This is a genomic window from Bradyrhizobium ivorense (assembly GCF_900696085.1).
GTDB lineage: Bacteria > Pseudomonadota > Alphaproteobacteria > Rhizobiales > Xanthobacteraceae > Bradyrhizobium > Bradyrhizobium ivorense.
The window spans coordinates 1-115,343 of record NZ_CAADFC020000032.1 but is presented as its reverse complement, the minus strand read 5'-3'; the positions used below and the strand labels follow the sequence as shown (position 1 = coordinate 115,343).

At 66.2% G+C, this 115,343-nt stretch carries 96 protein-coding genes (1 of these 96 running past the window's edge); 48 read left to right on the top strand and 48 right to left on the bottom strand.

Annotated features, from left to right (window positions below; all coding sequences use genetic code 11):
• Window positions 1-539, top strand: partial view of an MBL fold metallo-hydrolase gene (locus CI41S_RS37910; protein ID WP_139864132.1) — the 3' portion only. 349 nt of this gene lie to the left of the window's left edge; the window shows 539 of its 888 coding nt (coding positions 350-888); its start codon lies beyond the left edge, outside the window; it ends in the stop codon at window positions 537-539.
• Here the strand turns inward: CI41S_RS37910 and CI41S_RS37905 are convergent, their stop codons facing one another.
• Complete coding sequence (locus CI41S_RS37905; RefSeq protein ID WP_139864131.1) at window positions 540-833, bottom strand: putative quinol monooxygenase; 294 nt, start codon at window positions 831-833, stop codon at window positions 540-542.
• 23 nt (window positions 834-856) lie between these two features.
• Window positions 857-1,465 (bottom strand): VOC family protein, encoded by a 609-nt coding sequence (locus CI41S_RS37900; RefSeq protein WP_139864130.1) that lies wholly within the window; start codon window positions 1,463-1,465, stop codon window positions 857-859.
• 114 nt (window positions 1,466-1,579) lie between these two features.
• Between CI41S_RS37900 and CI41S_RS37895 the strand changes: the two genes are divergently transcribed.
• The 4 genes from CI41S_RS37895 to blaBJP all read left to right on the top strand — a co-directional run bounded on the left by CI41S_RS37895 (window position 1,580) and on the right by blaBJP (window position 4,691).
• Complete coding sequence (locus tag CI41S_RS37895) at window positions 1,580-2,077, top strand: winged helix-turn-helix transcriptional regulator (protein ID WP_139864129.1); 498 nt, start codon at window positions 1,580-1,582, stop codon at window positions 2,075-2,077.
• Window positions 2,078-2,188: 111 nt separating this feature from the next.
• Window positions 2,189-2,572 (top strand): tautomerase family protein, encoded by a 384-nt coding sequence (locus CI41S_RS37890; protein WP_139864128.1) that lies wholly within the window; start codon window positions 2,189-2,191, stop codon window positions 2,570-2,572.
• A 78-nt stretch (window positions 2,573-2,650) separates the two neighbouring features.
• Window positions 2,651-3,697 (top strand): histidinol-phosphate transaminase, encoded by a 1,047-nt coding sequence (hisC, locus tag CI41S_RS37885; RefSeq protein ID WP_139864127.1) that lies wholly within the window; start codon window positions 2,651-2,653, stop codon window positions 3,695-3,697.
• A 106-nt stretch (window positions 3,698-3,803) separates the two neighbouring features.
• Entirely contained in the window at window positions 3,804-4,691 is an 888-nt protein-coding gene (gene blaBJP, locus CI41S_RS37880) for a BJP family subclass B3 metallo-beta-lactamase (RefSeq protein WP_139864126.1), read from the top strand.
• A gap of 49 nt (window positions 4,692-4,740) precedes the next feature.
• On the opposite strand, the gene CI41S_RS37875 is transcribed toward blaBJP, so the two are convergent.
• Window positions 4,741-5,658: an MBL fold metallo-hydrolase gene (locus CI41S_RS37875; RefSeq protein WP_139485779.1), complete on the bottom strand. Its 918-nt coding sequence runs from the start codon at window positions 5,656-5,658 to the stop codon at window positions 4,741-4,743.
• A gap of 232 nt (window positions 5,659-5,890) precedes the next feature.
• On the opposite strand from CI41S_RS37875, the gene CI41S_RS37870 reads away from it, so the two are divergent.
• From CI41S_RS37870 to CI41S_RS37860, 3 genes are all read left to right on the top strand, one after another.
• On the top strand, window positions 5,891-6,082 hold the full coding sequence (locus CI41S_RS37870) for a hypothetical protein (RefSeq protein WP_139864125.1): 192 nt from the start codon (window positions 5,891-5,893) through the stop codon (window positions 6,080-6,082).
• Window positions 6,083-6,215: 133 nt separating this feature from the next.
• Window positions 6,216-7,844 (top strand): benzoylformate decarboxylase, encoded by a 1,629-nt coding sequence (gene mdlC / locus CI41S_RS37865; protein WP_139864124.1) that lies wholly within the window; start codon window positions 6,216-6,218, stop codon window positions 7,842-7,844.
• Between the two features lie 288 nt (window positions 7,845-8,132).
• Window positions 8,133-10,499: a phospholipase C/P1 nuclease family protein gene (locus CI41S_RS37860; protein WP_244626817.1), complete on the top strand. Its 2,367-nt coding sequence runs from the start codon at window positions 8,133-8,135 to the stop codon at window positions 10,497-10,499.
• Between the two features lie 286 nt (window positions 10,500-10,785).
• On the opposite strand, the gene CI41S_RS37855 is transcribed toward CI41S_RS37860, so the two are convergent.
• Window positions 10,786-11,580 carry an SDR family oxidoreductase gene (locus CI41S_RS37855; protein WP_139864123.1) on the bottom strand — a complete coding sequence of 265 codons (795 nt, stop codon included), beginning with the start codon at window positions 11,578-11,580 and terminating at the stop codon, window positions 10,786-10,788.
• A 243-nt stretch (window positions 11,581-11,823) separates the two neighbouring features.
• Window positions 11,824-12,519: a PAQR family membrane homeostasis protein TrhA gene (gene trhA / locus CI41S_RS37850; protein WP_139864122.1), complete on the bottom strand. Its 696-nt coding sequence runs from the start codon at window positions 12,517-12,519 to the stop codon at window positions 11,824-11,826.
• Window positions 12,520-12,698: 179 nt separating this feature from the next.
• On the opposite strand from trhA, the gene CI41S_RS37845 reads away from it, so the two are divergent.
• The gene (locus CI41S_RS37845; RefSeq protein ID WP_139864121.1) at window positions 12,699-14,162 is read left to right on the top strand and encodes a YcjX family GTP-binding protein; all 1,464 of its coding nucleotides are present in this window, start codon (window positions 12,699-12,701) and stop codon (window positions 14,160-14,162) included.
• Window positions 14,159-15,196 carry a YcjF family protein gene (locus CI41S_RS37840; RefSeq protein ID WP_139864120.1) on the top strand — a complete coding sequence of 346 codons (1,038 nt, stop codon included), beginning with the start codon at window positions 14,159-14,161 and terminating at the stop codon, window positions 15,194-15,196. Before CI41S_RS37845 ends, CI41S_RS37840 begins: the two co-directional genes overlap by 4 nt.
• Before the next feature lie 442 nt (window positions 15,197-15,638).
• On the opposite strand, the gene CI41S_RS37830 is transcribed toward CI41S_RS37840, so the two are convergent.
• The gene (locus CI41S_RS37830; RefSeq protein WP_139864231.1) at window positions 15,639-17,240 is read right to left on the bottom strand and encodes a glycosyltransferase family 39 protein; all 1,602 of its coding nucleotides are present in this window, start codon (window positions 17,238-17,240) and stop codon (window positions 15,639-15,641) included.
• Between the two features lie 216 nt (window positions 17,241-17,456).
• Between CI41S_RS37830 and CI41S_RS37825 the strand changes: the two genes are divergently transcribed.
• The 4 genes from CI41S_RS37825 (at window position 17,457) to sorB (ending at window position 21,291) form a co-directional block, all read left to right on the top strand.
• Complete coding sequence (locus CI41S_RS37825) at window positions 17,457-19,193, top strand: adenylate/guanylate cyclase domain-containing protein (RefSeq protein WP_172628357.1); 1,737 nt, start codon at window positions 17,457-17,459, stop codon at window positions 19,191-19,193.
• A 154-nt stretch (window positions 19,194-19,347) separates the two neighbouring features.
• Window positions 19,348-19,584: a hypothetical protein gene (locus CI41S_RS37820; protein ID WP_139485772.1), complete on the top strand. Its 237-nt coding sequence runs from the start codon at window positions 19,348-19,350 to the stop codon at window positions 19,582-19,584.
• 185 nt (window positions 19,585-19,769) lie between these two features.
• Entirely contained in the window at window positions 19,770-20,969 is a 1,200-nt protein-coding gene (sorA, locus tag CI41S_RS37815; protein ID WP_139864118.1) for a SorA family sulfite dehydrogenase catalytic subunit, read from the top strand.
• 10 nt (window positions 20,970-20,979) lie between these two features.
• Complete coding sequence (gene sorB, locus CI41S_RS37810) at window positions 20,980-21,291, top strand: SorB family sulfite dehydrogenase c-type cytochrome subunit (protein ID WP_139864117.1); 312 nt, start codon at window positions 20,980-20,982, stop codon at window positions 21,289-21,291.
• Between the two features lie 296 nt (window positions 21,292-21,587).
• Here sorB and CI41S_RS37805 read toward each other — a convergent pair whose 3' ends face one another.
• The 4 genes from CI41S_RS37805 to CI41S_RS37790 form a co-directional block, all read right to left on the bottom strand.
• Complete coding sequence (locus tag CI41S_RS37805; RefSeq protein ID WP_139864116.1) at window positions 21,588-22,271, bottom strand: hypothetical protein; 684 nt, start codon at window positions 22,269-22,271, stop codon at window positions 21,588-21,590.
• 156 nt (window positions 22,272-22,427) lie between these two features.
• Complete coding sequence (locus CI41S_RS37800) at window positions 22,428-22,961, bottom strand: invasion associated locus B family protein (protein WP_139864115.1); 534 nt, start codon at window positions 22,959-22,961, stop codon at window positions 22,428-22,430.
• 35 nt (window positions 22,962-22,996) lie between these two features.
• On the bottom strand, window positions 22,997-27,223 hold the full coding sequence (locus tag CI41S_RS37795; protein ID WP_139864114.1) for a beta strand repeat-containing protein: 4,227 nt from the start codon (window positions 27,221-27,223) through the stop codon (window positions 22,997-22,999).
• 351 nt (window positions 27,224-27,574) lie between these two features.
• Window positions 27,575-28,627, bottom strand: coding sequence for a helix-turn-helix domain-containing protein (locus tag CI41S_RS37790; RefSeq protein WP_139864113.1), 1,053 nt, complete (start codon window positions 28,625-28,627; stop codon window positions 27,575-27,577).
• Window positions 28,628-29,339: 712 nt separating this feature from the next.
• Here CI41S_RS37790 and CI41S_RS37785 point away from each other — a divergent pair.
• Complete coding sequence (locus CI41S_RS37785; RefSeq protein WP_139485765.1) at window positions 29,340-29,540, top strand: cold-shock protein; 201 nt, start codon at window positions 29,340-29,342, stop codon at window positions 29,538-29,540.
• A gap of 211 nt (window positions 29,541-29,751) precedes the next feature.
• Here CI41S_RS37785 and CI41S_RS37780 read toward each other — a convergent pair whose 3' ends face one another.
• The 3 genes from CI41S_RS37780 to CI41S_RS37770 form a co-directional block, all read right to left on the bottom strand.
• Entirely contained in the window at window positions 29,752-31,830 is a 2,079-nt protein-coding gene (locus CI41S_RS37780; protein WP_139864112.1) for a tetratricopeptide repeat protein, read from the bottom strand.
• Between the two features lie 94 nt (window positions 31,831-31,924).
• Complete coding sequence (locus CI41S_RS37775) at window positions 31,925-32,545, bottom strand: hypothetical protein (RefSeq protein ID WP_139864229.1); 621 nt, start codon at window positions 32,543-32,545, stop codon at window positions 31,925-31,927.
• 111 nt (window positions 32,546-32,656) lie between these two features.
• On the bottom strand, window positions 32,657-33,121 hold the full coding sequence (locus CI41S_RS37770) for an Lrp/AsnC ligand binding domain-containing protein (protein ID WP_139485763.1): 465 nt from the start codon (window positions 33,119-33,121) through the stop codon (window positions 32,657-32,659).
• A 112-nt stretch (window positions 33,122-33,233) separates the two neighbouring features.
• Here CI41S_RS37770 and putA point away from each other — a divergent pair, with 112 nt between their 5' ends.
• Together putA and CI41S_RS37760 are read left to right on the top strand one after the other, a co-directional pair.
• A complete protein-coding gene (gene putA / locus CI41S_RS37765) occupies window positions 33,234-36,245 on the top strand; it encodes a bifunctional proline dehydrogenase/L-glutamate gamma-semialdehyde dehydrogenase PutA (RefSeq protein WP_139864111.1) in 3,012 nt (1,003 codons plus the stop codon).
• 418 nt (window positions 36,246-36,663) lie between these two features.
• On the top strand, window positions 36,664-37,869 hold the full coding sequence (locus CI41S_RS37760; protein WP_139864110.1) for a CaiB/BaiF CoA transferase family protein: 1,206 nt from the start codon (window positions 36,664-36,666) through the stop codon (window positions 37,867-37,869).
• Window positions 37,870-38,048: 179 nt separating this feature from the next.
• Here CI41S_RS37760 and CI41S_RS43905 read toward each other — a convergent pair whose 3' ends face one another.
• From CI41S_RS43905 to CI41S_RS37750, 3 genes are all read right to left on the bottom strand, one after another.
• Window positions 38,049-38,213: a hypothetical protein gene (locus CI41S_RS43905; RefSeq protein ID WP_172628356.1), complete on the bottom strand. Its 165-nt coding sequence runs from the start codon at window positions 38,211-38,213 to the stop codon at window positions 38,049-38,051.
• Between the two features lie 93 nt (window positions 38,214-38,306).
• A complete protein-coding gene (locus tag CI41S_RS37755; protein WP_139864109.1) occupies window positions 38,307-39,854 on the bottom strand; it encodes a hypothetical protein in 1,548 nt (515 codons plus the stop codon).
• Window positions 39,855-39,946: 92 nt separating this feature from the next.
• Entirely contained in the window at window positions 39,947-40,987 is a 1,041-nt protein-coding gene (locus CI41S_RS37750) for a hypothetical protein (RefSeq protein ID WP_347339291.1), read from the bottom strand.
• 212 nt (window positions 40,988-41,199) lie between these two features.
• Here CI41S_RS37750 and CI41S_RS37745 point away from each other — a divergent pair, with 212 nt between their 5' ends.
• The 4 genes from CI41S_RS37745 to CI41S_RS37730 all read left to right on the top strand — a co-directional run bounded on the left by CI41S_RS37745 (window position 41,200) and on the right by CI41S_RS37730 (window position 44,614).
• Window positions 41,200-41,574, top strand: a complete 375-nt coding sequence (locus CI41S_RS37745; protein ID WP_139864107.1) for a Crp/Fnr family transcriptional regulator — start codon at window positions 41,200-41,202, stop codon at window positions 41,572-41,574.
• Window positions 41,571-42,380: an MBL fold metallo-hydrolase gene (locus CI41S_RS37740; RefSeq protein ID WP_139864106.1), complete on the top strand. Its 810-nt coding sequence runs from the start codon at window positions 41,571-41,573 to the stop codon at window positions 42,378-42,380. Before CI41S_RS37745 ends, CI41S_RS37740 begins: the two co-directional genes overlap by 4 nt.
• 192 nt (window positions 42,381-42,572) lie before the next feature.
• Window positions 42,573-43,187 carry a glutathione S-transferase family protein gene (locus CI41S_RS37735; RefSeq protein WP_139864105.1) on the top strand — a complete coding sequence of 205 codons (615 nt, stop codon included), beginning with the start codon at window positions 42,573-42,575 and terminating at the stop codon, window positions 43,185-43,187.
• A gap of 47 nt (window positions 43,188-43,234) precedes the next feature.
• The gene (locus tag CI41S_RS37730; protein ID WP_244626816.1) at window positions 43,235-44,614 is read left to right on the top strand and encodes an MFS transporter; all 1,380 of its coding nucleotides are present in this window, start codon (window positions 43,235-43,237) and stop codon (window positions 44,612-44,614) included.
• 156 nt (window positions 44,615-44,770) lie between these two features.
• On the opposite strand, the gene CI41S_RS37725 is transcribed toward CI41S_RS37730, so the two are convergent.
• The 3 genes from CI41S_RS37725 to CI41S_RS37715 are packed head-to-tail and all read right to left on the bottom strand — an operon-like array spanning window position 44,771 to window position 46,797.
• Window positions 44,771-45,268 (bottom strand): TPM domain-containing protein, encoded by a 498-nt coding sequence (locus CI41S_RS37725; RefSeq protein WP_139864104.1) that lies wholly within the window; start codon window positions 45,266-45,268, stop codon window positions 44,771-44,773.
• A 4-nt stretch (window positions 45,269-45,272) separates the two neighbouring features.
• Window positions 45,273-46,166 carry a TPM domain-containing protein gene (locus CI41S_RS37720; RefSeq protein WP_139864103.1) on the bottom strand — a complete coding sequence of 298 codons (894 nt, stop codon included), beginning with the start codon at window positions 46,164-46,166 and terminating at the stop codon, window positions 45,273-45,275.
• A 22-nt stretch (window positions 46,167-46,188) separates the two neighbouring features.
• Window positions 46,189-46,797 carry a LemA family protein gene (locus CI41S_RS37715; RefSeq protein ID WP_139864102.1) on the bottom strand — a complete coding sequence of 203 codons (609 nt, stop codon included), beginning with the start codon at window positions 46,795-46,797 and terminating at the stop codon, window positions 46,189-46,191.
• A gap of 224 nt (window positions 46,798-47,021) precedes the next feature.
• Between CI41S_RS37715 and CI41S_RS37710 the strand changes: the two genes are divergently transcribed.
• Genes CI41S_RS37710 through CI41S_RS37700 form a run of 3 tightly spaced genes read left to right on the top strand, consistent with a single transcriptional unit; the run spans window position 47,022 to window position 50,237 of the window.
• Entirely contained in the window at window positions 47,022-47,876 is an 855-nt protein-coding gene (locus CI41S_RS37710; RefSeq protein WP_139864101.1) for an enoyl-CoA hydratase, read from the top strand.
• 5 nt (window positions 47,877-47,881) lie between these two features.
• Window positions 47,882-49,027 carry an acyl-CoA dehydrogenase family protein gene (locus tag CI41S_RS37705; RefSeq protein ID WP_139864100.1) on the top strand — a complete coding sequence of 382 codons (1,146 nt, stop codon included), beginning with the start codon at window positions 47,882-47,884 and terminating at the stop codon, window positions 49,025-49,027.
• Between the two features lie 13 nt (window positions 49,028-49,040).
• Window positions 49,041-50,237: an acyl-CoA dehydrogenase family protein gene (locus tag CI41S_RS37700; RefSeq protein ID WP_139864099.1), complete on the top strand. Its 1,197-nt coding sequence runs from the start codon at window positions 49,041-49,043 to the stop codon at window positions 50,235-50,237.
• A gap of 191 nt (window positions 50,238-50,428) precedes the next feature.
• On the opposite strand, the gene CI41S_RS37695 is transcribed toward CI41S_RS37700, so the two are convergent.
• The 7 genes from CI41S_RS37695 to CI41S_RS37665 form a co-directional block, all read right to left on the bottom strand.
• The gene (locus tag CI41S_RS37695) at window positions 50,429-52,753 is read right to left on the bottom strand and encodes a xanthine dehydrogenase family protein molybdopterin-binding subunit (protein WP_139864098.1); all 2,325 of its coding nucleotides are present in this window, start codon (window positions 52,751-52,753) and stop codon (window positions 50,429-50,431) included.
• A gap of 143 nt (window positions 52,754-52,896) precedes the next feature.
• The gene (locus CI41S_RS37690; protein WP_139864097.1) at window positions 52,897-53,985 is read right to left on the bottom strand and encodes a S1C family serine protease; all 1,089 of its coding nucleotides are present in this window, start codon (window positions 53,983-53,985) and stop codon (window positions 52,897-52,899) included.
• A 97-nt stretch (window positions 53,986-54,082) separates the two neighbouring features.
• Window positions 54,083-54,958, bottom strand: coding sequence for a dihydrodipicolinate synthase family protein (locus tag CI41S_RS37685; protein WP_139864096.1), 876 nt, complete (start codon window positions 54,956-54,958; stop codon window positions 54,083-54,085).
• Window positions 54,951-55,907, bottom strand: coding sequence for an NAD-dependent epimerase/dehydratase family protein (locus tag CI41S_RS37680; RefSeq protein ID WP_139864095.1), 957 nt, complete (start codon window positions 55,905-55,907; stop codon window positions 54,951-54,953). The genes CI41S_RS37685 and CI41S_RS37680 overlap by 8 nt, the downstream gene beginning before the upstream one ends.
• A 22-nt stretch (window positions 55,908-55,929) precedes the next feature.
• Window positions 55,930-57,570: a phosphoglucomutase (alpha-D-glucose-1,6-bisphosphate-dependent) gene (gene pgm, locus CI41S_RS37675; protein ID WP_139864094.1), complete on the bottom strand. Its 1,641-nt coding sequence runs from the start codon at window positions 57,568-57,570 to the stop codon at window positions 55,930-55,932.
• A gap of 112 nt (window positions 57,571-57,682) precedes the next feature.
• Complete coding sequence (locus tag CI41S_RS37670; protein WP_139864093.1) at window positions 57,683-59,335, bottom strand: acetolactate synthase large subunit; 1,653 nt, start codon at window positions 59,333-59,335, stop codon at window positions 57,683-57,685.
• 81 nt (window positions 59,336-59,416) lie between these two features.
• Window positions 59,417-62,089: a M1 family metallopeptidase gene (locus CI41S_RS37665; protein WP_139864092.1), complete on the bottom strand. Its 2,673-nt coding sequence runs from the start codon at window positions 62,087-62,089 to the stop codon at window positions 59,417-59,419.
• Between the two features lie 208 nt (window positions 62,090-62,297).
• On the opposite strand from CI41S_RS37665, the gene CI41S_RS37660 reads away from it, so the two are divergent.
• Window positions 62,298-63,299 carry a glycoside hydrolase family 16 protein gene (locus tag CI41S_RS37660; protein ID WP_139864091.1) on the top strand — a complete coding sequence of 334 codons (1,002 nt, stop codon included), beginning with the start codon at window positions 62,298-62,300 and terminating at the stop codon, window positions 63,297-63,299.
• Window positions 63,289-64,743 carry a GH1 family beta-glucosidase gene (locus CI41S_RS37655; RefSeq protein WP_139864090.1) on the top strand — a complete coding sequence of 485 codons (1,455 nt, stop codon included), beginning with the start codon at window positions 63,289-63,291 and terminating at the stop codon, window positions 64,741-64,743. Before CI41S_RS37660 ends, CI41S_RS37655 begins: the two co-directional genes overlap by 11 nt.
• Before the next feature lie 94 nt (window positions 64,744-64,837).
• Here the strand turns inward: CI41S_RS37655 and CI41S_RS37650 are convergent, their stop codons facing one another.
• The gene (locus CI41S_RS37650; RefSeq protein WP_139864089.1) at window positions 64,838-65,905 is read right to left on the bottom strand and encodes a maleylacetate reductase; all 1,068 of its coding nucleotides are present in this window, start codon (window positions 65,903-65,905) and stop codon (window positions 64,838-64,840) included.
• Window positions 65,902-66,909 (bottom strand): helix-turn-helix domain-containing protein, encoded by a 1,008-nt coding sequence (locus CI41S_RS37645; protein ID WP_139864088.1) that lies wholly within the window; start codon window positions 66,907-66,909, stop codon window positions 65,902-65,904. Before CI41S_RS37645 ends, CI41S_RS37650 begins: the two co-directional genes overlap by 4 nt.
• A 113-nt stretch (window positions 66,910-67,022) precedes the next feature.
• On the opposite strand from CI41S_RS37645, the gene CI41S_RS37640 reads away from it, so the two are divergent.
• Window positions 67,023-67,748, top strand: a complete 726-nt coding sequence (locus CI41S_RS37640; protein WP_139864087.1) for an alpha/beta hydrolase — start codon at window positions 67,023-67,025, stop codon at window positions 67,746-67,748.
• 203 nt (window positions 67,749-67,951) lie between these two features.
• On the opposite strand, the gene CI41S_RS37635 is transcribed toward CI41S_RS37640, so the two are convergent.
• Together CI41S_RS37635 and CI41S_RS37630 are read right to left on the bottom strand one after the other, a co-directional pair.
• Entirely contained in the window at window positions 67,952-69,445 is a 1,494-nt protein-coding gene (locus CI41S_RS37635; RefSeq protein WP_139864086.1) for a flavin-containing monooxygenase, read from the bottom strand.
• 107 nt (window positions 69,446-69,552) lie between these two features.
• Window positions 69,553-70,002 carry a cupin domain-containing protein gene (locus tag CI41S_RS37630; RefSeq protein WP_139485735.1) on the bottom strand — a complete coding sequence of 150 codons (450 nt, stop codon included), beginning with the start codon at window positions 70,000-70,002 and terminating at the stop codon, window positions 69,553-69,555.
• A gap of 250 nt (window positions 70,003-70,252) precedes the next feature.
• On the opposite strand from CI41S_RS37630, the gene CI41S_RS37625 reads away from it, so the two are divergent.
• The 3 genes from CI41S_RS37625 to CI41S_RS37615 all read left to right on the top strand — a co-directional run bounded on the left by CI41S_RS37625 (window position 70,253) and on the right by CI41S_RS37615 (window position 72,597).
• The gene (locus CI41S_RS37625) at window positions 70,253-71,266 is read left to right on the top strand and encodes an AraC family transcriptional regulator (protein ID WP_172628355.1); all 1,014 of its coding nucleotides are present in this window, start codon (window positions 70,253-70,255) and stop codon (window positions 71,264-71,266) included.
• 93 nt (window positions 71,267-71,359) lie between these two features.
• Complete coding sequence (locus CI41S_RS37620) at window positions 71,360-72,226, top strand: S1C family serine protease (protein WP_139864085.1); 867 nt, start codon at window positions 71,360-71,362, stop codon at window positions 72,224-72,226.
• Window positions 72,223-72,597, top strand: coding sequence for a helix-turn-helix transcriptional regulator (locus CI41S_RS37615; protein ID WP_139864084.1), 375 nt, complete (start codon window positions 72,223-72,225; stop codon window positions 72,595-72,597). Before CI41S_RS37620 ends, CI41S_RS37615 begins: the two co-directional genes overlap by 4 nt.
• Window positions 72,598-72,835: 238 nt before the next feature.
• Here CI41S_RS37615 and CI41S_RS37610 read toward each other — a convergent pair whose 3' ends face one another.
• The 6 genes from CI41S_RS37610 to CI41S_RS37575 all read right to left on the bottom strand — a co-directional run bounded on the left by CI41S_RS37610 (window position 72,836) and on the right by CI41S_RS37575 (window position 80,295).
• The gene (locus CI41S_RS37610) at window positions 72,836-74,230 is read right to left on the bottom strand and encodes a sensor histidine kinase (RefSeq protein ID WP_244626815.1); all 1,395 of its coding nucleotides are present in this window, start codon (window positions 74,228-74,230) and stop codon (window positions 72,836-72,838) included.
• Window positions 74,217-74,909 (bottom strand): response regulator transcription factor, encoded by a 693-nt coding sequence (locus CI41S_RS37600; protein WP_139864083.1) that lies wholly within the window; start codon window positions 74,907-74,909, stop codon window positions 74,217-74,219. The genes CI41S_RS37610 and CI41S_RS37600 overlap by 14 nt, the downstream gene beginning before the upstream one ends.
• Window positions 74,910-75,078: 169 nt before the next feature.
• Window positions 75,079-75,603, bottom strand: coding sequence for a hypothetical protein (locus CI41S_RS44060; RefSeq protein WP_175607171.1), 525 nt, complete (start codon window positions 75,601-75,603; stop codon window positions 75,079-75,081).
• Window positions 75,604-75,917: 314 nt separating this feature from the next.
• Complete coding sequence (locus CI41S_RS37585) at window positions 75,918-78,248, bottom strand: Tex family protein (RefSeq protein ID WP_139864080.1); 2,331 nt, start codon at window positions 78,246-78,248, stop codon at window positions 75,918-75,920.
• Between the two features lie 146 nt (window positions 78,249-78,394).
• Complete coding sequence (locus tag CI41S_RS37580; RefSeq protein WP_139864079.1) at window positions 78,395-79,249, bottom strand: amidohydrolase family protein; 855 nt, start codon at window positions 79,247-79,249, stop codon at window positions 78,395-78,397.
• On the bottom strand, window positions 79,246-80,295 hold the full coding sequence (locus CI41S_RS37575) for an aldo/keto reductase (protein WP_139485727.1): 1,050 nt from the start codon (window positions 80,293-80,295) through the stop codon (window positions 79,246-79,248). Before CI41S_RS37575 ends, CI41S_RS37580 begins: the two co-directional genes overlap by 4 nt.
• Window positions 80,296-80,665: 370 nt before the next feature.
• On the opposite strand from CI41S_RS37575, the gene CI41S_RS37570 reads away from it, so the two are divergent.
• Entirely contained in the window at window positions 80,666-81,796 is a 1,131-nt protein-coding gene (locus tag CI41S_RS37570; RefSeq protein ID WP_139864078.1) for a hypothetical protein, read from the top strand.
• A gap of 34 nt (window positions 81,797-81,830) precedes the next feature.
• On the opposite strand, the gene CI41S_RS37565 is transcribed toward CI41S_RS37570, so the two are convergent.
• A complete protein-coding gene (locus CI41S_RS37565; protein WP_139485725.1) occupies window positions 81,831-82,145 on the bottom strand; it encodes a monooxygenase in 315 nt (104 codons plus the stop codon).
• An 81-nt stretch (window positions 82,146-82,226) separates the two neighbouring features.
• Between CI41S_RS37565 and CI41S_RS37560 the strand changes: the two genes are divergently transcribed.
• Together CI41S_RS37560 and CI41S_RS37555 are read left to right on the top strand one after the other, a co-directional pair.
• A complete protein-coding gene (locus tag CI41S_RS37560; protein WP_139864225.1) occupies window positions 82,227-82,805 on the top strand; it encodes a TetR/AcrR family transcriptional regulator in 579 nt (192 codons plus the stop codon).
• A gap of 176 nt (window positions 82,806-82,981) precedes the next feature.
• Window positions 82,982-83,386, top strand: coding sequence for a GFA family protein (locus tag CI41S_RS37555; protein WP_139864077.1), 405 nt, complete (start codon window positions 82,982-82,984; stop codon window positions 83,384-83,386).
• Between the two features lie 60 nt (window positions 83,387-83,446).
• Here CI41S_RS37555 and CI41S_RS37550 read toward each other — a convergent pair whose 3' ends face one another.
• The gene (locus CI41S_RS37550; RefSeq protein ID WP_139864076.1) at window positions 83,447-84,568 is read right to left on the bottom strand and encodes a branched-chain amino acid ABC transporter substrate-binding protein; all 1,122 of its coding nucleotides are present in this window, start codon (window positions 84,566-84,568) and stop codon (window positions 83,447-83,449) included.
• Between the two features lie 418 nt (window positions 84,569-84,986).
• On the opposite strand from CI41S_RS37550, the gene CI41S_RS37545 reads away from it, so the two are divergent.
• The 3 genes from CI41S_RS37545 to paaZ all read left to right on the top strand — a co-directional run bounded on the left by CI41S_RS37545 (window position 84,987) and on the right by paaZ (window position 88,156).
• A complete protein-coding gene (locus CI41S_RS37545) occupies window positions 84,987-85,145 on the top strand; it encodes a helix-turn-helix domain-containing protein (RefSeq protein ID WP_244626814.1) in 159 nt (52 codons plus the stop codon).
• Window positions 85,146-85,241: 96 nt separating this feature from the next.
• Complete coding sequence (gene paaG, locus CI41S_RS37540; RefSeq protein WP_139864074.1) at window positions 85,242-86,033, top strand: 2-(1,2-epoxy-1,2-dihydrophenyl)acetyl-CoA isomerase PaaG; 792 nt, start codon at window positions 85,242-85,244, stop codon at window positions 86,031-86,033.
• Between the two features lie 95 nt (window positions 86,034-86,128).
• Window positions 86,129-88,156 (top strand): phenylacetic acid degradation bifunctional protein PaaZ, encoded by a 2,028-nt coding sequence (gene paaZ / locus CI41S_RS37535; RefSeq protein ID WP_139864224.1) that lies wholly within the window; start codon window positions 86,129-86,131, stop codon window positions 88,154-88,156.
• A 197-nt stretch (window positions 88,157-88,353) separates the two neighbouring features.
• On the opposite strand, the gene CI41S_RS37530 is transcribed toward paaZ, so the two are convergent.
• Window positions 88,354-89,013 carry a TetR/AcrR family transcriptional regulator gene (locus CI41S_RS37530; protein WP_139864073.1) on the bottom strand — a complete coding sequence of 220 codons (660 nt, stop codon included), beginning with the start codon at window positions 89,011-89,013 and terminating at the stop codon, window positions 88,354-88,356.
• Window positions 89,014-89,426: 413 nt separating this feature from the next.
• Here CI41S_RS37530 and CI41S_RS37525 point away from each other — a divergent pair, with 413 nt between their 5' ends.
• From CI41S_RS37525 to CI41S_RS37515, 3 genes are read left to right on the top strand one after another with little or no spacing between them, the layout of a single operon-like run.
• Window positions 89,427-90,473 carry an HlyD family secretion protein gene (locus CI41S_RS37525; RefSeq protein ID WP_139864072.1) on the top strand — a complete coding sequence of 349 codons (1,047 nt, stop codon included), beginning with the start codon at window positions 89,427-89,429 and terminating at the stop codon, window positions 90,471-90,473.
• Entirely contained in the window at window positions 90,470-92,794 is a 2,325-nt protein-coding gene (locus CI41S_RS37520) for an ABC transporter permease (RefSeq protein ID WP_139864071.1), read from the top strand. Before CI41S_RS37525 ends, CI41S_RS37520 begins: the two co-directional genes overlap by 4 nt.
• Window positions 92,787-93,758 (top strand): HlyD family secretion protein, encoded by a 972-nt coding sequence (locus CI41S_RS37515; protein ID WP_139864070.1) that lies wholly within the window; start codon window positions 92,787-92,789, stop codon window positions 93,756-93,758. Before CI41S_RS37520 ends, CI41S_RS37515 begins: the two co-directional genes overlap by 8 nt.
• 33 nt (window positions 93,759-93,791) lie before the next feature.
• Here the strand turns inward: CI41S_RS37515 and CI41S_RS37510 are convergent, their stop codons facing one another.
• A complete protein-coding gene (locus CI41S_RS37510) occupies window positions 93,792-95,423 on the bottom strand; it encodes an ATP-dependent acyl-CoA ligase (RefSeq protein WP_139864069.1) in 1,632 nt (543 codons plus the stop codon).
• A 164-nt stretch (window positions 95,424-95,587) separates the two neighbouring features.
• Here CI41S_RS37510 and CI41S_RS37505 point away from each other — a divergent pair, with 164 nt between their 5' ends.
• Window positions 95,588-97,210 (top strand): AMP-binding protein, encoded by a 1,623-nt coding sequence (locus CI41S_RS37505; protein WP_139864068.1) that lies wholly within the window; start codon window positions 95,588-95,590, stop codon window positions 97,208-97,210.
• 204 nt (window positions 97,211-97,414) lie between these two features.
• Here CI41S_RS37505 and CI41S_RS37500 read toward each other — a convergent pair whose 3' ends face one another.
• From CI41S_RS37500 to CI41S_RS37475, 6 genes are all read right to left on the bottom strand, one after another.
• Entirely contained in the window at window positions 97,415-98,569 is a 1,155-nt protein-coding gene (locus tag CI41S_RS37500; RefSeq protein WP_139864067.1) for an ABC transporter substrate-binding protein, read from the bottom strand.
• Between the two features lie 28 nt (window positions 98,570-98,597).
• Window positions 98,598-99,380 (bottom strand): cyclase family protein, encoded by a 783-nt coding sequence (locus CI41S_RS37495; RefSeq protein WP_139864066.1) that lies wholly within the window; start codon window positions 99,378-99,380, stop codon window positions 98,598-98,600.
• A 32-nt stretch (window positions 99,381-99,412) separates the two neighbouring features.
• Entirely contained in the window at window positions 99,413-100,654 is a 1,242-nt protein-coding gene (locus CI41S_RS37490) for an SDR family NAD(P)-dependent oxidoreductase (protein ID WP_139864065.1), read from the bottom strand.
• On the bottom strand, window positions 100,651-101,829 hold the full coding sequence (locus tag CI41S_RS37485) for a thiolase family protein (RefSeq protein ID WP_139864064.1): 1,179 nt from the start codon (window positions 101,827-101,829) through the stop codon (window positions 100,651-100,653). Before CI41S_RS37485 ends, CI41S_RS37490 begins: the two co-directional genes overlap by 4 nt.
• 26 nt (window positions 101,830-101,855) lie before the next feature.
• Window positions 101,856-102,656: an aspartate/glutamate racemase family protein gene (locus CI41S_RS37480; protein ID WP_139864063.1), complete on the bottom strand. Its 801-nt coding sequence runs from the start codon at window positions 102,654-102,656 to the stop codon at window positions 101,856-101,858.
• A 493-nt stretch (window positions 102,657-103,149) separates the two neighbouring features.
• Entirely contained in the window at window positions 103,150-103,974 is an 825-nt protein-coding gene (locus CI41S_RS37475) for an alpha/beta fold hydrolase (RefSeq protein WP_139864062.1), read from the bottom strand.
• Between the two features lie 81 nt (window positions 103,975-104,055).
• On the opposite strand from CI41S_RS37475, the gene CI41S_RS37470 reads away from it, so the two are divergent.
• The 7 genes from CI41S_RS37470 (at window position 104,056) to CI41S_RS37440 (ending at window position 111,733) form a co-directional block, all read left to right on the top strand.
• On the top strand, window positions 104,056-105,216 hold the full coding sequence (locus CI41S_RS37470) for an ABC transporter substrate-binding protein (protein ID WP_139864061.1): 1,161 nt from the start codon (window positions 104,056-104,058) through the stop codon (window positions 105,214-105,216).
• Window positions 105,217-105,237: 21 nt separating this feature from the next.
• Complete coding sequence (locus CI41S_RS37465; RefSeq protein WP_139864060.1) at window positions 105,238-106,281, top strand: branched-chain amino acid ABC transporter permease; 1,044 nt, start codon at window positions 105,238-105,240, stop codon at window positions 106,279-106,281.
• Window positions 106,278-108,047, top strand: coding sequence for a branched-chain amino acid ABC transporter ATP-binding protein/permease (locus CI41S_RS37460; protein ID WP_139864059.1), 1,770 nt, complete (start codon window positions 106,278-106,280; stop codon window positions 108,045-108,047). Before CI41S_RS37465 ends, CI41S_RS37460 begins: the two co-directional genes overlap by 4 nt.
• Window positions 108,044-108,757 carry an ABC transporter ATP-binding protein gene (locus tag CI41S_RS37455; RefSeq protein WP_139864058.1) on the top strand — a complete coding sequence of 238 codons (714 nt, stop codon included), beginning with the start codon at window positions 108,044-108,046 and terminating at the stop codon, window positions 108,755-108,757. The genes CI41S_RS37460 and CI41S_RS37455 overlap by 4 nt, the downstream gene beginning before the upstream one ends.
• A gap of 305 nt (window positions 108,758-109,062) precedes the next feature.
• Window positions 109,063-110,535: an amidase family protein gene (locus tag CI41S_RS37450; RefSeq protein ID WP_139864057.1), complete on the top strand. Its 1,473-nt coding sequence runs from the start codon at window positions 109,063-109,065 to the stop codon at window positions 110,533-110,535.
• Between the two features lie 34 nt (window positions 110,536-110,569).
• Complete coding sequence (locus CI41S_RS37445; protein ID WP_139864056.1) at window positions 110,570-111,151, top strand: TetR/AcrR family transcriptional regulator; 582 nt, start codon at window positions 110,570-110,572, stop codon at window positions 111,149-111,151.
• 120 nt (window positions 111,152-111,271) lie between these two features.
• On the top strand, window positions 111,272-111,733 hold the full coding sequence (locus CI41S_RS37440) for a DUF4440 domain-containing protein (protein WP_172628354.1): 462 nt from the start codon (window positions 111,272-111,274) through the stop codon (window positions 111,731-111,733).
• A gap of 321 nt (window positions 111,734-112,054) precedes the next feature.
• Here CI41S_RS37440 and CI41S_RS45450 read toward each other — a convergent pair whose 3' ends face one another.
• Window positions 112,055-112,894 carry a class I SAM-dependent methyltransferase gene (locus tag CI41S_RS45450; RefSeq protein ID WP_430650067.1) on the bottom strand — a complete coding sequence of 280 codons (840 nt, stop codon included), beginning with the start codon at window positions 112,892-112,894 and terminating at the stop codon, window positions 112,055-112,057.
• Window positions 112,895-113,302: 408 nt separating this feature from the next.
• Window positions 113,303-113,497, bottom strand: a complete 195-nt coding sequence (locus CI41S_RS37430; RefSeq protein WP_139485700.1) for a hypothetical protein — start codon at window positions 113,495-113,497, stop codon at window positions 113,303-113,305.
• Between the two features lie 1,221 nt (window positions 113,498-114,718).
• Between CI41S_RS37430 and CI41S_RS37420 the strand changes: the two genes are divergently transcribed.
• A partial coding sequence (locus CI41S_RS37420) for a transposase (protein WP_139864053.1) occupies window positions 114,719-115,343 on the top strand: 625 nt, incomplete at its 3' end.

Genomic DNA, 115,343 nt, shown 5'->3' with positions numbered 1-115,343 from the left:
ATCTGCACGTCGATCACGTCGGCTGGAACACGCTGCGTGACAATGGCCGCTGGGAGCCGACCTTTCCCAATGCGCGCTATCTGTTCGGACGTCGCGAGCTCGCCGACTGGATGGCGCAGCACGATGCCGGACGCGCGCCGCCGATCCATGCCCGCGCGCTCGAGCAGAGCGTGATTCCGATCGTCGAGGCCGGCCGCGCCGATCTGGTCGACGACGGCTACGAGCCCGGTCCGGGGCTGCGGCTCGTCCCATTGCCGGGCCATACGGGCGGCCAGATGGGGCTTGTCGTCGAGCAGGCGCAGCAGCGCGCGATCTTTTGCGGCGATGCGATCCACAATCCGCTGCAGATCTTCCAGCACGGCCTGTCGACGTCATCCTGCGCCGACCCGCAGTTGGCGCGCGAGACGCGCACCAAGATCCTTGCCGAGGCCGCGGACAGCGGCCGGCTGGTGGTGCCGGCGCATTTCCGCGGCCCGCGTTGCGCGCATATCCGCGCGCAGGGCGGCGGCTACGCGCCGGTGTTCGACGCCAACGTGTAGCTACTCAGCCGGCGTGCACCATGTCCCGGCAACCTTGACGCCGAATTCGGCGCTCTCCTTGCGGAACTGGGCGATCGACGGCGCATTGCGATGCGCCTCGAACGCCGCCTCGTCCTGGTAGACTTCGTGGAGCAGCAGTTTTGCAGCATCGTCGCGCGGCACCAGCACATTGAACTCGAGCGTGCCCGGCTCGTCCTTCAGCGAGCGGGTGCGGTGTGCCATCAACAGCGGCAGCACCTTGTCGCGCGTCCCCGGCGCGACGTCGATGGTGGCGATGATTGCGAGCTTGGGCATACCAGTTACTCCTGCTTGGCAGCTCACTCGGGCAGCGGCTTGCCGGCCTGCTCGCGGACGATGTACTCGGCGTACCAATCCGGCCAGTTCGCATCGTGCCCGCCGGTACGCTTCTCGTGCTCGCCATGCGCGGCGGAGGCGCGACGCAGCGCGGCGGCAAGATCGGCCGACGAGGTGAAGGTCGTGCTGTTGCCGTCGACGCGTCCGGGCAGACGCTGCGTCACCTGCTGCAGCAGCCAGGCATTGCCGTCGGGATCGTTGAAGGTGGCGAGCGAGCCGTAGCTCGGCCGCTCCGGGTCCGGCCCGCTGACCGGGCCCTGCGGCCCGCGGTGAAACACCTCGCTGACATCGGCGCCGCGCGCGATCAGCTCGGCGCGCGCCGCCTCGATGTCGGTGACGATCAGGAAACGCGGCAACGGTGCGCCGCTGCCGAGATGGATCGAGGCCGGCGAGCCGGGCGGCGTCAGCTGAACGGCGCGCGAGCCGTCGGGCCTGACGAAATCGGCATCGAGCCGCCAGCCCAGATGCTGATAGAACTGTTTGGCCCGATCGATGTCCGAGACGGGAATTACCACCACTTCGAGCTTCAGATCGACTGAAGCAGCGCTCGCTGCCTTGGTTTCGGTGGTCATGGCTCGCTCCCTGGATTGTGATGACCGCGCAACGGCACGTGTTGAATCCGCATTTGACAATATCCACGTTACTATGAAATTCATAGTAACAAGCCCAATGAAGAAACCGTGATCATGAAGGACAAGACAGCTGACCAAACGCTCTGCCCCGTCGCTCGTGCAGAAGCCGTGGTCGGCGACCGCTGGACGGTGCTGATCCTGCGCGAACTGTTCGCACGCAACCACCGCTTCGAGGAGATCCAGGCCTACACCGGCGGCACGCCGCAGATGATCGCGGCGCGGCTGAAGAAGCTGGAGACCGACGGACTGGTAACGCGGCGCGTCTACAATAAGCGTCCGCTGCGCCACGAATATCACCTGACGAAGAAGGGCGAGGCGTTTTTCCCTGTCATGTTCGCGCTGCGCGCCTGGGGCGAGACCTGGTGCAAGTCGCCCAGGGAAGGCCTTTCCATGAACTACACGCATTTCAGTTGCGGCAAGCCGACCGGGCTCGGCCCTGTCTGCCAGAGCTGCGGCGAGCCGCTGCACTGGCCGGATGTGGTCGCGGAGCGATCGCCGAAATACCAGAAAGAGCGCGACGCGCGCTGGGAGGCGTTCAAGGCGAGCCGCTGAAATTCCGCGCGCCGGCGCGAGAGACGACGCTCCAGAAGCGATCGCCCTTCGCAGCGCTTCCAATCACGCAGGACCGGTCCGGCCGAGGCCCGCGCAACAAGGAAGACCAATATGCCATTCGTTCGCATCGACCTGAAGCGCGGCAAGTCCGCCGAATACCGCAAGACCCTCGGCGAGATCGTCTACAAGGCGATGACCGACCTGATCAACGTGCCCGAGAACGACAAATTCCAGGTCATCACCGAGCACGATCGCGGCGATCTGAACTATGCCGAAAACTATCTCGGCAACACCTACAGCGATGACATCGTGTTCATCCAGATCACGCTCAACGCCGGACGCACGGTCGAGATGAAGAAGGCGTTCTACAAGCGCATCGTGGACGACTTCCAGAGCCAGCTGGGCGGACGGCCGGACGATGTTGTCATCAATCTGGTCGAGGTCGCCAAGGAGAACTGGTCGTTCGGCCACGGCATCGCCCAATACGCGACCTGAGCAAGGCTTTCATCGCGGCGTGCAATCGCCTAGTGTGATGCGATCTACAATTTGGTCGCATTATTCGGATCGGAGATCATGAGTCGGTTCTGGAGTTCGGTCGTCCACAATCTGTCGCCATACGTGCCCGGCGAACAGCCGAAGATCGCCGGCCTCGTCAAGCTCAATACCAACGAGAATCCCTACCCGCCGTCGCCGCGCGCGCTGGCCGCGATCGCCGCCGCGGTGGATCGTTTGCGGCTCTACCCCGACCCGCACGCCACATTGCTGCGCGAGACGATCGCCGCGCGCTACGGCGTCGCGCCGGACGAAGTGTTCGTCGGCAACGGCTCCGACGAGGTGCTGGCGCACACCTTCCAGGCGCTGCTGAAGCATGATGCGCCGCTGCTGTTCCCCGATATCACCTACAGCTTCTACCCGGTCTATTGCGGCCTCTATGCTGTCGGCTACGAAGAGGTGCCGCTCGACGCCGCGATGCGGATCGCGCTCGCCGACTACCGGCGGCCATGCAGCGCGGTCCTGCTAGCCAATCCGAACGCGCCGACCGGCATCGCCTTGCCGCGCGACGCAATCGAGGCCCTGGTGGCCGAACGTCCGGACCGGCTGGTGGTGATCGACGAGGCCTATGTCGATTTCGGCGCCGAGAGCGCCGTGCCGCTGGTCATCAGCCACGACAACCTGCTGGTGGTGCAGACTCTCTCCAAGTCACGCGCGCTGGCCGGGCTGCGGGTCGGCTTTGCCATCGGGCAACGGCCGCTGATCGAGGCGCTGGAGCGGGTCAAGGACAGTTTCAACTCCTATCCGCTGGATTGCCTCGCCATCGCCGGCGCGACCGCGGCGCTCGAGGACGATGCCTGGTTTCAGGAGACGCGACAGCGCATCATCACAAGCCGCGAGGCGCTCGCCCATGACCTTTCTACGCTTGGCTTCGAGGTGCTGCCGTCGCACGCCAACTTCGTGTTCGCGCGCCATCCCGGGCATCGCGGTGCCGACCTCGCGGCCCGGCTGCGCGAGCGCGGCGTGCTGGTGCGGCATTTCAAGAAACCGCGGATCGAGGATTTCTTGCGCATCACGGTCGGAACCGAGGATGAATGCGGCCGCCTGATCGCACTGCTGCGTGACTAGCTCTGATCGTGCATGGCGGTCCGCCGCGCCCGTCGCTTGCGGTCGGGAGCGGCGCCACGCATAGTGCCGCCGCGCGTGCATAAACAACAAGAACGGGGAGGCAATCATGAGAACGCTCGCAGCCGCACTGTGCGCCCTGGCGCTGATCACGACCGGCGCGCAGGCGCAGTCGCTGAAGGACTTCATGGCGACCGTCATGAAGAAATGGACCGCGCCGTTCGAGCCGTTCAACCTGATCGGCAACATCTATTATGTCGGCACCGACGGGATCGCGGTCTACGTCATCAAGACGTCGCAGGGTCTGATCCTGATGGACACCGCGATGCCGCAGTCGACCGGCATGATCAAGGACAATATCGCAAAACTCGGCTTCAAGCCCGGCGACATCAAGATCATCCTCAACAGCCATGCGCATCTCGATCACACCGGCGGCTTTGCCGAGATCAAGCAGGAGACCGGCGCGCAGCTGATCGCCGGCGAGCGCGACAAGCCGTTGCTGGAAGGCGGCTACTATCCGGGCGACGAGAAGAACGCCGATCTCGGCTTTCCGCCGGTCAAGGTCGATCGCACCGTCAAGGAAGGCGACAAGGTGACGCTCGGCGACGTGACGCTGATCGCGCATGCGACGCCCGGCCATTCACCCGGCTGCACCAGCTGGGAGATGACCGTCAGCGACGGCGGCCAGAACCGTACGGTGCTGTTCTTCTGCAGCGGGACGGTGGCGCTCAATCGCCTGGTCGGCAACCCGACCTATTCCGGCATCGTCGACGACTATCGCTCGACGTTTGCGAAGGTCAAGGCGATGAAGGTCGACGTGCTGCTCGGACCGCATCCGGAAGTCTACGACATGCAGGCCAAGCGCGCGCAGATGAAGGACGGTGCAGCAAACCCGTTCGTCAAGCCCGGCGAGAACGCGACCTATGTCGGCGGGCTGGAGCAGGATTTCGACAAGCAGTTCGCCAAGCAGACGGCCGCGCTGCACAAGGCCAATTAGGGCGCGCCAAACAGCGCGCCCTCGTTTTCGGCCCTTACGTGACAAGCGCTCAGTAGTCCCAGTAGACCGGCACCCAGCGGAAGGCATCGCCGTCGACGGCCACATGGCCGATCGACGGGAACGGCAGGTGCGTGGCCACCAGGAGGCTGCGGGTCTTTGCCAGTTCCTGCAGCAGACGAACCCGAACGCGGGCCGCCTCCGCGGGGTCGTGCTCAAAGCCGTTGTACCAGTCGGGGTGCTCGAACCCGACCGTGAACACGGCGTCGCCGGCGAACATCAGCCGGTCGCCGCCGGACGCCACGCGGACCACGCTGTGCCCGGGGGTGTGGCCGCCGGTGCGCGTGACGACCACGCCCGGCGCCACTTCATGCTTCTCCTCGAAGGTGCGCAGATGGTTCTGGTATTCCTTCGTGAACCGCTTGGCGGCGGCCCGCAGCGCGTCCGGGAACCCGGGCGGCATGGCGACGCGGGAGAAATCGGGCGATTCCCAGAACTCGATCTCGGAGGCCGCGACATGGATCCGCAGGTCCGGACGCAGCCGCTCCTTCACCCCGTCGACGATCAGCCCGCCGACATGGTCCATGTGCATGTGCGTCAGCACCACGTCGGTCACCGACCCGAGATCGATGCCGGCGGCCTCCAGTCGCTTGGTCAGCTGCCCGGCCCGCGGCAGGTTCAATTGCGGGTCGAAGCCGAGCCCGGCGTCGACCAGGATGGTCTGGCTACCGCTGCGCACCACGACCACGTTCAGCGCCCAATCGAACGCGTCCGACGGCAGGAACATGTCTTTCAGCCAGGCCGCCCGGACGGCCGGGTCGGCATTGTGGGCCAGCATCGCGCCTGGCAGCGGCAGCACGCCGTCGCTGACCACCATCACGTCGATCTCACCGATCTTCAGTGCGTAGCGCGACGGAACCAGCTCTTCGGGGCTGTGCCCTGCGGAGTGTGAAGTGTTGTCGAGGTCCATGTGTGTCTCCTCCTGACCGCCCGCCCTGCGGATGCGTCGACGACGCCACGCCGGCGGTAGCTTCGACCTTTAGCGAGCCGGATCCGCCGCTGCCCCAGAGCGATTGTCGTCGTTGCAGAGCGATTGCTGCCAAGGCGAGAGCTTGATCCCGGCGCCGCTCCCGCCGCCCCCGGCGGCCGGCGCTGGAACGCAATCGCACGTCGCGCGTTCCTCGCCCCAGACGGAGGACGCCATGCTTAGAGACGAACAGGTCGCGGTTCTCCGCGACATCGCCCAGTCCATTGCCTTTGCCGACGACATGCAAGGCGAGGTCGACAGGCTCATCAAGGAGGGATACGTCGCAATGGACGGCGATCTCTACGAGTTGACGCCCAAGGCGCAGAAGCTGTTGTCGGATCGCGGGGCGGGGCTCAACGAAGCGTAACGCGCAGGCGCGCCCGCAGCTTGACATTATCGGGCAATCCATCGACAGGTGGATTGCTTTTCCGCGTGTGCTCCCCGCGCAATGGCGGAAGGCCAAAACACCATAAGACACCAGCAATGGGAGCCAGCGCCCGATGTCGTCCCGCAAACCCGCCGCCGCGAAAGGCAAGACCGTCACCGTCAAGGACGCCACCTTCGGCCTGTTGCGCGCGTGGGGCATCAAGAAGGTGTTCGGCAATCCCGGCTCGACCGAGCTGCCGTTCCTGAGCGACTGGCCCGACGACATCGATTACGTGCTCGGCCTGCAGGAAGCCGCCGTCGTCGGCATGGCCGACGGCTACGCGCTGGCGACGCGCAATGCCGGCTTCGTCAATTTGCATTCGGCGGCCGGCGTCGGCAACGCGCTCGGCAACATCTACAACGCCTATCGCAACCAGACGCCGCTGGTGATCACGGCGGGACAACAGGCGCGCTCGATCATGCCGCTGCAGGCATTCCTCTACGCCGAGCGCGCCAGCGAATTCCCGCGGCCGTATGTCAAGTTCGCGGTCGAGCCGGCGCGCGCCGAGGACGTGCCGGCCGCGATCGCGCGCGCCTATTACGTCGCGATGCAGCCGCCCTGCGGGCCGACCTTCGTCTCGGTGCCGATCGACGACTGGGCGCACGCGACGCAGCCGCTCGAGGCGCGCCGGGTCAGCCGCGAGATCGGCCCCGATCGATCCGCGATGGAAGCGCTGGTGGCGGCGCTCGCCGATGCCAAGCGCCCTGCCCTCGTGGTCGGCCCCGCCGTCGATCGCGCGGAGGCGGTCGACCTGATGGTGAAGGTCGCCGAAAAGGCAAAAGCCGCGGTCTGGGTCAGCCCGTTCTCGGCGCGCTGCTCATTCCCCGAGCGCCATCCGCAATTTGCCGGTTTTCTGCATGCCGCGCCCGGCCAGCTCTCCGACGCGCTGCGCGAGCATGATCTCGTCGTCGTGATCGGCGCGCCGGTGTTCACCTTCCATGTCGAAGGCCATGCCGCGATCTTCGACGGCGCCACCACGATCTTCCAGATCACCGACGATGCCGACGCTGCGGCGATCACGCCCGCGGGCCACAGCATCATCGCGACCATGAGGCCGGCGCTCTCAGTGCTGCTCGAGATGCTGGGCGAAACCAAGCGCGCCGCGCCGGCCGGCCGCATCCTGCCGCCCGCGCCCGCGGCCGGCGATCCGATCCCCGCCGAATACGCGCTGCATGCGCTCGCCGCCGCGATGGTACCGCACGACGCGTTGGTCGAGGAAATACCCTCGCACCGGCCGCTGATGCAGAAGACGATGCCGATGCGCGGCCAGGACAGTTTTTACACCATGGCGAGCGGCGGGCTCGGCTACAGCCTGCCGGCCGCGGTCGGCATGGCGCTGGGCCGCCGCGAGGGCCGTACCGTCTGCCTGATCGGCGACGGCTCGGCGATGTATTCGATCCAGGCGCTGTGGACCGCAGCGCAACGCAAGCTGCCGCTGACCGTGGTGGTGATGAACAATTCCGGCTACGGCGCGATGCGCTCGTTCAGCCAGGTGATGCAGGTGCGCAACGTGCCGGGCCTCGAACTGCCCGGCATCGATTTCGTCAAGCTCGCGCAAGGCATGGGCTGCGATGCGGTGCGAGTGACCAAATCGGCCGAGCTCGCGGGTGCCTACAAACGCGGGCTGTCGTCGGCGGGGACCAGCCTGATCGAGGTGATGGTGGATTCGGCGGTGCCGCTGCTCTACGCGCAGAAGGCTTAGCGGCGAGCCCACATCAGCTCTTCACTACCCGTCATCCTGAGGTGCTCGCCTCTTCGGCGAGCCTCGAAGGATGAATCGGCCCGGCTGGTGGCCGTGCATCCTTCGAGGCTCGCAAGAGCTCGCACCTCAGGATGACGGATTACGGTGTTCTCTCCCGGCCACACCGCCGCGCAACGCGCACTCTCTCCGCCGATCATTTTTCGCAATTTGTAGCCCGCGTCACACTCCTGTTGCCCGCCGTGATGTCAAATCCCGCCGCGCATTTTCATTGCCCGTTGGGAGAGTGTCATGCCCCCTAGCACCACCGTCGCAGCCAAGGCCGCAGCACCGGCCGCCGCCCCTCCCGCGAGCCGCGCCCACTCGCCCGAGCGTTCCGAATACGACGCGCTCTCGATGCTCGATCTGCTCGATGCGCGCGAGCAGTACCACGTGCATCTGATGCGGCATCCCAAGGTGCTGGCGACCGCGATCGGCTACTACCGGATCCGCAAGGAGGGCGTGGCGCCCGACGGACCGCGTAACCTCGGCAACTCGGAGGTACGCTCCAATTCCTGGCCGGCCGTGCTGGTGTTCGTCGACGACTGGATCGCGGCCACCGAGTTCGGCAGCGGCCGTCGCTACAATGCCGACGAGGCGGTGCCGAAGACGCTGTATTTGCCGGACGGACGGCGTGTGCCGGTCTGCGTGATCGAGGCGCCGAAGGATCCGGTGAGCCCGGAGGCGCCGGCCGTGAAGCGGCATCCGCTGAACAATATCGGCAGCGGCAATCCGGTGTTCGTCGACGTGCAGAACCGCAATCATTTCGCGACCGTCGCCTGCCTCGTCACCGACGGCCACAAGGCCTATGCGCTGACCAACCGTCACGTCACCGGCGAGACCGGCGAAGTGCTGTCGTCGCAGCTCGGCGGCCGCGCCCAGCCGATCGGCACCTCGTCGCAGCACCAGGCGACGCGCGTGCCGTTTACCGACGTCTATCCGAGCTGGCCGGGCAAATCGGTCTACGTCAACATGGACGCCGGGCTGATCGACATCAAGGACGTCAACGCCTGGACCGCAAAGCTGCAGGACGGCTCGGTGATGGGCCCGATGGTCGACCTGTCCTCCGCGAATTTCCCGATGGCGCTGCTCGGCCGCATTGTCCGCGGCTACGGCGCCGCGTCGAGCCAGTGGATCAGCGGCGAAATCCAGGCGCTGTTCTATCGCTACAAGTCGAAGGGCGGGTTCGAATACATTTCCGACTTCTTCATCGGTCCGCGAACGCCGACCAAGGAGGCCCCGACGCCGCCGCCATTCGTCACCGTCCCCGGCGACTCCGGCACGCTCTGGCTGCTGGAACCGAGCGAGGGCGCCAGCCGCGTCGACAGTCTCGGTTCGAGCGACAAGCCGCGGCCGCTTGCGCTGCAATGGGGTGCCAACCGACTGTATTCGGCGCTGAGCCAGCAGCCGCATGCCTATGCGCTGGCAACCTGCCTCAGCACGATCTGCGACCGGCTCGATGTAGATGTCGTCAGAGACTGGAATCTGGACCAGCCGGACACCTGGGGCGCGGTCGGGCATTTTGCCATCGCAGGCCGCGTCAGCGGCGCGCTGTCCGAGGCCGTGCCGAAGCTCAAGGAATTGATGGACAACAACGCCGCCATCATCAGCCATGACGACGGCACCATCCTCAAGAGCGACTTCAAGAAGATGGGCGATCTCGACTTCATCCCGATGGCCGACGTGCCGGATTTCTTCTGGAAGCACGGCCATCAGGGCCACACGCGGCACTTCGAGGGCCCGAACCATTTCGCCGATATGGACCAGGTGCGCGACGAGGACGGCGTCGACCTGCTGACGTTGTGCAAGGATGCCAAGAACATCGACCCGAAGGTGTGGAACGAGTTCTATTCCAGCGTCGAGGATCTGCTGGAGCAGAAGCCGATCACGATGGAGCATCGCGGCCTGCTGCCGTTCCGGGTCTGGCAGATCTTCGACAAGATGGTCGAGTTCGTGCAGAACGACGAGATGGCCAATTTCGTCTGCGCCGCCGGCGTGCTCACCCACTACATCGGCGATTCCTGCCAGCCGCTGCACATCTCCTATCTGCACGACGGCGATCCGAAAAAGGCCACCAGCCACACCGTGCATCACCGCGACGGCACCACGGACGTCAAGCGCGTCCCGCTCGGCCAGGGGCTGCACAGCGCCTATGAAGACGGCATGGTCAATGCCCATCGCAAGGACATCCTCACCGCCCTCCGCAAGACGCCGGCCGTGGAGGCGCCGGAGCGGATCGGCAGCGGCTTCGATGCCGCCAAGGCGACCATCGATCTGATGCGCAAGACCTTCGAGGCGCTGCCGCCGGCCGACATGCTGCGGGACTATCTGGCCGCGATCAAGAACCACAAAGACACCAAGGCGATGTTCTGGGACAAGTACGGCGCGGGCACGATCACGGCGATGCAGGACGGCACGCATCTGCTCGCGGTGCTCTGGGAAAGCGCCTGGGTCGCCGGCGGCGGCGAGAGCAAGGACCGCGACACCTCCGCGCTCGAACCGCAGCAGGCGATGGACATCTGCGCGTCGGCAAATTTCCTCCCCTCGCGCAGCATCGCCGATATCGGCGAGCTGCTGAGCGACAAGCCGGCGAAGCCGAAGAAGAGCAAGAAGAAGTAGCGGGGCTGTCTGCCCGATATCGGCAATCCACGCCGCCACCGAAGCGTGAGGGAAGCCCAAGTGGACGGGTTCCCTCCCCCCTTGCGGGGGAGGGTTAGGGAGAGGGGTACCACACGACGTGCCCTCTCAATCTGCTTTCGGTGATGCACAGCCGAGATTGCGATAGCGAGCGATGCACTCGTCAATCATCTCGTCCGGGGCCACCCCTCTCCCCAGCCCTCCCCCGCAAGGGGGAGGGAGCCTGGCCAGCGTGCTCACCTCACACGCTCACCGACCTCGCCTGCCATCACTTCCCGTGCGTCTCGCGCATCTTGGCCTGGATCTTGGCCATGCCGCCGATCCAGCGGTCGTAATTCTCGGTCTTCTTGCGCATGTAGCCGAGCACCTGCGGGTGCGGGAGAATCAGGAACGTCTCCTGCTCGATGCCCTTGAGCGCGTCCTGCGCGACCTGCTCCGCGGTCAGATCGCCGTCGCCGGATTGCGGGCCCTTCGGGATCGAGCGCAGCATGTTGGTGTCGACGCCTTGCGGGCAGAGGATCGAGACCTTGATGTTGTCGGCGCGGTGCGAGATCGCGAGGTTTTCGGCGAAGCCGACCGCCGCGTGCTTGGTGGTCGAATAGGCCGGGCTGCCGACCTGCGAGAGCAGGCCCGCCGCCGAGATGGTGTTGAGGAAGTAGCCGCCGCCGCGCGCCTTCATGCGCGGCACCAGGTGCCGCGCCGCATAGACATGCGCCATGACGTGGATCGCCCAGCTCCGCGACCACGGCTCATCCGAGGTGCCGCCGGCGTTCACCGACAGCGGATCGAATCCACCGCCGATGCCGGCATTGGAGCAGAACAGCGCGATCGGGCCGAACATCCGCTCGGTCGCCTCGACCACGTGCAGGACGTTCTTCTCCTGCCCGACGTCACATTTGAACGCGGCGCCGCCGACGCTGGCTGCGACCTTCTCGGCCGCGGCGTGATCGAGATCGACCACCACGACCTTGGCCGCGCCTGCAGCATGGAACGCCTCGCACAACGCCTTGCCGATGCCGTTGCCGCCGCCGGTGACGACCACGACTTTATCAGCGACCTGCATGGCCATCCTCCCAAGATATTAGTTTGCGCACTTTGCTCACCTACCCCGCGCGTCCCGTCATCCTGAGGTGCGAGCTCTTGCGGCGCAATTGCGCCGCTGAGCGAGCCTCGAAGGATGCACGGCCCGGCTGGTGGCCGTCGACCCTTCGAGACGCCGCTTCGCGGCTCCTCAGGGTGACGGTGAGAGAGCGGAACGGCCTTATCCGGAAACATGATAGCCCATTCGACGGGATTGGCGAGGGCCTCAGCTTGCCAGCACGACGTCGAACACGGCGGTATAGTGGCAGGCGGCCCCGAGCAGCACGAAGCAGTGCCAGATCACGTTCTGGAAGCGCAGCCGGCGCCAGGAGTGGAAGATCACACCCAGGCTGTAGAGAATGCCGCCGGCCAGCACGAAGCCGAGCGCCATCGCCGGCAGCGCCTTTACCACCGCGTCGTAGAGCATGATGCCGCTCCAGCCCATCGCGAGATAGAGCCCGATCGAGAGCCGGTCGAAGCGGCCGGGATAGGTCAGCTTGAGCCAGATTCCGACGATCGCCACGCACCATACGCCGATCAGCAGCGCGATCGCGACATAGCTGTCCCGAAGCTGGACGATGAACGGCGTATAGGTCGCCGCGATCAACAGATAGATCGCCGAGTGATCGTAGCGCCGCAGCACCCATTTCGCGCGCGACACCGGCCAGAGATTGTAGGTCGCGGACAGCACCAGCATCGCCAGCAGGCCGGCGACATAGACCGACACCACGGCGACGTCGAACGGGCCGGCATAGACCGCGGTCAGCACGATCAGCGCGGTGGCGGCGATCAGCCCGAAGCAGATGCCGACGAGATGCACGACGCCGTCGGCGATCAGCTCGGCACGGTCGTAATTCCAGAGCACGGCGCCGGCCGCGTGGATCGAGTTCGAGGCGAGTTGCTTCAGGCGGAACACCGTCATGCCGGTACGCTTTCCTCTGGACCGATTAGGATGGGTATCGCTGGAGCGACGAAGCGTTCAATGCCTCGCCTGCAAAGGCGCCGGAAATGTGAAGCTTGATTTTGGCCCGATAATCGCCACCTTGCTGGTATCCGCCTGCCTCATTCCGCCCTCTCCTGCCGGGTTTTTGTTAACCCTCCATGACCCCCAGTTTCTCAGATATCGTCGAGGAAGCCCGGCTCTCGGCGCGGGCGCTGCTCGACTATGGCGAGGGCTTTTTCAATCCCACGGTGCGGCTCGGCGTCACCGGCCTGTCGCGCGCCGGCAAGACCGTGTTCATCACGGCGCTGGTGCACGGCCTGACGCGGGGCGGCCGCTTCCCGGTATTCGAGGCCTACGCCTCGGGACGGATCGCGCGAGCATATCTTGCACCGCAACCTGACGATGCGGTGCCGCGCTTCGCCTACGAAAACCATGTCCGCACCCTGGTCGAGGAGCGGCGCTGGCCGAACTCGACCACCGACATTTCCGAGCTGCGGCTCGTGATCGAGTACCAGCGGCAAAATGGCGCGGACCGCACGCTGACACTCGATATCGTCGACTACCCCGGCGAGTGGCTGCTCGACCTGCCGCTGCTGAACAAGAGTTTTGAGCAATGGGCCGCCGAGAGCCTTGCGCTGTCGCGCGAGCCGCTGCGCGCCAGTCTCGCCGCGCAGTGGCACGCACATCTCGCGACGCTGCAGGCGGAAGCCAAGGCGGACGAACAGGCCGCGCTGACCGAGGCAAAACTGTTCACCGATTATCTGCGCGGCTGCCGCGACGAGCGCTTTGCGATGAGCCTGCTGCCGCCTGGCCGCTTCCTGATGCCGGGCAACCTCGCCGATACGCCGGCGATGACCTTTGCGCCGCTCGACGTATCAGTCGTCGGCAGCGCGCCCGACGGCTCGCTGTGGGCGATGATGCGGCGGCGCTATGAAGCCTACAAGGATGTCGTGGTGCGGCCGTTCTTCCGCAATCATTTTGCCCGGCTCGATCGTCAGATCGTGCTCGCCGATGCGCTCGCCGCGTTCAACGCCGGCCCCGAGGCGCTGCACGACCTCGAGGCCGCGCTGGCCGGCATCCTCGACTGCTTCCGGATCGGCCGCAGCACGATTTTTACCGCGCTGTTCCGGCCGCGCATCGACCGCATCCTGTTCGCGGCGACCAAGGCCGATCACCTGCATCACCAGAGCCACGACCGGCTGGAGGCGGTGCTGCGCCGGATCGTGGCCAAGGCCGCCGAGCGCGCCGAATATGCCGGCGCCGCCATCGACGTGGTGGCGCTGGCTGCAGTGCGCGCCACCCGCGAGGCGCAGGTCGCGCGCGGCCGCGACAAACTGCCGTCGATCCTCGGCACGCCAGCGCCGGGCGAGGTCGCCAATGGCGAGATACTCGATGGCGAGACCGAGGTTGCGACCTTTCCGGGCGACCTGCCCGACAATCCCGAGGAGCTGTTCAAGGGTACATTCCGCGGCCTCGCCAGCGCCGGGGCCGACGGCGCCGACTACCGTTTCCTGCGCTTCCGCCCGCCAAAGCTGGAACGAAACGGCGATGCCGAGCCTGTGCTGCCTCACATCCGCCTTGACCGCGCTCTCCAGTTCCTGATCGGAGACAGACTGCAATGAACGAGAAGACGCCGCCACGGCGGCCGGCGACGTTCAAGCTCGACGATCCCGGCGTGGTGCTGATCGATCCTGACGACACCAGCCGCCTCGCCCGCGGCACGATCCAGATCGTGCCCGAGGCCGAGCCCGCGCAACTGCCGGTGCCGGCGGATGCGCCGCTGCTGCCGGCGCGCCGCGGTTTCCGCTGGGGCACGCTGTTCTGGGGCGCGGTCGCGGGGCTCGTGGTGCTCGGCACCGGGCTCGGCGTCATCAATTTGGTCGAGGATCTCTTTGCGCGCAATCAAGGCCTCGGCTTTCTCGGGCTCGGCTTTGCGGTCATTGCCGCGGTGGCGCTCGCCGTCATCACCGCGCGCGAGCTGGTCGGCCTGGCGCGGCTTGCGACCATCGAGAAGCTGCATCTGCGAGCTGCCGAAGTGCTGATCAGCGATGATCGAAAGGCGAGCCGGGCCGTCGTCGCCGACCTGCTCAAGCTCGCGCACCGCACCCCGCAGCTCGCGCGCGCCCGTAGCGCGCTGCAGAGCCATACCGAGGACATCATCGACGGCGCCGACATGATCCGCCTCGCCGAGCGCGAATTGATGACGCCGCTTGACCAGGAAGCGCGACGGCTGGTGTCGACGGCGGCGCAGCGCGTCTCGGTCGTCACCGCGGTCTCACCGCGCGCGCTGATCGACGTGGTGTTCGTATTCGTGGCGAGCCTGCGGATGATCCGCCAGCTGGCGCGGCTCTATGGCGGGCGGCCCGGCGCGCTCGGCATGATCAGCCTGCTGCGCCAGGTGATCGCGCATCTTGCCATCACCGGCGGCATCGCCGCGAGCGACAGCCTGATCCAGCAGATGCTCGGCCACGGCATCGCCGCAAAACTCTCGCAGCGGCTCGGCGAAGGCATGCTCAATGGCCTGCTCACCGCAAGGCTCGGCCTCGCCGCGATCGAAGTGACGCGCCCGATGCCCTTCAACGCGCTGCCGCGGCCGGCGTTGACCGATCTCGCGAAGGACCTGTTGAGCAAGCGGGAGGAAGACAATGCGCGCTAGGCCTCAGCCTCGCCCCGCTTGCGGGGAGAGGCCGGATCGCATGCCAATGCGATCCGGGTGAGGGGGAGTCTCCGCGAGTCCGTCTCTCACCATCCCTGCCGAGACTTCCCCTCATCCCGACCTTCTCCCCGCAAGCGGGGAGAAGGAGAAGGCCAGCACGCGCCAGCGGAAGAACGAATGGCGCCGGCGGCAGTGATTGCGCCCTCTCCCCTTGTGGGAGAGGGCAGCTCCGCCATCAGCCACGCGCACGCTCGGGTGAGGGGTATCTCTCCACGCGCACCACCGCGCGGTGAGATACCCCTCATCCGGCGCGCATATGCGCGCCACCTTCTCCCACAAGGGGAGAAGGTAAGAAGAGCGCCAGCACGCGCCAGCGGAAGACGAATAGCGCCGGCGGCAGTTATGGCGCCCTCTCCCCTTGTGGGAGAGGGCTACACCGCCGTTAGCCACGCGCACGCTCGGGTGAGGGGTATCTCTCCACGCGCACCGAACCCGCGGTGAGATACCCCTCATCCGGCAGCCTTCGGCTGCCACCTTCTCCCACAAGGGGAGAAGGTAAGAAGAGCGCCAGCACGCGCCAGCGGAAGAACGTACTGTCCGGCGGCGGCGACAGATCGGGCGTCCAGCCGCTCAGTCTCTCCAGCGAATAGGTATCCATCACCGTGCCGCGCCAGCTGCGCACGACGCGCTCGAGCGGCTGGCGCACCGCTGATGTCTCGTTCCACAGCGCCAGATTGTTCTCCGGCTCGCGGCCGACATAGAGGCCGACGTGATCGCGGATCATCGCCATGCCGGGATCGGCAAACCCCTGGAAGCGGCCGCGCTCGGTGATCTCGACGACCGGCACCTTGCCGCGCAAAAACCAGCGCAGCATCGCGTAGGTGCGATAGTCCGAGGTCGCGACCCAGGTCGCGCCGGTCGCCTGCACCTGCGCTTCGACGCGCGCGGCCAGCTTGTCATAGCCGGCCTCGGCGCCGATCGGATCGGTGAGGCCGGTCAGATTCCACGGCGCGAACATGTAGTACAGGAACACGATGACGACGAAAGCGATGCCGGTCGGGATCGCGGTCCGCGCCCAGAACACGGTGGATTTGATCAGTCCGATCGACCAGCCCTCGTACGGCATCCGCGTCACGTTGATGGCGACCGCGGCAAAGCCGGCCGGCCACAAGAACATCGGCCAGGTGTCGCCGACCCGCAGCGTCAGCGACTTCCAGAGGAAATAGAGAAACGGCACCAGCACCGCTGAAGACAGCAAGATCGCGACCGGCTCGCGGTTGCGATAGCCGCGCCACGCCGTCAGCGCCGTGCCGAACAGCGTCACCGGCAGCAGCACGAAGCCGACCAGGCCGAACTGCATGCCGATGAATTCGCCGACGGTGCGCAGCGTGAACGCTCGCTCGGCGGTGGCGCGCACCGCCTGGAAGCGGAACGAGGCCCAGTCGTGCTGGGCATTCCAGATCAAGACCGGCGCGAACACGGCGACGGCGATCAGCGCCCCAAGGTATGGATACGGGCTGCGCAGCCAGCGCCACCGCCAGTCCGGCACCAGCGCGAACGCTGCTACCGCCGGCAGCAGCATGATCGCGGTGAATTTCGACAGCAGCGCCAGCCCGGCGAACAGGCCCGCCGCGAGCCACCAGCGTCCGTCGTCGCTTTGCGCGAGCCGCACCAGCGACCACAGCATCGCAGTCGCGAACGGGATCAGCGCGGTGTCGGGCGCGACCTTGGCCATCAGCAGCCCGTAATACAGCGCAGCCTCCGGCAGCAGCAGCGCCAGCACGACGGCGCGGACGTTGTTGTGGGTGACGCGGCGGACGATGTCAGCGAGCAAGAGCTGCGTCGCCAGCATCGCCACGATGCCGGCGAGGCGGACACCGAGATTGGTGTCGCCGAGGATCGCGGTGCCGAAGCGGATGAACCAGGCGATCATCGGCGGATGGTCGAGGAACGACAGCACGCTCTCCTTCGACCAGGTCCAGTAATAGGCCTCGTCGGTGCGCAGATCGAGCGCGTGGGCATAGACCAGCCGCATCGCGGTCATGGCCACGATCACGGCGATCACGCCGCGCCAGTCCGGCGCGCGCGACCGGCGCGGCTTAACGTTGTTGTTATCGGCGGAGGCTATCGTCACGGCGCGCTTTTTGTTCGACTCTTGCTGGGGTGTCAACGTGTTACGGCCGCCGCCATCACGCCCACCCGGCCCCGCGGTGGTGTTCACCACGGGAATTAAGCACTAGACTTGCCGATCATGAATCACATGGCCTCCCCTTCGCGCGAACATTTGCAGGACATGGCCCGCGGCGTCGGGCTGCGGCAGGTCCGCCTCGTCTCGGGCGCGATCATGTTCGCCTATCTGGTCAGCCATTTCCTCAACCACGCGCTCGGCAATATCTCGGTCGACGCCATGATGATCGGCGTCCACTACCACACCATGTTCTGGCAATTTCTCCCGGTCGCCATCCTGTTCTACGGCGCCTGCCTGGTGCATACCGCGCTCGGCATCTGGGCGCTTTACCAGCGCCGCGAATTCCGCTGGAAGGCGATCGAGCCGCTGCAGCTCGCGCTCGGGCTGAGCATCCCGATGCTGATCATCGCCCATATCGTCGGCGTACGGCTCGGCCAGGCGCTGTACGGGCACGAAAAACTCTATCCGCAGGAATTGTACACGTTCTTTATCGCCTCGCCGAACCGGCTCTGGACCATGCTCGCGGTGCTGGTGATCGCCTGGGTGCACGGCTGCATCGGGCTGTATTTCTGGCTGCGGATGCGCGCCTTCTTCAAGCGCGCGGCGCCGTTGCTGCTTGCCGCCGCGGTGCTGATCCCGACGCTGGCGATGCTTGGCATCTACCAGGGCGGCCGCGCCACGATGTCCGATTGGGAAGATGCGGACTGGCGCAAGCAGGAGCTGTCGGTCGCGAAGTTCGGCACCGCGGCCCAGGGCAAGATGCTCGACAGCATCACTGACTATCTGATCTACGGTTATCTCGGCCTGCTCGGCCTCGTGCTGGTGGCGCGCGCCGGCCGTGCGCTGCTCGAGCGCCGCGGCGGCATGATCGCACTGTCCTACGGCAACGGCCGCACCCTGCGGGTGCCGAGGGGATTGAGCGTGCTGGAGGCGAGCCTGCGCTACAACGTGCCGCATGCCAGCGTCTGCGGCGGCCGCGCGCGCTGCTCGACCTGCCGCATCCGGATCATCGGCGACCACGCCGCGCTGCCGGAGCCGTCGCCGCGCGAGGCCTTCGTGCTGCACCGGGTCGGCAGCGACGACCCGTCGATCCGGCTGGCCTGCCAGCTGCGGCCGAATGCCGACCTGACCTTCTTCCAGCTGTTCCTGCCGCACACGATGTCGGCCAATGCCAGCGCCGACCATCCGGCGCGGGTCGGCCAGGAGCGCTATCTCGTCAGCATGTTCGTCGACATGCGCGGCTCGACCCAGCTCGCCGAGAAGCGGCTGCCGTTCGACACCGTGTTCATCGTCAACCGCTTCCTCGGCGCCGTGTCGCAGGCGGTGCTGGAAGCCGGCGGCCGGCCGAACCAGTTCATCGGCGACGGCATGTTGGCGCTGTTCGGCCTCACCACCGGCCGCGAAGAGGCTTGCCGCCAGGCGCTGCGCGCGGCGGCGCTGATCGCGGCCAATATCGACGAGCTGAACCAGTTCCTCAGCCATGATCTGCGCGAGCCGATCCGCTTCGGCATCGGCATCCATGGCGGCGAGGTGATCGTCGGCGACATCGGCTATCGCGACCACATGGTGTTCACCGCGCTCGGCGATGCCGTCAACGTCGCAGCGCGGCTGCAGGACATGACCAAGAGCCTTGCCTGCGAGGCCGTGATCTCCGACGAGGTGCGTGCCCTCGCGGGTGTCGCCGAGGATGCCCTGCCCGCGCAGGAGGTCGCGATCCGCGGCCGCAACGAGCCGATGCTGGTGCGCGCCGTGGAATCCACCCGCGGGCTGTCGGCGCTGGTTGCCGAGCGGCGCGCCGTCGCGGCCTGAACCGGCACCTTCTCCCAGTGTGACCCACCGCACATCTGAACTTGCGTTCAGCGAGATATCTCGAACGTGCCGCCTGGCGAACGCGACAGATCGGCGATGGGTAACACTGCAACCGCGCCGCGACAGAGTTCAACGCGCACTGAAGGAGAAGACCATGTTTCGCAAAGTCACGCTCGCACTCGCTACCGTTGCCACGCTCGGTGCTGCCGCACTGGCGCCGACCGCCGCCTCCGCCAAGCCGTTCGGCTGGGGCTTCCATCCGCATCATCATCACTACTGGGGTCCGGGCTTCGGCATCGGCGTCGGCTTCGTCGACTCCGGCTGCTACGTCACCCGCCTGGTGATGACGCCCTACGGCTATCGCTACCGCACCGTGAACGTCTGCTACTGATCGAAACCTGACGGTTCGATCGAAACGCCCCGGCCACGCACTGTGGCCGGGCTTTTCATTGCTGCAATGCAATGGCCGCGGTACTCTGCGAAGGATCAATTGACTTCGGGTTCCCCGATGCGACATTTGCTCGCATGAGTCCGGTGGTGACCGGCTCGCGATAGATTGGCTTCGGAGGAAGCGGAATGCTCGATCGACGAGACTTGATGAAGCGCGCCGGCATGGCCGCTTTGGTGACGGGGCTGGGATCACGCGGCGCATGGGCGCTCGACACGGTGACGCTGCCGTTCGGCAATGGCGAACGGCCGCTGGTGCGCTATCCGCAGAAGCGCCCGATGATCGGCCTGACCAGCCGCCCGCCGCAGCTCGAGACGCCGTTTGCTATCTTCAACGACGGCCCGCTGACGCCGAACAACGCCTTCTTCGTGCGCTACCACCTCGCCGACATTCCCTACAACCTCGATCCCGACAAGTTCACGCTGGAGATCAAGGGCAAGGTCGACAAGCCGCTGAAGCTGTCGCTGAACGAGATCCGGAAGATGAAGGCGACCGAGATCGTCGCCGTCAACCAATGCTCCGGCAACAGCCGCGGCTTCTTCAATCCGCGCGTCGCCGGCGGCCAGCTCGGCAACGGCGCGATGGGCTGCGCGCGCTGGCGCGGCGTGCCGCTGAAGGCCGTGCTCGACATGGCCGGCGTGCAGGCCGGCGCCAAGCAGGTCACTTTTAACGGCATGGACGGCCCGGTCAGCGACAAGACACCCGACTTCGTCAAGGCGCTCGACATCGACCACGCCCGCGACGGCGAGGTGATGCTGGCCTATGGCATGAACGGCGAGGACCTGCCGTTCCTCAATGGCTTTCCGCTCCGCCTGGTGGTGCCCGGTTACTACGGCACCTATTGGGTCAAGCATCTCAATGAAATCACCGTGATCGACAGCGTGTTCGACGGCTTCTGGATGAAATCCGCCTACCGGATTCCGGATACGCCGAACAACGCGGTCGAGCCCGGCACCGCGCCGAAGGCGACCATCCCGATCAACCGCTTCACCGTGCGCTCCTTCATCACCAGCGTCACTGACGGCGCCAAGGTGAAGGCCGGCCGCACCCTGCTGCGCGGCATCGCTTTCGACGGCGGCAAGGGCATCAAGGAAGTCACGGTGTCGACCGACGGCGGCAAGACCTGGACCCCGGCCAAGCTCGGCAAGGATTTTGGCAAATACGCCTTCCGGGAATGGAAATTGCCGGTGAAGCTCCCCGCCGGACCCTCGGAGCTGAAGGTGCGCGCCACCAACAATGCCGGCGACACCCAGCCGATGGATCCGTTGTGGAATCCGGCCGGCTACCTGCGCAATGTCGTCGAAACCGTGCGCGTCACAGCGGCGTGAGGAGGGCATCATGATCAGCAAGCTCATCCCCGCCTTCGCCGCGATCGCCACGCTGTCGATCGCCGCCAGCATCGCCGCACCGGTGAACTACACGCTCCCCGAGGAGACCGCGACGCTCAAGCCCGGTCCCAACCTTGAGGTCGTGCAGAACAACTGCACCGCCTGCCACTCGCCCGACTACATCAAGACCCAGCCGCAGGGCGAGAAGTTCAAGAAGGACTTTTGGCAGGCCGAGGTCACCAAGATGATCAAGGTCTACGGCGCGCCGATCGACGATGCCGATGTCGGCAAGATCGTGGAGTATCTCACCGCGACGTATTGAGGACTGCGGTCATTGCAGTGGCCGGCTCGCCGCGCGTTCAACAATTGACGCGTAAGGGAAGCACAAGCGGAAGGGTTCCCTCCCCCCTTGCGGGGGAGGGTTAGGGAGAGGGGTGCCGCACGGCGTGCTCTCTCGACATGCACGTCGACACATGGGACGACCAAAGTTGCGAGAGCAGCGACTCCATCCACGATCTCGCCCGGGGCCACCCCTCTCCCCAACCCTCCCCCGCAAGGGGGGAGGGAGCCTGACTGACGTGCTCACCTTACGATAAACTTCGTCGGATTGTTTCGGCCTCACCCCGCGATGCGCAGCGCAGTGACGGCGACGCAGGCGTTGCCGACCGGGATCAGCATCACCTGGGCGCCGTTCGGCAGCGTCAGGGTCGAGAGCTCGCCGAGCGCGCTGCTCTGGCCGTTGAGCTTGGCGAGCTCGGCCGCGACCGCCGAGCAGCTTTGCGGATTCGGCGTGATCCGCACCAGATTGCCCTCGCAGCCGGATCCGACCGGCGCCGCGAACACGACGCCGGCCGCCGGCAGGGTGGTGTTGTTCGGCGCCGGCTGGCTGAGCGCGACCAGCGACTGCACCGAATGGACGTTGCCGGCCCTCGAATCCCATTGCGACTTCGCCGTGTAGGTCGAATTCACCGTGACGCCGCGGCCGAGCGTGCCGAACAGACTGGCGCAGGTGGTGATGTTGGCCTGCCGCGCGTGGTCGTCGAACACGGTGGCTTGCTGCTGCCCAGCGGCCGGCTGCTGTGCTGCGGCTGCCGCGGCGGGAGGCTGAGTTTGCGCCTGCGGCTTGGCGTGGGGCTTGGCCGCGACCGGCTTTTTCGCGGGCTGCGGTGCGCCGGGCGGCGGCTGCAGCTGCGTCGGCGCGGCCTGCTGGGCGTAGCCGACCACGGCGGCGCTGAACGCCGCGACGACCAGCGCCGTGACCACCGAGGCGAAGATCAGGACGAGCGTACGATTCAGTTGCATTGGCCGTTTGTCCCTGTCCTCATACCCATGATCCATGCCGTCCCGTCATTGCGAGGAGCGATAGCGACGAAGCAATCCATCGCTCCGCATATGGCTGACCGATGGATTGCTTCGCTTCGCTCGCAATGACGTGGAGAGGCCGTACCTGCATCGCCGTCATTTCAGCTTCGACAGCACGACCGACAATCCCTCCAGCGGCGCCTCCAGCACCACGGGCTGCCCTTGCGGCAGCGGATAGCTGACCCGGCATGGCGTCGCGGCGCGGATGTGCCGCCGCAGCATGTCGCCGATCGCAATCGTCGCGAAGCATCCGGCGGCATCGCAACGATCGGTCTGCGCGATGATGCGGTCCGGCTTGTCGCCCATCGCGAGCTCGATCGGCTGGCCGGTGCCGACAGCGGCGGGCACGCGCATCACCATCAGCGGCTTGCCGTCGGCGGTCGCCACCAGCGACCAGTTGAAGGCCAACACGCCCTGCGCGTTGACGATCGATTGCGTGACATTGCAGACCCGGCGCTTCGACTTCAGGCTTTCGTCGCAGATCAGCGTCCAGTTCCGGAACGGCTGGATCATCCGCCGGTAGTCGCCGAGCGTCTCGCCCTCGGGGATCACCACGTCGGACGGTTTGACGGCATAGCCTGATGGTGCGGGCTGCGCGGCCGCGCTTGCCGCACAGCCCCAGATCGTCAAAGCCAGCCATGCCAGCCGTCTCGCCGAACACCGGATCAATTGAGCGTCAGACTGACGCCCGCGCTAACGCCCCAGTCGCCGCCGGCGGTGGTCGCCGCCGCGTTGCTGCGCAGCCGGCCGTTCTCGCTGGTGTAGCCGAGACCGAAGGCCAGCGCGCCCTGGCTGCGCCAGACACCGCCGCCGGCCGAGGCGCTGACCTTGCCGGGCCGGTCGTCATAGCGCAGCGAGGCCGCGGCCATGCCGATCGCCGCAGCGCGCCAGGCATCCTGCCGCACCTCGCCGATCTGGCCGTTGAGCTGCTGGAACGCGCTGTTGAGCTGGTTGACGTTGACCGCGTCGGTGCCGGCGATGCCCGCCGCCACGTTGCTGACGGTCACCGGCGCACCGTTGCCGCTGTTCAGCGTCAGCTTGTTGGTGGTGCCGCCGGCGCCGTCGCTGTCGTAATGGATCGTCGAGTTAGCGAGCGCCTGGAGCTGGCTGACATTGACCGCGTCGGTCGCTGCCGAGCCCGCGGCGACGTTGGTGACGCGGCGCTCGGCACCGGAGGAGCCGACCGACACTTCGCCGGTGGCAACGCCGGCCACCGCCTTGCCGACAACAGGCGTATAGGCGGCATCGCTGAGGCTTGCCGTCGTGGTGGCGTTGGCGCCGAGCGCCAGCGAGTTGGCCGCCGTCGCCCGGGCGCCGGCGCCGATCGCAACCGAATTGTCGGCCGACGCGGCGGAGCCGTTGCCCATCGCGACCGCATTGGTGCCGCTCGCGACCGCCTGGGGCCCGACCGCCACGCTCTCCGCGCCGGTCGCGGAGGAATCCGCCGCCGTCGAGTTGGCGTGGAAGTATTTGATGCCGCCGCCGCCGCTCGTGATGTTGTTGACCGTCGTGTAGAGGCTGTCGAGCGAGGTGTTGGTGGCCCAGAGCTGCGAACCGTTGATCGCATCGGTCGAGGTGGCGCTGATCTGCCCCGCGGCCAGATTGGTGAGGGTGCGCTCGGCACCCGCGCTGCCGATGCTGACGGTCGAGGTCGGCGTGGTGCCGGCGAAATTGTAGGTGGTGCCGCCGATCGAGGTGCTCGACGTCGCCACCACCGCCGAGGTAGTCGAGTTGGCGCCGAGCGCGACGTCGCCGGCCTGCGCGGTCGCCTTGGCATTGGGGCCGAGCGCGACGCTGGTGGGGTTGGAGGTCACCGACCCCGCACCGATCGACACCGACTGGATGCCGTTGGCCTGCGCATTGGTACCGAACGCGATCGCGTCGGCGAAGCTGACCAGCGAATTCTGGCCGATCGCGATGCCGCCGGGCGCGGTCTGCTGCACGATCGCCCCAAAACCCATGCCGATGCCGTTGTCGCCGTTGACCACGGTCTGCGGTCCGACCGCGACCGCGTTGTTACCGACCGCCAGCGAATCCGCCAGCGTGGAATTGGCATGGAAGTATTTGACCGGCGTCACCGAGAACGACGCCAGCGCGCCGGTGAGCTGCCGCACGGTGACGGCATCGCTCGACTGCGTGCCGTCGGCCACATTGGTGATCTGGCGATAGTTCGTGGAGTCGCCGACCGACACCGCGCCGAGCAGCGTCTTGTCCGTGGTGTTGAAGGGGATGACCGTGCCGCCGATGGTGCCGGAGGCCGGTGCGACGGCGCGGTCGGATACCGAACCCGAGCCGATCGCGACGCCATCGGCCACCGTGACCCGGCTGTTGAAGCCAACCGCCGTCGATCCCGCCGATGTCGCCGAGGCACCGATGCCGGCGGCCATCGAATTGGCGCCGGTCGCCCCGTCATTGGCGTAGTTCGCAGCCGGCGTGCCGCCGTCATTGACACTGTAATAGTGCCTGAGGCCGTTGGTGACGGTGGTCGTCAGGCTGTCGATCGCCGTGGTGGCCGCGAACAGCTGCGAGCCGTTGACGGCGTCGGTCGAGGTCAGCGAGACCTGCCCCGCGGCAACGTTGGTGACGGTGCGCTCGGCGCCAACAGCGCCGACGCTGACCGTCGATGCGGGGGTCGTGCCGGCGAAACTGTAGGCCGTACCGCCGATCGTCATGCCCGATGTGCCGACCGCAGCAGCGGTCTGGCTGCCGGCGCCGAGTGCGACATCGTTGGCGTTGGCGGCGGTGGCGCCGTTGCCGACCGACACCGCATTGGTCCCCGTTGCGGTCGAGACCGGTCCGATCGCAACCGAGTCCGTGCCCACGGCATTCGAATCGGCCAACGCCGAATTGGCGTGGAAATACTTGATGCCGCCGCCGGTGGTGATGTTGTTGACGGTGGTGGCGAGGCCGTCGACCGCTTGGTTGGTGGCAAACAGCTGCGAGCCGTTGATCGCATCGGTCGACGAGTTGCTGAGCCGTCCCGCCGCGACATTGGTGACGGTGCGCTCGGCGCCAACCGCGCCGACGCTCACGGTCGAGGTCGCCGCAGTACCCGCGAAGCTGTAGGTGGTGCCGTTGATCACCGTGTTCGGCGTGTTGACCGCGGCAGCGGTGACGCTGCCGTTGCCGAGCGCAACGGCGCCCGCATTGGTCGCGGTCGCGCCGCCACCGAGCGCGATGGCATTGGCGGCCGAAGCGTTGGCCTGACTGCCCATGGCGATGGCGCTGACGCCGCTGGCGATATTGCGGTCGCCGATGCCGACGGCGCCCTGGCCGGTGACGGTGTTCTGGAAGCCGACGCCGACCGCGCCTTGCGCCTGGGTGCCGGGCGTGCCGACGGCCTGGCCGCCGCCGCCGACCATGTTGGTGTTGCCCATCGCAACCGTGCCGTCGCCGGTGCCGGTGTTGTTGAGGCCGCTCGCGATGGCGCCATTGCCAGTCGCGGTGTTGGGATCGCCGATCGCGACCGCGCCGTTGCCGCTGGCGACGTTGCCGGCGCCGACCGCGACCGCCTGGCCGCCGGTCGCCAGGGTGTTGGTGCCGATCGCAACCGCATTGGCCGAATTGGCTACCGAGCTGGTGCCGATGGCGATGGCATTGGTGGCCGACGCGTTCGCATTCAAGCCGATCGAGGTCGTTGCATTGCTGGCAACGCCAATGCCGGCATTGGTGCCGAGCGCGACGTTGTCGTTGCCCGTGACGAGGCTGCCCGCGGCGGCCGACGTCGTGCCGTCATAGGCAATGGTGCCATCGCCGGTTCCCATGGCGACGTTGCGTGCGCCGGTGACACCCGACCCCGCGCCGCGCATCGTGGTGTTGACGCCGCCACCGACGCCGACGTTCTGGACGCCGCCGACGGACTGGCCGGCTCCAATGCCGACCGAGACCGAACCGGAGCTTCCGGCCGTCGAGCCGATCCCTGCGCCCTGTCCGACCGCAACCGCGCTGGTCCCGTTGGTGACGGCATTGGTGCCCAGCGCAACCGAAAAGTCCCCGGCTGCCTGCGACTGCGCGCCATACGTCACGGCCCGCACCCCGCTTGCAACCGACGCCCAGCCGCCGGACATCGCAAAGTTGCCGCTGGATAAGGAGCTGACGCCGAGCGCCGTAGAGTTCGCTCCGGAGGCAACGGCGAAGGTGCCGAGGGCGCTGGCGCCCGCATTGGTAGCGTTGGATTGAACGCCGAGCGCGACCGAATTGGTTCCGCTCGAGACCGTGCCCTGGCCCAGCGCCATCGCGCCGCCAGTGCCCGATGCCTGCGCGTTCAGGCCGAGAGCCACCGCGTATTGCGCCGACGAAATGGATTGACGTCCAAGCGCAATGGCGTCGACCTGGGATGCCGTCACATCCGTGCCGATGCCGATGGCGCTGGTGGCAAGGGCACCGGTTCCCAGCGCCGTGCGCGAGCCAAGATAGACGGAGTTGAGCTGTGAAGCGATCGACTGGAAGCCAATCGCGACGGCGTTCTGGGCGCCTGCGCTGGTGCCCGTGCCTTGGGCAACGGCATCTAATCCGGGTGCCGATGCTCCACTACCAATCGCGATAGCGCGCAGCCCGCTCGCCACCGATCCGGTGTCGATCGCTACGGAATCGGTGCCGGTCGCACTTCCACCGCCAAGCTGCACACTTCCAGCGCTTGCGGGCGAGGCGGCGACTATGACAACGGCGAACGCGCCAAGCGTCGTCGCAACGGTCGTCCCGCCAATTCCCAACGTCCCGAGGCCCAATCGGTGTCGGTTCATGCCAAGGACACGGTGGGCCGAACGCAGCACCGCCATCAGCCGTCGGCGCAGCGCGCGCGGACCCGCACTGGCATCTTCAACCCAGTTGCGGACAAAGCCCGCGCGACGCCCCGAGATCGACGATGGAGTTGAAACCTGCGTGGTTGGCATTTGCGCCCCCTGACTGTCTGCCCCTATGCCCCCGGAGCATTGTGCCGCCGGCTGTACGACCCCACAGCCGGGCTAGGCGCAGACAGGAACAAGCAACAGCATCGGCGCAACACGCCGGCACTTTCCACCTTCATCCAACGATACGATTGAAAGAGACGGGCACGATCAAAGAACACGCACCCGTTGCCGATCCCCATCACAACACCCGAGTCATGATATTGATGAATCATAGCCACGAATTTGCCGCCGTCACCCAGCACCCCGTCCAAATAGCTGGCACAGCGTCTCACAAGTTGAACGATTTGCAGTGTGCACCCGCGGTTCCACTGCGCGATGCAACCGAAACCCGAATCAGAGGCGGGCGCGCTCGCGCGCCTCGCGCGGGCTGATGCCGAACTCGCGGCGGAACGCGCGGGTGAAATCCGACGCGAGGCGGAAGCCGTGGCGATAGGCGATCTCCTGCACCTGCGCGTTGCCGGTCGCGATCAGATCCGCATAGGCCGCCTGCAGGCGCTTGCGCTGGATGAAGCGCGCGACGCCGCCGACGCTCTCGAAGGCGCGGTAGAGATTCGAGCGCGAGATCCGCAGCCCCTGCGCCACCCGTTCCGGGGTGAGGTCGAATTCGCCGAGGTGATTCTCGATGTGCAGGCGCGCGCGCTCGAACAGCACGGAATCGATCGCGCCCTGTGCCCGCTCCAGCCTGGTCGCGGTCGGCTGAATACAGGCGGCGATCATCGCCGCAGTGGCGCGGCCGGCATGGCGGAACTCATCCGCCTCCATCTCGTGCACCCGCGCTTCCAGATTGCGCAGATGATCGGCCAACAGCTCGATCAGACCGCCGGAGAGGATGGTGGTGTGGACGTTGTCGAGCTCATCCGCCACGGCCGTGAACGCGCTGCGCGGCAGAGCGAAGATCTGGCCGTCGTAGCCGGTGATGCGGCCGCGGAACTCCTTGTCCAGCGAGACCAGGAACATCGCGCCCGGCCCGGCGTGAAGGTGGCGGTCGCTGCTCTCGAACCAGGCTTCGCCGGACCGTCCGAGATAAAGCCACCAATAATCGATCGGCGCGGCGCGCGGCACCCGCGCAAAGGTCTGCGCGGCGAAATACCCCGACGTCAGCACGATGTCGGCCATGTTGCAGGTCATGTACTCCACCGCAAAGCCTTGCGCGACATCGTGGTCCTCGGGCGGACCGACCTCGACCAGCCGGCTGATGCGCGTCTTCCAGACGTCGAACTGCTCTGACGGCTCATAGGGCCGGGTCGAGAAGAACCGCGGCCGCGCCGGGGTCCTGTCCCTGATGTCGCGCGGCTCGCGCGGCAGGGGCGCATGTTGCAAATATTCGGCGGGAGGTGCCAGGACGTGATCCGCTTGTTGATAGTCTTCTTGATGTGCGTCTTGCATGTGTCTTCAGTTGACGCCGCGAACGAGCGCAGCCGCCGCAGCTTGTTGTTGGCCGGCCGACAGCAACCGCCGCTGGCCAGCCACGAATCACGCCGCGGCGGCGCGGACGTCGCGCCGTTGCGCCGCTCCCCGTAATCCTGCTGACGATGGACATTGTTCCCTGTCGTGTCCGAGCAGGAGCCTCGCCGCGAGGCACCCACCTTTTTGATCTCGCAGTGTGACGAGAAACACAGAAACAAACTACCCGTTCGCAGGAACATCCAGATTTGATCAGCAACGAATTCGGCCGGCGTTGCGTGCCCACACATGCCGCGAAATTGTTTCGTGCATGTTCCGATGATTCTTCGAGAATTTTTCTCGATCTGGCGCATCGCGGTCGCGCGCGCGGCTTTGCGCAGGATCGATTCCCGCCGTGCGACACGGGGCCGATGACCGCCGGACCTGCCTGAGTTGGACACTGAAAAGAGCCGACGGCGCGCCGCATCCGGGTGCCCGGCCGGCGTGAAGCCGTCCGCTTTTGCAGCGCATCAATTGACCACGAAACAGGCAGTGCGGCGCCAAACCGCCCGAAAGCAGGGGGGTTCCGGGCAAAATCACACCGTCGTTTGATCTACCCAGTCTATTTCAAACTGCTATCCTGTGCGGCGCGGACGTGCCGGTTGTGCGGGGACCGGCGGGTCTGTTTCGTTTTGATTCCGCGGAGACGACTGGAATGCCCAAAGGTACCGTGAAGTGGTTCAATCCGACCAAGGGTTACGGATTCATCCAGCCCTCATCGGGCGGCAAGGACATTTTCGTGCATATTTCTGCAGTTCAAAAGGCTGGCCTTCAGACGCTCAACGAAGGTCAGTCGGTCGAGTACGAAGAAATTGCAAATCGCGGCAAGACATCGGCTGAGAACCTGAAGGTCTAGCGCGGCCGCGCCAGACCAAGCGGCGCACTCTCGGACCCCATTCGGGAGTGAGGCCGAGCCAACAACCCAGACAACGCGACGTTCGGCGGGGCGGGCACCACGCCCGCGCGCCACGACGCCGGATTTCATTGTAGCCGCCCTCGCCGGCGTGCCGGTGCGCAGCATTGCGCGAAGCCGCCCGAGCCACGCCGCCTTGCTGCTGCGTTGCGCATCACAGACAGGTGCCGCTCTGGCCGGAGCCGCACGGCAGCTTCTTCGAATATTCCTGCAGCTTGCGGCGTGACTCCGCCTGCGCCATCACGTCGAACACGCTGGCCGGCTCTAGCTGCGTCGCCTTGCGGAAATCCTCGGCCGCCTTGTCGGTGTGGTTGAGCGCCTCATGGGCCTTGGCGCGGGCGAACACCGCCTCCACCGACTCCTTCTGCGCGATCGCGCGGTCGAGATCCGCGACCGCCTTGTCGTAATTGCGCTGCGCCGACCAGGCGATGCCGCGCAAGGTCAGCGCCGCCAGATAATCCGGCCGCGCGTCGAGCACGAGATTGAGGTCCTTCATCGCCTCATCGGTCTTCTTCAGCCCGAGATAGGCCCGCGCGCGCAGCACATGCGCGAACGGATCGTTGGGCGCCTTGGCGACGATCTGGTCGAACGCGGCGACGGCGCGGTCGTATTGCGCCGAGGTCAACATTGCCAGCGCGTGGCCAAGCTGCGCCGTTGGATTGCCGGGGTTACGCTCCAGCACGGCGTTGATATCGGCCATGCCCTCGTCGGTACGGCCCTTGAGCAGCAGCTCCAGCCCGCGCCACGACTTCGCGAGCAGATTGGTCGGTGCAAGCGCCAGCGCCTGGTCGAAATCGAGCAGCGCCTTGTCGATCTGGTTCAGGCTGACATAGGCCAGTCCGCGCTCGGTGAAGGCCAGCGTGTCCTTGGCATTGAGCGCGATCGAACGATCGTAGTCGGCCAGCGCGTCCTGCGCCTTGCCGGCGCCGGCCTTGGCCATGCCGCGGCCGATATAGGCCAGCGCATTGTTCGGGTCGAGCGCGAGCGCGCGGTCCGCATCGGCCATCGCATCGTCGAACAGCCGCATGCCCGCCACGTGGATCGCGCGGTGCGCCAACAGCTGCGCGTCGTTCGGCCTGAGCTTGACCAGTTCGTTGAGATCGTTGCGCGCGTCGGCGGGGCGGCCGAGTACAGAATAAGCCATGCCGCGCAGCCGCAGCGCCGCTTCGTTGCGAGGATCGCCTGACAGCACCTGACTGAGCGTGGTCACGGCGGCCGCATAGTTGTGCTGCGCGATGAGCTGCTTCGCCTGCTCGATCTGCTGGTTCGCGGAAGCTGCGGCCGGCCGCGATGGCCGCGCCGCCGGCGCGCCGGGCGCTGCGGGTGCGGATGCTGCCGGCGGCGGCGCGGCAGTGCCGGCCTTGGCCAGTTCGGCCTGCATCGCCACCGCCTGCTGGCGCTGCTGCTGGATCTCCTTGTTGTCGGGCAGGAAGCTCAGCAGCTTGTCGAAATCGGCGATGGCGCGCGCATAATCGCCCTTGGCGCTGTAGAGCTGGGCGCGGTTGAAATAGGCGTTGCGCTCGGTCTGCGGCGCCCGGGCGATCGCGCGCGAAAAATCCTCGATCGCATGATCGACGTCGCCCTTGCGGCGATAGGCCTGGCCGCGCCAGTAGAACGCGTTCGGCGTGTTCGGGTTGACGGCGAGCGCGACGTTGACGTCGGCCAGCGCTTCATCGGGCTTTCCGGTCTCGACATAGGCCCGTGCGCGGCCGACGCGCGCCGCAGGCAGATCCTGCCGCAACGTGATCGCCTGGTCGTAGTCGGCGATCGCATCGCTCCAGGCGCGCTGGTCGGCGCGCAGATTGCCGCGCGCGAGATAGCCGAACGGAGACTTCGGCTCGAGCTCGATGGCGCGATCGAAGTCGGCGCGGGCCTGATCGGGGCTGCCCTTGCGCTGCCGCAGATAGCCGCGCTCGATCAGCGCCTGCACGAATTGCGGGTTGAGCTGCAGCGCGGCCTCGGTATCGCTCAAGGCCTGATCGGTGTTGCCGCGGCCGATATGGAAGCGCGCGCGGCTCGACAGCGCCTTGGTGCGCTCCTCGACGGGGCGCGCGGTGTCGCTGATGATCGCCGAGCAAGCCGCCTCGACCTTGTCCGCTACCGGTCCGTTGCAATCTGCGAGATCGTCCGCCCGGACTCCGGACGCCGTACCGAGCAGCAGCACGGCTGCGAGCAACAGATGGGAACACACGCCGCGCATCGCGGCATCACTGCAGGTCGGGCGTAAACGCATGTCGTGGCCCCGGCATTGACCGATCGCTCGCCGCTATCCCTACCGTCAACGCCGGACGAACGCCACGGGTCGCGCGGCGGCGAAATTCAGCCGTTCAATCTTCCGTCACCCATTGCGTGACGGTCATCACGTCGGGCGGCTGCAAATAGCCGCGCGGCCAGAGATCGACCGCCCATTCCACCTTGGTGGCGCGCTCGACCAGCACGGCGGTGTTGTGCGGGGTCTGCCCGAACGAGAAGCCGCGATAATGCGGATCCCCGACGTCGTGAAACCTGAACAGGTTCCATGCGCGCAGCACCAGCATCAGGCTGGTGGTGTTGCGCGTGGTGTCCCAGCAATCGTAATTGTGCTGGGCGTCGTTGGCGCGGAAGTCCGCTTTCGCGACGCGCTTGTCGGTGCCGAGGATCGGAGCCATGCGGCGGTCGAACCAGATCACCGCCTTCTGCATCGCCGCGCGCTCGGCGGCGGCGTTGGCGCGGCCCGCGGCCATGATCTTGGTCAGCGCGGCGCGGTCGGCGGCGGAAAAATCCAGCGTCTCGCGGCGCCGGCAGACGAAGCCGTAGCAGACCGTCATCGACGTCGCCGACGGCGGATAGATCGAGACCGAGGTATACAACTGCGCCACCCCCGAGCTGAGCTCGCTGGCGCGCGATGGCGTCGCCGACAGCAATGCCAGCGTGGCAGCCACCAGCACGCCGGCAAAGCCGGCCCGCATCGCTGGTATCGGTCGATTGGCGTCGCTCATGATGATTGCCCCAATTGCAGGAGAGGATTAGCGCGGGTGCGGCGCGAAGCCAATACACGCGGCGCATGGCTGTGGATCACATCAGCCGACCGGCAGCGGCGCGTCGCGCTTGACTTCCTCCATCACCGCGTAGGTTCGCGTTTCGCGCACGCCCGGCAGCGCCAGCAGGGTCTCGCCGAGAAAGCGGCGATAGGCGGTCATGTTGGCGACCCGCGCCTTGACCAGATAGTCGAAGCCGCCGGCCACCATGTGGCACTCCAGCACTTCCGGCGCGGTCTGCACCGCCCTGGCAAATTTTTCGAACACGTCGGGCGTGGTCTTGTCGAGCAGCACCTCGACGAACACCAGCAAGCCCAGCCCAAGCCGGTGCGGATTGAGCCGGGCGCCGTAGCCCTCGACAAAGCCGTCGCGCTGCAGCCGCTTCAGCCGCTCGCCGACCGAGGTCGGCGACAGCCCGATCCGTTCGGCCAATTCGACATTGGCGATCCTTCCATCCCCTTGCAGGATCGAGAGGATTTTGCGGTCGATCTTGTCAATCTCTGTCATATATCTGGTATGGTCCGATATTGTCCTTATTTTCTAAGGTAAATCTGCTAATTTGTCTATCGAACTACGGTTCGTGAGCGCGTAGGTGTTCCCTGTAACCGAAGGAACCGCCATGCCAGACCCCTCCCCCGCCCCGCCGCCGTTCAGCGCGCCTTACGCGCCGGACGACGCCACCATCGCCGCTCGCCTGCTGCAGGACGCGCGTTTCGGCGCGCACCGCGAGGCGCGGATCGATCGCAGCGCGACGCGGCTGATCGAGGCGATCAGGGCCAATGACGATCCGCTCGGCGGCGTCGAGGACATGCTGCGCGAGTTCGCGCTCTCGACCAAGGAGGGGCTGGCGCTGATGGTGCTGGCGGAGGCGCTGCTGCGCGTGCCCGATGCCCGCACCGCCGACCAGTTCATCGAGGACAAGCTCGGCCAGGGCGACTTCGTCCATCACGAAACCAGGTCGAGCGCATTCCTGGTCAATGCCTCGGCGTGGGCGCTCGGCATGTCGGCGCGGGTGATCCAGCCCGGCGAGACGCCGCAGGGCACGATCGGACGGCTGACAAAGCGGCTCGGCGCGCCGGCGGTGCGCGCCGCGACGCGGCAGGCGATGCGGCTGATGGGCAGCCATTTCGTGCTCGGCGAGACCATCGAGGCGGCGCTGGCGCGCGCGCAAGCGCATGCGGCAAGCGGCTCGCGCTATTCCTTCGACATGCTCGGCGAGGGCGCGCGCACCGCCGACGACGCCGAGCGCTATTTCGAATCCTATGCGCGCGCGATCGATGCGATCGGCAAGGCGGCCGGCGAAAACCCCCTGCCCGACCGGCCCGGCATCTCCGTAAAGCTCTCGGCGCTGCATCCGCGCTTCGAGGCGGTGAGCCGCGCGCGGGTGATGAGCGAGCTGGTGCCGCGTCTGGTCGATCTGGCGCGCCGCGCCAAGGCGTTCGACCTGAACTTTACCGTCGATGCCGAGGAGGCCGACCGGCTGGAGCTGTCGCTCGACGTGCTCGCCGCGGCGTTCGCCGAGCCGTCGCTCGGCGGCTGGAACGGCTTTGGCCTCGCGATCCAGGCCTACCAGAAGCGCGCCAGCGACGTGATCGACTATGTCGCGGCGCTGGCGCGCGGGCTCGACCGCAGGATGATGGTGCGGCTGGTCAAGGGCGCCTATTGGGACACCGAGATCAAGCGCGCGCAGGAACGCGGGCTCGACGGCTACCCGGTGTTCACCCGCAAGGCGATGACCGATCTCAACTACGTCGCCTGCGCGCGCAAGCTCCTCGCACTGCGGCCGCGACTGTTTCCGCAATTCGCGACCCACAACGCCCTGACGGTCGCGACCATCCTCGAACTCGCCGATGATCCCGCAAGCTTCGAATTCCAGCGGCTGCACGGCATGGGCGAAGCGCTCTACGAGCAGCTCGGCAAGGATCGTCCGGAGATCGCCCATCGCACCTATGCGCCGGTCGGCAGCCACCGCGACCTGCTTGCCTATCTGGTGCGGCGGCTGCTCGAGAACGGCGCCAACTCTTCCTTCGTCGCGCTGGCGGCGGACAATCGCGTGCATATCGCGGATCTGTTGCGCCGCCCGGCCGAGATCATCGGCGCTGATAGCAAGGCGTCTCACCCCACGATCCCGCTGCCGGCCGATCTGTATCGCCCGCAGCGCGAGAATTCGCACGGCATCGAATTCGGCGAGCGGGCCGCGCTCGACAGCCTGACCTCGGCGATTGCAGCCGAGCGCAAGGCTGCGCCTGGTGCTGTCGATATCGCCACAGCCGAACAGGCGAGCGCAGCCGTTGCCGCTGCGCGCCGCGGCTTCAAGGCGTGGAACGACATGCCGGCCGCACGGCGCGCCGCCATTTTGGACAAGGCCGCGGATCTGCTGGAACAGCGCCGCGCGCATTTCATTGCGCTGCTGCAGAGCGAGGGCGGCAAGACGCTCGACGACGCGCTCTCGGAAGTGCGCGAGGCAACCGACTTCTGCCGCTACTATGCCGCGCTGGGGCAAAAACTGTTCGGCGAGGCCGAGGCGATGCCGGGGCCGACCGGCGAAAGCAATGTGCTGGCGCTGCGCGGCCGCGGCGCGTTCGTCGCGATCTCGCCGTGGAATTTTCCGCTGGCGATCTTCCTCGGCCAAGTGACGGCGGCGCTGATGGCGGGCAACGCGGTGCTGGCAAAGCCGGCAGAGCAGACCCCGCGGATCGCGGCCGAAGCGGTCGCGCTGCTGTATGAAGCCGGCGTACCAGCCTCGGCGCTGCATCTGGTCCAGGGCGACGGCGCGATCGGCGCGCTGCTGGTCGGCCATCCCGCGATATCCGGCGTCGTCTTCACCGGCTCGACCGACGTCGCACGATCGATCAACCGGACGCTCGCCGCCAAGGACGGTCCGATCGTGCCGCTGATCGCCGAGACCGGCGGCATCAACGCCATGCTCGTCGACGCCACCGCGCTGCCCGAGCAGGTCGCCGACGACGTCGTGACATCCGCCTTCCGCTCCGCCGGCCAGCGCTGCTCGGCGCTGCGGCTATTGTTCGTGCAGGACGACGTCGCGGACCGCATGATCGAGATGATCGCCGGCGCCGCGCGCGAGTTGAAGATCGGCGATCCCGCCGAGCCGTCGACGCATATCGGACCGGTGATCGACGCCGAGGCGAAGCAGCGGCTGGATGCGCATATCGCGCGGATGAAGCGCGAGGCGCGCGTGCATCTTGCCGGCGACGCGCCGGCCGGCAATTTCGTCGCGCCGCATATTTTCGAACTCGCGACAGCCGGCCAACTCACCGAAGAGGTGTTCGGCCCAATCCTGCATGTCGTGCGCTACCGCGCCGAAAGGCTCAGTGAGGTGCTGGCCGCGATCGAGGCGACCGGTTTTGGCCTGACGCTCGGCATCCACTCGCGGATCGACGACACCATCGAGGAGGTGATCGACCGCCTGCAGGTCGGCAACATCTACGTCAACCGCAACATGATCGGCGCGGTCGTCGGCGTGCAGCCGTTCGGCGGCAGCGGGCTCTCCGGCACCGGCCCCAAGGCCGGCGGCCCGCATTACCTGGCGCGCTTTACCACCGAGCAGACGGTGACGATCAACACCGCCGCCGCCGGCGGCAACGCCGCGCTGATGGCCGGCGTGGAGTAGCTTGTAGCGACCTATCAGCCCCGTCATCCTGAGGCGCGAGCTCTTGCGAGCCTCGAAGGATCGACGGCCACCAGCCGGGCCGTGCATCCTTCGAGGCTCGCCCAGCAGCGCAATTGCGCTGCAAGGCTCGCACCTCAGGATGACGGGTTGAGCATGTGCGCCAATCCTCCCCGCGTCATTGCGAGGAGCGAAGCGACGAAGCAATCCATCCATCCCCGAGCCGAGGCATGGATTGCTTCGCGGAGCCTGTCATCGGGCGCGCGTTCGCGCGACCCGTTGGCTCGCAATGACGCCCCCGAAAGAGCGCCGTTGCATCATCCCGGCAACATGGGTCAAATGGCCCCTCGATCGGGAACATCGCACGCGATATTCCAGCCACCGGAAAAACACCAACAAGCGCCACGGGAGCGACGGCACGATGGAAAAAGGCATTTTTGACGGGCTCAAGGTTTTGGACTGCGCGAGCTTCATCGCAGCGCCCGCGGCCGCCACCGTGCTGTCCGATTTCGGCGCCGACGTCATCAAGATCGAGCCGCCGGGCGCCGGCGATCCCTACCGCAATCTGCCGAACCTGCCCGGCTATCCCGCCAGCGAACACAATTTCGCGTGGATGCTGGAAGCGCGCAACAAGAAGAGTCTCGCGCTCGACCTCACCAAGCCCGAGGCGCGCGAGGTGCTCTACAAGCTGGTCGCCGAGAGCGACGTGTTCATCACCAACATGCCGCCGCAGGTGCGCGAAAAGCTCGGCATCACCTACGACCATCTCGCTCATCTCAACGACCGGCTGATCTACGCCTCCTTCACCGGCTATGGCGAGAGGGGCGAAGAGGCCAACAAGCCCGGCTTCGATTCCAACGCCTATTGGGCCCGCTCCGGCCTGATGGATCTGGTGCGCGCCGACGAGGACACCACGCCGGCGCGCTCGGTCGCCGGCATGGGCGACCACCCCTGCGCGATGGCGTTCTACGGCGCGATCGTCACTGCCCTGTTCAAGCGCGAGAAGACCGGCAAGGGCTCGCACGTCGCGACCAATCTGATGGCCAACGGCATCTGGGCCAACGGCGTGCTGGCGCAGGCCAAGCTGGTCGGCGCAAAGTTCAAGAAGCGCAAGCCGCGCGAAGAGGCGCTGAACGCCGTCACCAACCACTACAAGTGCAAGGACGGCCGCTGGATCATCCTGTCGCTGCTCAACGAAGACCGGCAATGGCCGACGCTGGCGCGCTGCATGGACCGCGAGGACCTCGTCGCCGACCCGCGCTTCGCCACCAAGGCGGACCGCCATTCGCGCTCGGTCGAGCTGATCAAGATTTTCGACGAGATTTTCGCAACCCGCGATCTCGCCGAATGGCGCAAGATCCTCGACGGCAATGGCCTGGTGTTCGGCGTGGTCGGCATTCTCGACGACATCCCGAACGACAAGCAGATGATCGAGAACGAGGTGCTGGTGCGGTTCGAGAACGACACCATGCTCACCGTCAACAGCCCGATCTTCATCGACGGTGCCAAGAAGGTGCAGCCGCGCAAGCCGCCCGAGGTCGGCGAGCACTCCGACGAGATCTTGCGGCAGGCCGGCTATGACGAGGCGACGATCCAGAAGCTGCGCGCGTCTGGGGCGGTGGCGTAGGCTAACACCGCCTCTTCTCCCTCGCCCCGCTCTTCGCGGGGAGAGGGTCGGGGTGAGGGGCCTCTATCCGGCGAGCACTTTGCGATGTGTTGAGCAGTGTGGTTCACCCCTCACCCGGATCGCATCTTGCAATGCGATCCGACCTCTCCCCGCAAAGCGCGGGGAGAGGTGAAGCAATCTCATCGGCTCATCCAGGCCCAGACGATGGCCACGGCGATGACGCCGAGGATGACCGCGATCCCGATCGCCCAGCTGCTGACGCGGACGGCGCTGACCGCCTCGCGCTCGGCCTCGTTGGCCGCGATCTCGCGGTTGCGCTGCTTGTCCTGGTCGGGGGCGCTCATCGGCCGGTCTCCGCTCAAGGGCTCGTTCAGGTCTTGGTCGCGACCCGCAAGATAGCATCAAATAATGACGCCAGCGCGTGCCGGTTCCCGGACCTAACGCCCCTTCACGAAGCACATGCCCATCCGCGAGGTCTTGCCGGCGACCTGGCAGGCGAGGCCCTCGGCGCAGCTCCAGCTGCGAAAACTGCGGTCCGTCTCGGCCGGCTTGGCCGCCGGCAGATAGCAATGCGCGCCCCAGCCGTCGCTGTATTCGGTGCCGGCGAGCTCGGTCGAGCCGCGCAGCTGCGGGCGATTGGAGAAGCCGCGCGAAAAGTCCGGCGCCTTGCCGTCGCGGAAGCTGGAAAGGATATCGCGGCGGCGGACCTGATCGCCGAAGAAATGCGGCGAGGCCGGCACCACGGTGGAGTTCGACGGCTTGGCCGCCAACCAGTCGACGCCGGGAAAATGGAAGCCGCCGATGCCGCGGGTTTGGTGGCAGCCGGCGCAGGTGACGTCGTTGAGGCGGCGCTCGAAGCCGGCCAGCGACTGGATGTTCTGCAGCTTCGTTCCGTCGGCCGCGGCCCTCTGCAAGGCGCCGACGACGTCGCCCTCGGAGAACACCGCCTCGCCCGCCGCGCCCTCGCCTTGCACCAGCCCGAACTCGGGTTGCAACTCGCCGACATCGAAGCCGATCGGCGTCGGCGCAACCGCCCCGGTCGCAAGGAATTTCTCCGGGATCAGCAGCGTGCCGCGATCGAGCTCGGCAAAATGCTTGGGATCGAGCAGCCACGCCTTGAAGTCGCGGCGTAGACCGTCGTCCGCCAGAATGCGGTCGCGATCGATCTGGTTCTCCATCGGCGCTTCGGCAAAGCGCTTCGAAGCTCCATCGTAGTCGAACACCTTCAGCAGATAGTCGGTGCGGAAATCGCGCAGCGCGGACTTCGGCGCGTGCGCGATCTGCAGATTGGTCTCGATCCGGTCGATGTTGCGCTCACCGACCAGCGCGAGCGGGCCGTCACTGCCAAGCAGCTTTTCCGCCGTCTGCGGCGCGCTGCCTGCGGCGAGCCAGCGCCGGGCGATCTCGCGGCAGGTGAGCGAGGCCTCGTTGCCGTCGCCCTTCGCCTTCAGCACCAGGTTCAGCGTCATCGGCAGGCGCTGCGAGACCGCATTCTCTCCGATCGGCGGCACGTCGGTGCGAGTCAGGCGATAGATCAGCCGGATCTCGCCACAATCATCAGGCGCCACATAGGCGCGGTCCATGCGGTTGACGATGCCGGAAAGCACGAAGCGGACGTCCGCGGAATCAAGCACCGCGCGGTCGAACAGCTGGAAGGCAAAACCGTCGCCGACGCCGATGCTCTCGTTCGGCAGGCTGGCCTTGTGCCGTTCGACATAGCGATCGAACTCGCGGATCAGCGCCTCGCGCACCGGCAGCATCGAAGGCAGTTTGAACAGTTCGCTGTTGGAGAGCGGCATATCCGCCGGGCGCTCCGGCGCCAGCATGCGGCCGAGGCCGAAGCGGCCGTGATCGAGATCGCGCAAGGTTGCGGGATCGATGATCGCCGCGCCGCGCTCGAGCGCGCGATCCTCGCCGGCGCGCAGGGGGGCGACGCCGCAGAACAGAAGGAACAAGACGAGGAGGCGTTTCAGCACGCGGCTCATGCCCCCACTAACACCGCGCGGCAAACCCTATTCAAGAAAAAAAGGCGCTTCACATCGCAGTGAAGCGCCTTGGTATTGTCGCGATCGGGCGATCAGCGCGAGACGATCAGGCCCCTGGTGGTGACGACGACCCAGCGGCCGTCCTGCCTGCGGATCGCGTCGACGCGGCCGAGGCCGGGAACGGGATCGCCGGCATAGACCTCATAGACGCCGCCGCGTCCCTCGATCAGCGCGCTGCCATGGCCGACGTCGCGCAGCGCCCAGCCTTCGACCACCGGCAGGCGGCCGACCTCGGGCTTCGGTGCGGCCGGCGGCACGGCCGCGGCGGTCGCCTGCGGCGCCGCCACGGTGCCGGTCACCTCGCGGGCAGCGGCGGGCGTCGTCGCCGCAACGGTTGTCTGCGGCGCGGCGCGGAGCTTTTCGACGGCCTCGCTTAGCTTGGCGAGCCTGGCCATCGGCTCGGCCTGCGCCTTCTCGACCTTCTCGATGCGGTCGTTGGCCTTGCTGAACTGGGCCTGGCCGGCCTTGGCGGTCTGCTCGACGCTGGCCTTCAGCGCGGCGATTTCGGATTCGACCCGGGCGATCGAGGTATCGAGCGCTTCCTTCGCGGCAGCATCCTTGGCGGCCGTATCCTTTGCGGACGCGACCGCGGCGGTAGTGACGTGGCCGAGACCCGCGGTGGCCAATGCGCCGCCGATCGCGCCGGCCACGGTCGCCAGCGCCACCATTGCGGCCATCGCCGCGAACCGGCGGTTGCCGGCCGGCTTGGCGGCCTGCGCGGCCTCCGGCTTTGCGGCGGTCTCCTCGTGATCCCAAGCGCGCTCGCCGGGCGCCATGATCATCAGCTTGCCCGGGAAGCGCGGCTCCTCGCGGCCGCCAGTCTCGACCTTGGGCACGTCCATGTTGGCCGGATCGATGTTGGGCTCGAGCGGCGGCGGCTGGATCTTCGGCGGTTCAACCTTCGGCGTCTCGGCGCCGGCGTCGATTTTGGGAGTGTCCGCCTTCGGCGACGTCTCTTCCTGCTCGGGCGAGAGCCTGACAGGCTCGGCCGTGGCCGCGGTCACCGGCTGGCTTTTCGCCGCCATTTCGGCGCCGGCTTGACCGCTAACCGGCTCGCTCTGCTGCTCACTCACGTTCAAAGTCTCCAGATGAGGTTGACAATTCGGTAACTTTTATTGCTTGCGAAATCCTTACCCGGCCGGGTCCTTACCGAAATTTTAGGGAATTTCCGGGGCCGGATTTGGGCCGATGCTGCCCTGCGGCAATCCGCATCAGTACTGGTTTGCGCCCGGCACTTTCGAGATTAACATGCCGTCACCTACCAGCCAGAAGGCAGGGTGGTGCCATGACAATCGAGAAATGCATCAACGTCTTTGATGTCGATGACGTCATTTTTGAGGAAGGCTCAACCGGCCGCGAGCTTTTCGTCGTCCTCGACGGCAAGGTCGACATCGCCAAGATGAACGGCACAAACAAGACGGTCATCGTCACCCTCGGCAAGGGCGAATTCTTCGGCGAGATGGCGGTGATCGACGGCTCGTCGCGCTCGGCTTCCGCGATCGCCGCGGCGCCCAAGACCCGGGTGATGCGGATCAACCACGCCCGCTTCGTCTATCTCGTCAGCCAGCAGCCGGCATTCGCGCTGATGATCATGGACGCGCTGTCGAAGCGGCTGCGCGCGTCCAACACCATCACCTACCGGACGGCGGCCAACCCATGAGCGACCGCCGGCCAAGCCCGTTCAAGACCCTGTTCGACACCGACGTCGCCAGCCTGATCCAGGCTGCCGACGACGTCTACCAGATCCGCTTCAAGAACCGCGCGGCGAATGCCTATCTGGTGCGCGGCAGCAAGCGCACCATCATGATCGACGTCGGCCTGTCGACCAATTATCCGCAGCTGCTCGCCTGCCTCGGCCACATCGGGGTGACGCCCGACATGATCGACATGGTGGTGCTGAGCCACGAGCATCTCGACCATATCGGCGCCGCCTATCATTTCCACGGCCGGGCCTACATCGCCGCGCACCGGCTCGCCGCCAACAAGATCATGTTGCGCGATGATTTCTCGATGTTGCGCAAGATGTTCAACGAGCCGAACGTGCCGATCGATATCGACATCTGGCTCGAGGAAGGCAATCTGATCGACCTCGGCAATTTCCGCCTCAACGTGATGTACACGCCGGGCCACACCTCGGCCTGCATCACGCTGTTCGACCAGGACAAGGGCCTGCTGTTCGCCTCCGACACCCTGATGCCGGGCGGCGTGATGGGCGGCGTGTTCGGCTCCGGCTCGATCGCCGACTACATCCAGTCGCTGGAGCGGCTGAAGGGTCTCAACTCGAAGATCCTGCTGTCGGGCCATGGCCGGCTGTCCGATACCCCGCAGGATGACGTGCGGATCGCGCTGCAGCGCTCGCACGCCTTGCTGGAGGACACCGCGCAATTGTTCGACGCGCTGGACGCCCGCGCCAATTTCGAGCCGATCATGCAGTCGGTGCGGGACCTCAACAAGCTCGACGATTGAAGTCCGCCCTCTCCCCCGTCATTGCGAGGCGCGACAGCGACGAAGCAATCCATCCATCCGCGTATGCGGGACCATGGATTGCTTCGCTGCGCTCGCAATGACGGGGAAAGAGCTGTGCATCCCCGGATTTGACAAATCCGCGCGCGGCCTGTTCAACGGTGGCAACAACATCAAGAACAGGGAGCGAGGACCATGAAGCTTTACGACTCGATCGGCCCCAACCCGCGCATCGTGCGGATGTTCATGGCGGAGAAGGGCATCGAGATGCCCACGCAGACCGTCGATTTGCGCAAGGGCGAGAACCGCGAGGAGGCGCATCTGAAGCGCAACCCGCACGGCCAGATGCCCACCCTCGAGCTCGACTGCGGCAACTATCTCTCCGAGATCACCGCGATCTGCGAATATCTCGAGGAGAAGCAGCCCGCGCCGGCGATGATCGGCACCACGCCCGAGGAACGCGCCGAGTGCCGGATGTGGACGCGCCGCGTCGACCTCAACATCGCCGAGCCGCTCGCCAACGGCTACCGCTTCGGCGAGGCGCTGAAATTCTTCGAGAAGCGGATTCCGGTTGCGCCCGAGGCCTCGCCCGGCCTGAAGATGATCGCCGCCAACCGCATCAAATGGCTGAACGACCAGATGGCCGACGGCCGCGAATATCTCTGCGGCAAGCGCTTCACGCTCGCCGACATGCTGCTGTATTGCTGGCTCGATTTCGGCAACCAGGTCGGCCAGCCGCTGGACCAGTCCAACACCAACATTGTAGCGTGGTTCAACCGCGTCGCCGCACGGCCGTCGGTCAAGGCGTAGAACATTGCGGGGCGGAGCCAACCGCCGCCGGCTGGGAAGGACAAATCATGCAAACCGAAGCCGTGAAAGCGGACGCCAGGCAAGCTGAAGCCATAGCGGAGATGCGCCGCCGCGTCGTGATCTCCTCGACCATCGGCAACGCGCTGGAGTGGTTCGACTTCACGGTGTTCGGCCTGTTCGCGGGCATTTTGAGCAAGCTGTTCTTTCCGGCCGACAATCCGAGCTCCTCGCTGCTGCTGACCTTCGCCACCTTCGGCATCGCCTTTGCGGCCCGCCCGCTCGGCGGCCTGGTGTTCGGCCTCTACGCCGACAAGCACGGCCGCAAGAAGGCGCTGGTGGTGATGATCACGCTGATGGCGATCGGCACCGGCCTGCTCGGCTTCCTGCCGACCTTTGGCGCGATCGGCATCGCGGCGCCGCTGCTGCTGTTGCTGGCGCGGCTGATCCAGGGCTTTTCCGCCGGCGGCGAGTTCGGCAGCGCCAGCGCCATGCTGATCGAATTCGCCTCACCCGGCCGGCGCGGCTTCTACGGCTCGTTCCAGATGGTGTCGCAATCGCTGGCGTTCGGACTTGGCGCGGCGATGGCGATCGGGCTCAATCTCGGCCTGTCGCCCGACGCCTTCGCGAGCTGGGGCTGGCGGGTGCCGTTCATCCTCGGCATCCTGATCGGGCCGACCGGATGGTATCTGCGCCAGCGCTGCGACGAATCTCCGGAATTCCAGGCCTATCTCGCCGAGAAGGCCGCGACCGCGCAGCCGAAGCGGCAGACCACGCTCGGCCAGCTGTTCTCCGAGCATCCGCGCGAATTGATCGCCTCGTTCTGCCTGATCGCGGCCGGCACCGCGATCAACTACGTCAATGCGATCTTCCTGCCGGCCTATGCGGTCGCCGAATTGAAACTGCCGCTGCTCAATGCGCAGCTGGGGCTGCTGGTGTTCAGCCTCGCCAACGCGGCGATTGCGATCGCCGCCGGCGCCCTCTCCGACCGGATCGGCCGCCGCGCGGTCCTGATGCCGGCGATGATCATCTACGCCGTGCTGTTCTATCTGCTGTTGCAGCGGCTCGTCGCCGAGCCGACCACCACGAACCTCTGGCAGCTGCAGGCCGCAGCCGTGTTCCTCGGCGCATTGGCCGGCCCGGGGCCGGCGTTCATGACCGAGATCTTCCCGGTCGGCGTGCGCTCGACCGGAGCATCGCTGATGTACAATCTGGCCGTGATGCTGTTCGGCGGGCTTGCGCCCTTCATCAACACCTGGCTGGTGCAGGCGACCGGCGACAAGGCGGCGCCGGTCTACTACATCTTCCTCGCCGCCGCGATCGGCCTCGCCGGGCTATCGATCTACCGGGCGCGGCCGCAGACTGACGCCGCGCCGGCGGGGCTATCGCCGCTGCCGCTCGCGACCGACAAGACGGCAGCGAGAAGCTAGAGAACTTCCCGGCGCAGGTGCGCGCTGCCAATATCTCGAAAAACAACCCCATGCAAAGTAGCCGGCGGCTGCGGGCGTTCGATAAGACCACTTGACACGTCGGGCAAGTCAGGGGTAATCTTCCAATATTCCGAAATTGTGCCGACGCCCCGTAGCCTAGATCACCACCGGCTTGTCGGGCAGCTCGTTCGGGCCGTCCGTGGTGTGCGGAAAATGCTTGGCCAGTTCCCGCGACACCGCCTCGACACCCTTGATCACCCCCTGCTCGAACCGGCCGGCCCGAAACTCCGCCTCCATCGCCTGGCAGATCGCCTCCCAGCCGGCGTGGCCGACCTTGGCGTCGATGCCGCGGTCGGCGACGATCTCGACGTCGCGGTCGGCGAGCAGGAGATAGATCAGGACGCCATTGTTGTGATGGGTGTCCCAGATCCGTAAGTGCGAGAACACGTCGAGCGCGCGCTCGCGCGCCGGCTGGTTGCGGAACAGCGGCGTACCGTCGAGCGCGCCTTCGACCACGAAGCGGATCTGGCCGGCATGGGTGGCCTCGCCCGCCTTGATCGCCTGCTCGATGGCCGCCAGCACGCGCGGCGGAAAATCGCGCCGCACCTTCCAGCGGTGTTCGATGAGATGTCTGGCGATGCGCTTGATGCTCATGTGCCTACCAGCTCCCCGAGGCGCCGCCGCCGCCAAAACTGCCGCCTCCGCCGCTGAAACCGCCGCTGTCGCTCGAGCCCGAACTCGAGCCGCCGCTCCAGCCACCGCCCGACCAGCCTCCGGGAGAACCGCGCCGGTACGGGCCCGAGCCGACCACCGGGCCGCCGAAATTCAGACCACCGAAAATCAAGGCCGCGACGAAGCCGAACAGGCCGACCACGACGGCGGTGGCGAGCGAGCCGACCGCGATCCAGGCGAACACGCCGGCGACGCCGCCGGTTGCGACCGAGCCGAGCAGCCGCCCGAGCAGCCCGCGCAGGAAACCCGCGATGATGATCACGGCAAAGATCGCAACCGGATTGGCGAGGTCGACGAGATCAGGCGCCTGCCAGTGCTCGGGCTCTGGCGCCGGCAGCTTCTCGCCGTTGATCAGGCCGATCATCCGGTCGACGCCGGCGGAGATGCCACCGGCGAAATCGCCGGCCTTGAATTTCGGCGTGATGTATTCGTCGATGATGCGGTGGGTGACGACGTCGCTCAGCACGCCTTCGAGGCCGTAGCCGACCTCGATGCGCAGATGGCGATCGTTTTTGGCGACGACCAGCAGCGCGCCGTCGTCGATCTTCTTGCGCCCGATCTTCCAGGCTTCGGCGACGCGGAGCGAGAACTGCTCGATGGTCTCCTCGCCCGTGGTCGGCACGACCAGCACCGCGATCTGGCTGCCCTTGCGGCTCTCCAGGTCCTTCAGGCGGTCGGTGAGCGCGGCGACATCGCCCGACGACAGCGTGCCGGTCTGATCGACGACGCGGCCGGTGAGCTGCGGCACCGCGACCTCGGCCAGCGCCGGGCCCACAAAGCCCAGCAGCAGCGCGAGCAGGATGACGCGTGCGGCAGCCATCACGGCAGCTTCGCGGCCGCCACTATTTCGCCGGCGCCGGCGTCGGACTGAAATCGACCTTCGGCGCGGTGGAAATCTCCTTCTCGTTGTCGACGGAGAAGTTGGGCTTGTCCTTGTAGCCGAACAGCATCGCCGTCAGATTGTTCGGGAAGGTGCGGATGCCGACGTTATAGTCCTGCACCGACTTAATGTAGCGGTTGCGCGCCACGGTGATGCGGTTCTCGGTGCCTTCGAGCTGCGCCATCAGGTCGCGGAACAGCGCGTCGGATTTGAGCTGCGGATAGTTTTCGGTCACCACCAATAGCCGCGACAGCGCGCTGGAGAGCTCGCCCTGCGCCTGGGTGAACTTCTGAAATGCGGCCGGGTCGTTGAGCACCTCGGGCGTCGCCTGGATGCTGCCGACCTTGGCGCGCGCGTTGGTCACGCCGAGCAGCACGTCCTTCTCCTGCTGCGCAAAACCCTTCACCGAGTTGACCAGGTTCGGCACCAGGTCGGCGCGGCGCTGGTACTGGTTCACCACCTCCGACCAGCTCGACTTGACCTGTTCGTCATTGGTCTGGATCGCGTTGTATCCGCAGTTGGTCAGGCTCAACGTCGCCAGCGCTGCCAGCACGGTCCAAATCTTGCGCATGAATGTCCTCCCGGTGGAATTCCACGCCACGGTAGCAGATTCTAGATGGCACCGTCATTCCGGGGCGATGCCTTAGCATCGAACCCGGAATCTCGAGATTCCGGGTCTGGTGCTGGCGCACCATCCCGGAATGACTGCAATCAATTGACGCTTGCCTACCCGTCGGTTCGCCGTTCATCATGCCGAGAAAATCGATCCAATAAAAATCGATCCTGGGAGGATCCATGGCGTCGGAACAATTCGAGACGATTGTCGTCGAGCGGCCGGAGAACGCGATCACGCGGATCGTGATGAACCGCCCGGAGGCGCGCAACGCCCAGAACCTGCAGATGACCTACGACCTCAACGCCGCCTTCGACCAGGCGGTGCAGGACGATGCGGTCAAGGTCATCATTCTCGCCGGCAACGGCCCGCATTTCTCGGCCGGTCACGATTTGCGGCCGACCGGCAAGAACCAGGTGGGCGTGGATTTCCCGCCGGTCGGAAATTGGGGCGGCTTCGCTGAACCCAATGCGCATGGCCGCTTCGCGCGCGAGCAGGAAATCTATCTGCAGATCACGCGGCGCTGGCGCAATCTGGCAAAACCTACGATCGCGGAGGTGCACGGCAAATGCATCGCCGGCGGGCTGATGCTGGCCTGGGCCTGCGACCTGATCGTCGCCAGCAGCGATGCCGAGTTCTGCGATCCCGTCGTGACGATGGGCGTCTGCGGTGTCGAGTGGTTCGTGCATCCCTGGGAGCTCGGCGCGCGCAAGGCCAAGGAGATGCTGTTCACCGCCGACGTCTGGAACGCCGACGAAGCGCACCGCCTCGGCATGGTCAATCACGTGGTGCCGCGCGGTGACTTGTCTGCGTTCACGCTGGCGCTGGCGCGCCGCATCGCGGCCAAGCCGGCCTTTGCGTTGAAGCTGAGCAAGGAGGCGGTGAACCGCTCGATCGACATCATGGGGCAGCCCGCCGCGATCGATCAGGCCTTCGCCCTGCATCAGCTCTGCCACGCCCACAATCTGCAGGAGTTCGGCATGGTGGTGGATCCCGCCGGCCTGCATCCCTCCGTCAAGAAAACCAACGTGAAGTAGGACAGATGGACCTCACTCTCAGCGACGAGCAGCGCCTGCTGCGCGAAAGTGCCGACCGCTTCGTGGCGGAAACCTTTACCGCCGACCATCGCAAGAAAACGGCGAACGATCCGCTCGGCTTCTCGCCCGCGGTCTGGAAGCAGTTCGCAGCGCTCGGCTGGCTGGCGCTGCCGATCGGCGAAGCCGAAGGCGGGCTCGGCGGCGGCGCGATCGAGATCGGGATTCTGATGGAAGCGTTCGGGCGCGGACTGGTGTCCGACCCGTTCCTCTCCACGGTCGTGCTCGGCGCCGGCTTGATCGGCGCATGCGGGACGGAGGCGCAGAAGCAGGCGATCCTGCCTGATGTTGCGGAGGGCGCGCTCTATCTCGCCTTCGCGCATTCCGAGCGCGCCGCGCGGTTCGATCTTGCGCATGTCGACACGACGGCGGCCAAGACCGCCGACGGCTGGCGTTTGAACGGCCACAAGATCGCGGTGCTCGACGGCGCCGCCGCCAACCAGATCATCGTCTCCGCCCGCATCGCCAACGCCAATGGTGCATCGGGCAAGCTTGGCCTGTTCCTGGTGCCGGCCGGCACGCCCGGCCTCGCCCTGCGCGATTACGCGCGGCTCGGCGGCGGGCGCGGCTGCAATCTCGATCTGAACGACGTGACGCTTCCCACCGACGCGTTGCTCGGCGACGGCAGCGATGCGCTGCCTGCGATCGAGGCCGTGGTCGACCGCGCGATGGCCGCGCTCGGCGCCGAGGCTGTCGGCATCATGCAGACGCTGCTCGACACCACGCTCGAATACACCAAGATCAGAAAACAGTTCGGCCGGCCGCTGTCGGCCAACCAGGTGATCCGCCACCGCCTCGCCGACATGGCGATGCAGGTCGACGAGGCGCGTTCGATGGCGCTGCGCGCGGCGCTGATGGCCGACGCCGAACCCGTGGCGCGCGGCCGCGCGGCGTCCGGCGCCAAGGCAAAGATCGGCAAATGCGCCCGCTTCGTCGCCGAGCAATCGGTGCAGCTGCACGGCGCCATGGGCGTCACCGAGGAGCTCGACATCGGCGCCTATTTCAAGCGCCTGCTCGCCTTCGACACGCTGTTCGGCGGCAGCGCCCATCATTATCGCCGCCACGCCGCGCTCAGCGGCCGCGCCCACGCATAACGGAGAGCGCACAATGGATCTCACCTTCAGTGCCGAGGAACGCGCCTTCGAGCAGGAAGTCCGCGACTTCATCGCCGAAAGCCTAACGCCGGAGATGAAGCGCGCCACCGCGCTGACGCCGTCGGTGTTCTCCGACCCCGACATCGGCATGGCCTGGCAGCGCGCGCTGCACAAGAAGGGCTGGGGCGCGCCGGGCTGGCCGGTGGAGCATGGCGGCCCGGACTGGACGCCGGCGCAGCGCTGGATCTTCGAGGCCGAATGCGCCCGCGCCGGCGTGCCCAATGTCAACGTGATGGGCGTGAAGATGGTCGGCCCCGTCATCATCGGCTTCGGCTCGCCGGAGCAGAAGAATTTCTATCTGCCGAAGATTCTCTCCGGCGAGGATTATTGGTGCCAGGGCTATTCCGAGCCGGGCTCGGGCTCCGACCTCGCCTCGCTGAAGACCCGCGCGGTGCGTGACGGTGACGACTACGTCATCAACGGCACCAAGATCTGGACCACGCATGCGCACCACGCCAACCGGATGTTTGCACTGGTGCGCACCAATGACGGCGAGCGGCAGCAGGACGGCATCAGCTTCATCCTGATCGACATGAAGACGCCGGGCATCACGACGCGGCCGATCCTGACCATCGGCGGCGATCACGAGGTCAACCAGGTGTTCTTCGACGACGTCCGCGTGCCCGTCGCCAACCGCGTCGGCGAGGAAGGCAAGGGCTGGACCTACGGCAAATACCTGCTGGAATTCGAGCGCGGCTCCGGCATCGCGTCGGCCAAGCTGCGCGAGGCGCTGAAGACGCTTTGCGATCTCGCAGAGTCCGATGTCACCGGCCGCGCCATCGAGGATCCCGACATCGCGCTGCGGATGTCGGAGGTCGAGGTCGACATCGATGCCCTGGAAATGACCGAACTGCGCGTGCTGTCGGCGCTGCAGACCGGGCAGAATCCGGGCGCGGTGTCGTCGCTCATAAAGCTCCGGGTCAGCGAGATCCGCCAGGCGGTGACGCGGCTCGGCGTCGACGTGATCGGCCAGGACGGCCTCGCCGTCGAGCCGGCGCGGCCGTTCTACAGGCTGAACCACGAGCCGGCGATTCCGGAGGAGCTGCTGCCGGTGGTGCCGGAATATCTCAACGGGCGGGCCTACACGATCTTCGGCGGATCGTCGGAGATCCAGCGCGACATCATCGCGAAGATGGTGCTGGGGCTGTAGCACTCGCCTAACTCGGCTCCAGTCACCCTCCCCTGGAGGGGCAGAGTCGACGCGACTGAAAGGAGCGGCGGGGTGGGGTGAAATCCCTCCCCGCAAACACTTCCCGAGTTGAGAGATCACCCCACCCCGTCACGCATCTGACGATGCATGACGACCCTCCCCCTCCAGGGGAGGGTGAAGGCACGGTGCGTCTAGGCCTGCGCCTTGGCGTCGCGGATCGCCTGCCAGATCTTCACCGGGGTCAGTGGCGTGTTGAGCTGCTTGATACCGAGCTCGCTCAGCGCGTCCATCACGCCGTTGGTGATGCAGGGCGGGCCACCGATCGCGCCGGACTCGCCGCAACCCTTGGAGCCCAGCGGGTTGGTCTTGCACGGCGCCGAGCCGTCGAGCGTGACGACGAGCGGCGGGATATCGCCGGCCCGCGGCACGCAGTAATCCTGGTAGCTCGCGGTGAGCAGCTGGCCTTCCTCGCTGTAGGCGACGCCCTCGTAGAGCGCCTGGCCGATGCCCTGCGCGACGCCGCCATGGATCTGGCCGGTCACCAGCATCGGATTGACCGCAACCCCGACGTCGTCGACCGTGGTGTAACGCACCACGCGGGTGACGCCGGTCTCCGGATCGATCTCGACCTCGCAGATATGGGTGCCGTTCGGCCAGCTCGGCCCGTCGACCTCGCCCTGGCTCTCGACCGAGAGCTTTGCGCCGGCCTCCTTCTTGGCGATCTCGAACAGGCTGATGCGCCGGTCGGTGCCGACCACGGTGAGGAAGCCGTCGCGATACTCGATGTCCTCGACGCCGGCCTCCAGAATGTTGGCAGCCTTCTCGCGCGCCTTGTTGATCATGTCGTTGGCGGAGACCGCAACCGCGGTGCCGCCGACGAACAGCGAGCGCGAGCCGACGCTGCCGAAGCCGGTGGCAAGATCGGTGTCGCCCTGCACCACGTCGATCTTGTCGAGGGGGATGCCGAGCGAGTCCGAGACCATCTGGCTGTAGGTGGTCTGCAGCCCCTGCCCCATCGCCATGGTGCCGGAATGCAGGATGACGCGGCCTTCGGCGGTCGCGTGCAGCGAGACGTTTTCGGTGTGGGCGCGGCCGCCGGTCCATTCGATGTAGCTGGTCAGGCCGCGGCCGTAGAGCAGGCCCTTCTTCTTCGCCGCCTTCTTGCGCGCGGCAAAGCCGTCCCAGTCGGCGAGCTCGGAGGCGCGCTGCAGCATGTGGGCGAAGGCGCCGGAGTCATAGACCTGCCCGACCGCGTTGGTGTAGGGCAGCTGCGCCGGCTTGATGTAGTTCGCCTTGCGGATGGCGCGCGGGTCCATGCCGATCTGGCGCGCCGCGGCGTCGAACAGCCGCTCGACGATGAACACCGCCTCGGGCCTGCCGGCGCCGCGATAGGCGCCGACCGGCGCGGTGTGGGTCATCACCGACTTCACCTCGAAATGCACCAGCGACAGGTCGTAGACGCCGGTCTGCACGAACGGGCCGAGCACCAGCGGGATGATGTTGCCGGTGCCGGACGAATAGGCGCCGGTGCCGCCGATCGAGCGCACCCGGTAGGCCAGCACGCGGCCCTTGGCGTCGAGCGCGAACTCGCCGGTCGAGGTGAGGTCGCGGCCATGGGTGCCGCCGACGAACTCATCGGTGCGGTCGCCGCGCCAGCGGATTTTTCGGTTCAGCTTGGTCGCGGCATAGGCGACGACACCGTCCTCGGGATAGAGGCTGGTCTTCTGGCCAAAACCGCCGCCGATATCGCCGACCAGCACGCGCACGCTGTCCTTCGGCCGCTTCAGGATCGATTCTGCGAGCAGGTCGCGGGTCGAGCCCGGCGTCTGCGACTGCACGTGCAGCAGCAGACGGCCGGTCTTCTTCTCGATCTCGGCAATGGTCGAGCGCGGCTCCATCGCCGACGGCACCAGGCGCTGGCTGACCAGATCGAGCGACACCTTGTGCGCGGCGCTGGCAAAGGCTTCCTCGACCTTGGCGGCATCGCCATAGCTCATCGCTGCGACGATGTTGTCCGGCGCCTCCGGCCACACCAAAGGCGCGCCCGGCTTGATCGCCTCGACCGGATCGACCACCGAAGGCAGCACTTCGTAATCGACCTCGATCGCCTCGGCTGCGGTCTGCGCCAGCACGCGCGAGGTCGCGACCACCGCCGCGACGCCCTCGCCGGCAAACCGCACCACTTCATGCGCCAGCAGGCGTCGCGGCGGCACGCTCATCGGCGAGCCGTCCGGCCGCTTGAAGATCGCCAGCGTCGGCAGCGTGCCGATGTCGTCCTTGACGAGGTCGGCGCCGGTATAGACCGCCTCGACGCCGGGCATCTCCAGCGCCGCTTTGGTGTCGATCGACTTGATGTTGGCATGGGCATGCGGCGAGCGCAGCACGTGCAGCCAGAGCGCGCCGTCCTCCGGCTTGTCGTCGATGAAATGCCCCTTCCCGGTGAGCAGCCGCTGGTCTTCCAAACGCTTGACCGGCTGGCCCGCACCAAAACGTAGATTGCCGGGAAGAATGTTCATCGAGTGATCCTTAGCTTGCAAGAATTTGGCGGGGGTTTTAACCGATTTTGGCCGGCTGACAACCGAGCGCGCGTCAGGGCAGATGCCTGCTTTGGCGACGCGTGAGTGCATGGATTTGCGCCATCGGCCAGCCAGGGAGAATATTATTGCGCGCGGCCGATATCGACGACGGCGACCTCGACATCACGTGTCGACCCGTCGCGCTTCACGCTGAGACGCACCTTCTTGCCGACCCCGACCTGCTCGATCGCATCGGTCAGGTCGGAAAGCCGGTGAACCGGCTTGCCGTCGGCTGCGGTGATCACGTCGCCGAGCTCGCCGGTGGAGAGATCGACGCCGCGCAGCCCGGCGCGCTCGGCCGGCGAGCTTGGCGCCGTGCGCACCACGATCAATCCCTCGGCGCCGAGCCGCGTGGCGACCGTCTCGTTCGCGGTGACGACGCCGATGCCGGGCGTCGGCACCCGGCCGTCGCGGATCAGTTCGGGGACGATGCGGTTGACGACGTCAACCGGGATCGCAAAGCCGATGCCGGCGTTGGAGCCCGACGGCGACAGAATCGCCGTGGTGACGCCGATCAGACGGCCGGCGGAATCCAGCAGCGGGCCGCCCGAATTGCCCGGATTGATCGCAGTGTCGGTCTGGATCACGTTGGAGATTTCGCGGCCGCTGGAGGTCGGCAGCCTGCGCTTCAGCGCGCTGATGATGCCGCTGGACATCGATTGATCGAGCCCGAACGGATTGCCGATCGCAAAGGCAAACTGGCCGACCTTGAGATCCGCCGAGCTGCCGACGGCCACCGCCGGCGGCAGCTTGCGCGCGCTCCTGATCCGCAGCACCGCGAGATCGTAGTTCGGCGCGGTGCCGACGATCTCGGCGCGCACCGCTTCGCCGGAGGCAAAGCGGATCGCGACCTGGGTGGCGTTCTGCACCACGTGGTTATTGGTGACGACATGACCGTCACCATCCCAGACGATGCCGGTGCCGGACGCCGAACCGCCTTCCTGCTCCTCGCTCAGTGGATTGGCGGCGGTCTGCGTCACCACCTGCACCACCGAGGGAGAGACCTTTTCGAAGATCTCGACATTGGCCTTTTCGACATCCGACAGCACGCAGCGCGCGGTGATCGCGCGGGCGGGCGGACCCGTCCAGCCGCTCTGGCGAATGTTGCTGGCTGCGAACACCAGCAGAATGGCCGCGATAACCGACAGGACGACGGCGGTGCGCTTGTTCATGGGAGGGCTCCACGCAACAAAACGCACGGGAACAACAGAGGTTTCAGGCGCGGCCAAGGCATCGCGCCCGACATTTTGACGCGCGCAGGACGTCGCGTCAGCCGAGATCGCGCAGCGTGGCCTCCACCACCTTGCGCTGCTCGGCGGTCAGCGGCGCCTGCGGCGGCACGGGGTCGCCGACGTCATAGCCCTGGATCGCAAGCCCGGCCTTGATGCAGGCGGCGAGGTTGAAGCGGGCGAAGGCCTCGTTGATGCGCCAGAGCTTTCGCTGCAGGGACATCGCCTCGTCCCAGCGGGTGCGGCGGCAGAGGTTGTAGAGCTCGACGCTCTGCTTCGGAATGATGCAGGCCGGGCCGGCCATCCAGCCGGAGCCGCCGATCAGCATCACGGCCGCCGGAATATGCGCCGAGGCCGAGAACACCTTGAGCTGATCGTCGCAGCGATTCATGATCGACAGCAGCCGCCCGGTGTTGGTGGAGGCATCCTTGATGTAGCCGATGCGCGGATGCGCGGCGAGCCGGGCGATGACGTCGAGCGTGAGATCCGAGCGCTGGAAATTCGGATTGGTGTAGATCACCACCGGAATATCGACGGCATCGGCAATGGCGCGAAAATAGGCTTCGACCTGCGCATCAACAAGCGGGAAATACGCTTCCAGGATCGCGAGGATGCCGCCGGCGCCGCGCTTCTGGTAGGCCTTGGCCTGCGCCACCGCGTCCGCCGTCGTGGTCGCGGCGACGCCGGCGACCACCGGCACGCGGCCCTGCGCGGCCTCGATCGTGGCCTGCACAACCTGCATGCGCTGAGCGTTGTTGAGATAGGCAAATTCGCCGGTCGAGCCGAGCGGCGTCAGCCCGTGCACGCCGGCCTTGATCAGATCGTCGCAGAGCCGGCCCAGCACCTCGGTGCGGACGTGGCCGGCGGGATCGACCGGGGACACCAGATAGGGAAAGACGCCGTGGAAATCAGCCATGTGCCAGCCTCGTTGACGGCGAGACATAGTCGGGATCGTGAGCAAAGGGAAGCGGCGTACCGTTGCGCAACGCGTCGAGCACGGCGGCAAAATCGGTCGTTGCACGAAAACCGAGCAGCCGCTCAGCCTTGGTCGGATCGTAGATCCGGCCGATCGCGTGCGGCAGGCGCCAGCCGCGCCGCGCGAACAGCGCCGGCGCATCGGGGAAATAACGCGCGATGACGCCTGCGGCGTCGGATTTCAACTCCGCAACATCGCCGCGCGCAAACGGCGGCGGCGCGCTGATCACGAACACCTCGAAGCCGCGGGCTTTCTCCAGCGCCACCACATGGGCGTCGGCGGCGTCCTCGACCGTGAGGCGGCGATACAATAGCTCGGTCGCCTTCAGGTTCTCGCCGTGGATATCGTCGATCGTGTCGTCGTCCTCGGGAAAGAAGCGGCTGGTGCGCAGCACCGCGCAATTCAGCCCATGCTCGCGGCTGTACAGCCGGCACAGCCCTTCGGCTGCAAGCTTGGTGATGCCGTAGATGTTGCGCGGCTCGAGCGGCCCCGAGGTTTCGTCGAGCCAGACGGCGTGGGAGCCCTCATCGTCGCGGATCGCCTGCGAGATCATCAGCGACGTGGTCGAGGTGAAGACGAAGCGGTCATGGCCGGCGGCAGCTGCCGCCTGCAGCAGATTGAGCGTGCCGGTGACGTTGACGTCGACGAAGGCCTGCGGCGCGAACCGCGCGATGTCGGGCTTGTGCAGCGCGCCGCCATGGATCACGGCCTCGATGCCGTGGTCGGCGAAGGCGCGGTCGACGACGGCTCGCTCGGCCACCGAGCCGATGATGTCGGTCGCTTCGCCCGAGACGATGTCGAGGCCGACCACGCTGTGGCCGGCCCGGCGCAGCTTTGGTGCGAGGAAACGCCCCAGCCAGCCGGAGGAGCCCGTCAACAGCACGCGCATCGCATCAGCCCCGGCCGCGCCTTCAGAACGCTTTTGCGATCGCGGCCTTCGCGTCGCTCTGGATCTGCTTCAGATGATCCGGCCCGCGAAAGCTTTCGGCGTAGATTTTATAGACGTCCTCGGTGCCGGACGGACGCGCCGCGAACCAGCCGGAGGCGCTCTCGACCTTGATGCCGCCGAACGGCTGGTCGTTGCCCGGCGCCTTGGTCCTGACCGCGCTCACCGCATCGCCGGCAAGCGTGGCCATGTTGAGCTGATCGGGCCCGAGCGCCTTCAGCGCGTTCTTCTGCTTCGGCGTCGCCGCGACGTCGATGCGCTCATAATAGGGCACGCCGAGCTCGTCGGTCAGCTCCTTGAACAGCTCGCTCGGATCGCGGCCGGTCTTGGCAATAATCTCGGCGGCCAGCAGGCCGAGGATGAGGCCGTCCTTGTCGGTGGTCCAGGCCGTACCATCGCGCTTCAGGAACGAGGCGCCCGCGCTCTCCTCGCCGGCAAAGCCAAAACCGCCGCTGCCGAGCCCTTCGACGAACCATTTGAAGCCGACCGGAGTCTCGACCAGCTTGCGGCCGAGTTTTTTGGCGACGCGATCGATGATCGAACTCGACACGATGGTCTTGCCGATCGCTGCGCTCCCACTCCATTGCGGCCGGTGCGCGAACAGATAGGCGATCGCGGTGGCGAGGAAATGGTTCGGGTTCATCAGCCCGTTCGAGCGCGTCACGATGCCGTGGCGGTCAGCGTCGGTGTCATTGGCGAAGGCGACGTCGAAACGGTCGCGCATGCCGATCAGGCTCGCCATCGCATACGGCGACGAACAGTCCATCCGGATCTTGCCGTCCCAGTCCGCGGTCATGAAGCGGAAGGTCGGATCGACGGCAGCATTGACCACGGTGGCGTTGATGCCGTAGCGCGCGATGATCGGCTGCCAGTAATGCACCGCGGCGCCGCCGAGCGGATCGATGCCGATCCTGACGCCGGCGGATTTGATCAGCGCGAGGTCGACGGTGTTGCCGAGATCGGCGACGTAGGGCGTGATGTAATCGTGCAGATGGGTAGTCGCCGCCTTGCGCGCGCGATCATAGGGCATCCGCGCGACGCCCTTGAGGCCGGCCTCGATGTAGCGGTTGGCATTCTTCTCGACCACGCCGGTGACGTCGGTGTCGGCCGGGCCGCCATGTGGCGGATTGTATTTGTAGCCGCCGTCCTCCGGCGGATTGTGCGACGGCGTGATCACGACGCCGTCGGCAAGACCGCTGCTGCGACCCTTGTTGTAGCTCAGGATCGCATGCGAGATCACCGGCGTCGGGGTGTAGCCGCCCTCTCCGTCGATCATGATCTCGACGCCGTTGGCGGCAAACACCTCGACCGCGCTGGCCAGCGCCGGCTCGGCCAGCGCATGGGTGTCGATGCCGATGAACAGCGGCCCGGTCAGCCCGGCCTCGCGGCGATAATCGCAGATCGCCTGCGTGGTGGCGAGGATGTGATCCTCGTTGAAGGAATTTTTCAGCGACGAGCCGCGATGGCCGGAGGTGCCGAAAGCGACCCGCTGGGCGGGATCGCCGGCGTCGGGCTTGCCGGCAAAATAGGCCGTGACCAGCCGCGGCACGTTGGCGAGCGCGGCGGGATCGATGGGTTTGCCGGCGGCGGGATTTAAAGCAGTCACGTGACCTCTCAGACCTGCCCATCAGCGCAAAGTGATGCGTCAGGGTGCTAGCATGATGGCTTACACCCAATCAAGCCGACGGCATTTCGTTCCTTGCCGTCACGACAATGCGTCACGACATGTCGATCTGCTGCACTTTTTCGCGGAGCTCGTCGACCAGCACCCGTTTGTTCTCGGTGTAGTCGATGGGAACGACGACGAGATGCACGCCCCCGCCGGCGAACGCGCGTTCCAGCGTCGGGATGATCGCCTCCGTGCTCTCGATCCGCGAACCCCTGGCGCCGTAGCTCTCGGCATATCTGACGAAATCCGGATTGCCGAAGGTGAGGCCGAAATCCGGGAAATGATCGACCGCCTGCTTCCAGCGGATCATGCCGTAGGCGGAATCCTCCAGGATCAGGATCACGAGGTTGAGCTTGAGCCTGACCGCGGTCTCCAGCTCCTGCGAGTTCATCATGAAGCCGCCGTCGCCGCAGACCGCGAGCACCCGCCTGTTCGGATAGAGCATCGCCGCCATCATCGCCGACGGCAGGCCGGCGCCCATGGTCGCGAGCGCGTTGTCGAGCAGCAGCGAGTTCGCCAGCAGCGTGCGGTAATTGCGCGCGAACCAGATCTTGTACATGCCGTTGTCGAGCGCGACGATGCCGTCCTCGGGGATCACCTGCCGCACGTCGTGCACGATGCGCTGCGGTGTCGGCGGCCAGCGGCCCTCGGTGGCGCGGTCGGTGATTTTTGCCAAGATGCTCTCGCGCAGGCTGAGCAGCGCGCTGGCGTGCGGCAGTTTTCCGGCAACCCGGTCGGCGAGCAGCGAAAGACTCGGGCCGACATCGCCGATCACCTCGACTTGCGGAAAGTAGACCTGCTCGACATTGGCCGGCGTGTAGCCGACATGGATCACCTGCGGCCCCTTCGGGCCCATGATGAAGGGCGGCTTCTCGATGGTGTCGTGGCCGATCGCGATGATCAGGTCGGCGCGGTCGATCGCCTCGTGCACATAGTCGCGCTCGCTCAGCGCCGCGGTGCCCATGTAGAGGTTGGTGCCGCCCGCCACCGTGCCTTTGCCCATCTGCGTCGTGAAGAACGGAATTTTGGTCCGCCGGACGAAGTCGCCGATCCCTGCGGTGCTGCGCGGGCGCGACGCCGCCGCGCCGAGCATGATCAGGGGCCGCTGCGCCTTGAGGATCATGTCCGCGGCGCGGTCGAGCGCTGAGGCATGCGCGACCGGAATCTCGATCGGATGCGGCGGGATCACGGCCAGCGGCTCGGCCTCCTCACCCGCGATGTCCTCGGGCAGTTCGAGCAACACCGGACCGGGCCGCTCCTGCATCGCGATCCGGAAGGCGTCGCGGACCAGCGTCGGGATCGTCGCAGTGGAGACGATCTGCAGCGACAGTTTTGTCAGCGGACGAAACGTGCTGACGATGTCGACGATCTGGAACTTGGCCTGCCGGCTGCTCAGAATGCCCTTCTGTCCGGTGATCATCACCATCGGCATCGCGCCGAGCAGCGCATAGGCCGCGCCCGTGGTCAGGTTCAGCGCGCCGGGGCCGAGCGTCGTCATGCAGACGCCGGGCTTGCCGGTCAGCCGGCCATAGGTCGCCGCCATGAACGCCGCGGCCTGTTCGTGGCGGGTGACGACCAGCTCGATCGAGGAGGTGCGCAGGCTCTCGACGACGTCGAGATTCTCCTCGCCGGGGACGCCGAACACGCGCTCCACGCCCTCGTTCTTGAGGGCCTTGACCAGCAAATCGGAACCTTTGACCATGTCAGCCTCGCACATCTGATTGCATGCTGCCCGCAGCCGAGCATAGCGGCATCGCACGCCGCCGCAAACTCCCTCGCGCACTCAGGGCTTGTGGACCCTGATCCAGTCGCTGGCCGCGGTCAGCACCCGCGACACCAGACCGCCGGAGATCGCGATCGATTCCAGCGCCCGCGCCACCATCACCCGCCCGCCGCTGGTCGAGTGCGAGGGCGCAAAGGCGGCAAGCTCCGCGGCGTGCGCCGCATCGGTGAAGTTGGTCATGAAGTTGGGCACGAATCCATCGCGGAAATTCGGCCCCTGCTTCGCCAGCAGCGCCTCGAAATTTTGTCGGACGAAGTCCCAGGCGAGCTGCGGCTGCTCGCCGGTGGAGGCGACCGTGCTGATGATGCCCGGCACGATCGTCTCGGGCAGCTCGCCGGTCAGCGTCAACGCCAAGGTCGCGCGCGCCAGTTCGGGATCGCGGGCGCTGGCCGCGGCGTAATAATAGCGCAGCCGTTCGTTGGTGACCGTGCTCTTGCGCGCCAGCGCCAGCAGCCGGTCATAGGTCGCCCGGTCCGCGGTGACGCCGACCACATGGGTGACGGCGTCGCGCAACGCGGTCGGCAGCGCATTCGGATCCTCGAGGAAGGCCGCGAACCGCCGCTTCGCCTCGGCGACAACCGTGGCGTCGCCGAGATCGCCAAGCGTCGAGATCAGGCTGGCGCGCAGCAGCGCGGTGTCGTCGTCCGCCGAGCCGGCGCCGTCCCATCCGACCCGGTCGAGCACCGGGCGCAGTTTGGAGCGGGCATAGGCCTGGATCGCGGGCCGCTCGGCGCGATCGCGCGACAGCCGGTTGAGCGCGGCGAGGCTCGAAATGACCTGGTCCCATACCGCGCGATGATCGGCGGGGTCGAGCGCGTCGAGCAGCGCGAAATAGGTCGCGGGCTCGGCGCGGCCGGCCTGCACCAGCGCCCAGCTGTCGGCGACGACGTTGAGCCGGTCATTGACCTGCATTCGCGGCAACGCGCTGAGCAGCGCCCCGCGATTCTTCGGACCGTACTCGACCCTGAAATAGCCGATGTCGCCGAGATTGACCTTGATCGCATCGCCGCAGCCGCCCGCCGCCATCTCGGCACTGCCCTGCAGCAGGATCTCGTCGAACGGCCTGCCGCCGACCGGCCCGATCGCCACCGGGATCTGCCAGCTGCGCGGAGGCAGCGGCGCCGCGTCCGTGCCAAGCGGGGCGATCACGAAACGGTCCTGCCGCAGCGTCAGGCGCTGCACAGCGCCGTCGCAATCGGTCCTCGCCACGACCAGCGGCACGCCATCCTGCTCGGTGAAGGATGCAGCGACGCCCGTGATCGTCTTGCCGGCGGCGCTCTCCAGCGCGCGCCAGAGATCGGCGGTGGTCGAGTTGCCGTAGGCATGCGCGGCCATGTATTTGCGGATGCCGTCGCGAAACGCCTGCTCGCCGAGGTAGTTCTCGAGCATGCGGATCAGGGCCTGGCCCTTGGAATAGGTGATGGCGTCGAACGCCGTCACCGCCTCGCTGTGATCGGCGATCGGCTGCTGGATCGGATGCGACGTGCGGCGAGCGTCGAGGCTCATGGCGAGCTGCTTGGCGCCATAGCCGTTCAGCCAGCTCTGCCATTGCGGATAGAACTGCGCGGAGGCCTTGGTCGCCATCCAGCTGGCAAAGCCTTCGTTGAGCCAGAGATTGTCCCACCACGCCATGGTGACGAGATCGCCGAACCACATATGCGCCATCTCGTGGGCGATGATGGCGAAGATGCCACGTCGCGCCGTCTCCGCGTTGGTCGCGGGATCGAACAGCAGCCGGCTCTCGAAGAAGGTGATGCCGCCCCAATTCTCCATCGCGCCACCGAACCCGCCGGGCACCGCGATCAGGTCGAGCTTGGGCAGCGGATATTTCACGCCGAAATAGTCGTTGTACCAGGCCAGCAGCTTGACCGCGCTGTCGAGCGCAAAGCGGCCCTGCCCAGTCTTGCCTTCGGTGGTGACGACGCCGATGGTTACACCGCCGGCATCCGCCGTGACGCGCTCGAGCTCGCCGACCGTGAGCACGAACAGATAGCTCGACATTTTCGGCGTCGGCGCGAACGCGACCTTCTTGAGGTTGTCGCCGACCGGCTGCTCGCCGGTTACCGGCATGTTGCCGACCGCCAGCAGATGGCGCGGAATTACGACGGTGAGCGCAAAGCTCGCCTTGAATGCCGGCTCGTCCCAGCAGGGAAAGATCCGCCGCGCGTCCGCCGGCTCCAGCTTGCTCGAGATCAGCCGCTTGGTGCCGTCCCTGGTCGGGTAGTCGACCGAGAACAGGCCGGTGCCGAACCTGTTGATCTGCGCCGTGAAGGCGATGCGCAGCCGGTGCCGGCCGGCCGCGAGCGGCTGGGCGAAGCTCAGCGTTGCGGTCTGCGCCGCGGCATCCGTCGTCACCTCGGCGCGCTGCGCACCGTCGTCGAGCGTGACGTCGGTGAACGTGGTGCTGACTGCATTCAGCGTCAGCTGCCGGGTCGGCTGGCGCACCTCGATCTCGACGGTCTCGACACCGGGCAAGGCAAGCGACGTCATGTCCGGCGTCAGCTCGATTGCGTAGCTCACGGGAACGACGGTCTTCGGCAGCTTGCCGGGCGTATGGTCGAAGGAAAATGTCTGCTCGGCGCGCGCGCTCGCCGCCATCGCCAGCAGCAGCGCCGCCGCCGTGGCAACACGACGCAGAAGCGCTCTCTTGAGATGGCTCGCAGGCTTGTTCATGACGGGCGCTTCAACGGGATCGAGGGATACGAGACGTCATCTAGGAGACGAATGACGCAGGCGGGCAATCTAGAGAAGAAAATGTCGCGATGAAACTGACAACCGCGCGAAGGAGGCGTCGATTGCTTGTTGCCCCTCGGCACGATGAAAGGCTAGTTTGGAACGCCTCTCCGTTTGCTGCAGTCCTGACACATTTGATGACCGGCGAATGACGATACGATTTCTGGTCACGATCGGCCTTGTTGCGGCGCTGACGCCGGCCCTTGCCGCCGAGGATCCGCGCGATGCGCCGCTGGAGTTGACCCTGCCGGTGACCACCGATCCCGCAATGATCCAGTGCCGCCAGATCGGCGCGCAGGACGCGACATCGCTGTCCTTCCTGCCGATGCGCCGCACCTTCAACGACGATTTCGACCAACATCCGCTGGCGAGCGGGCGCTGGGTGCCGCATTACGCCGGCGGCGCGGCGTGGCCGGAGGCGCGCTACTGGGGCGGCGCCGGCTCCGATTTCAAGCGCAAGACCAGCGCCAATGGCGAGCAGCAGATCTATGTCGACCCGCGCTATGCCGGGCGCGGCGCCACGCCGCTCGGCCTCGACCCGTTCCAGGTTCGCGACGGCGTGCTCTCCATCGTGGCGCGCCGCACGCCGGCCGAGCTGCGCGACGTGCTGTTCGACAACGAGTACATCTCGGGCATCCTGACCACGCAAGGTTCGTTCTCGCAGAAATACGGCTACTTCGAAATCCGCGCCAGGATCCCGGTCGGCACCGGCGTCTGGCCGGCGTTCTGGATGCTCGCCGACGACGGCGGCTGGCCGCCGGAGGTCGATGTGATCGAGGGACGCGGACAGCGGCCCGGCGACCTCGTGATGACCACGCATTGGCGCATCCCCGCAACCGGCAAGATCGAACATTGCGGTTTCGATTTCGCGGTCCCTGGCGCCGACGCCGACTTCCATAATTATGGCGTGCTGTGGGAGCCGGACCGGCTGATCTATTTCATCGACCGCAAGCCGGTCTCCGATATCAAGGTGCCGATCGGTTTCGATGATCCGATGTACATGATCGTCAACCTCGCGATGGGATCGAAATTCTTTGTTGGCGTCGGCTTCGTCGATGCAGGGTCGCCGGCGAGCGTCGCGTTCGAGATCGATCGCATCTCCGCCTACCAGATCGACATGAATTTTGCGGGAGCCAGCAATGCCCAGTGATGTCTCGCGCCGGCAGTTTGCAGGCCTTGCAGGCCTCTCGGCGCTCGGCCTGTCGGCTCCCGCGCTGGCGGCGGACGGCGTGCCGGCGCCGAACGGCGCGAGCTTTCCGCCCGGCTTCGTCTGGGGCACCGCAACCTCGTCCTACCAGATCGAGGGCGCCGTCAACGAGGACGGCCGTGGCAAATCGATCTGGGACACCTTTAGCCACACGCCCGGCAAGATCGAGGACGGCACCACCGGCGACCGCGCCAACGAGCACTATCACCGCTACAAGGAGGACGTCGGCCTCATCAGGGAGCTCGGCGCCAAAGCCTATCGCTTCTCGATCGCGTGGCCGCGGGTGTTTCCCGACGGCACCGGCGCGCCGAACCCGAAGGGGCTCGACTTCTACAATCGCCTGGTCGACGAGCTGTTGGCGAACGGCATCGAGCCCTACGCCACGCTCTATCACTGGGACCTGCCGCAGACGCTGCAGGACCGCGTCGGCGGCTGGCGCTCCAGCGACACGTCGAAGGCGTTCGCCGATTACGCGGGCTATGTCGCCGAGCGGCTGACCGACCGGGTGAAGAACGTCTTCACCCTCAACGAGGTCGGACGTTTCCTGCCCTTCGGCTACGCGCTCGGCGTCGATGCACCGGGCCTGACGCTGCCGCCGGCCGAGGTCAACCAGGCGCGCCATCACGTCGCGCTGGCGCATGGCCTTGCGGTGCAGGCGATCCGCGCCAAGGGCCGCGCCGGCACCCGCGTCGGCCCCGCCGAAAACATCACCGCCTGCGTGCCCGCAATCAACACGCCGGACAACATCCGGGCCACCGAGACCGCGACCCGCGAGTTCAATTCGGGCTTCCTCGGCGTCGTGCTCGAAGGCAAGTACACCGAGGGATTTCTCGCCTATTCCGGCAAGGACGCGCCGAAATTCACCGCGGAGGAATTGAAGATCATCTCGCAGCCCAACGACTTCGTCGGGCTCAATATCTACGCGCCGCAGTGCTACATCGTCGCCACCGACAAGCACCCGGGCTGGCAGCCGCTGCCGATGCCGGCCTCGTTCCCGCACATGAGCTCGGAATGGCTGCGGATCGCGCCGGAGGTGATCTACTGGGCGCCGCGCATTGCCGCCAAGCTTTGGAACATCAAGAGCATCTATATCAGCGAGAACGGCACGTCGGGCGAGGACAAGGTGCATCCCGACGGACAGATCTACGACCTCGATCGCATCATGTTCCTGCGCAACTACCTCGCCCAGCTGCAGCGCGCCACCAGCGAAGGCGTCCCGGTGCACGGCTATTTCCTGTGGAGCCTGATGGATAATTTCGAGTGGATCTTCGGCTACGAGAAGCGCTTTGGCCTGTATCGGGTTAACTTCGAGAGCCAGGAGCGCCGACCGAAGCTGAGTGCGGCGTTCTACCGCGACGTGATCGCGCGCAACGCGATCGGGGTGTGATGCAGGCTTTTGCTCTTTGTTTGAGCATGATCTCCGCGCAAACGCTTCGCGTTTGTCGCGAGGGAAAACCGCTTCACACTTTTCCGGATCATGCTTATCCGGCTTGCGGCCGCGCGCCGGACCAGGCCCGCGTGAGCAGGGCGCGAATGCCGTCCGCTTCGATCGGCCGCGGATTCCAGTAGGGGTTTTTGGTCGCCAGCTCGGCGGCCCTTGCGATGCCATCCTCGGGCATGCCGATCTCGGCCAGCGCGCGCGGCGCGCCTAGTTTTGCGGACAGATCGAACAGGCCATCGGCAGCATCACGCGCTCCGAGCGCCCGCGCCGCGCGGCTGATCGCCTCGGGCGCGGCCGGCGTGTTGTAGGCGATGGTGTGCGGCAGCAGCACCGCGTGGGTCTCGGCATGCGGCAGATCGAACAGCGCGCCGACAGTGTGGCAGAGCTTGTGATGCAGCGCCATGCCGACGGTGCCGAGACAGACCGCACACAGCCAGGCGCCATAGAGCGCATCGGAACGCGCCTCGAGATCGCGCGGCCGCGCGATCACCTCGGGCAACGATGACGCCAGTTTGGCAATCGCCTCGGCGGCCATCAGCGACGTGATCGGATTGCCATCCCGCGCATACAGCGCTTCGGCCGCATGCGCGAGCGCGTTGAGGCCGGAGATCGCGGAGAATTTTGCCGGCATCGAGACGGTCAGATTGACGTCATAGATCACCGCCTCGGGCAAGATTTTTGGCGACGACTGCGTGGTCTTGACGCCATCCACGGTCTCACCCAGCACCGGCGTCATCTCCGAGCCGGCGTAGCTGGTCGGCACGATCAGTTGCGGCAGGTCGGTGCGCAGCGCGATCGCCTTGCTGAGGCCGGTCGCAGCGCCCGCACCGATCGCGACCACGCCGTCGGGCTTCAGCTCGCGCACCGCCTGCATCGCCTGCTCGGTCACCGCGACCGGTGTATGCACGATGGCGCCGTCGAACAGGCCGGCGACGCGGCCGCCGGTCAGTCCGGCGAGATCGCCGAGCTCGGCCTGCTGCCGCCGGCTCGCCAGCACCAGCGCCCGCTTGACGCCGAGCCGATCGAGCTCGTCGGCAAGCCTTTCGATCGTGCCGACGCCGAACACGACCCGCATCGGGCTGACCTGGTAAACGAACGGCTGAGTCATTGTGATTTCCGAACAAGAGTTGTTGATCCGCGGCGCCAGTCGCCCGGCGTGCAGTTGAACCGATGCCTGAACCGCCGCGTGAAATGCGACAGGTCGGAGAATCCCCAGTCGAATGCGATGTCGCCGATCGCGCGGCCGAACATCGTGGGATCCTTGAGATCGCGCGCGGCGCCGTCGAGGCGGCGATCGATCACATAGCTTGCAAACGTGGTGCCGGCGCGTTCGAACAGCTTGTGCACGTAGCGCTCGCTGATCCGCATCGTGGCGGCGATGGCGGCAACCCCGAGCCCGGGCTCGCGCAGTCTGCGATCCACTGCGCGGCGCAGCGCGAGCCACGTCGCGTCCGCGAGGCTCGCGGCCTCGGCGGCGCCTTCACGGCTGCCGCGCGACAGGCTGAGCGCGACGAGGTCGAGCAGCACGTCGAACAGCCGGGCGTTCTCCGCATCCGAGGCGCGCAGCGCCGACGCGTTCAGGACCTGCGCGGTCTCGGCAATCAAATGGCCGACGAACGGATCATCCGAGACTCGCGCCGGGGCGAAATCCGGCGGCGACGGCAACCGCTCGTCCAGCGCCTCGGCCGGCACCCAGAACGAGGCGACCTGCAGCGCGGGGCCGCGGTCGTGCAACAGCGCGAACCGCTCACCGCTGTCGAAGATGCCGACCTGCCCCGACGACAGGCTGATCTCGCGGCCGGCCTGCTGGATGCGGCAGCGGCCGGCGAGCTTGAGGTTGAGGTAGTAGCAGCGCCGGCTGGAGGCGGCGATATCGGCGGCCGAGCGGCGCACGATATGCTCCGGGAAATTGACCCGGTTCACCGCACCGTCGCCGAGCCCGAGCGTGTCGACGCGGGCGAGGAAGCCCGGCGCCGCGGTCGGCTCCGGCGTCAGGTTCATGAAGGCCTGGCAGATCGCCTCGCGATAATAGGCGAACTGCTGGTCCGGCCTGATATCGGCGGTATTCCAGCTCAGCCGGCGCGAGCGATCCGCGGCGCTGGTCTGCTGCATCAGTTCACTCCGAGCCTAATCCGGTTCGGTTACAGCCAAGCGCGATCCGCGGGCCCGGGTCAATATCCATCGAACGCCGCAAATGATCTGACCAACCACACCGGAGGTACGCCATGTCCACTTATGTTCTCGTCCACGGCGCCTGGCATACCGGCGCAGAGTTCGAGCCGGTCGCCGCGGCTATCCGCAAGGCCGGCCACGTCGTCCATACGCCGACCATCAGAGGCAACCGGCCCGGCGACCGCAAGGACTCCGGCCTTGCCGAGGCGATCCAGTCGATCGTCGACTATCTCGCCGAGCACAATCTGAGCGACATCGTGCTGGTCGGCCACAGCTATGGCGGCATGATCATCACCGGTGTCGCTGATGCTGCGGCGAGCCGCATCCGCCGGCTGGTCTACTGGAATGCCTTCGTGCCCAACAACGGCGAGTGCCTCAACGACATGGTGCCGCCGACCTATCTCGGGCTGTTCGACGCGATCGCCGCCGAGCGCGGCGACGGCTCGGTGGTGCTGCCGTTCCCGATCTGGCGCGAGGCCTTCATCAACGATGCCGACCTCGAGACCGCGCAGCGCGCCTACGACGTGCTCAACCCGCACCCGCTGAAGACGTTTCAGGACAAGATCGCGCTCAAGACCAACCCGGCCGAGATGCAAATCGCAAAGTCCTACGTCAACTGCACCGAGGACACGGCGATGCCGCACGGCCTGCCCTGGCATCCGCGGCTGTCGCAGAAGCTCGGGCTGTTCCGCCTGGTGCAGGTGGCGGGCAGCCATGAGCTCTGCTTCACCAATCCGGCGCGGCTGGCGCAAGCCTTCCTCGATGCCGGCCGCGACTGAGAGGATGTGAAGCTTTGTCCTCGCCCACCGCTGTCATCGCCCGGCCTGTGCGCAATTGCGCACATGGACCGGGCGATCCAGTACGCCGCGGCCTCTCGGCTCAATAACCGCTGCCTCTGGAATACTGGATCACCCGCATTCGCGGGTGATGACACCGAGCAAGGTGAGCAAACCAATCCGTCATCCTGAGAACGGCGTTTGCGCTATGCCACCGCCTTGTAGTCCGGCGCCGTCGCGAGGAAGCGCGCATAGGCGTCGGCGTCGGGCGGCGTGAATTTTTCGACCAGCGGGTTGCGCCGCGAGGCCTTGGTGCCGATGTCGGCGAGCAGCTCGTCGAAATGCTTGAAGTGGTAGGGCGCGACGCACAGCCCGCCATAGACGCCCGCCGCCGGCCGCTCGACCCGCCGGAAATGCAGCATCACCGCGATGTTGTCGTGCATCGCGGCGGCATCAGGCTGCCGCGCCAGCTGGCCGTCGGCATAGCGCACCAGCCAGTTGGCGGCGAGATCCGCACACAGCACGGTGCAGAAGCTCGAGTTGAAGCCGACGAACCCCATGTCGGGCAAATCGGGATTGGCGATCAGGCGATAGAGCCGGTACTGCCCGTCGGGCTCGACCAATTTGGCCTGATACTCCGCCGGCAGGAACGGCACGCCGAGCTTGTAGCCGATCGCCAGCACCGCGACGTCGGCAGCGACGCGCTGACCGCCGGTCATCACGATGGCCTTGCCGTCATAATGATCGAAGGTGCCGCGCACCGCCTTGATCCGGCCGTCGGCCACCATCGGATAGAAGCCCGGGGTTGCGATCGGCACCGAGCAGTTGACGCCGTCCTCGATGCGCTCCTTCGGCACCATGTTGCACTGCTTCAGCTTGAGCTGCACTTTCAGCATGCTCTCCAGCCCGCGCCAGTTCGCCCACACCAGCGGTTTGGCGATCGCATGCGCGAGGCGCGCCGCCGGCCCGATGCCCCAGCTCGCGAACATCTGCTCCTGGGCGCGGATGTAGAGAATGCGCTTGAAGTTGACGAGCCCGCCGACGAAGTACGGAATCCGCCACACCGGCTCGCGAAACACGATGGTGACTTCGCTGGCGCCGGAATTGACCGCGTTGACAGCAATATCGGTCGCCGATTTTGAGCCGCCGAGCACCACGACCTTACGCCCCTTGGCTAGCGTTGGATCGCTGTATTGCGACGAGTGCAGGATCTGGCCGCCCTGCGCCTTGAAGCCGTCCTCGCCCGACAGCGGCAGCGTCTGCGGCTCGTTGAACTGCCCGGTGCAGACCGCGACGAAATCGAAATCCTGATGGCCGGCAGCGCCGTCGCTTGCGCGCAGCTCGAGCGTCCAGCCCGGCTTGCCGTCGGACCGGCGCTTCATCGCCTCGACCTTGGTGTTGAAGCGGATCGCGCCGTCGAGCCCGTGGCTGTGCGCATAGTCGCGCAAATAGGAATGGACCTGCGGGCCCTTCGGCCACTCCGGATAGGATTCCGGCATCGCCTTGTCGGTGTAGCGATAGAGCTCCTTCGGGCTCTGGGTCTGGACGTCGGGATACATCCGCGTCGGATCCCAGACCCCGCCGAGCTCGCTGCTGCGCTCGACGATGGTCACCCTGTGACCACGCGAGGCAAAGGCCTTGCCGGCGGCGAGCCCCGAGACGCCGGCCCCGATCACGCACACATGCTTCTGCTTGACCATGAGATCGCTCCGATCAGTGAACTGGTCCATCGTTGCGCGCACGCGACCCCATCGTCGCCAGAGTCTGGTCCGGCAACCCGGAAGGCGTGCGCGGTAGCTGCGTCGGCCTAGTCGTTGGCTTCCGGCGGCAGAAAATCCACCTCGTGCTCGGCGGAGATCCGCACCACCTCGGCGGGGTCCTGCAGATTGTGCAACTTGTCGAACAGCGCCTCGAGCTTCTGCATCGGCGACACCCAGAACAGCGCCCGCGCCGGCTTGTCCGACTTGTTGAAATAGCCGTGCGGAATGCCGCGCGGCATGCGCACGAGGTCGCCGGCCTTGGCCTGCACCCAGACCCCGTCGAGCTTGAGGTCGAGCACGCCCTCCTGCACCAGGATGAACTCGTCCTGGGTCGGATGGATGTGCACCGGCACGAACTGGCCGGGATCGCTGTTGGTCTCGAATGCGAAGGTCGAGTCGGTGACGGCCTTCGGGTAATAGACCTGGCCCAGGATATTCCAGGTCTTGCCGCTGTAGCCGGTGCCGTTGCGGGTGATGCCTTTCTCGAGCGCGCCCATATGTCAGCCTCCAGTTTGATGCGCCATGTGGACGCGGAGCCTGTCGCCGGCGGGCGGCACTGTCTAGCCGATAAACGAATCCCTGTTTGACATGATCATGCTGCAATGCGGCAGCAGCGCCGGCCCAAAACCCCGGCCCCCGGCTGCGCAGCGATCGGGCAGATTGCGCGCCGAAACTGCATTTCCCTTGGCCGGCAAATGCTCTAGGCTGGCTGATGTTTTAGACCTCAAACAACTCCGGACGGCCGGCGTGATTGCGACGGGCAACGAGGTTTTGGCGAAGACACGGCTGCAGGATTTTTCGCGCGTCGCCACCGAGCGCGTCGACGATGCCGCCGAAGCGGTCGGCCGGATCTTCTGTCCGCACCAGCTGACGCCGGTCAATCGCTCGGAAGCGGACTTCTTTGCGCTCCACAATTGCGCAGGGTACGACGGGTTCTCCGTCAACTATGTCGCCTATGGCGGATCGGTTGCGATCAATCCGGGCTGCCTCGACCGCTTCTTCCTGCTGCAGCTGCCGCTGCATGGCTCAGCCGCGATCCGCACCGCCGCGCGCGAAGTGACGACGAGACCGCGTCACAGCGCATCGCTGCTGTCGCCGACGATCCCGACCGAGATGATTTGGCGCGGCGATTGCGCCCAGCTCATCCTGCTGCTCGATCGAAAGCTGGTCGAGCATCGCGCCGCGGCGCTCGGCGGCGTCGCGGTGCGGCCGGTCGAGTTCGAGCCCGAGGTCATGCTGACCGGATCCCTCGGGCAGACGCTGACAGCGAAGATCGATCAGCTCATCACGCTCGCCGAGCAACTCGGGCCGCGCAAATCGCTCTCCGCGGTGGCGGCGGCCGAGTGGCGCGAGGCGCTGCTCGACGCACTGCTCGACGGCCAGCGCCACAGCCTGAGCGCCGCCATCGATACGTTCAACGGCCGCGCCGAGACCCAGCCCGCGGCGCTGAAGCGGGCGCGGGCCTATCTGGAGACGCGGGCGACCGAGCCGCTCGATCTCGCTGAGCTGGCCGGGATCGCGGGCACCGGCATCCGCGCGCTGCAGCTCGGCTTTCGCCGCCACTTCGGCGCGACCGTCACCGAGATGCTGCTCGACATCCGCCTCGCCCAGCTCAACGCCCGGCTGAAGACGGCGCGGCCGGGCGAACGCATCGTCGATATTGCATTCGAGCTCGGCTTTACCCATCTGAGCCGGATGGCGAGCGCCTACCGCGCCAAGTTCGGCGAGAGCCCGAAGGCGACCCTGCAGCGGCTGAGCTGACGGGTTCCGAGCGGCGCCGCAGAGCCTGCCCATCCGGCCAGTTTCGCCGCCAGCCGCAACCGCACAGATTGGGGGAAGCCAACGGAGCTTCTCATGACCGAACCGACCACCCTCGCCTCGCTCTCCTCAGCCCTTGCGGAGACGGTCGCGCGCACGGCGCCCGCGATCGTCTCGGTCCATTCGCATCGCTTGCGCGCCTCCGGCTTCGTCTGGAAGCCAGGCCTCGTCGTCACCGCGGACGAAGCGCTGGCCGACGAAGGCGAGGTCGAGATCGAGCTTGCCGACGGCAGCAGCCGGCAGGCGACCGTCGCCGGACGCGACCACACCACCGACATCGCGCTGCTGCGGTTCGACGGCGATGCCGCGCCGGTCAAGCTGTCGAGCGAGGTCCCCGCGCTGGGATCGCTCGCCGTCGTCGTCGCCGCCGACCGCGGTGCGCCGACCGCGCGGCTCGGCATGGTGTCGCGCTCAGGCCCGGCCTGGCGCAGCCTGCGCGGCGGCGAAATCGATGCGCGGATCGAGCTCGACATCCGGCTGCGGCACAGCCAGCAGGGCGGGCTCGCGCTCAATGCCGCGGGCGAAGCGTTCGGCATGGCCGTGCTCGGGCCGCGCCGGGTGCTGACGATCCCGACCGCGACCATCGAACGCGTCACGGCGCAGCTCGAGAAGAGCGGCCGCATCGCCCGCGGATATCTCGGCGTCGGGCTGCAGCCGGTGCGGCTCGACGACGGTTTTGGCGCCATGGTGATGAATGTCGACAAGACCGGCCCCGCGGCCGCCGCCGGCATCCGGCAGGGCGACGTGATCGTCGCGGTCAACGGCGAAAAGCTGGCGGGCGTGCGGGCGCTGTCGCGCAGCCTCGGCCCGCAGAGCGTCGGCACCGTGGTCGAGCTGACCGTACATCGCGGCGGCGAGCCGCAGACCTTCAAGGTGACGATCGGCGAGAGGCCCGAGACGTGAGCGATGCGCCTGCCCCCGACATCGTGATTGCGCTCGAGATCGACGATCCCGTGCTGGCCGACCGGCTGGCGACGCTGCTCGGCGGCGTCGCCGGCCTGCGCCTCGCCGTGCCGGGCGAGCAGGCCACGGCGGCGATCGTCGCGCGGAGCAAGGAGGCGGGCGCCGGCGGCGATTTCGAGCTGACCCCGCGCGAGCTCGACGTGCTGGCGCTGCTCGCCGAGGGCGCCTCCAACAAGATGATCGCACAGCGGCTCGGCATCTCCGTCCACACCGCCAAATTTCACGTCGGCTCCCTGCTCGACAAGCTCGACGCCACCGGCCGCACCGACGCCGTCGCGCACGCCGCACGGCGCGGGGTGATCAATTTGTGAGACGGGGCGGCAAGGCGGCCGTGATGCAGTCCCTCCGGTCGTCGTCCTGGCGAAAGCCAGGACGACTCCGAGTTTGTTGCCCTCTCACACCCGTCATCCTGAGGTGCGAGCTCTTGCGAGCCTCGAAGGATCGACGGCCACTAACCGGGCCGATTCATCCTTCGAGGCTCGCCCAGCAGCGCAATTGCGCTGCAAGGCTCGCACCTCAGGATGACGGGGAATAGCAGCTCCACCCATCCTACGCCCTGCGCTCCGGCGCGCCGTTTGCCGATCTTGCAAAACACAGCCTGACCAGCAGGCCCGGCGCGTTGTCGCGCAGTTCGATCTTCGCGCCGTGCAGGCTCGCCACCGCCGCGACCAGGCTGAGGCCGAGGCCGTTGCCGGGGGTGTAGCGGCTCTGCTCGAGGCGGTAGAAGCGCTTGAAGACGCGGTCATGCTGGTCGGCGGGAATGCCCGGACCGTCGTCGGCGACCGCGATCACGGCGCCGTCCGCGCTGTTGCAGCAGGTCACGGTGACCCGTCCGCCGGCGCGGCCGTGCTTGATAGCGTTGTCGACCAGATTGGCGATAGCGTCGAACAACAAATCGCGATCGCCGGTCATCAGCACCTCGGCATCGCCGGCAAGATCGAGCCGGGTGCTGTCGCGCTCGGCCGCGGCGTCGTAGAGCTCGACCACCTCGCCCGCGATCTCGACCAGATTGACGGTGCGAAACGCGCCCCGCCGGGCACGGGTCTCGATCTCCGAAATCCGCGTCAGCGAGGCGAACATCGCCAGCACGATATCGAGATCGGCGATGGTGTCGCCGATCAGCGCCGCATCGCCCTCGCCGTCCCGCGGCGCATGATAGGCCTTTTCCAGCCGGCCGCGCATCCGCGTCAGCGGCGTGCGCAGATCGTGCGCGATGTTGTCGCTGACCTGCTTGACGTCGCCCATCAGGCTCTCGATGCGGTCGAGCATCAGGTTGAGGTTCTCCGCGACGCGATCCCATTCGTCGTGGCTGCCGCGCAGCGGAATGCGCTGGTCGAGCCCGGCGAGCATGATGGCGCGGCTGGTTGCGTTGATCGACTCGATGCGGGCGACCGTCCGCCGCGTCACTCCGATGCTGGCGACCGCCGCGAGCGCGAGGATCAGCACCACGACCGCGATGCCGGCCGCCCGGATCCGCGCCGTAAAGCCGTCGAGATCGCTGATGTCGTGGCCGACCAGCAGCCGGCTGCCATCCGGCAAGGTCGCGGCCAGGCCGCGCAGCAGCGGGTCTTGCGCTGCCAGCGTCGGCACCGCCGCGCGGAATTCGGTCCAGCCCGCAGCGGTGGCGCCGTCCGGCCACTGTTTGAGATTTCCGGCCAGCACCACCGCGCCCGGCCCCGACAGCATGTAGACGTGATCGGCAAAGCTCTTGTCCGCGATGCGCTGGTCGATCAGCGCGATCAGGCCGTCGCGTCCCGACCGCGCGAAGACCTCGCGCAGGCTCGCCTGCTCGGTCACGATTGCGCGATCGGACCGGCTGCGCACATAGGATACCGTCGACCAGTAGACATAGGCGAAGATCGCCGAGACGATCAGGCCGAAGGTGCCGATTGCGATCAGCGCCAGGCGGAACGTCGTTGACCGGAAGGTCTTAGCCAGGAGCACGGAGGCAGTACCCGATGCCGCGGATGGTGTGGATCAGCGGATAGGCTTGCTGGTCGTCGACCTTGCGGCGGACGCGCCCGACATAGACGTCGATGATGTTGGTGGAGGGATCGAAGTGCAGATCCCAGACGTGCTGCAGCAGCATGGCGCGCGACACCACCCGGCCCTCGTTGCGCACGAGGTATTCGAGCAGCTGGAACTCCTTCGGCAGCAGCGGAATCCTGCGGCCGCCGCGGCTCGCGGACCGCGCGATCAGATCGATCGCGAGATCGCCGACCCGCAAGATGGTTTCCTTGGCCACGGTCTCGCTGCGCCGGCCGAGTGCCTCCAGCCGCGCCAGCAGCTCGACGAAGGAGAACGGCTTGACCAGATAGTCGTCGCCGCCGGCGCGCAGGCCGCGCACCCGGTCGTCGATCTCGCCGAGCGCGCTGATGATCAGGAACGGCACCGCGATGCCGTCGTCGCGCATCTGGCGCATCACGGCGATGCCGTCGATGTCGGGCAGCATGCGGTCGATCGTGATCACGGCATAGTCGCGCGCGGCGCCACGGTCGAGCGCCTCGCGGCCGTTGGCGGCGAGGTCGACATCGTAGCCGCTGGTGGTGAGCTGCTCGACGAGCTGACCCGCGGTCTCCGGATCGTCCTCGACGACGAGAATGCGGCGGTGGGCTCCGGTCATATCAGGTCTTCGTTTGAAGTCTCCGAGCGCCCCGCGACGGTCGCCACCAGACTATCCCATTTTGGGGCTTGATGGAACGCCTGGCGACGACCGCGACAGCGAGTGCGGTCGCTGCTGGTTGAGGCATGAACACTCCGGAAGACCGCCTAACATTCTTCCGGATCATGCCTTAGTAGTAGCCATACCCGCACACGTTGATCCATCGCAGGCCATAGGGTCCGTACGTCCTGCGCCAGCAGCCGTCATAGTAGCCATAGTAGTCGCCATAGAACGGACCGCCGACGAAAGCGAAGCGGTTGAAGCGGTGGTGGAAGCCGTGGTGATGGAAACCGTGCGAGCCGTGGAATCCGCCGGCAAAGCGCGGCCCGAACGCAGCGCGTCCCATCGGCGCACCCGCGAAGCGGGAGCCGCCGAAATGAGCGCCACCAAACTGCGCGCCGCCTCCGCGGGCAAACGCCATGGCGCCACCGCCGCGCATGCCGCCGCCAAAACCTCCCGCATGCATGCCGCCACCGAAACCACCACCATGCATCCCGCCGCCAAAACCGCCGCCGTGGCCGCCTCCGAAGCCGCCACCGCCGCCGTGCCCGCCGCCGCCTCCGCCACCTCCACCTCTGGCGAAGGCCGGCGTTGCCAGCACGCTTGTCACGCCGATGGCCGCGGCCATCAGGCAAGTGAGGAACTTGTTCTGCATCGTAACATCCTCCGTCGTTGACCTGCGGCGAACGGTGTGCGCCGCAGGAAGACGTGCATCAGGAGATGCAAATCGGAGGGCTTCTTCAACTTACAAATGCGCCAGATTCTGACGCTGAAGTTAGTTTGCGCGGCACCTTCTGACGATGATGTGATGGCGCGGACTCGTTAGCGTCGACCGGCACCAGAGTGATGGCGCATCACTCAATGTCATTGCGAGCCAACGGGTCGCGCGAACGCGCGCCCGATGACAGGCTCCGCGAAGCAATCCATCGTGCCGCATGCGCGGACAGATGGATTGCTTCGTCGCTTCACTTACGTCGGCTTGCCGCGGCCGTTCTTCTCGGCGGCGCGGCGCAGCGCGTCGGCGAGCGCGCCGCCGGACTGCTCCTGGGGCCGGCGCGGCGCCGACGACGTCATCGAGCCGCGCGAGAAATCCCGCGATCCGCCGGAGTTCTCCTTCTTTGGCCCGACCTCGTCATCGAGCCGCAAGGTCAGCGCGATGCGCTTGCGCGCGACCTCGACGTCCAAGACCTTGACCTTGACGATGTCGCCCGGCTTCACCACCTCGCGCGGGTCCTTGATGAAGGTCTTCGACATCGCCGAGATGTGCACCAGTCCATCCTGATGCACGCCGATGTCGACGAAGGCGCCGAACGCGGCGACGTTGGTCACGGTGCCCTCGAGGATCATGCCCTTCTTGAGATCCTTGACCTCCTCGACGCCTTCCTTGAACACCGCCGCCTTGAACGCCGGGCGCGGGTCGCGGCCGGGCTTTTCGAGTTCGCGTAGGATGTCGGTGACGGTCGGGAGACCAAAGGTGTCGTCGACGAAGGCCTGCGGCTTGAGCCCGCGCACCACGTCGGCATTGCCGATCAGCGCCTTGATGTCGCTCTTGGTGGCCTCGAGGATGCGCCGCACCACCGGATAGGCTTCCGGATGCACGCCGGAGGAATCCAAGGGATCGTCGCCGTTGCTGATGCGGAGGAAGCCGGCGCATTGCTCGAACGCCTTCGGCCCGAGCCGCGGCACGTCCTTCAGCGCCTTGCGCGACTTGAACGGGCCGTTGGCGTCGCGGTGCTGCACGATGCTCTGCGCCAGCCCCTGCCCGATGCCCGACACCCGGGCCAGCAGCGGCACCGAGGCGGTGTTGGCATCGACGCCGACCGCGTTGACGCAGTCTTCCACCACGGCATCGAGCGACTTCGCCAGTTTTGCTTCGCCGAGATCGTGCTGGTACTGGCCGACGCCGATCGCCTTCGGATCGATCTTGACCAGCTCGGCCAGCGGATCCTGCAGCCGGCGCGCGATCGAGACCGCACCGCGCATGGTGACGTCGAGCTCGGGCAGTTCGCTGGAGGCGAAGGCCGAGGCCGAATAGACCGACGCGCCGGCCTCCGAGACCACGATCTTGGTGATCTTGCGATCGGCGAGCCGTTGCACCAGCTCGGTCGCGAGCTTGTCGGTCTCGCGCGAGGCGGTGCCATTGCCGATCGCGATCAGCTCGACGCTGTGCTCGATCGCGAGCTTGCCGAGGATGGCGAGCGCCTCGTCCCAGCGCCGCTGCGGCTCGTGTGGAAAGATCGCCGTGGTCGCCAGCACCTTGCCGGTGGCATCGACCACGGCGACCTTGACGCCGGTGCGGTAGCCGGGATCGAGCCCCATCGTGGCGCGCGCGCCCGCCGGCGCGGCGAGCAGGAGGTCGCGCAGATTGGAGGCGAACACCCGCACCGCCTCGGTCTCGGCCGCGGTCCACAGCCGCATCCGCAGGTCGATGTTGAGATGGATCTGGATTTTGGTACGCCAAGCCCAGCGCACGGTCTCGGCCAGCCATTTGTCGCCCTTGCGGCCCTGGTTGGAGATCCCGACGCGGTGCATGATCTTCAATTCGTAGGTGCTGGGCACGCCGGCCGCCGGCTCCTGCGCCTCCGGCTTGATCGCGAGATCGAGGATCTCCTCCTTCTCGCCGCGGAACAGCGCCAGGATGCGGTGCGACGGCAGCTTTGGCAGCGCGCCGCTGTAGTCGAAATAGTCCTTGAACTTCTCGCCCTCGGTCTTCTTGCCCTTGCGGACGGTGGAGACCATCACGCCGTTGCTCCACATCTCCTCGCGCAGCGCGCCGATCAGATCGGCATCCTCGGCGAAGCGCTCGACCAGAATGGCGCGCGCGCCGTCGAGCGCGGCGGCGACATCTGCGACCTGCTTCTCGGCGTCGACGAACGGCGTGGCGGCCTCGGTTGGATCGTTCTCGGGCTTGGCCATCAGGAGATCGGCGAGCGGCTCGAGCCCGGCCTCCTTGGCGATCTCGGCCTTGGTGCGGCGCTTCGGCTTGTAGGGCAGATAGATGTCTTCCAGGCGACCCTTGCTGTCGGCAGCCATGATCTGGGCTTCGAGAGCCGCATCGAGCTTGCCCTGCTCGCGGATCGAATTGAGCACCGCGGTGCGGCGCTCCTCGAGCTCGCGCAAGTAAGTGAGCCGCTCCTCCAGCGTGCGCAGCTGCGCGTCATCGAGCGCGCCGGTGAGCTCCTTGCGGTAGCGCGCGATGAACGGCACGGTGGCGCCGCCGTCGAGCAGCGTCACCGCCGCCTCGACCTGCTCGTCGCGAACCCCCAGCTCCTGCGCAATCTGTTGATGAATCTTTGCCACGCTCGTCTCTCTGACTTCGTTGCACCGCCGGATTAGCACTGCGGACTTGCACTGCTGATTTGCGGCGGCGCGGACGCCGCTTATGGACCATCCCGGATTGATTCATCAAGGCGCGCTGTGGATCAAATTTGGCGCCGGCCTATAATCTATTTCCGGGATGTTGGCCGCCCGCGGCTTGACAAATAGACGCGCGCCGCATTGCCGCCGAAAATCGCATCCCTTGCATCACTTGACAAATCAGCCAGCAACGTCTCGCTCGCCGCGAACCATTGCGCATAGCCGCCCGCGAGATTGACCACCGGCCAGTCGCTGCCCCACAGCAGCCGCTGCGGCCCGAAGCACGCCAGCACGTGATCCACGGCCTCGCGCAGATCTGCAACCTGCCAGCCCGGTGCGGCCTCCGTCGCCAGGCCCGACAGCTTGCAGACGATGTTGGCGCGCGCGGCAAGTGTCGCGACATCGTCCTTCCAGGCCGCGATGTCGCCCGAGGCAAGCTGCGGCTTGCCGAAATGGTCGAGCACGAATTGCAGGTCGGGATGACGATCGACCAATTCGACCAGCCGCGGCAGATGGCGCGGCAGCACCAGCGCATCGAACACCAGGTCGTACTGCGCCATCGCTTCCAGCGGCGCGGTCAGTTCCTCGCGCAGCAGCCAGTCGTCATCGGCGATGTCCTGCACCATCGGCCGCAGACCGACCAGCAAATCGCGTTCCGCGACCGCATCGACCCGCGCCGCGGCATCGTCGGCGTCGAAGTCGATCCAGCCGACCACGCCACGCACCAAATCGTCGCCTTTGGCGACGTCAAGCAGGAACGCGGTCTCCGCCTCGGTCGGCGCCGCCTGCACCAGAATGGTGCCATCGATCCCGGCGGCGGCGAGATGCGGCATCAGGTCGGGCAGGCCGAAATCGCGATAGATCGGCGCGAGGTTTTCGGTCAGCCAGCCGTAATCGGCGCGCGACAGCCGCCAGACATGGTGATGGGCATCGATCCGCATCATGCCGGCACCGGCGCGTTGGCGTCGAGCAGCCGCTCGGCCTTGAGGTCGCGCCACAGCGCTGACGGGACCGGCGTCGACAGCGCGACGACGTTGCGCTCGACTTCCTCAGGCGCCTGCGCGCCGAGCACGAGGCTTGCGACCGCCGGATGGCCCAGCGCGAAATGCAGAGCGGCGGTCGGCAGTGCCACGCCATGCGCGCGGCAGACGCGCTCGATCGCGGCGACCTTCTGCATCATGTCGAGCGGCGCGTCCTTGTAATTGTACTTGGCGCCGCTGACCGCGCCGGTGGCGAGGATGCCGGAGTTGAACACGCCACCGAGCATGACGCCGATGCCCTGCGCCTCTGCCAGCGGCAGGAACTCGGCGAGCGCCGGCTGTTCCAGCAGCGAATAGCGGCCCGCGAGCAGCATGGTGTCGAAGGTGCCGGCCTTGGCAAAGCGCACACACATCTCGGCCTCGTTGACGCCGATGCCGATGCCCTTGACGACGCGCTCGCTCCGCAACTTGTCGAGAGCGACATAGGCGCCCTCCATGGCCTCGCGAAACCGCGCCTCGATCGCGTCGCGGCCGTGGGTCCAGACGTCGACATCGTGGATCAGCAGCAGGTCGATGCGGTCGGTGCCGAGCCGCAGCAGCGACTGCTCGACCGAGCGCATGGTGCCATCATAGGAATAATCGACCACCGCGCGATGCGGCTGGCCGCCGACGAAATTGGAGCCGTCGCCGCGGTCGTGGAACGGATCCATCCAGCGCCCGACCTTGGTGCACAGGATGACGCTGTCGCGCGCCACCCGCCGCAGCGCGGTGCCGCAGCGATGCTCGGCGAGGCCGTGGCCATAGAGCGGCGAGGAGTCCAGCAAATTGACGCCGAGCGCAAACGCCCGCTCCGCCGCTGCGATCGCCTTGGCGTCGTCGAGCCGCGCAAAGAGATCGCCGAGCGGCGCGGTCCCGAAGCCGAGGATCGAGACTTCGAGCCCGGTGCGGCCGAGCCTGCGGCGGGGCAGCGCGGAAGCGGCGACCGGATTGGAGGATTGTTGTTGGTTCATCGTTGCGCTCCGCCCTGAAGTCTTCTTGTTGAGTGTTGGATGAGACTAGCCTCACCTGCGGGGAACGGGAAGACGGCCAGCGGGCACATTGACCGGGTTCCGCATGGATCGCGCTGGTGCAAAACGAGCCCCGCGCAGCATCCGTCAACCGGATAAGCTCGCGCATTGCCTGTAGTGAAGAAATCGGCTATTGGAGCGCTCCGAAACTTCAATGCAGGAGGCGACCATGTTTACGTTTGCGCGCTTCCCGGGTTCACTGCGCGATATTTGACGCGCATCCCGGGACCTGATCCCGGGTGAGATCATCAGCTCACAATCGATCGAATCCGCCCCCGTGGCCTACGGCTCCGCGCTTGCGGAGAATATTGTCATGACCTCGACACTTCTCGTGGCCTCTCGTCGGGAGGCGACGCGCTCCGTGCTGCTCGAACGTCAGCTGCGGAGATATCATCCACGCGTCCAGGACCAAGTTCGCGCGCTCGCGATGCAGCATGCCCACCTTGCGGACCTTGCCGCAAGCTTTCCGGCGCTGCTGTTCGCGCTGGCGCTGCCGCGGGCCGGGCTCGACCCGGCGGCCGCGCGCGCGTGCGTCATCGACGGCCACGCGCTGGCGGACGCGGCGCTTGCGGCCGGCATTCCGCGGTGGCTGCGCAAGCTGCCGCCGGAAGCGTTCGCCGGCCCGATCCCTGCGCTGCCTGACGACGAGCTGTTTCGCCGCCGGATCGCAAACCACCTGCCGCGATCGCCCAAGCTTGCACCGCGCTGGCTGCAAGCCGTCGCCGGGATGGCCGAGCTCGCGCATGGACCGGCAGCCGTGTGGATCGCACGCGAGTTGCTGCGCGATCCGCGGCGTGTCGATCCCGACCGGCTGCGGCTGCTCGGTCTGTGGGCGTGGTTCTCCACCCAGCCAGCGACACTGGCGCATACGCTGATCGACCGGCCGTGGACGCCGAACATGGGTATCGATGCCGCGCTTGCGGCTGCAAATGAGTGGCGACTGCTGATCGCTTTGCAGGTCAGTCTAGGCGCGCAGCCGATCGCCGATATGTGGCTGCAGCCGGCTCGCGTTGCCGGCTACGACTTCGTCCCGCTGAGCTCGACCGCTGATATCGCGGAGGAAGCCGAAGCCATGCAGAACTGCCTGCGCGGCTACGGCAACAGTCTCGCGCATAATCGCTTGCGGCTGTGGAGCGTCAGACGGGACGGACAACGCATCGGCACGCTGAAAATAGCAACCTCGGCCGGCGATCCCCTGCTGAACATCACCGAACTCAGAGGCGTCCGAAACACGGCGGCGTCGCGCGAAGTGTCGTGGGCGGCGCGCCAATGGCTCCATATGCACGACTTGCCGCGGATCGACGTGGAGTATCGCAAGCCGGGCGCAGCATCGCTCGACGGCCCGACGTGGCGCGCGATCTGGCGGCCCTATTGGCTTGCCAAGCGCCGCATGCCGCATTGGCTTCCGATCGGGGCGCGACGCGCGGCGCTCTATAACTTGTAGGCGCTTTACCCGGACCGCAGGCCTGCGCGTCTCCCTATCCGTCGGCGACGATCTGCTGCGCGACGTTGTCGACCACCACGGGACTTTCGAAATAGGTCACCGTCGGCTCGGTGCCGTACTTCTCCCGAACGAATGCGCGCCAGGCATCCGTGTACAGGGCTTCGGCCTCCGGCCTTGAGTTCCAGAGATAGACGCCGCCGACCGTCGCCCCGTCCTCCGACAGCACATAGGTCTTCCGCAGCAGGCCCTGAACTCCGCGATAGGTCGGCGCGGTGCTCATGAAGATGTCGCGCGCCTCCTCGCGCGTGATCGGCTTAGGCAAGATGAACGTCGTGAGTGCGGTAATCATGCGAACCTCCTGAAACACCATTCTTGACAATCATGTCAATCTTGACGATAATGTCAAGAATGGATCGATGAGGTGAGCCGAATGGTGGGCGTGCGGCAATTCGACGAGGACGAGGTGATCGCGACCGCGCTCGACGTGTTCTGGCGCAAGGGCCTGCACGACGCGACCATGCAGGACCTCGCGGCCGCGACCGGCGTGCAGCGCGGCAGCCTCTACAACGCCTATGGCGACAAGGAAGCAATCTTTCTGCGCGCCTTCGATCAGTATGCCGAGCAATTCCTGGAAGCCGCCGGCAACGCACTCGGCCGGGGCGATGCCGCGGCCGGGCTTAAAAATTTTTTCGAGATGATCATCGTCAACATGACCGACGGCGCGCCGCCGCGCGGCTGCCTGACCACCCGCACCGCGCTCGACGCGACGATCTCGAGCGCGGAGGTGCGCCAGCGCGTCAGGGACGTGCTGGCCGGGCTGGAAGCGCTCGTCGCCAAAACCATCAGCGCCACCCCGGGCCGGCGCAGCAGGGCCGACGCCAATCGGCTGGCGCGCGTCATCGTCACCTTCACGCGCGGCCTCGCGGTGATGGAGCGCGCCGGCTACAGCCGCAAGCAGTTGAAGGAGACGGCCGCGACCTTCATCGACGCGGTGGTCGGCGACAGGTGAGAAACGGCGAATGCGCAGCCGTCATTGCGAGGAGCGAAGCGACGAAGCGATCCATCGCTCTGCGTACGCGGAAGAATGGATTGCTTCGCGGAGCCTGTCATCGGGCGCGCGTTCGCGCGACCCGTTGGCTCGCAATGACGGACATAAGGTCACGGATCAAAATAGGAGACCACATCATGCCGGATCGGAACGGCGGCTGCCTGTGCGGCGCGGTGCGTTACGTGCTCAAGAGCGAACCGCGCTCGATCGCGATCTGTCACTGCACGCACTGCCAGCGGCAGAGCGGCAGCCTGTTTTCCTTCAACCTCGTGATCCGCGAGACCGACTACGAGCAGTCCGGCGAGACCACAGTGTTCGTCGATACCGGCGACAGCGGCCATCCGGTGCTCCGTCATTTCTGCGGGCGATGCGGCTCGCCGATCCTGGCGATATCAGCACTGATGCCGGGAAAGGTCGTGGTGAAAGCCGGCACACTCGACAGCCTGGAGGGCCTCCAGCCGCACGCCGAGATCTATACCGATCGAGCGGCAGAATGGCTTGCCCCGGTGCCGGGCGCCGCGCGCTTTGCGCAGAACGTGTGACCGCTGGCGGCAGAAGCTGCCGCGACGCCAGTCAGGGAGGACCGGCGTCGCGGCGTGCGATCACTGACCGGCAGCCGGCAGTTCGGCGTAGTTGCCGTCCTTGTCGCGGCGGTACACGACATAGTCGATCAGGGTGATGTCACCCTTCGGCGTGTAGCTGATGTTGCCGAGCACGGTGTCCCACTTGCCGGCCTTGATGGTCGCGGCGACTTTCTTGGCGTCGGTGCTCTGGGCACGCGCGACCGCCTGGCTCCAGATCTGGAACGCAGCGTAGCTGTAGAGCGTGTAGCCGTCGGGATCGATGCCCTTGTCCTTGAACTTCTTCAAGGTCGCGGCCGCGCTCGGCTTCTTGCGCGGATCGGGCGAGAAGGTGAACAGCGAGCCCTCGGCAAGCGGCCCCGCGATCGCCGCGAACTGCTTGTCGACCAGCGCGTCGCCGCCCATCAGCACGGCATTGACGCCCTGCTCGCGCATCTGGCGCAGGATCAGCGCCGCCTCGGCGTAGTAGCCGCCGACATAGACGAAATCGATATTCTCCTTCTTGAAGCGGGACACCAGCGCGGCAAAGTCCTTGTCGCCCTTGGTGTAGGCTTCGTAGAGCTTTTCCTTCACGCCGGCGGCGTTGATGGCGTTCTTCGTCTCGTCGGCAAGGCCTTTGCCGTAGGTGGTCTTGTCGTGGATGATCGCGACATTCTTGGTCTTGTAGTTCTTGATGATGTAGGCCGCCGCGACCATGCCCTGCTGGTCGTCGCGGCCGCAGACGCGGAACGTGTTCCACAGGCCGCGCTCGGTGTAGAGCGGGTTGGTCGAGCCCGGGGTGATCTGCAGCACGTTGCCCTCGGCGTAGGAGTCGGAGGCCGGGATCGACGTCGACGAGCAGAAATGTCCGTCGACGAACGGGATCTTCATGCTGGCCATCTTCTCGGCCACCGAAACCGCCTGCTTCGGATCGCAGGCATCGTCGCCGATTTCCAGCTTCAGCTTCTTGCCGAGCACGCCGCCGGCCGCGTTGATGTCGGCGACAGCCAGTTCAGCACCGTTCTTGAACTGCTGGCCGAAGCTTGCTTCCGAACCGGTCATCGGACCGACCACGGCAACGCTGATATCCTGGGCCATGGCGGCGCCGGACAGCGCCAGGCTGGCGCCGAGCGCAAGACAATATCCTCGAAGTGCGAACTTCATCCTATTCTCCTCGATGGTCTTAAGTCGCCTCAATGCATCGCACCAACGAATCTCGCCGAATGCGACGATCACCGGGGGCTGCCTTTTAGGCGGGTGCTGGCTGGCAGGCTCGGACTGAGACGACGGGGGATTGGACATATGCGACATTGCGCAACAATGTGAAACACGTTGTCGTGCATTGCCGTCGGGAAACGCGGAACAGCGGGCGACTTGGATGTGCTCTAAGATCACACTGCAGCTATTTCCAATTCCGATGGCATCGGAACGGAGTTTTAGACACTTGTCATGACGCGTTGTCTTCACGCGAACCGGTATCCGCTTCGCGCGAAACCCTCGTGCAATGTGCTGCCCGTCACAGCCCGGTCATTACGTCGTGCTTGCGAGGCGAGACGCGAATCGCCGCGCCAGCGATGCGCGAGTGACCGATCCGCGCCACAGCGGCAGCACCGTCGGCACCATTGCCTTCGAAGCGGGCTTTGGCGATCTCTCCTACTTCAACCGCACCTTCCGCCGGCACTATGGCGCGACGCCGTCCGATATCCGCGCCACACCGCGACGCATCCGTCGATGCGGATAATTATAATTGACCGACCGGACGGTTAATAGTAATTCGGTCGCAGGGGCATGCGAGCTTTGTCCCCGGTCAGCAGAAACCGCACACGGGAGGAAAACCATGGTCAGCGACTTGGTGTTGACCGATGTCCGCGACGGATATCGCGTCCTGACGCTCAACCGGCCCGACCGCCTGAACGCCTTCAGCGGCGAGATGCACGCCGCATTGATGGCGGCGCTGACCGCGGCGGAGAGCGACAAGTCCTGCCGCGCCGTGCTGTTGACCGGCGCCGGACGCGGGTTCTGCGCCGGCCAGGACCTTTCCGACGGCGTTTTCACGCCGGGCGAGACGCCCGATCTCTCGTTACAGATCGAAAAGTATTACAATCCGCTGGTGCGCAAGCTGCGCAGCCTGCCGCTGCCGGTGCTGTGTGCGGTCAACGGCGTCGCCGCGGGCGCCGGCGCCAATGTCGCCTTTGCCTGCGACATCGTGATCGCCGCGCGCTCGGCCAAGTTCATCCAGGCCTTTGCCAAGATCGGCCTGGTCCCGGACTCCGGCGGCACCTGGTTTCTGCCGCGACTGGTCGGCGGCGCGCGGGCGCGGGCGCTGGCCATGCTCGCCGAGCCGGTCTCGGCGGAACGCGCAGAAGCCTGGGGCATGATCTGGAAGATGGTGGAGGATGCCGAGCTGATGACCGAAGCCCACGCCCTCGCCGCCTATCTCGCGGCGCAGCCGACCGATGGTCTCGCCTTGATCAAGCAGGCGCTGGATGCCTCCGAGACCAACACGCTCGACACGCAGCTCGAGCTCGAGCGCGACTATCAGGGCCGCGCCGGCCGGACCGCCGACTACGCCGAGGGCGTCACCGCCTTTCTCGACAAGCGCGCGCCGCGGTTCATCGGACGGGCCTGAGCCGTCCGGTTGAACGTTCCCCCGGCAAGACTAGACTCACTCAATCAGGTATTCACGGAATCAACGCAATGGCACAGCCTCAATCCAGTAACGTGATGCAACTCGACAGTTTTGTTCGCGGCAAGTGGACCGGCCCTGGTGAGCCGGCGGCCGAGATTCATAGCGCCGTGACCGGCGATGTGGTCGCGCTCGCGACCCGGAACGATCTCGACATGCGCGAGATCCTCAGCTATGGCCGCGCGGTCGGCGGCAAGAACCTGCGCAAGCTGACGTTCCACCAGCGCGCCGGACTGCTGAAGGCGCTGGCCGACTACCTGAGCCAGCACAAGGACCGGCTCTACCAGCTGTCGCTCTTCGCCGGCTGCACCCGCACCGACGCGATGATCGATGTCGACGGCGGCATCGGCACGCTGTTCTCCTATGCCGGCAAGGGCCGCCGCGAGCTGCCGAACACAAGATTCCTGCTCGACGGCGCCGTCGAAGGGCTCTCGAAGGGCGGCGCGTTCGCCGGCCAGCATGTCGTGACCTCGCTGCACGGCGTCGCGGTGCACATCAACGCGTTCAACTTCCCGTGCTGGGGCATGCTGGAGAAGCTGGCACCCGCGCTGCTCGCCGGCGTTCCCGTCGTCACCAAGCCCGCAACCATCACCTCCTATGTGGCGCATGAGGTGGTCCGGATGATCACCGAGTCCAAGGTGCTGCCCGAAGGCGCGCTGCAATTCATCGTCGGATCGACCGGCGACCTGTTCGACCACCTCACCTGTCAGGACGTCGTCTCCTTCACCGGCTCGGCCGACACGTCGCAAAAGCTGCAGCGTCATCCGGTGATCGCGCGCGAAGCCGTCAGGTTCATCGCGGAACGGGATTCGCTCAACGCGGCGATCCTCGCGCCGGATGCGGTGCCGGGAACCCCGGAGTTCGACCTCTTCATCAAGGAGGTGGCGAAGGAGATGACGGTGAAGGCGGGGCAGAAATGCACCGCGATCCGCCGCGCGCTGGCGCCGACGGCGCAGATCGACGCCGTGATCACCGCGCTGCGCGACCGCCTCGCCAAGGTCACGCTCGGCAATCCGGACAACGATAAGGTCAGGATGGGGCCGCTGGTGGGCTTGAGCCAACGCAGCGATGTGCTGGCCCATGTGGCAAAACTGCGCAGCGAGGCCGAGCTGGTGGCCGGCGATCCCGACAAGTTTGCGCTGCTCGATGCCGATGCCAAGCGCGGCGCCTTCGTGCCGCCGCTGCTGCTGCATTGCGCGAAGCCCACGGCTGCAACTGCGGTGCACGAGATCGAGGCGTTCGGACCCGTCAGCACCGTGATGGGTTATGACGATCTCGACCAGGCCGTTGCGCTGACCAACCGCGGCGGCGGCAGCCTGGTCGCCTCGATCTATACGCATGATATCCAGGCGGCGACCGAGCTCGCGTTCGGGATCGGCAGCTTCCATGGCCGCGTCGCCATCATCGACCGCGACTGCGCCACCGAGCATACCGGCCACGGTTCGCCGATGCCGCAGATGGTGCATGGCGGGCCGGGCCGCGCCGGCGGCGGCGAGGAGCTCGGCGGCGTGCGCAGCCTGCAGCACTACATGCAGCGCACCGCGCTGCAGGGCTCGCCGCGCATGCTGTCCGGCGTCACCGGCCGCTGGTTCAAGGGCAGCCCCGTGCTCGACGGCGCGCTGCACCCGTTCCGCTATCACTACGACGATCTCGAGATCGGCCGCACGCTGGTCTCGAAATCGCGGCAGATCACGCTCGAGGACATCGAGCACTTCGCGCACTTCACCGGCGACACCTTCTACGCCCATATGGACGAGGAAGCGACCAAGGGACATCCGTTCTTCCCCGGCCGCGTCGCGCATGGCTATCTGCTGCTGTCGTTCGCGGCCGGCCTGTTCGTCGATCCCGACTACGGTCCGGTGCTGGCGAATTACGGCCTCGACTCGTTGCGCTTCGTCAAGCCGGTGCAGCCGGGCGAATCCATCCAGGTGCGCCTGACCGCCAAGGAGAAGACGCCGCGCAACAAGCAATATGGCGAAGTGCGCTGGGACGTCGAGATCACCACCGGCACCGGCGAGACCGCGGCGACCTACGAGCTGCTGACCATGAACGCGATGCGGACGTAGTTTCAAACAACGACCGCAACGGCGCTGCGCCCCCTCTCCCCGTTCTTACGGGGAGAGGGTTGGGGTGAGGGGCTGCCTCCGCGTATCCGCCTCTGCGTTTGCGGAGGCTCCCCCTCACCCGGAACGCATCTAAAGATGCGTTCCGACCTCTCCCCGCAGGCGGGGCGAGGTAAGCGGAGTCCGTTGCTCGGCGTTTGCTACAGCAACTCGGCCTGCCGGCTCCGGCTTGCCGACTTGCCCTTGCCGCGCGGCCGGGTCACTGCCGCCACCGCCTCGTCGGCGCCGGCGAGCACCAGCCGCACCACGAAGTCGGCATAGTCGGTGCGGGTCATCGGTCCGCCCTCGCGGAACCACATGTAATGCCAGTTCAGCATGCCGAAGACGCTCATCGCGAGCGGCTTGAGCACGCGCTTCTGCTTCGCCGCCGGCACCGCTGCGGCCAGCGCATCCGACATGATCCCGACCAGGATCCGCTCGCTGGCGAGCAGCGGCTCCCGCTTGTCCTTCGGCAACAGCTTGAGGCTTGCGATCTGGACTTGATGCTCGGCATCGGCATGCCGGTAGAGCTCGAGCAGCGTGCCGATGATGGTCCGCAAGCGCTGCACCGGCTCGCCGGGTGCCGCGTTCGCCTGCTCGACCGCCGCAACCAACTCCTGCAGATGGGACGACAGGATGTCGAAGAGGATCGCTTCCTTGTCCGGATAGTAATGATAGAGCAGCGCCTTCGAGACACCGCACGCGTCCGCGATCGTATTCATCGACGTGCCGACATATCCCGATGCCGCAAACAGCTCGGCCGAGCGATGCAGGATCGAGAGAGCCTTGTCGTCGTAGTCCTTGGCGCGCGTTCGGGCCATGTCTCGTCCGTTCCACCAATCGGCCGTATCGGCCATCCGCTTGAGACCAATCAATAAAGGCAAATGCCAAAAACAAACAGCCCGGCAGCTTACCGGGCCGTTATTTATTGACCATCCGGTCGGATAATTCCACGCCGGATACGGAATAGCGCCTCTGTTGCTCCGTCGCGGCTCAAGGGCGGTTTTGTCGATGCTGTTATTCGGCCAATAGCGGCGATCGTGAAATTCTACAATCTGACCGGGCAGTACTCGATGTGCACCATTTCAAACAGATTGCCGGCCGGCTGTCCGCACCGGCCATGAATTTGTCCGTTTGAGCAAATCGAGCAGGCCGGCGCGGCGATGTTGGACAGCGCTTTACAATCGGGCCATAGTAACTCGCTATCCTGGTCATCGACCAAGCGGAGCGAGCCATGGACGGACAGACCCCGGGTAACGAGATCCAACCCACGTCCGAGGCGCCTCCCGCACCAAGAGAGCATACGCGCACGCCGGCCATCATCGTCGGGATCGTTGCGCTGGCCGTCGCTGCGCTTTCCATCTTCTATCTGCTGCGACCCGAACCGCTGCTGGTTCAGGGCGAGGTCGACGCGACGCGGCTGGACATCGCCGCGCGCGTCGATGGGCGGGTCAAGGAAATTCCTGTCGAGCGTGGCCAGAACGTGCCTGCAAACGCCATGCTGGTCCGGATCGACAATCCGGAAACGCTGGCCAAGATCGAGCAGATGAAGGCGGCAAAGGCCGTCGCCGAGGCCCAGCTTGCCAATGTGCTGGTCGGAACGCGGGTCGAAACCGTCGCTGCGCGCAAGGCGGAGATGGAGCGCGCGCAGGCCGCGGTGGAACTGGCGCAGAAGACGTTTGACCGCGTGCATACATTGACCGAGCAGGGCAACGCGCCGCAGGCCCGGCTCGACCAGGTGACCGACGCGCTGCACGAGGCCGAGCGCGGACTCGATCAGACCAAGTCGGCCTATGAGCAGGCGGTCAACGGCTACACCAAGGAAGAACGAGCGATCGCCAAGGCCAATGTCGAGAAGGCCGAAGCGGACATCCAGAGTGTTCAATCGGTCATCGATCAGCTCGCGGTCTACGCCCCGGTCGCCTCGCAGATTTATCAGCGCAATGTGGAGCCGGGTGAATATGTGTCGCCGGGCGTGCCGCTGGTGACCTTGATCAATCTCGCCGATCTCTGGATCCACTTCGACCTGCGCGAGGATCTGGTGAAGGGCCTGAAGGTCGGCGACAAATTCGATGTCCGGATTCCGGCGCTCGATGACCGCCGCGTCACCGTCGAGGTCAAGCTGATCGCGACCAAGGGCGAATATGCCAGCTGGCGGGCGACGCGCGCCACCGGCGATTTCGACCTGCGGACATTCTCGATCCGCGCCTACCCGGTGCAGCCGATACCCGAGCTGCGGCCGGGCATGAGTGCCTATCTCGACTGGCGGACGCGGCAATGAGGCTGGGATCGAAGCCCGGATTCTGGCGGGTCGCACTGCGCGAAAGCCGCTGGCTGCTGCACGATCGCGTGGCGCTGCTCTTGATCTTCGGCGTGCCGCTGTTTGCCTTCGTGGTGCTCACCACGGTGTTCAGCCACCCGGTGATCCGGGGGCTCGGCGTCACGGTGGTCGACGAGGACAAGTCCGACACCTCGCGCGCGCTGGTGGAATACATCGCGGCCTCGCCGAGCCTGAACATCGTCGACCGCTCCGGCACGCTGTCCACGGCGGTGCAGGACATCCGGTCCGGCAAGGCGATTTCGGCGGTCTATATCCCGCCGAATTTCGAGCGCGACGTCAACGCGCAGCGCCGCCCGCAGGTGGTCGGGTTCTACAACCAGCAATTCCTGACGGCGGCCGGCATTGCGTCCTCAGGCTTGAACGATGCGCTGTCCGCGGCGGCGCGCGTCGCCGCGCCCGCTGCGAGCGCGGCGCCTGCGCCGGCGTCCGTGGGAACGCTCACCGCGGAGACCATCGCGCTGGTCAACCCGCAAAAGAACTATGCGCAGTTTCTGCTACGCGCGCTGCTGCCGACCATCATCCATGTCGTGATCACGCTCGCAGCCGGCTATTCGGTCGGCTCCGAGTTCCACCGGCGCAATGCCCGGGAGTGGCTGGACAGCGCCGGCGGCGATCCGCTGGTCGCGCTGGCCGGCAAGCTCGCGCCGCTGTTCGTCATCTTCGTCCTGGTCATGCTGGCCGAGCCGCTGGTGCTGGAGGGAGTGCTGCAAATCTCCTTCAAGGGTGACCTGCTGCTGATGGTCGCCGCCGCCTCGCTCTTGATCATCGCCTATATGTCGATGAGCGCGCTGCTGCAGCTTCTGGTCAGCGACCTCGCGACCGGGCTCGGACTTGCCGGCCTGATCGCCTCGCCGGCATTCGGATATGCCGGCGTCGGCTTTCCCACCATCGCCATGAACGGCTTCGCGCAAGTCTGGAGCGCAATCCTGCCGCTGCGCTGGTACATGGCTGTGCTGCTCGGACAGGCGGCGCGCGGATTGCCGGTCGCGGAATCCGCCGTTCCGTTCGCGGCACTCGCCGCGCTCACGATCATCTTCGCCGGCCTCGCCTGGTGGCGGATGGCGAGCCTCAAGCGCAGGGGCTGGTTCGAGGCGGCGCGGCCCGCCGAACCGGCCGAGAGCGAGCAGCCGGCGCGCGGCATCGGCGGCGCCTTCATGGCGGAGTGGCGGCGCGCGCTCGGAACGCGGAGCGCCTTCACTTTGCTGTTCCTGGCTCCGCTGATCTACGGCATCTATTATCCGCAGCCCTATCTGAACCAGATCCTGCGCAAGCTTCCGATCGCGGTGGTCGACAACGATCTGAGCGACCTCTCTCGCCAGATCGTCGAGACGCTCGATGCCAGCGGCACATTGAGCGTGACGGTGCGCGCCCGCACGCTCGCCGAGGCGCACGCCGCCATCGATCGCGGCAAGGCGTTTGCCGCGGTGGAGATCCCGCCGGGCACCGAGCGCGACGTGCTCAAGGGCATCACGGCGCACATTCCGGTCTACGCGGACGGCACCTATCTCTTCATCTTCCGATCGACCGCGAGCGGGATCGCCACCGCGATCGGGTCGCTGACCTCCGATCTGGCGGCACGGGGCGCGCGCTCGGACGGCAGCATCGTCAAGGCGAAACTGGCGAGCATCAGCCCGGCCGGCGTTCTGCTGCAGCCGATCTTCAACCCGGTCGGCGGCTATGCGAGCTACATCGTGCCCGCCGCATTCATCCTGATCTTGCAGCAGACGCTGCTGATCGGCGCGGCGATGCTGACCGGCACCGCGCTGGCGGCCGGCGGCGGAGCATTTAGCGGCGTGCTCGGCCGCGGAGTCGCGCATCTGACCATCTACCTGCCGGCGCTCGCGCTTTATCTCATCGTGCTGCCGCGCATCTACGGCTTCTCGACGCTTGGCCACCTGCCACAGATCTTCGCGCTCGCAAGCATCTTCCTGCTGGCGACGAGCTTCTTGGGGCAGGCAATCGGCGCCTGGTTCACACGTCCGGAAAACGCGACCATTTTGCTCCTGGCCACCAGCCTGCCGCAGTTCTTCACCGCCGGCTTTGCCTGGCCGCGCGAAGCGATTCCCGACGCGGCCACCGCGCTGGGACGGCTCTTCCCTGCCGACGCCGCGATCGATGGCCTGGTGCGCATCAACCAACTCGGCGCCAGCATCTGGGAGGTCGCGCATGACTGGCTCGGCCTGTGGTGCCTGGCGTTGGCCTACTTTGCGCTCGCCGTGATCTCGGCGTTTGCGATCAAGAGAGGACGGGCACATGCATAGGGGCAACCGCGTCGCGATCGCTGCGCTGCTGCTGGCGCTCGCCGCCGGCGCCGTGATCTATTCGGTCAATCGCTCCGGAGCGCCGTCGGCGATCGTCGGCGTCGTCCGCTCGACTGAGATCAGGGTCGAGCCGGAAGTGAACGGCCAACTTGTCTCGATCGCGGTGACGAAGGGCAGCCGCGTGCAGGCCGGCGATGTGCTGGCGAAACTCTCCGCGGTGGAGTTGACGGCGCAGCTCGACCAGGCGCGCGCGGCGCTGGCCTCGGCGGTTGCGAGCCGCAACAATGTCTATGCCGGCGTTCGCCAGGAGCAGGTCGAGTCGCTGAAGGCGGCGATCGCCAAGGCAACCTCCCGCCTCACCTTTGTGGAGGTCCAGCTCACCCGGGCGAGCACGCTGGCACAGCAGAGCTTTGGCACCCAGCAGGCGCTCGACGAGGCCGAGAACGATGTCGCGGGCGCCCGCGCCGACGTGGCCAAGGCCCAGGCGAACTACGACGCCGCGGTCGCGGGTCCGACCAAGGAAGAACGGGCGATCGCCGACGCCCAGGTGCAGGCCGCGGCGGCGGCCGTCACCGTGCTCGAGCGCCGGCTGGACAAGATGATCCTGCGCGCGCCGGCCGACGGCGTGGTCAGCGTCGTCGCCGCCGAGGTCGGCGAGAACGTGCGCGCCGGACAACCGATCCTGATGGTCGAGGCGGCGGGCAAGCAATGGCTGTCCTTCAATGCGCGCGAGGATCATCTCGGCGGCCTCACGATCGGAAAGGCGGTCGACGTGACGCGCAACGGTGCGTCCGGCGCGGCCCGGGCCGTCGTCACCGAGCTGCGGCCGATCGGCGTCTTCGCCACCTGGCAGGCCGAGCGGGTCATCGGCGATCACGACCGCAACACGCTGCGCCTGCGGCTCGACCCGCAGGGCGACGCGGCAGCGCTCGAGCCGGGCATGACGGTCTGGATCCCGCGCTGACGGCACGCGGCGGCACGGAGCGCGCGGGACCTCTCAACGTCGTACGACGTATCCCGCGGCGTCGCGGTCCCAGGTGTCGGCGGTTCGTCCGGCCTCGCGCAACGCAACCTTGCGGATCTTGCCGTTCTCGGTGAGCGGCATCTCGCTGACGATGCGGACAAAGCGCGGAATCGCGAAGTAGGCCATCTGCCCCTCGCAATGTTTGACCACGTCGATCGCCTCGAGCGCATGACCGGCCTTGACCTGGACGGCTGCCGCCACTTCGTCCTCGCCAAGCTCCGACGGCAGCGGATAGATCGCGCAGGCGGCGATCGCTGGATGTTTCAACAGCACCTGCTCGACCTCCCAGGACGACACGTTCTCGCCGCGGCGTCGGATCGAATCCTTCATCCGGTCGATGAAGCGGTAGTGACCGTCGGCATCGCGCACCACGCGGTCGCCGCTGTGAAACCAGAGATTTCGCCAGGCCTCGACCGTCTTGTCGGGCATGCCGAAATAGCCGGTCGAGAATGCAAACGGCTCGCGCGCCCGCAGCAGCAATTCGCCGGCTTCGCCATCGGGCAGCACGGCATCGTCGGGATCGACGATGCAGGCATCCACGCCGTCGACGAGACGGCCCATGGTGCCGGGGCGGTCCGACGGAATTGGGCTTGCGAACACGAAATTGGTTTCGGTCGAGCCATAGCCGTCGAGCAGCGGTACGCCGAAGCGCGCAAGAAACGGTTCATGAAACTGGCCGGGCACGCCGCCACCGAGCGCGACGCGGAGGCGATGTGCGGTGTCGTCGGCGGATGATGGCTGCGCCAGCAGCATCACGGCCATCGCGCCCAGGAGATAGCCGACCGTCGCCTGATGCCGCCGCGCTGCGGCCCAGAAGCCGGACGCCGAGAATTTCGGCTCGAGCACATAGCTGCTGCCGTTGAGCAGCGCTTGATAGAACGCGTTCAGCGCATTGGTATGAAACAGCGGCAGCGTCGTGAACAGCACGTCGCCCTCGACGATACCAAGCGCGCGCGCCGAATAGACGCCCCACCAGAACATCTGCGCCTGCGGGCAGCAGACGCCCTTGGAAGGTCCCGTCGTGCCTGAGGTATAGAGAATGGCGACCGTATCGCCGGGGCGCACCGGCGCGGGCTCTGCTCCCTCGCCGAGGGCAGGCAGTGGCACGATCGAACCCGGCACCGATGGAGCATTACTGCCCTCGCCGATCCTCCAGATCAGATCCGGCGGTGCGACGTCGCGCTCCAGCGTAGCGATCGCCGCCATGAACGGCGCCTCGATCACCAGCAGTTTGGGCGTCGAATTGCGCAGGATGTGGCTGAGCTGGATGCCGCGCAGCGCCGTGTTGATCGGAACGCAGACGGCGCCCATCCAGGCGCAGCCGAGATACACTTCCAGAAATTCCGGCCGGTTCGAGCACATCAGCGCGACGCGGTCGCCGGTGCGAATTCCAGCCCGCATCAGCCGCGCGGCCGACGCCGCGGCAATCCCGGCGGTCTCGGCATAGCTCCAGCGCGTGTCGCCGCAGACAAGGAGCGTGCGATCGCGGTACCGCGCCGCCTGCCGCGTCAGGATGGTGGAGAGGATACGGTCGGCCGGCGGGAACCGCTCGGCCGCCTGCGGCCAGACCGGCTGCCCCACCGCGCTGCTGTCGCCAGCCTGCATGCACGCCTCCACAGCTGCGCCGCGCCGATATGCCGAGATCGCCACTGGCCAGCAAAATAGTTTAGGCTTAAAGTATCAACCAAAGCCGCGGCCACGGCAAGGGCTGCGTACAAGGCCGCCGCCCGACGAGGCGGCCGGAGGCATCAACAGGAGCACTGCCCGCAATGCGCCGCGACATTCCCTATCGATCGCCCTCCGATGCCTTCATGGCCACCGCCGCACGGCGCCCCGACGCGCCGTTCCTGCTCGCGCCCGCGGCCGCGGGACTGGCTTACGCGCCCGACGGCTTCAATTTCGCCTATGGCGCGTTCAAGACCGAGGTCGACCGGTTGCGCGCGGACTATGCGGCCGCGGGCTACGGACATGGCGCGCGCGTTGCGCTGCTATTGGAAAATCGCCCGGTGTTCTTCCTGCACTGGCTCGCTCTCAATGCGCTCGGGGTTTCGATCGTGCCGATCAATCCCGACGTTCGCCCCGACGAGCTCTCGTTCCAGTTCGAGCTGTCGGAGGCCGACCTGCTGGTGGCAACGCCGGATCGCATCCACGTCACGAAGGATGCGAACCTGGGACGCGCCCGCCTGATCGACACCGATGGCCGCATTCCGTCATGCGCGAGCAAGGTCACGCGGCAGGCGCCGGAATTCAACGATGAATGCGCGCTGCTCTTCACCTCCGGCAGCACCGGCAAGCCGAAGGGCTGCATGCTGTCGAACCGCTACTTCCTGCAGGTCGCCGACTGGTACCTCGCGCAGGGTGGCGTCGCCGAGCTGCAGCCGGACCGCGAGGTCAATCTGACGCCGCTGCCGATGTTCCACATGAACGCGCTCGGCTGCAGCGCGGTCGGGATGATGCTGCTCGGCGGCGCCGTTGTGCCGCTCGACCGCTTTCACGCCAACCGCTGGTGGCAGTGCGTGGCCGAGAGCGGCGCGACCGTCGTGCATTGTCTCGGCGTCATCCCGGCGATCCTGCTGCAGCTGCCGGTGACCGAGGTCGAACGGCAGCACCGCGTGCGCTTCGCCTTTGCGCCCGGCGTCGACGTCCGCCACCGCGCCACCTTCGAAGAGCGCTACCGCATTCCGATCGTCGAGGCCTGGGCAATGACCGAGACCGGCGGCGCCGCGGCCACCACCACTGCGCGCGAGCCGGCCGGCTTTGGCGCGCGCTGCGTCGGCCGGCCGTCCGACGGCATGGACTATCGCCTGGTCGACGATCAGGGTGCCGACGTCGCGCTCGGCAAGCCCGGCGAGCTATTGGTCCGCGCCAAGGGCGATGCGCCGCGCGCCGGCTTCTTCAGCGGCTACCTGAAGGACGAGGAAGCGACCGAAGCCGCCTGGCAAGGCGGCTGGTTCCACACCGGCGACCTCGTGTTCGCCGACGAAGACGGGCTGATGTATTTCTTCGACCGCAAGAAGACCATCGTCCGGCGCAGCGGCGAAAACATCGGCGTGCTCGAGGTCGAAAGCGCGCTCTACATGGATACGCGCATCGGCAGCTGCGCGGTGACGCCGGTTCCCGACGAGATTCGCGGCGAGGAGGTGTTCACCTTCATCGTGCTGAACGCGGCGGTCGACGACGCCGAGGCGCTCGCGAGTTCGATCGTCAAAACCTGCGCCGAGCGCCTCGCCTACCACAAAGTGCCCGGCTATATCGCCATCGTCGACGAGTTGCCACTATCATCGACGCGCAAGCTCGCCCGCGGCGAAATCAAGACGCTCGCGGCCGCGGCGGTTGCCGCGGACCGCGCGATCGACCTGCGCCCGCTCAAGGCCAAGCTGCGCCACGGCTGAGCCGCTTTCGCTTCACCTCTCCCCGCCTGCGGGGAGAGGTCGGATCACATCGAAGATGTGATCCGGGTGAGGGGGAGCCTCCGCGAACACCGCTCTTGCCGTATACGCGGAAGCGGCCCCTCACCCCAACCCTCTCCCCGTAAGAACGGGGGAGAGGGAGCACAGCACCGTCGCGTTCGCTATCAGGCCTAACCTCACTGCACGCTACTGCAGCAGCTTGTACTTGCCGTTCTCGATCTGCACCAAAATCCGTGCGCGGTCGTCGACGCCATGGCGATCGGCGGGCGTGTAGGTGTAGATGCCGTGCGTGCCGACCACCTCCTTGGTGGTGAACAGCGCCTCGCGCAGCGCGTTGCGGAACGCCGGCGTGCCCGGCGCGGCGCCGGTCGCCTTGGCGCGCCTGGCGGCGTCCATGAACACCAGCCAGCCGTCGAACGCATAGGGTGAGAACGCATCGGCGGGCGGCTCGCCATTGGCCTTTTCATAGGCGGCGCGGAACGCCAGCGCGACCTTGCGGATCGGATTGCTTTCGGGAAGCTGCTCGGCCGCCGTCACCGGGCCGGTCGGGCAGATGATGCCCTCCGCCGATTTGCCGGCGAGCCGCAGGAAGTCGGCGCTGATCATGCCGTGATTGCCGTAGAGCGGGCCCTTGTAGCCGCGCTCGGCGAGCGCGATCACCGGCAGCGCGCCGGGCGTTCCAGTGCCGCCCAGCATGATGGCATCGGGCCGCGCCGACATCGCGCGCAGCACCTGCGCGGTAACCGAGCTGTCGGACCGCGCATAGCGCTCGTTCGCGGTCACCTTGATGCCGGCCTTGTCAGCGCTGTCCGCCAGCGAATTGTACATCAGATCGCCGAACGCATCGGAGAACCCGATGAAGGCGACCGTCTTCACGCCGCGGCTCTTCATGTGATTGACGATGCCCTGCACCAAGAGCGGCGTCGGCTGCGGCGTCTGCACCACCCACGGGCCGCCCTCGCCGGCCGGCACCGGTGCGATCGGCGAGATCGCCACCATCGGCACCTTCATCTCGACCGCGACGGTGGCCATCGCCAGCGTCTGCGGCGCGCCCGACGTGCCGATCAGGAAATCGACCTTCTCCTGCTCCACCAGCTTACGCGCGTTGCGCGTCGACGCCGCCGGGTCCGAGCCGTCATCGAGCTGGATGACGCGGACCTTCTCGCCGTCGACCTCGCCGACATAGGCCTGGCCGGCCGCGAGCCCCTTGGCGTTGGGCACGCCGATCGAGGACACCGGCCCGCTCAGCCCGGTGACGAAGCCGACGAGGATGTCCGCGCGTGCCGGCGCCATGACGCCAAGCAGCAACGCGGCGCCGATCAACAAAGTCTTCTTGTTCATGATTTCACTCGATATGGACGATAAGGACTTAAGAACCCGCCACCAGCGCCAGCACGCGCAGCGGACTGCCCGAGCCGTTCTGGATCTTCAGCGGTGCGGCAACAATCACCGCGCCGGTCGGCGGCAGCTGATCGAGATTGCACATGCATTGCAGGCCGTAGCGACCGCCGCCGTGCAGGAAATGGTGCGCCGGATAGGGCGGATCGAGATGGCCGGCCTGGCCGGCATCGGTGCCGATGGTCTCGGTGCCGAAGCCGATCACGCCGCGCTCCTCGACCAGCCAGCGCATCACGGCGGCGTCGGGCCCCGGCGTATGCGCGCCGTCGTCCTTCAGGTTGGCGTAGTCGCGCCAGCCCTTCTTCGACCAGTCGGTACGCAGCAGCACCCAATGCCGCGGCGGAATTTTTCCGTGGCGCTTCTCCCAGGCCTCGACGATGGGAATCGACAGCAGGAAGTCCGGATCCTTTGCGGCCTCGGCCGAGCAATCGATCACGCAGGCCGGCGCGATCATGTCGCGGACCGGCAGCGTGTCGACCGAATTGTTCGGCAAATCCTTGCCGGTGAACCAGTGAATCGGCGCGTCGAAATGCGTGCCGGTGTGCTCGCCGAAGGTGAGATTGTTCCAGTACCAGGCCGGCCCGGCGGCGTCGTATTGCGAAATCTTTTGGATGCGCACCGGCGCGGCCTGGCCGAATTCGGGCGGCAGCACGATGACGGGGAAATCGGGACTGAGCGTAAAAGTTAGGTCGACGACGCGCACCGCGCCCGAGGCGACGGCGCCGGCAAATTGCATCAGGCTGTTGCTGTCCATGGCGCTTCTCCCGTTTTGTTGCAGCACGCTCGTTATGTGCCGAGCTCGCGCTCGACCGCCTTGGGGTTGGCCGCGAGGCGCTGGCGGATTTCCTCGGCGACGTCGCCGACGAACACATCCTCGAGGCCGCGCTTCAGCGCCGATACGATCGCGCTCGCGACCGCGCGCGGCGCGACTTTCGGCGGCGGCACGGTCTGGAACCATTCAATATCGAGCGGGCCGGTGAAGACATTCACCACCTTGACGCCGCCGGGCCTGAGCTCCGCGCGCAAACTGTGCGACAGCGACAGCACCGCGGCCTGCGAGGCCGAATAGGCGCCGAACGCCGGCCAGTTCGCCAGCGCATAGACCGACAGGATATTGACCCAGGCGGCGGAGCTGTTGACGCCGTCGGCGCCGCGCATTCGCATCGCCGGTCCGAACGCCTGCGCCAGATGCACGAAGCCGAGATAGCTCTGGTCGATCTCGTCGCGCACCACGCTGGAGCCCTGGCGATCGAGCAGCCCGCCGGCGCGGACATGCTCAGTCGTGTTGACGAGAATATCGACCTTGCCGCCGATATCGGCCGCGAGATCCCTGACCGACTTCTCGTCGCCGATGTCGAGCGGCACGATCTCGACGCCATCGAGCGCGCGCAGCGCCTCTTCGCCGCGGAACGGCTTCCACGGCTCCGCGACGCCGACGAACACGATCGATGCGCCGGCCGCCTTCAGCGCGGTCACCGCTTCCTGGCCGACGATGCTGCGCCCGTTCGTCACCAGAACGCGGCGGAATTTCGGATCGGCGGTCATCTCACGCCACTGCCTGTCGTCCGTCATGTTGGGGGTCTCACGTTCGGGGTGCGCGAAGGCCACCGCCTGCCCGCTCTTGTCGAGCTGAAACGACATCACGACCGGCTTGCCCTCTTCGCAATCGGCATGCAGGTGCGTCACCAGCTTCGGCCCGCAATCCATCGCGACCAGGCCGACGCGCCATGGCGCGCGCTCGCGGAAATGCACGTCGGCCGGCACATGCAGCGTGGTCTCGCTGAGCAGCGTGCCGCGCGGCGGCGCATCGACAAAGGCGAGATCGCAGGACAAGCAGGCGGGGCACGCATCGCGCGCCGGATAGCAGAACGCGGCGCAGGCGCCGCAGCGCTGCAGCATGAAGCGGCCTTCGGCGGCGGCGCGGGTGAAGCCGTGCGCGGTGCGGCTACGCGGCCGCGGCGGCGAGGTCGGCAGCCGCGTTCGCGCCAGCGGATTTTTCCGACGCGGTTTTGCGATCGGGTCGATCATGCGCCTGGCCCCGCGAGGATCGCCGCGCCCGAGGCGAGGCCGCGATCATAATTGATCATGCCGAAGCCCGACGCCAGGCCGACGCGTGCATCCTTGACTTGGGTCGGCCCGGCGATGCCAAGCACCTGGCGCATCGCCTCGACCACGCCGAGATAGGCGCCGCCGGCGCCGGCCTGCCCGACCGACAATTGGCCGCCGGAGGTGTTGTGCGGAAACGTGCCGTCGATCGTCAGATCGTGCTGCCGCACGAAATCCGGCCCCTCGCCCTTGCGGCAGAAGCCGAGGTCCTCGAACTGCATCATCGAGATCACGGGATAATCGTCATAGGTCTCGACGAAATCGAGATCGTCGGGCTTCACATCGGCCATCGCGTAGAGCTCGTCGACGTCCATCGCCCAGCCGCCGCGGACCTGGACCGGATCATCGCCGAACGCGTTGTGGCGCTCGATGGTGGCGAGGATTTTTGCCGCCGGCAGATTGAGCGACGCGGCGTCGTCCTCGCTCATCACCAGAAAGGCCTCAGCGCCGGCGCACGGCATCACGCAGTCGAACAGATGGATCGGGTCGGCGATCGGCCGCGCCGCCATGTATTGCTCGATGGTCAGCGGCGTCTTCATCAGGGCGTTGGGATTGCGCAGCGCGTTGGCGCGCTGGGCGACGGCGATCTTGCCGAAATCCTCGCGCCGCGCGCCGAACGTTTTCATGTAATTGCGCGCGATCAGCGCAAAGCTGGCATTGGCGCCGCCGGCGCCATAGGGATACACGGCGTCCTGGTTGAACCGCGAAAAATTCTCCAGCGTATAGCGGAACGAATCGACGTGGTTGGTGTCGCCGGCGACGCAGGCCACGATCCGCGCATCGCCCGCCTGCACCGCCCGCGCCGCGCGCCGCAGCGCCGCGATCGCGCTGGCCCCGCCAAGCGGAATGGTGTCGACCCAGCGCACGCACAGACCGAAATGCTGGGTCAGCCCGATGCCGCTGTCGAGGCCAGCCGTAAAACTCGACACGCAGAACCCGTCGATATCGCGCGGCGTGATCCCGGCGCCGTCGACCAGCGCTTTCAGCGCACGCCCGATCCACCATTGCGCGCTCTCGATCGAGTAGCGCACATAGGGGATCGTCACCGGAACTGCCATCACGACCCGGTCATAAGGTGTGCGGATGGAGTTTTGCATCTGACTGCGGGATTCCTGTCGTGGGCTCAGCGTGTCTTGGATTCGGCGATGGTCGTGTGCGCCACCGCCGCGCGAAAATCCTCGCGGGCGCGCTCGTTGGCGAGCGCGAAGCTCGGTCCGCGGCTCGGCTCGGTGCCGTTGAGGCGCCGCAGCTGCACCCACATTTCGGCGCTCTTCAGCGCGACCGCCGCGCAATTCACCACCGGCGCGTGGCCGATCTTGAAGCCATGCTCGCTCGCGATCAGCAGCCCCGGCAACACGCCGGCCGGGATCACGACGTCGGCGCCGCGATCGAGCAGCGGCTGCGCGCAGGCCGTGAAGTCGCGCAGCATGCGCGCTTTGGCTTCGGCATCGCCGGCGAACGCGGCGCTGAAATCCTCCGGCCGGCAGCCCATGCCGGTGACATGCGCGATGCGGCCGGCAAGGCCGTAGCGATCGGCCTGCTCGTAGTGCCAGACCTCGAAAGCAGAATCGAGCGTGACAAGGCCGAGACGGCGTCCGAGCTGCGACGCCGCGAGCAGCGTGGCCTCGCCGACGCCGGTCACGGGAATCGTCAGCGCCGAGCGCAGCTCATACAGTCCCGGATCCTGGAAGTGGCCCATCACATAGGCGTCGAAGCCGCGCTCCTGCGCCGCGAGCCCGTTGTCGACGGCCTGGATCGCGCAACGGAATTCGCTCAGGCGACCGAAGTCGCGATCGGCGGGCGTGATGCCCTCGACATGGACGCTGGTGCCGGGTGCGGCGATCTCGTTCAGGTAAGCGGCGAGCCGCGCCATGTAGGGCGCGCTCGTGGTGCGGTCGACGAAGCTCTGCCAGAAGATGCGCACAGCGGAAATCCTGTTCACAGGCGACCGTGCCGATCCTCGAACCGCCGAAGCCAGGGCTGACGACACACGCGAGCCTGTCGTTGCGAACGCGCGCCGCTGCAATGGCGGCGTCTCATCGACCGAAATATTTCAAGCACAAAATAATTTTGGCGTCAATCGAACGGCGCGCCGACGCGCCTCATGCATGAGCGGCAACGCTTTGCCGAAACGGCGAGCAATTGGCGCCTTTCCCTTTTGCACAAGCGAACGCAGCGCTTGCGACCGCGCGAAACTGCCGCAAACTTTTCTCGGAAACCGCGGAGTTGGCGTATTGACGTTCCGTCGGGAAATACTTTAGGCTTTAAACAATTGACGGGCGGCGGCGCTTCAAGGGGGCGCGCTTCGCGCCGATTGTTGCGTTGCCAAAGGTTCCTCAATCGTGGCTGAGATCATCGAGCTCGGAACAGCAGGTGCGACGGGCGGGTTCGCATTCGCCGCGATCGGATGCGGCGTCTCACGACCCGGCGACGTGACCCGCCACGAAATCGCGCACCAGGCCGGCAAATGCCTCCGGCATCTGATCGGGAAGCGGCACCATGCCTCCTGAGAGCTCGCGCAGGACACTGCCGCCGATCGCGCCAGCAACCTTCGGAGCCGCCGGATGAGCGTGCGGATCGTCTGTCGGAGCAATCACCAGCGTGGGGCATTGGATCTGCCCCAGACGATCCTCCATCCGATAGCGGTTCACCACGCGGTGGCCTTCCGCCGCCATGTCGCCGGCGCGCAGCGCATCGATCATGAAGCGCCGCAGCAGATCGGCGTTGCCGGCCGGATAGAACGGCTGCCGGCGCGCCCAGAGCTCGCTGAGATGGGCGCCGTCGCTGCGCATCTCGACATCGTCGATCACCCGCATGCTTTCGTGCTTGGCGCGACGCGCCGCATCGACGAAGGGACAGGCCGAGAGCACCAGCGCGTTCACCCGCGCCGGCGCGTGCGCCGCGATTTCCACCGCGATCGCCGCACCGGTGTGATGGCCGACGACCGCCGCGCGCGGCAATTCCAGCGCATCGAGCAGTGCGAGCGCGCCTTGCGCCCACAATTCGATCGAAGGCGGATCTGCCGGCCGGTCGGAATCGCCAAAGCCGAGCGTGTCCATGGCAATCGCGCGGAAATCGCGGCCGAGCAGCGGCAGCACGTCGCGATACTCGTCCCACGAGCGCGGCGTCTGGTGCAGCAGCAGAACCGGGAAGCCTGCGCCCGCCATGGCAACATGGATGCGGCCAAGGCGCGTCGCGACGAAGCGGCGCTCGATTTCGGAGCCGGCACGGCTGGCATTCATTTCACAACTCCTGTCGGTCCGATCCCGATCGATGCTGACATCTTGCCCAGCTAGCGGCTGTTTTCAACCAAGGGGAATGCAATGCGCAAGATCTTGAGTTTGACTGCACTCTCGACGGCTCTTTTGGCAGGCCTCGTCACGGCCTCGACCGCGCAGGCCGACATCACGGTCGGATTCGTGACATCGCTCAGCGGACCCGGCTCCTCGATCGGCATTCCCTATGGCCGCGGCATCCAGGCCGCGCTCGAGTACAAGAGCGAGGTGAATGGCGAGAAGATCAAGCTGATCCAGCTCGACGACGGCTCCGATCCGTCGGCTGCCACCCGCGCCGCGCGCAAGCTGATCGAGGAAGAGAAGGTCGATCTGTTGATCGGCACCGCGACGGCGCCATCGACCATCGCGATGATGGCGGTGGCGACCGAACTGAAGGTGCCGATGATCGCCGTCTCTCCGGTTACGGGAACGCCGAACCCGGCCGATCAATGGGGCATCTCCGTGCCGCAGCCCGCCTCGCTGCTGGTCAAGGTGGTTGCCGACCGCATGAAGCGCGATGCAATGAAGAACATCGGCTATATCGGCTTCTCCGACGCCTGGGGCGACCTCGTCTACAACGGCGCCAAGGCCGCCGAAGCCACCGACGACATCAAGGTGCTGACCAACGAGCGCTATGCGCGGGTCGATACCTCGGTGACCGGCCAGATCCTGAAAGTTTTGGCGGCGCGTCCCGATGCGGTTCTGATCGGTGGCTCCGGCACACAAGGCGCGCTGCCGCTGCTGGCGCTCGGCGAGCGCGGCTTCAAGGGCAAGACCTACGGCACCGTCGCGCTGGTCAATCCGGATTTCGTGCGCGTCGGCGGCAAGGCCGCGGATGGCATCCAGGTCTCCGCGGGCCCGGTGATCGTGGCCGAGCAGCTTCCTGACGACCATTTCGCCAAAAAACTCGCGCTCGAATTCCGCGCCGCGTTCCTGAAGGCCAACAATGTCCCGACCACCGACGGCTTCTCGGCCTATTCGTTCGACGGCTGGCGGATCTTCACCACCGCTGCGGAGCGCGCGCTGAAAACCGCAAAGCCCGGCACCGTCGAATTCCGCAAGGCGCTGCGCGACGAGATCCTCAACACCAAGGAGCTCGCCGGCGTGCACGCAATCTACAACTTCAAGGCGGGCGCCTATCACGGCGTCGACGAGCGCGCGCTGGTGATCGTCCGCCTGGTCAACGGCGCCTGGACCTACGAGCCCTAGCAATCAGGAACGGCCGAGAGCATGACGGCAGACATCGCAGCGATCCTGGCGATCGACGGAATAGCGACCGGGGCGGTCTACGCCCTGGTCGCGATCGGCACCGTGCTGATCTTCACCGTCACGCGGGTGATCTTCATCCCGTTCGGCGACATCGCCGCGTTCACCGCGCTGACCCTGGCGGCGCTCGACGCCAAGCAGCTTCCCGGAACGGTCGGGCTGGTCGTGGTGCTGGCCTGCATGGCCTGCGTCATGGAGGTCGGCTCGCTGGCCCGCGCCGGCGAGCTGCGCTCGGTGCCGAAGGCGATCCTCGGCTATCTCGTGCTGCCGCTCGCCGTGGTCGGGATCGTCTGGCTGACCATGCGCTTCAATCCGCCGATGCCGGTGCGAATCGTGCTGGCGCTGCTCCTGATCATGCCGATCGCACCGCTGCTCGACCGCATCGTGTTCCGCCCGATCGCGGATGCCTCGGTGCTGCTGCTGCTCACCGTCTCGGTCGCGCTGCACTTTGCGCTGGTCGGCCTCGGCCTGTTGTTCTTCGGGCCTGAAGGCGTCAGGACCGAACCCTTGACCTCGCTCGGCATGGAGATCGCCGGCGTTCACGTCTCCGGCCAGACGGTGCTGATCCTCGTGGCGGCGCTGGTGTTCAGCGGGCTGCTGTTGCTGTTCTTCGATTTCACCCTGCTCGGCAAGGCGCTGCGCGCCACCGCCTTCAACCGCACCGGCGCGCGGCTGATGGGCATCCGGCCGGCGCGCGCCGGCACCATCGCCTATCTCCTGGGATCGCTGATGGCGGGCGTCTCCGGCATCCTGATCGCGCCGGTCAATACGATCTTCTACGATTCCGGCTTCCTGATCGGCCTGAAGGCCTTCGTCGGCGCGATCGTGGGCGGCATGACCAGCTATCCGGGCGCCGCGCTCGGCGCGTTCGGCGTCGGCATTCTGGAAAGCTTCGCCTCGTTCCAGAGCAGCACGCTGAAGGACGTCATCGTCTTCTCACTGCTGATTCCCGTCCTGCTCTGGCGTTCGCTCGCCTCGCAGCATTCCGAAGAGGAAGTCGAGGAATGACCCCGACGCAGATCCACCTCATTGCGCTCGCCGTCATCGCCTGCCTGGTTGCGGCGCCGTTCGTGCTCAATCCGTTCAGCATCACCTTGCTGAACTATATCGGCGTCTATTCGCTGGCGGCGATCGGGCTGGCGCTGTTGACCGGGGTCGGCGGCATCGTGTCGTTCGGCCAGGCCGCCTTCGTCGGCGTCGCGGCCTATTCGACGGCGTGGGTCACCGCGCTGAACGGCCATTCGCCGTGGCTCGGACTGCTGCTCGCCGTGGTCCTGACTTGCAGCATCGCCGCGATGCTCGGCTTCGTGACGCTGCGCCTGCAGGGCCACTTCTTGTCGCTGAGCACGGTCGCCTGGGGACTGGCGATCGCGTTCCTGTTCGGCAACATCCAGGGGCTCGGCGAGCATAACGGCATTTCCGGCATTCCGCCGATCTCGATCGGCCCGATCGCGCTGGTCGAGAGCTGGCAGATCTATTTCCTGATCTGGGCCATCGTCGGCGCGATGCTGCTGCTCTGCTACAATCTCTTGGACTCGCGGCTCGGCCGCGCGATGCGGGCGCTGCGCGGCGGCAATACGTTGGTCGAGAGCCTCGGCATCAGCGCGTTCCAGATCAAGCTCATAACCTTCGTCATCGCCGCGTTCCTCGGCGCGCTGTCCGGCTGGCTGTTCGCCCATCTCGGCCGCTTCGTCAGCCCGGGCCCGTTCGATGCCAGCATGGGCATCGAATATCTGATGATGGCGATGGTCGGCGGCGCCGGCAGCGTGCTCGGCGGCGTGGTGGGGGCTGCGATCGTGACGCTGCTGAAGAATTCCGTGCAGGACTACCTGCCGCTGATCGTGAAAGGCGGCTCCGGCCAGCTCGAGATCGTCGTCTTCTCGGCGCTGTTCATTCTGTTTCTGCAGCGGGCGCGGCAGGGCATCGTGCCGTTCTTCGCCGGCTTCCTGCCCGACATGAAAATGTCGCGGCCAGAACCGGCCAAGCCGCTGCCGCGCCGCGAGCAACCGGCGCCGGGCACGCCGCTGCTCAAGGTCAGCGGCGCACAACGCCGGTTCGGCGGCCTGGTCGCGGTCAACAATGTCTCTTTCGAGGTGCGCTCTGGCGAGATCCTCGGCCTGATCGGGCCGAACGGCGCCGGCAAGACCACGATGTTCAACCTCTTGACCGGCGCGCTGCGCGTCAATGCCGGTGAGATCAAATTTGGGGGACGCTCGATCACCCATGAAGCGCAATTCCGCATCGCGCGATCCGGCATCTCCCGCACCTTCCAGCACGTCAAGCTGCGGCCGCGGATGAGCCTGCTCGACAACGTGCTGCTCGGCACCTATGCGCGCACCAGCAGCGGCCTGTTCGCCGGTGCCATGCGGCTGAACCAGGCTGAGGAAGCGAGCGCGCGCTACGAGGCCCTGCAGCAGCTCGAACGGGTCGGGCTCGGCGACAAGCCGTTCGAGCTCGCCGGCAATCTGCCGCTCGGCAATCAGCGCGTGCTAGAAATCGCCCGCGCGCTGGCCGCCGATCCGACGCTGCTGGTGCTCGACGAGCCCGCGGCCGGGCTGCGCCGCCAGGAGAAGCAGAAGCTCGCCGAGCTGCTGCGCTCGCTGCGCGCCGACCATTTGACCATCCTCTTGGTCGAGCACGACATGGAGTTCGTGATGTCATTGGTCGACCGCATCGTGGTGCTCGATTTCGGCTCAAAACTCTGCGAGGGCGGGCCTGCGGCGATCCGCAGCGACGCCCGCGTGCAGGAAGCCTATCTCGGGGGCGTCGCATGACCCGGATGCTGTCGATCGAGAACGTGTCGGTCGCCTACGGCAAGGTCGAGGCGGTGCGCAACGTCTCGCTGTCGGTCGAGCAGGGCCAGATCGTCACCGTGATCGGCCCGAACGGCGCCGGCAAGACTACCTTGCTGATGGCGGCGATCGGCCTGCTGCGCTCCACGGGACGGATGCTGTTCCAGGGCGCGGACCTCGCGAAGATCGACGTCGAGGGCCGGGTCGAGCGCGGGCTCTGTCTCGTGCCCGAGAAGCGCGAGCTGTTCGCCGACATGTCGGTCGCCGACAACCTGTTGCTCGGCACCTACAGCCTGCGCGATCGCTCGGCGACGCGACAATGCCTCGACGACGTGTTCGACCGCTTTCCGCGATTGAAGGAGCGCAGCAAGCAGGCCGCCGGCACGCTGTCGGGCGGCGAGCGGCAAATGCTGGCGCTCGGCCGCGCGCTGATGGCGAAACCAAAACTGCTGGTGCTCGACGAGCCGAGCCTCGGCTTGGCGCCTCTGATCGTGCGCGAAATCTTCCGCACCATCGCCTCGCTGCGCAGCCTCGGCGTCTCGGTGCTGCTGGTCGAGCAGAACGCCCGCGCCGCGCTGGAGACGGCGGATTACGGCTATGTGCTGGAGACCGGCGAGATCATCCAGTCCGGGCCTGCCGACACCCTGATCCACGACCCAAAACTGATCGCGGCCTATCTCGGCGGGCATTAGGGCCGGGCGCGGGACCAAACCCGCGAAAACAACCCCATGCAAAGTAGGGTTGGGGCCTCGCATCCGTCCGCACACACTAAATCTAGGGGGTGGAGTCGGCGCCATGACGCGCGCGGCGAGCCAAGACGCCGTCTGCCGACCATTGGCGGCCCTGTCCATCGCCTCCGCCGAACCTCACGCTCATGTGTCCAGAGAAGCTAGACACGGCCATTGCATTACGATCGTAATGTTATATTACGACCGTAATTACATGTTTCTGCCTGAGGGGCAGCGCGGATGCCGAAACAGCGCTTTGCGAGGACTTCATGAACGACACCATCGCCATTTCAGGCCATCGCGCACCGCGAGACGCCATGGATCCCTCCGCGCTGGGGCTTGCGGCCGCGGCAGCAGCCATTCGTCAGGGCGATATCGCGTCGGAAGCCTACACCGCGGCGCTTCTGGCGCGCGCTCGATCGCTGGCCGAACTCAACGCCTTCATCAGCATCGACGAGGCCGCCGTGTTGGAGGCCGCGCGGGATGCGGACAAGGCACGTGCGGCCGGATCGGCGGCTCCGCTGCTCGGCGTGCCGCTCGGGGTGAAAGACAGTTATCTGACGAAAGGGCTACCGACGAGCCTGGGTCTGGACAGCCTCGCCCACTTCGTGCCGCGCGAAGATGCGGACGCCGTCCGTGCCATCAAGCGCGCGGGCGCTCTGGTCTTCGGCAAGAACAACCTCGTCGAGATGTCCTACGGCCTGACCGGCCATAACGCACGTTACGGCCAGGTGAAGAATCCGCACAAACGAGATCACGTGTCGGGCGGCTCCTCGAGCGGCTCCGCTGCCTCCGTCGCCGCCAACATCGTGCCCGCATCCCTCGGAGGCGATACCGTCGGATCGATCCGGGTGCCGGCATCGTTCTGTGGTGTCGTTGGCTTCAAACCAACCACCGGACGTTGGCCGCGCAACGGCGTTGCTCCGATCTCCCATACGCTCGACACCACGGGCGTGTTCGCGCGCAGCGTCGAGGACTGCATTTTGCTGGATCAGGTCGTGACCGGTGAACAGGCGGCCGAGGTCTTCGACGGTGGTTACGATCTCAAGGGAGCCCGGCTGGCCTTCGCGCCGCGACAGTTCCTCGATCTTGTGGATTCGGAAGTCGAGACACGCTTCCGCGACGTGCTTAGGCGGCTGCAGGACACCGGCGCTGAAATCGTCGAGGTCGACCTTGGTGACGATTTCAACAGCCTCATCCAAACCGCGACATGGGGCATCTTCGCGCATGAGACGATGGGCGCAATTTCGGAATTCCTTCGCCGCCACGACGTTCCGACCACGTTCGAGGGGATTTACGAGGGGCTCAAACCCCAGCTTCGGCAGGCGTGGGGACACATCGTGCTGCCCGGCGGTGCAGGTGCTACCTCGGCAGAGGCTTATCAGACTGCGCTCAAGGTGAGCCGGCCTGAAATCCGGCGCCGTCTCGACACCGCGTTCGTCGCTCAAGGAGCGCAGGTCATTCTGCAACCGACCACGCCATGCACCGCGCCCTCGATCGAGGAGCAGGCGACCGTCCGGATCGCGGGGCAGGATGTCAGCTACCTCGCGCTGGCGAACCACACCGTCTCAGCGAGCAGCGTGGGGTTGCCGGGAATCAGTCTTCCTGTTGGCTTGTCTCGCGCCGGACTGCCGATCGGCCTCGAGCTTGACGCTTCGCCAGGGAGCGACCGAACGCTTTTGGTGCTTGCCCGCAAGCTCGAAGGCGTTTTGGGTACCACCGACCGCAATCTAGCGCCGTGACTCGGTAGCGAGACATTCGTGGAGTTGGCAGAAGATGCGTTTCGAGAAGGGTCACAAGCTGTCGACACGGCGGCACATTGTCGATGTGGCATCGAAGTGCGTGCGCCGGGACGGCATCTCCGCGACGGGGATTGCAGGGATCATGGGCGCGGCCGGCCTGACCAAAGGAGCCTTCTCTCCGCACTTCGAGTCCAAGGACGTGCTGGTTCGCGAGGCGCTGGCGAAAGCGCTGGGCGACCAGCAGCATTGCCTCGAGGAAGATCAACGCAAGGGCCTCGACCTCGAAGGCGCGATCCGTCGATACCTGAACCGCGCCCACCTCGAAGCCTCCGCCGACGGATGTCCCTCCGCGGCGCTGCTTCCGGAAATCGCCCGCCAGCCCCTGTCCACCAGGCAGGATTACGAGCAGGCGCTGCGAAGCTACGTCGCGACTCTGGCCGCGTTACTTCCCGGCGGAGATTCCGCAGATAACTGCCGGCGCGCGAGGGCCATCTTCGGCCTCATGGTGGGGACCCTGCAGCTTGCGCGGGCAGTGCCTGACTCGGCTGAAGCGCAACAGATCCTGGATGGAGGCGTTGCGGCCGCGCTGCATTTAGCGCGAGCTCCAACGCCTTGACGTGCGGGCCCGATTGCTGATGCCCGCTCCTGGCCCAAAACGGACATGCTAGTTCGGCGCTTCGGTGCTACACTACGCGCATTTTATTGTGCACATGTCTGTTTCAAAGGGAGGCTAATCATGCAGTTTTTTCCAGGATTTGCATCCGCCGCGCTCTCACTGAGCATTGGATTGTCGTTTGCTTCCGGTGCATTGGCCGAACCGAAGGCGGAGGTAGCCGCTGCCACATCAGCATGGGGACAGGCACTTGCAGATCCCGAAAGAGTTTCATCGCTTTATTCGGACGGGGCAGTGCTTTGGGGAACGTTGTCGCCGACCATTCGGTCTGGCCGGGCGGCGGTACAAGATTATTTCGCAGGCGTTGCAAAGGCGCTGCCCGACTTCAAGGTCACATTCGGAGATCAATTGATCCGTGTCTACGGAAACGCGGCGGTCAACTCGGGCTACTATACGTTCTCCTGGGTCAAGGACGGGGAGACGAAGAGCTTGCCCGCGCGTTACAGTTTCACGTATGTCAAGGATGGTGATCGCTGGCTCCTCGTGGATCATCATTCCTCAGCGTTGCCGTCACCTCCGAAATAAGTTCGTCCAAGGCAGGCGAACGGTGAACGTTGCGATGTCTCCCTGTGGCCCGTTGCTGACGTGCATGGCGAACGCCGAGATGTCCGCTTTCTGAGGCAGCAAGCGTAGCCCGCATGAGCAAAGCGATATGCGGGTCACGAACTCCCGCATATCGCTACGCTCATGCGGGCTACCGGCTGGCTGAAACCGTCGAAAATGACCCACAGCCGATGGTCCCCTTGGCCATCGTAACGTCGGCTTAATGAGAAAGAGCGGACGCGGTTCGGTTCAACCATCAAGGGCGGCCATTTCCCCATAGCCGACCCTTGGCTTGAGCACCCATCAAGTCGATCGCTGGCCGGAGCCAATTTTGAACGCGATAGGCAGCGTCAGCCCATGGGCCGATTTGTAGACCTTAGCGCGATGTTCGAAAGCGGTTCGGATCAAGTCTTGAGTTGCCTGGTCTTGGTACCTGATGACAGCGCCAGTTAGAACGAGGCTGCCCAACCCACCTCGCCAAAGAGTTTCCGTGTCGGGAACGAAAAAGGAGGCTGTGTGCTCGGTGACCGACACCGCCGTGAGCCCAGCTCCGTTTAGCAACCGAAGAAATTCGCCCGAATCGGAGAAACGAAACACATCGTGTCCCTGTGGGACGTCCTTCGGTACCGTTACTCCGATCTCGGCAACGGCTTCACGGAACAGGCCTTGGATTCGCTGGCGCGCCGGATCATCCCACCAAGCGAACGCGATGCGTCCGCCTGGCGCCAAGGTTCGGACGCACTCTGCGACAGCAAGTTCCGGCTGGGGAAAATGTCCAAGCCCAAAGGCGCAGACCACCGCGTCGAACATGTGATCGAGAAATGGGAGATGTTCTACGTCTGCCTCACGATATTCTATGCCAGGATGCAGTTGGTGTGCCAGCTCTACCATCCGTGGGGACAAGTCAACGCCCGCAGCGCGCGCGCCGCGCTTTGCTGCCTCTGCCGCAAGAGCACCGGGCCCGCTCGCGACATCCAGCAGATTTGTGCCGGGATGCAAATGTACGGCGTCGAGAAGCGGCTCGGTAGCTAGGCTGGTCACCGCTGCAAAAAATTCGTGATAGCTCCTTGCCAAAGCGTCATGACCTCGGCGTTCGAAAGCACGCAGTCGTTCGGCGCTGTTCAACAATCCTTCTGAAGACATGATCATTACCTCTTCTGGACGATCCATCCCCAAAACCGCATCATCATAACAGCTCCGGCGGGCGGCAGCATCCTCGGCGTCCGGAGTGGCCCATAGCGGACGTTCCGCATGACCATCGGGAACGTCGGCTCTTCAAGATGAACCGGAAGTCCCATGGCAAGCGTAGCCCGCATGAGCGAAGCGATATGCGGGGTCACGAACTCCCGCATATCGCTTTGCTCATGCGGATCTACGGGCTGGCTGCTGGGGCGTTTGCTCATAAACGGCGGCTTCCATTCATAAAGCGGAAGTCGCCCAGTTCGCCGTCATCGTCAGCTTATGTCCCGAAGCTGGTCAACGAACTCGCACGTGACCAAACGAGAAAAACCCCGCCGAAGCGGGGTCTTGATGCAATCTAGCTGGCAAGTATTAGCCTTTAGCCATGCACTCTTTGACATACGCGCGCTTCTTCGAGAGGTGAAGGCCCTGCGCGGAAGCTTCCTTCTTGCAAGCCTTCTGTCTCTTTAGCCACTCGGGGTTCTCCGTCGCTCTTCCTGCAAGTGCCGGTGTCGTGACGACTACCGCGAGCGCTGCTCCGGCTGCGATAATGGCAATGTATTTCATGAAATCTCCAGAGGTCTGATGCAACAAGGACCATGTTAAGTACGCTGCTCGCGAAGGCAATGTAGAGGACGCTCAAAGTATCATCAAAGCAGTTCGCTGTTTGAACAAGGAGAAGGCGGTGTGACGAAGTAATATGCAACGATGCGCTGCCTTTCCCTGGTTGATCTTCATACCCACGTTCTGGTCGTCCACACGACCGAAAGCTGGCTAGCCGACGGCCGCACCTGAAAGCTGCGCCGGACGTGTCGCCCTGACTTCCGCTTGTGGCCCGTACCCGACCTTTTTCTGAGAAGGTTGCGATTTCCGCTTTCAGGAGGGACGCCGGCCATGGTCAACTGGTCGCCGTGGTCGGCTCGTGACCCGAACCTGAAGTAAGCTCGAAATAAACAGTCTCTGAATTGCCCGTTCGGCTGGGGTTCAGATCAACCTTTTAAGGTCTCGTCCAGGAACCGAAAGTTAGTGAACACATAAACGTAGTTCCCAGTCGGGATCCGACACCACGCCGCTCCGTAATCTACGCACAATGGAGGAGACGCTATGAGGAAGTTTCTTATTTCGGCTATGCGCAAGTATGCGTTCGGCGCCGCAGCAGCAATTGCTCTTTTCGTAATTCCGATCTCCGCCTTTTCCCAATCCATTGAGTTTGGACCGGGAGGCGTCCGAGTGTACGACGGTCGAGGGGGTGGGCAATGCGAGGAATTGCGGCGTGCCTGCGAAAACAAGGACATGTTAGGGGAGCGGGGCGAAGGAAATTGCCGCAGATACCGGGAGACTTGCCAAAGACCAGTTCGGAGGGATGTGTGCGGCGAACTGAGACAAGCCTGCCTCTACAAGAACGAGTTGGGCGAACGAGGCGAAGGAAATTGCCGTAGGTATCGCGAGACTTGTAGAGGTCGCATGTAAGGTCGCCAATGTTCGACGTTGCCGAGTGGTCGGCACCGCTCGGCACCGACCCATGCACCTGTCGTCGCGAGGGCCGCCACAGTTGGCGGCCTCGTTCATGTCCGGCTGAGATGTCGCCTATTGGCCCATAGCCGACGTTCCGCATGGCCATTGGGAATGTCGGCTTTCAAGATGAACTGGAAGTCCCGTAGCAAGCACTCGGCGCGAGCTCCATCGCCTTGAGGCGTGGCCCCAACTACCGATGTCCACTTGTGACCCTGGCTGTGTGAAAACGCGGTGCCGCGGTTATGATTCTCCCGTGATTCTAGGGAGAAATTGATGGGTCGCTTCGTTGAAGAGGCGGATCGCGGGCAATGGACGCTATTGCCCGAATGCCTCGATGATTTCATTGACGAGAGCAACCCCGTTCGCGTGATCGACGCGTTTGTCGATGCGCTCGATTTGGCTGAGATGGGCTTTGAGGGGGTGGAGCCGGCGGCAACGGGTCGACCGTCGTACCACCCCTCGGTTCTCTTAAAGCTTTACATCTATGGCTATCTGAACCGGGTGCAGTCGAGCCGACGGCTCGAACGAGAGTCCGGCCGCAATGTCGAGGTGATGTGGCTGCTGGGTCGGCTCGCTCCGGATCACAAGACGATCGCGGATTTCCGCAAGGACAACGGCCTGGCGCTCCGCAAGGTCTGTGCGCGCTTCATCGAGCTCTGCCGAGAGATGGGGCTTCTCGCGACGTCGAGCGTCGCCATCGACGGCAGCAAGTTCAAAGCGGTGAACAACCGGGACAGGAACTTCACCCGGGCGAAGGTGGAGCGGCGGCGTGCTCGGCTCGAGGAGAGCGTCGCGCGCTATCTGAGCCAACTCGACACCGCCGACCGGCAGGAGCCGACGGAGGCGCTGGCTGCGAAGGTCACGAGGCTCACCGAGAAGCTGACAAAGCTGAGGGAGG

Bases quoted from the DNA above. Each gene is read 5' to 3' on its own strand.
- mdlC (WP_139864124.1), top strand. From the start codon at position 6,216: ATGTCGTCCCGCAAACCCGCCGCCGCGAAAGGCAAGACCGTCACCGTC.
- CI41S_RS37875 (WP_139485779.1), bottom strand. From the start codon at position 5,658: ATGGACCTCGACAACACTTCACACTCCGCAGGGCACAGCCCCGAAGAG.
- CI41S_RS37525 (WP_139864072.1), top strand. From the start codon at position 89,427: ATGGACGGACAGACCCCGGGTAACGAGATCCAACCCACGTCCGAGGCG.
- CI41S_RS37655 (WP_139864090.1), top strand. From the start codon at position 63,289: ATGCCCAGTGATGTCTCGCGCCGGCAGTTTGCAGGCCTTGCAGGCCTC.
- CI41S_RS37465 (WP_139864060.1), top strand. From the start codon at position 105,238: ATGACGGCAGACATCGCAGCGATCCTGGCGATCGACGGAATAGCGACC.
- CI41S_RS37705 (WP_139864100.1), top strand. From the start codon at position 47,882: ATGGACCTCACTCTCAGCGACGAGCAGCGCCTGCTGCGCGAAAGTGCC.
- CI41S_RS37805 (WP_139864116.1), bottom strand. From the start codon at position 22,271: ATGCAACTGAATCGTACGCTCGTCCTGATCTTCGCCTCGGTGGTCACG.
- CI41S_RS37510 (WP_139864069.1), bottom strand. From the start codon at position 95,423: ATGCAGGCTGGCGACAGCAGCGCGGTGGGGCAGCCGGTCTGGCCGCAG.
- CI41S_RS37760 (WP_139864110.1), top strand. From the start codon at position 36,664: ATGGAAAAAGGCATTTTTGACGGGCTCAAGGTTTTGGACTGCGCGAGC.
- CI41S_RS37775 (WP_139864229.1), bottom strand. From the start codon at position 32,545: ATGCGGGCCGGCTTTGCCGGCGTGCTGGTGGCTGCCACGCTGGCATTG.
- CI41S_RS37680 (WP_139864095.1), bottom strand. From the start codon at position 55,907: ATGCGCGTGCTGTTGACGGGCTCCTCCGGCTGGCTGGGGCGTTTCCTC.
- CI41S_RS37555 (WP_139864077.1), top strand. From the start codon at position 82,982: ATGCCGGATCGGAACGGCGGCTGCCTGTGCGGCGCGGTGCGTTACGTG.
- CI41S_RS45450 (WP_430650067.1), bottom strand. From the start codon at position 112,894: ATGTCTTCAGAAGGATTGTTGAACAGCGCCGAACGACTGCGTGCTTTC.
- CI41S_RS37770 (WP_139485763.1), bottom strand. From the start codon at position 33,121: ATGACAGAGATTGACAAGATCGACCGCAAAATCCTCTCGATCCTGCAA.
- CI41S_RS37660 (WP_139864091.1), top strand. From the start codon at position 62,298: ATGACGATACGATTTCTGGTCACGATCGGCCTTGTTGCGGCGCTGACG.
- CI41S_RS37620 (WP_139864085.1), top strand. From the start codon at position 71,360: ATGACCGAACCGACCACCCTCGCCTCGCTCTCCTCAGCCCTTGCGGAG.
- CI41S_RS37710 (WP_139864101.1), top strand. From the start codon at position 47,022: ATGGCGTCGGAACAATTCGAGACGATTGTCGTCGAGCGGCCGGAGAAC.
- CI41S_RS37635 (WP_139864086.1), bottom strand. From the start codon at position 69,445: ATGGTCAAGCAGAAGCATGTGTGCGTGATCGGGGCCGGCGTCTCGGGG.
- CI41S_RS37570 (WP_139864078.1), top strand. From the start codon at position 80,666: ATGACCTCGACACTTCTCGTGGCCTCTCGTCGGGAGGCGACGCGCTCC.
- CI41S_RS37495 (WP_139864066.1), bottom strand. From the start codon at position 99,380: ATGGACAGCAACAGCCTGATGCAATTTGCCGGCGCCGTCGCCTCGGGC.
- hisC (WP_139864127.1), top strand. From the start codon at position 2,651: ATGAGTCGGTTCTGGAGTTCGGTCGTCCACAATCTGTCGCCATACGTG.
- CI41S_RS37725 (WP_139864104.1), bottom strand. From the start codon at position 45,268: ATGAGCATCAAGCGCATCGCCAGACATCTCATCGAACACCGCTGGAAG.
- CI41S_RS37905 (WP_139864131.1), bottom strand. From the start codon at position 833: ATGCCCAAGCTCGCAATCATCGCCACCATCGACGTCGCGCCGGGGACG.
- CI41S_RS37735 (WP_139864105.1), top strand. From the start codon at position 42,573: ATGAAGCTTTACGACTCGATCGGCCCCAACCCGCGCATCGTGCGGATG.
- CI41S_RS37860 (WP_244626817.1), top strand. From the start codon at position 8,133: ATGCCCCCTAGCACCACCGTCGCAGCCAAGGCCGCAGCACCGGCCGCC.
- CI41S_RS37840 (WP_139864120.1), top strand. From the start codon at position 14,159: ATGAACGAGAAGACGCCGCCACGGCGGCCGGCGACGTTCAAGCTCGAC.
- CI41S_RS37820 (WP_139485772.1), top strand. From the start codon at position 19,348: ATGTTTCGCAAAGTCACGCTCGCACTCGCTACCGTTGCCACGCTCGGT.
- CI41S_RS37785 (WP_139485765.1), top strand. From the start codon at position 29,340: ATGCCCAAAGGTACCGTGAAGTGGTTCAATCCGACCAAGGGTTACGGA.
- CI41S_RS37825 (WP_172628357.1), top strand. From the start codon at position 17,457: ATGGCCTCCCCTTCGCGCGAACATTTGCAGGACATGGCCCGCGGCGTC.
- blaBJP (WP_139864126.1), top strand. From the start codon at position 3,804: ATGAGAACGCTCGCAGCCGCACTGTGCGCCCTGGCGCTGATCACGACC.
- CI41S_RS43905 (WP_172628356.1), bottom strand. From the start codon at position 38,213: ATGAGCGCCCCCGACCAGGACAAGCAGCGCAACCGCGAGATCGCGGCC.
- CI41S_RS37695 (WP_139864098.1), bottom strand. From the start codon at position 52,753: ATGAACATTCTTCCCGGCAATCTACGTTTTGGTGCGGGCCAGCCGGTC.
- CI41S_RS37440 (WP_172628354.1), top strand. From the start codon at position 111,272: ATGCAGTTTTTTCCAGGATTTGCATCCGCCGCGCTCTCACTGAGCATT.
- CI41S_RS37550 (WP_139864076.1), bottom strand. From the start codon at position 84,568: ATGAAGTTCGCACTTCGAGGATATTGTCTTGCGCTCGGCGCCAGCCTG.
- CI41S_RS37845 (WP_139864121.1), top strand. From the start codon at position 12,699: ATGACCCCCAGTTTCTCAGATATCGTCGAGGAAGCCCGGCTCTCGGCG.
- CI41S_RS37460 (WP_139864059.1), top strand. From the start codon at position 106,278: ATGACCCCGACGCAGATCCACCTCATTGCGCTCGCCGTCATCGCCTGC.
- CI41S_RS37900 (WP_139864130.1), bottom strand. From the start codon at position 1,465: ATGACCACCGAAACCAAGGCAGCGAGCGCTGCTTCAGTCGATCTGAAG.
- CI41S_RS37830 (WP_139864231.1), bottom strand. From the start codon at position 17,240: ATGACCGCGATGCGGCTGGTCTATGCCCACGCGCTCGATCTGCGCACC.
- putA (WP_139864111.1), top strand. From the start codon at position 33,234: ATGCCAGACCCCTCCCCCGCCCCGCCGCCGTTCAGCGCGCCTTACGCG.
- CI41S_RS37665 (WP_139864092.1), bottom strand. From the start codon at position 62,089: ATGAACAAGCCTGCGAGCCATCTCAAGAGAGCGCTTCTGCGTCGTGTT.
- CI41S_RS37530 (WP_139864073.1), bottom strand. From the start codon at position 89,013: ATGGCCCGAACGCGCGCCAAGGACTACGACGACAAGGCTCTCTCGATC.
- CI41S_RS37855 (WP_139864123.1), bottom strand. From the start codon at position 11,580: ATGCAGGTCGCTGATAAAGTCGTGGTCGTCACCGGCGGCGGCAACGGC.
- CI41S_RS37780 (WP_139864112.1), bottom strand. From the start codon at position 31,830: ATGCGTTTACGCCCGACCTGCAGTGATGCCGCGATGCGCGGCGTGTGT.
- CI41S_RS37600 (WP_139864083.1), bottom strand. From the start codon at position 74,909: ATGACCGGAGCCCACCGCCGCATTCTCGTCGTCGAGGACGATCCGGAG.
- CI41S_RS37670 (WP_139864093.1), bottom strand. From the start codon at position 59,335: ATGGTCAAAGGTTCCGATTTGCTGGTCAAGGCCCTCAAGAACGAGGGC.
- CI41S_RS44060 (WP_175607171.1), bottom strand. From the start codon at position 75,603: ATGCAGAACAAGTTCCTCACTTGCCTGATGGCCGCGGCCATCGGCGTG.
- trhA (WP_139864122.1), bottom strand. From the start codon at position 12,519: ATGACGGTGTTCCGCCTGAAGCAACTCGCCTCGAACTCGATCCACGCG.
- CI41S_RS37650 (WP_139864089.1), bottom strand. From the start codon at position 65,905: ATGACTCAGCCGTTCGTTTACCAGGTCAGCCCGATGCGGGTCGTGTTC.
- CI41S_RS37490 (WP_139864065.1), bottom strand. From the start codon at position 100,654: ATGATCGACCCGATCGCAAAACCGCGTCGGAAAAATCCGCTGGCGCGA.
- CI41S_RS37755 (WP_139864109.1), bottom strand. From the start codon at position 39,854: ATGAGCCGCGTGCTGAAACGCCTCCTCGTCTTGTTCCTTCTGTTCTGC.
- CI41S_RS37645 (WP_139864088.1), bottom strand. From the start codon at position 66,909: ATGCAGCAGACCAGCGCCGCGGATCGCTCGCGCCGGCTGAGCTGGAAT.
- CI41S_RS37720 (WP_139864103.1), bottom strand. From the start codon at position 46,166: ATGGCTGCCGCACGCGTCATCCTGCTCGCGCTGCTGCTGGGCTTTGTG.
- paaZ (WP_139864224.1), top strand. From the start codon at position 86,129: ATGCAACTCGACAGTTTTGTTCGCGGCAAGTGGACCGGCCCTGGTGAG.
- CI41S_RS37565 (WP_139485725.1), bottom strand. From the start codon at position 82,145: ATGATTACCGCACTCACGACGTTCATCTTGCCTAAGCCGATCACGCGC.
- CI41S_RS37470 (WP_139864061.1), top strand. From the start codon at position 104,056: ATGCGCAAGATCTTGAGTTTGACTGCACTCTCGACGGCTCTTTTGGCA.
- CI41S_RS37730 (WP_244626816.1), top strand. From the start codon at position 43,235: ATGCAAACCGAAGCCGTGAAAGCGGACGCCAGGCAAGCTGAAGCCATA.
- CI41S_RS37520 (WP_139864071.1), top strand. From the start codon at position 90,470: ATGAGGCTGGGATCGAAGCCCGGATTCTGGCGGGTCGCACTGCGCGAA.
- CI41S_RS37515 (WP_139864070.1), top strand. From the start codon at position 92,787: ATGCATAGGGGCAACCGCGTCGCGATCGCTGCGCTGCTGCTGGCGCTC.
- CI41S_RS37870 (WP_139864125.1), top strand. From the start codon at position 5,891: ATGCTTAGAGACGAACAGGTCGCGGTTCTCCGCGACATCGCCCAGTCC.
- CI41S_RS37640 (WP_139864087.1), top strand. From the start codon at position 67,023: ATGTCCACTTATGTTCTCGTCCACGGCGCCTGGCATACCGGCGCAGAG.
- CI41S_RS37745 (WP_139864107.1), top strand. From the start codon at position 41,200: ATGACAATCGAGAAATGCATCAACGTCTTTGATGTCGATGACGTCATT.
- CI41S_RS37485 (WP_139864064.1), bottom strand. From the start codon at position 101,829: ATGCAAAACTCCATCCGCACACCTTATGACCGGGTCGTGATGGCAGTT.
- CI41S_RS37790 (WP_139864113.1), bottom strand. From the start codon at position 28,627: ATGCAAGACGCACATCAAGAAGACTATCAACAAGCGGATCACGTCCTG.
- CI41S_RS37715 (WP_139864102.1), bottom strand. From the start codon at position 46,797: ATGCGCAAGATTTGGACCGTGCTGGCAGCGCTGGCGACGTTGAGCCTG.
- CI41S_RS37795 (WP_139864114.1), bottom strand. From the start codon at position 27,223: ATGCCAACCACGCAGGTTTCAACTCCATCGTCGATCTCGGGGCGTCGC.
- sorB (WP_139864117.1), top strand. From the start codon at position 20,980: ATGATCAGCAAGCTCATCCCCGCCTTCGCCGCGATCGCCACGCTGTCG.
- sorA (WP_139864118.1), top strand. From the start codon at position 19,770: ATGCTCGATCGACGAGACTTGATGAAGCGCGCCGGCATGGCCGCTTTG.
- CI41S_RS37500 (WP_139864067.1), bottom strand. From the start codon at position 98,569: ATGAACAAGAAGACTTTGTTGATCGGCGCCGCGTTGCTGCTTGGCGTC.
- CI41S_RS37895 (WP_139864129.1), top strand. From the start codon at position 1,580: ATGAAGGACAAGACAGCTGACCAAACGCTCTGCCCCGTCGCTCGTGCA.
- CI41S_RS37690 (WP_139864097.1), bottom strand. From the start codon at position 53,985: ATGAACAAGCGCACCGCCGTCGTCCTGTCGGTTATCGCGGCCATTCTG.
- CI41S_RS37475 (WP_139864062.1), bottom strand. From the start codon at position 103,974: ATGAATGCCAGCCGTGCCGGCTCCGAAATCGAGCGCCGCTTCGTCGCG.
- CI41S_RS37740 (WP_139864106.1), top strand. From the start codon at position 41,571: ATGAGCGACCGCCGGCCAAGCCCGTTCAAGACCCTGTTCGACACCGAC.
- CI41S_RS37580 (WP_139864079.1), bottom strand. From the start codon at position 79,249: ATGATGCGGATCGATGCCCATCACCATGTCTGGCGGCTGTCGCGCGCC.
- CI41S_RS37700 (WP_139864099.1), top strand. From the start codon at position 49,041: ATGGATCTCACCTTCAGTGCCGAGGAACGCGCCTTCGAGCAGGAAGTC.
- CI41S_RS37430 (WP_139485700.1), bottom strand. From the start codon at position 113,497: ATGAAATACATTGCCATTATCGCAGCCGGAGCAGCGCTCGCGGTAGTC.
- CI41S_RS37455 (WP_139864058.1), top strand. From the start codon at position 108,044: ATGACCCGGATGCTGTCGATCGAGAACGTGTCGGTCGCCTACGGCAAG.
- CI41S_RS37890 (WP_139864128.1), top strand. From the start codon at position 2,189: ATGCCATTCGTTCGCATCGACCTGAAGCGCGGCAAGTCCGCCGAATAC.
- CI41S_RS37450 (WP_139864057.1), top strand. From the start codon at position 109,063: ATGAACGACACCATCGCCATTTCAGGCCATCGCGCACCGCGAGACGCC.
- CI41S_RS37445 (WP_139864056.1), top strand. From the start codon at position 110,570: ATGCGTTTCGAGAAGGGTCACAAGCTGTCGACACGGCGGCACATTGTC.
- CI41S_RS37575 (WP_139485727.1), bottom strand. From the start codon at position 80,295: ATGAACCAACAACAATCCTCCAATCCGGTCGCCGCTTCCGCGCTGCCC.
- CI41S_RS37505 (WP_139864068.1), top strand. From the start codon at position 95,588: ATGCGCCGCGACATTCCCTATCGATCGCCCTCCGATGCCTTCATGGCC.
- CI41S_RS37685 (WP_139864096.1), bottom strand. From the start codon at position 54,958: ATGGCTGATTTCCACGGCGTCTTTCCCTATCTGGTGTCCCCGGTCGAT.
- CI41S_RS37630 (WP_139485735.1), bottom strand. From the start codon at position 70,002: ATGGGCGCGCTCGAGAAAGGCATCACCCGCAACGGCACCGGCTACAGC.
- paaG (WP_139864074.1), top strand. From the start codon at position 85,242: ATGGTCAGCGACTTGGTGTTGACCGATGTCCGCGACGGATATCGCGTC.
- CI41S_RS37560 (WP_139864225.1), top strand. From the start codon at position 82,227: ATGGTGGGCGTGCGGCAATTCGACGAGGACGAGGTGATCGCGACCGCG.